Below are 114,152 nucleotides of genomic sequence, written 5' to 3' on the forward strand. Positions count from 1 at the left end.
CGTTTCCTTCGTCGATCTCGACTTCGGTTTCGACCCGGAGACGCTGAATCCTGAGGATCGCGAACAGGCGGAGGAGCATTTCCGGCTCTACGACGAGCGGACGAAGGCCTGGGAAGCCGATGGCTTTCCGTCGGCCGCGGTCGAGCAGCTCGTCGACTGCGCGACAAACTTCCGGACCCAGCGCCTGATCATCGCCGGTGCCGGCGAATCCCAGACACATGATGCGACGGCGGCATCATCGAAGCTCCTCGGTCAAATGACCCGCAAGGACCTCGGCGATACGCATCTTTGGGGTCACAATAGCTGGAACCACTTCATGGGCGACCATGCGGTCGTCGCGATCGTCATTCCACTCTCCGCCGGCAAGACGCTGGTCAGAACCAAGTGGCTCGTCCACAAGGATGCCGTCGAAGGCAAGGACTACGATTTCGACAAGCTGACCGACGTCTGGATCGCAACGACCGACCAGGATGCGGATCTCGTCGCCCGCTCGCACGCCGGCACACTCGACCCGGCCTATCAGCCAGGTCCCTATTCCCGGTTCTCGGAAACCAATCTCGACAAGTTCGCGGCCTGGTATATCGATCGGATGCGCGCCCATGGGTATTGAGTTCACACAGATGCAAAGGGCCCACGCCGACGTTTGGGATCCGGAACGGGACGAGACCCTCATCTGCGTCGACGTGCATCAGGAAACGCATGACGTGAGGAGCTTCACGTTTGCATCTCCAGAAGGCAAGCGTTTCAACTTCGATGCCGGACAGTACTTCCTGTTCGATTTCCCGACGGGCTCGGAAGGCGAGGCTCGCTGTTACAGCATCTCGTCCTCGCCCTATCGCAATAATGCGTTCACCGTGACAGTCAAACGGGTACCTGGTGGCAAGGTCTCGAACTGGCTGCATGACAACATGGTTCCCGGCATGACGGTCAAGGGTCAGGGGCCGCTCGGGCACTTCATCCGCCCGAAAGTGGCGGGAACGAAGCTCCTGCTGCTTTCAGGCGGTTCGGGCATCACCCCTGTCATGTCGATCACCCGTGACTTGGCGGATAGCTGCGAGCCGGCGGACATCGTGTTTCTTCATGCGGCTCGTACGCCACTGGACCTCATCTTTCGCAGTGAACTATCCTGTCTTGCAGCCCGCATGAAAGGCCTACGACTGCAATTCCTGCCGGAAACAGTCGCTGGCGAGCGCGCCTGGCCAGGTTTGACCGGCCGAATCTCATCCGAGTTCCTGAAGCTTGCCGTTCCTGACATCGCCGAGCGGGTCGTCATGTGTTGCGGTCCGGCGCCATTCATGGCGGCGGCCCGCTCGATCACAGCAGCGCTTGACGTTCCTGCGTCGAACTATATCGAAGAGAGCTTCGATGCAGCTGTCATCGACGAACCCGGCCTCGACATCGAGGCACAGCCTGCGGGCAAGATCTACCAAGTAGAATTCTCGAAGCAGAAGCGGATGCTCGAAGTCTCCGCCGATCAGACCGTGCTGGCAGCCGCGAAGAAAGGCAGCATCAGGCTTCCATCATCCTGCTCCAACGGCATGTGCGGGACCTGCAAGTCCAAGCTCGTCTCGGGTTCGGTGGAAATGAACCACAATGGCGGTATCAGGCAGCGGGAAATCGACGCCGGTATGTTCCTGCCCTGCTGTTCGAAACCTCTGAGCGATCTGGTCATCGATCGCTGACCGGCGAGGATCGGTGCGGCCCGCTTTCAAGGCGCGAAGCGACAGGAGCCCAATATCGTGCTAATCGCCTGGCCGTCCGGGAAGATTTCCTATGGTGTCGATCCAAGCCAGCCGAGACGAGCACCAGCTCTGCGATTGGGGTCGGAGCTCGTATCGCTGGTTTATCGTCCCCAGGCGAATGCCTACCTCGTCAGCATCTTCAAGCTCTCCGGTCGTGTAGATCGGCGACCCACAATTCGGGCAAAAGTACTGAAGCCGGCGACGGCCATTATCGCCGAATTTCACGTAGAGTTTCGGCTCTCCACCTGTGATCTCAAATGCCTTGCGTCGCGCAGGCACGGTGACCCTATAAGCCGTCCCGGTCAGTCGCTGGCAGTCTGTGCAGTGGCAGATCGACACCTTCTCGGGGTCGATTTCCGCCTTGTACGAAACAAACCCACAATGACATCTTCCATCTATGTGCATCGGCTCCCCGCTTTCGCGCTGCGTACACCCCTTAAAAAATCTAGGGCGGCATCAGGACGGTTTCCATCGAATGGCATCGCCTTCGACATTTTACATAGGCAGGACGCGGCTCTTCTTCACTGCCAGGTCGCGACGTAAAGACTCGTCCTTATGAAAGATCGGCCGACCGACTTGGCCGGCCGACACATCAAAGATCCTTCGCGATCCTGAGACCGTCGTAGATCGCGGCGTGGGTGTTGCGCGCGGCGACCGCATCGCCGATCCGGAAGAGCTGGAACTGGCCTTCCTCATTGCGGACGACGGACTGCGGCTCCCCTGCAAGAAGCTGGTCGTACGAGGTCTCGCCCAGGTTTCGCGAGTGCGGCTTGAGTTCGAAGTACAGTTCGTCGAGCGGGATCGTGCCATGATTGACCACGATCTGGTCAACGACCCTTTCCTTGGCGACGCCGCCGTAGTCGCTCCCGACCGTCGCGATGATCTGGTTGCCGCTCTTTTCCGCCGATTCCAGCCGGAACGTCACCGTGAACGTGACGTCCAGCTTCTGCAGCGAGCGCATGTAAGGAACAAGGTTCATCGCCATCACTTCCGGAGCGAAGGACCGGTCCGGCGTCATGATCTCGACCTTTGCACCCGCTTGCGCGAGGAATTCGGCTGCCTGCAGACCGGCATGATCGCCGGCGTCGTCGAAGACGAGTACGTTCGTGCCTGGCTTCACGTCGCCCGAGATGATGTCCCAGGACGAAACCACGAGTTCGTTGCCCTTCGTGAGAACGTCGGTATGCGGCAGACCACCGGTCGCGATGATGACGATATCAGGTTTTTCGGCGGTGATGGTCCCGGCTTCCGCCCAGGTGTTGAAGTGGAAGGTGACGCCAAGCTTCTCGCATTGGCTCATGCGCCAGTCGATGATGCTGATCATCTCGCGGCGGCGCTCACTCTGCGCCGTCAGACGGATCTGACCGCCGGCATTATTCGCGGCCTCGAAGACGACGACGTCGTGACCGCGCTCGGCGGACACGCGCGCCGCCTCGAGCCCCGCCGGTCCCGCGCCCACAATAACGATCTTCTTGCGGAGTTCGGCCTTCTCGACGATGTGCGGCATCGTCTGCTCGCGCCCGGTCGCCGCGTTGTGAATACAGAAGGCAAGGCCGCCCTGATAGATGCGGTCAAGACAGTAGTTGGCGCCGACGCAGGGACGAATATCGTCCTCGCGCTTCTCGATGATCTTGCGAACGATATGCGGGTCCGTCATATGGGCGCGCGTCATGCCGACCATATCGACCTTGCCTGCCGCAATTGCGTGGCGGGCGGTCGCCACGTCCGGGATCTTGGCCGCGTGGAACGTCGGAAAGTTCGTCGCGGCACGGATATCGCCGGCGAAATCGAGATGCGGAGAGTTCGCCATGCCCTGGATGGGAATGACATCGGTGAGACCAGGATCGGTGTCGATATGGCCGCGAATGACGTTGAGATAGTCGATCAGGCCGCTGTCGCGCAGCCGCTTCGAAATCTCGATGCCCTCTTCTTTGCCGGTACCGCCGGGAAGGCATTCGTCCGCGGTGTATCGAACGCCGAGAATAAAATCGTCCCCTACCCGCTTCCGTATCGCCTTGAAGACGTCAAGACAGAAGCGCATGCGGTTCTCGAGCGAGCCGCCGTACGGCCCATCGAGTTCGTTGGTCAGCGGCGAGACGAACTGGTCGATCAGGTGCCCGTAAGCCTCCAGTTCGATGCCGTCCATACCGCCGGCCTTCATGCGTTCGGCAGCGTCGGCGAAATCCTTGATGATGCGCTCAATGTCCCAGTCTTCGATCTTCTTCGGAAAAGCCCTGTGCGAGGCTTCGCGCTGGTGGGAAGGAGACACGATGGGCAGCCAATCGCCCTTGTCCCAGCGCGTGCGGCGACCGAGATGTGTAAGCTGGATCATGATCGCCGAGCCGTGTTCGTGAACCGCGTCGGTCATCTCACGGATCCACGGAACAATCTCGTCCTTATAGACGAGCAGGTTGTTGAAAACCGGAGGGCTGTCCCGCGAGACGGCGGCCGAGCCGGCCGTCATTGTCAGGGCGACACCTCCCTTGGCCCGTTCAACCGTATAGGCGCGATACCGTTCCTTCGGCATGCCATCTTCGGGGTACGCCGGTTCGTGAGAGGTCACGATGATGCGGTTGCGCAGCGTCAGATGCTTTAATTTATAAGGCTGGAGGAGAGGATCGTTCGACATGCGTCGTGCTCCGGACTGGAAACGTCGCATGACGCTAAATGAAAATGTACACATATGTCAATAAAGAAAACATAAGCGTCCTTTGCTTAGACACTAATGTACATTTCTCTTGTCGAGATTGCCGTAATTTGATAGGAGACGAGCGATGGACCAGGGTGTAAGCGACAGCGGATGGCGGGGATCTCCGGAGGGGTGGCTGGAGGCCGCCTATTCGTCCCTGATCGATTCCGGAGTGGATTCCGTAAAGATCCAGCCGCTAGCGAAGAAGCTCAAGCTCTCGCGCACGAGCTTCTATTGGTTTTTCAAGGATCGCGAAGAGCTTCTGAGCGCCTTGGTCAGCAGATGGCGGGACAAGAATACCGGGAATTTGGTCAAGCAGTCCGAGGCATATGCGGAGTCGGTTGCGGAGGCGATGCTCAATGTCTTCGACTGCTGGCTCGATAAGGACCTGTTCGATTCTCAGTTCGAGTTCGCCGTGCGCAGCTGGGCCTTGCAGTCCACGGACATTCTCGAGGAGGTTCGTCGCGCCGACCACATACGCATGGAAGCGCTCTTGCAAATGTTCACCCGCTTCGGCTATGACGCCGGTTCCGCCGACGCCCGCGCCAGGACGACCTACCTTGTTCAGATCGGCTACATCTCGATGCAGTCCAAGGAAGACATCGCCGTGCGCATGAAGCGGATTCCGGAATACATCACGATCTATACCGGACAAATTCCGCAGCAACGGGAGCTCGACCGCTTCTTCTCGCGCCACGGCTACAAACCAAGCTAGAAACGACAGCATGAGCGGATCAAGAAAGATTGGGATCATCGGCGGCGCCGGCTGGCTCGGCGTGGCGATCGCCAGCTCCTTGATCAAGGCGGGCGCGGTCTCCGAAAGCGATCTTTCATTCCGCAGCCGTCGCCCCGCCGGCGAGCGGCTTGCACGCTTGAATGCGGCACTGAAGTCCATCAAGGCAGACGGGACCTATGACATGATCAACGCCAAATATTTTCCCTTCAGCATTCAGTAGCATCGCAAGCGAATAGTGGAATCCGGCGTCGACTACCGGCCGAACGCGATGTGCCGGATGTGCGCGATTTTTCCCTGCTAGGCGCTAACGCGTTAATTAATAAATTTTCCGCATGTCATCTTTTATTGTGACATGAAAGTGAAAAGAAATTACCCGGAATTTGCGTCTCCGATTGCGCCTCTTTCCCTGGAGACGCATAACGATCACCAGAGCAATTCCAGGACAAGTGCGCAGCGGTTTCCGTCCGGAATTGCGAGAAGACAAAAAGATGGAGCGGTTCAGAGATTCCGTTAAAAGCTGGACCGCTCCGCTAGATCGAACGATTGGAAAAGCGGTCGGCTCCTGATGGAAAAATTGACGCATAGGACGATGGAGGACTTCGCGAAGTCCTGCGGCGTCTCCCGCCCGACCCTTTCCAAGTATTTCGATGATCCGACCAGTGTGAAGCCGACGACACGGGCGTTGATCGAGGCGGCGCTTCGCTCGTCGGATTACCAGCCGAATCTTTATGCGCGGAACCTCAATCGCAAGAGGACCCGCAATGTCGGCATCCTGGTTCCCGCCCTCACCGACCCCTTTTACGCCGAGATGGTCAATCGTCTGGAATTGCGGCTGCGCAATGAAGGCTATTGGCCGATCGTGTTCTCGTCGCATGGATTGCCGGAGCTGGAAGCCGAAGCGGTCAACACAATGTTGTCGCTGAAAGTGGCAGGGGCGCTTGTCGCACCGCTGGGGCAGAAATCCGATCCGCGCACCTTTGAAAAACTCGCGCAGAACCTGCCCATCGTTTACTTCGATACTTATATCGAAGGGAACACGCCGTTCATCGGCAACAACAATTACCAGAGCATGGCGACGATCGTGGAATATCTCTGCCGATCCGGGGAAGCGCCGGCCTATTTCGACATCCCGCATGTCAATCATAATTCACCGGAGAGGCTGGCAAGCTATATCGCCACGATGGAGGCCGCAGGCTACGAGCCGCTGGTGATCGAGACCAACGCCACCTACACATGGGAATTCGAACGCATCGGATACGAGCAGATGGATAGCCTGCTCCAGGCGAAGGCTCTGCCACGCAAAACTATTCTATGCGCAAATGATCGTCTCGCCTTCGGGGTTATGTCGGCAGCCTTTGCGCACCGGCTGAGGGTTGGGCGAAAAAAGGGAGACGATCTGCGTGTCGCTGCCCATGACGACCATCCCTTGAGCCGCTATACCTGCCCGCCATTGACGACAATGGCACAGGATTTCGCCGCGATGACCGCAAACAGCGTCGATGCGTTGCTGACGCTGCTGGGCGACGTGGATGCGCCGGTGCGGTCGATCACGCACAAGGTCACCCTGGATGGGACATTGGTCATGCGACAATCGGCTTGAAGCGTAGCCACCGATCCATCTTGAGCGTTTTCCGCTTTTCTTCGAATCGCGAAAACGCTCAACCTTTTGTTTCTACGCAATTCCGGACGGAAAACCGCTATACACTTTTCCTGGAATTGCTCTAGTTCGCGCGTCCCTCGAAGGAACGCCAAGTCGCCACGGCTTCTTCTATGGCCGGCCGATAGGACCGACATGGTGACGACGAAATGAACGGCCGGAATCGTGTGGTTGAGCACGAGGTCGATTTTGGACTCGGCAAGCAATTGGTCGACGCTCAGGACACGAATGCCATATTCGCGAGCACGCAGCGCGACCGCGTCAGGAGATATATCGGCACACGCACGCAGTTCGACGCCGGCAAATAGCGCTGCATTGTTCAGATAAGTCATCGAGATGTTGCCGCGGCCGATAACGCCAATGCCGAGTTTAGTTTTTGAATTGCCAGGCATATTCCCCGATCCTCTCTGACACGTCGCCCGCCCGCCGCGCTTCGGTACGTCCGAATGATGCGTCCTGGATTGAGTTAAGGCGTCTCGTTTATTGACGCGCGACAAATTTTTATGAAACATGTGCAAATACTGGCGCCGAGGTATGGGGGTCGCCAGTCTTCCTGGGAGGGAACCATGATCGAAAAGGAAAGTCGCCGTCTTCGCGTCGGAGTCCTCGGCTGTGGCCCGATCGCGCAGTTCGCGCATCTGGAATCCTGCGTCAAGGCGAAGAATGCAGATCTTTATGCGATCTGCGACGCGGCACCCGATCTTCTGGCTCGCATGGGCGCGACCTATGAACCGCAGAAGATGTACGACGATTATGATGCCATGCTCGCCGATCCTGAGCTGGAAGCCGTGATTGTTGCGACATCCGACGCCTATCATGTGCCGATGTCCATGAAGGCGCTCGAAGCCGGAAAGCATGTCCTATGCGAAAAGCCGATCGGCGTTTCGGTCGAGGAAGGGCAGCAACTTGCCGAGGCCGTGCGCCGATCCGGCAAGATCCTGCAGGTCGGGCACATGAAGCGCTTCGATCCGGCGCTCGAGGCAGCGCGTGATTTCGTGCGCGACGACATAGGCCAGATCTTTGCGATGAAGGCGTGGTATTGCGATTCCACCCACCGCTATACCAATACGGATGCGGTACAGCCTCTGCCCGTCACCAGCAAGCTTGCGCGCAAACCATCAGGCAATCCCAAGGCCGATCTCCGGCAATATTTCATGCTGGCGCATGGCTCGCATCTGGTCGACACCGCGCGCTTCTTCTGCGGTGAGATCGTCGCCGTTCGCGCCCGACTTTTGGAACGTGCCGGTGCCTATTGCTGGTTCGTCGAGACCGAGTTCGCCAATGGCGCCCTCGGCCATCTCGACTTGACGGTTGCCGTGCGCATGGATTGGCATGAAGGGTTCCAGCTTTACGGCGAGAACGGCTCGGTTCTCGCAAAGACCTTCAATCCCTGGTACTTCCGCTCGAGCGAAGTAGAGATCTTCCACGAGAAGGATGCGACGAGCCGCAAACCGCTCGGCGCGGACGGCCACTTCTTCCGCCGGCAGCTGGAAGGGCTTGCCGATACGGCGCTGAAGGGCGCGCCGATGCGCGGCGCCAATGTCGAGGATGGCCTGGCGTCCATTCGCGCGATGGTGGCGATCGCCCGATCGGTGGAACGGGGTGAGCGCGTCGAACTCGCATCGGTTTCGGGAGCGGTCTGATGCAGATCGGAATCTTCGCCAAGACCTTTCCCGGAACGGAGCCGCTCGGCGTTCTCTCGGCAGTGCGCGATAGCGGTTATGCTTGCGCGCAGTTCAATCTCGCCTGCTGCGGTCTCCCCTCCATGCCCGATGCCGTTTCGGAAACGACGGTCGCAGCAATCCGGGCGGCCGTCGAGGCGACGGGCATTTCGCTTGCTGCCCTGTCAGGCACCTACAACATGGCTCATCCGGAGATTGCCATACGTCGAGCGGGTCTCGCCCAGCTCGCCGTCGTCATCGAAACGGCGGCGGCACTCTCCATCCCGCTGGTGACGCTTTGCACCGGAACGCGCGACCCGAACGACCAATGGGCCTATCATCCCGACAATGGCGACCCATCCGCCTGGGCCGACATGTCGGCGGAAATGTCGAAGGCTCTGGAGCTGGCGGAACGGCACGGCGTCGATCTCGGCATCGAGCCGGAACAGGCCAATATCGTCACGTCGGCAAGTGACGCCCGGCAGCTGATCGGCGAGATGGGGTCGCGGCGGTTGCGCATCGTGCTCGATCCCGCCAATCTCTTCGAACAGGCGACACCGGCACAGGCGCGGGCGATCGTCGAAGAGGCGATCGAAATCTCGGCCGGCCATATCGCCCTGGCGCATGCCAAGGATCGTCACGGCGATGGCCGCTTTGCAACCGCCGGGCAAGGGGTGGTGGATTTTGCCGACTTCATCGCGCGGCTGCGCTCGGTGAATTTCGATGGCCCGCTCGTGACGCATGGTCTTTCAGCTGCCGAAGCATCCGGCGTTGCCGACTTTCTCAAGGCGCTGATCTGATGGAAAAGAAATCGTTCAAGCGCGGCGACGCGGAACTTGCCGCCTATGAGGACGGTCAGGGGCTTCCCATCATCTTCCAACATGGTCTTGGCGGCGACGAGGCGCAGGTGGCGCAGAATGTCCCAGCTGCGGGTATGCGCCGGCTGACGCTGGAGTGCCGCGGACATGGCGCATCCTCGCTCGGCAATACGCGACCCTTTTCGATCCGTATGTTTGCCGACGACGTTCTTGCCGCGGCCACCGAATACGGGTTTGACCGCTTCATCGTCGGCGGCATTTCGATGGGAACGGCCATTGCCCTGCATCTTGCCCATCGTCATGCCCACCGGATCGCCGGGCTCGTTCTCGTGCGCCCCGCCTGGACCTTCGGCGCATCGCCGGACAATCTCGAACCGATACGCGCCGTTGCAGCCCTGATCCGTTCGCATCCGGTAGAGGAGGCCGAAAGCCGCTTTATCGCTTCTGAAATGGGACGACGGATCGCCTCCGAAGCGCCAGACAACTTCTCGTCCCTGCTTGGCTATTTCGACAGGCCAGATGCCGTCGCCTTTGCCTCCGTTCTGGCTGACATCGCCGCTGACGGACCGAATGTGCCGCAGACAGCCGCCGCCGCCCTTGCCGTGCCCACCCTCATTATCGGCAACCGGCAGGACGCGATCCATCCGCTCTCCTGCGCGCAGACGCTCGCCAATGTCATTCCGGCCGCAAGCCTTGTCGAAGTCACTGCCAAGGCTGTCGACAAGAACAGGCATTTTGCCGAGGTCCAAGATGCCATCGCGCATTTTCTAGCATCCAAAACAATCCGGAGCTTCGTTCCATCATGACGTCCAAACCCCTTTCAGGCCAGGCGGCTATCGCAGCGCTTCCCCGCAACAGGCTTCTCGGCGAGTTCTCGCTCTGGTCGGCCGATCTTGCCAATATGGAAACCGATCTCAAGCGTATCGAAGCCTATGTCGACCTGCATCACATCGATGTCGCCGATGCGCGCTTTACCCCGGGCTTCCTGTTCTTTCCGGATTTTGTCGCGCGCATCGCCAAGTCGACCGCCAAGCCGATCCATGTGCATCTCATGGTCGAGGCTGAAATCGTCGAGGAGCAGACGCGCCAATTCATAGAGGCAGGTGCTGATTTGATCAGCGTCCATGCCGAAAACGGCGATGCCGGCTTGCGCGCAATCGCGCTTGCCAAAAAGCTGGGAGCCGAAGCCGGCGTGGTGCTGCGGCTCGAAACGCCCGTTTCTGCGATCGAGCCTTTCATCGATCACGTCGCCTTCGTGACGCTGCTCGGAACCTTGATCGGCGTCAAGGGACAAAGCCTCTCCGAAAAGGCCTGCGACCGGCTGATCGAGGCCCTCTCGCTGCTGAGGAAAGCCGGTCGTGAGGAGCAGGTGATCCTCGCCGCTGATGGCGGCATTCGCGAGCAGACAGTGCCGCTCTTGCGCCAAGCCGGGGCGCAGACCGTCGTTCTCGGATCGCTGGCATTCGGCGACAAGAACCTCGGCGACCGGATCGCCTGGCTGCATGGGCTGGAGAGCCGGGTTTCGTGAAAAAGGTCGCTCTTGCCTTCGATCTTGGTGGAACTGAGCTGCGCGCCGCACTCGTCGACGACGTGGGATGCCTTCTGGCGTTCTCCTCGCTGTCGACGGACGCGGCTGGAGGGCCTGCGGCCGTCATCCGACAGATCGAACTGCTGGCGGAAACGGTGCTGGCGGAAACGCCCGATCTTTCTCCGATCGGGATCGGGATCGGCGCGCCAGGCCCGCTCGATCCGGACGCCGGTGTCGTCATTGCGGCGCCGACCCTGGTCGGATGGTACGAGGTTCCACTGGCAGACATTCTCCAAAACCACTTCCAGCTTCCCGTACGGCTCGAAAACGATGCGAACGCGGCAGCGCTCGGCGAATGGCGATACGGCGCCGGTCATGGTGCGAGATCGATGGTGTTCGTCACCGTATCGACCGGCATTGGCGGTGGCGTGATCGCCGATGGCCGGATCCTGCACGGCAGACGTGGCCTGGCTGCGGAGATCGGCCACATGACGATCACGAATGAGGGCGAGCGTTGCTTTTGTGGCGCCGTCGGCTGCTTTGAGGCCGTCGCCTCCGGCACGGCACTCGGCAGGCGGGCAACCGCCCGCACCAGGCCGTCAGACGGGTCGATGCTGCGCAAGCTCGCCGCCGATGCAGAAGTGACCGGACGACATGTCGTCGATGCCGCGCGAAAGGGCAACGCCGATGCACTGGAGCTACTGAATACCGAGGCGCGGTGGTTGGGGATCGGCTTCACCAACCTGCTTCATCTCTATTCCCCCGACGTGCTGGTCGTGGGTGGAGGAATTTCGCATGGCTTCGATCTTCTGCACGATCAAATGGTGGCGACGGTTCGCGAGCGCGCCATGCCCGCCTATCGCGACGTTCCGATCGTTGCCGCACAGCTCGGACGCCATGCGGGTCTGATCGGTGCCGCCAGCCTCATCTTGGGCACCGAAGGAAGGGACGATCTGGCGCCTACCGGCGTGGAAAGCACCGACCTTGGCGCGGATACGAATCTCGACAAAAAGGAGGACCACCATGTCTAATCTCGTGCTGCGCGATGTTCGCAAGTCCTGCGGCGCAATCGAGGTGATCAAGGGCATTGATCTCGAAGCCGCCGAAATCGACCATTCGGATCCGTCTACAAGCCGACGGAACAACTTGCGCGGACGATGATTTTCAAGACATGACCCATGCGCTGAGCTGTCTTGCGATCTCTATCGCTTTGATATTTTCAGGTCCGGCTGTCGCCGCTCCCATAACCGCTCAGGATGTCAATAGCGCCACCATGACGTCCATACAGACCGAAGCGCCGGGCGAGAAGCCGAAGAAGCCTGACGCGGCAATTGTCAAGCTCCAGGTCCTGCTGGATCGAGCCGGCTCTTCTCCTGGCGCTATCGATGGCTACGCCGGAGAGAACCTCAGCAAAGCAATTGCAGGATTTGAAGCTTTGCAGCGGCTTCCCGCCGACGGAAAGCTCGATCCAGAAGTACTCCGGCGCATTGAAGATCAGATACCCATCATTCAGGCATATGCCATAACAGCGGACGACGGGAAGGATCTGGTGAAGAGCATTCCCAAGGACTATGCCAAGCAAGCCAAAATGGATCGCCTCGGCTATACAAGCATCGCCGAGAAGTTAGCCGAACGTTTCCATATGAACATCGCTCTCCTGAAAGCACTCAATCCGACCGCGTCTTTTGCCCCCGGTGAGACTATCATGGTTGTGATCCCCGGCGAGGCGAAGACCGGTGTGGTGAAGCGGATCGAGGTCCACAGAAAGTTGAGCCAGGTGTTCGCTTTTGCAGAAGATGGGTCGTTGTTGACGGTCTACCCAGCCACTATCGGCAGCGAGGAATCGCCCTCCCCCTCAGGAACACACAAGGTCAAGGGCGTCGCTCGATTGCCGCCATATATCTACAATCCGAAGATCAATTTTCAACAGGGTCACAACAAGAGGATCCTGAAGCTGCCAAGCGGGCCGAACAATCCGGTCGGTACGGTCTGGATCGATTTGACCGAACCCACTTATGGCATCCACGGAACGCCGGCTCCAGAACTCATCGGCAAAGTCGGCTCTCATGGATGCGTCCGCCTGACAAACTGGGATGTGGAAGAGCTGGCAAGGATGGTAAAGCCGGGCGTAGGCGTTGAATTTGTCGATTGACCATCGGCCGGAATTGACCCCTCGGGCGACAGGCCAAAGCCTACGTCAGCATCAGCTATTGTCCGCTCGATTTTGGGGAATTGCTCAATCCCGGGCCTGGGATCTTCAATGCAATCCGTCCGATAAACTCAGCCATATTTGCGCCGCGATCGGTGAAGAATGCTGACGCGAAGCGGATGAGGAAATTAAGGGCGGGCAAATAATCTTTCTGCGACCGCCGGGATTTCCCGTCTGTTAGGTCGTCATTCAGCAAAGCAGCGCACAATTATGATTTCTGGATCTGAGCGCATGGTAGTCAGGCCTGTGGGGCAGGCGGACCGCTAAGATCGCCGTTGCGGGCAGTGGTACATGTGGATCCAGAATATTTTGACAGGAGATTTAATTTCGTGCGGTTGAGATATGCCATTCGAAGCATCGCCCAGATGCTCAGCCTTTGCTCTCTTACCATCATCATCCCTTCAACATCGCAATCTCTTGCCGCGGAGCGCCAACCAGATCTTCCGGCATGGCTGAATGCCTATGTCGGCGAAGGCGACGGTCAGATCGCCCGACCGATTTTGCAGAGAGCGCGCGCGCTCTACATGCAGAAGATTGGCGAAGGCAAGGTCAGGAACCCTTGCTATTTCGCGATGGATGCAACCCGGCCGAACAATCCGGCTGACGGTAAATCGGCGGGCCGTTTCTACATCGTCTGCGAGGCGACGCAGACATTCCGCGTGGTTTCATCGGGCCACGGCAGCGGCCGCGATCTCAAGGGGGTCGTCGACTTCGGCAACGGCCGGATGTGCGCCAGGAACTTCGGCAACGCGATGGATTCGAACCTGACGACCGGCGGCTCCTATGTGACGGAAGAAACGAAAACCACCTTCAAGGGTTACTATCGGGTTTCCCAAACCAAGGATGCTGCTTTCCTTCGCACCTTCGTGCAATTCGACGGTGTTGGTGAAACCGCCAATGCGCGCGCCCGGGCGATCGGCGGCCATGCGGCTGCAAAAGTTGCCGGCATCTGTATGAAGAAGGATCCGCAGAGCCCCTATGCCAATCGTGACGGATATGTTCCGCTCGGAAAGCTGGTGGAATATGCGGGCGGCCGCAGCGACGGCTGCACGAGTTGGTCGGCATCGGACGCCAATCAGATCATCTCCATGGTGAAGGACAATCCAACGACCCTCTACATCTATCCTGAATCCTCGGACATCAAGGCAGTCGCCAAGGCCGTTGCAGCCGGGCGCTCTCCCGCACAGTCCGGATTGTATTGGAACGAGCCCTGCCTGAAGGAAATCGGAACTCCGAAATTTTGGCCGAAGGAAACTTTGGAACCGATCATCGCCCAATACAAGAACGATCATCCGGCACCGCCACCACGGCCGATACCGATTTGCGACCAGCAATGACGACAGCATAATCACAATTGCGGAAAATCAGGGCCGGAGGATCAGTGGCGACGGGCATGGGACTGCAACGTCCTGTTTTTGTGGCGATCGGGCAGGCAGACGAACAGCCTGTCTCCATCGCGCAATTTGCACAGGCGTAGCGGTACGAAAGTCTGATATAGCTTCCGACAACGAATTTACCTCAATGAAATCAATCTACTAGCGAGCGATGAAATTCAGTCGAAACGATCGAATTCGCTAAGGGAAGTACCCATACCGCCGGCAAATTTCTGTATTTTTATGCCCTTTTTGCTGGCAAATGTCCACCCTTTCCGACTCCATGCTTATAGCTCGGGTGCCCTCCAGTTGAGAAATGCGATATAGAGTAATTTACCGTTCGCTGCGGAAGCATCGAGATATCCTGAGCCACACGCAGCGCCAGAGTTGGTCCGTCGTGGTGCCAACTGGAACCGAGCGTTAGGCCCCCACCACTGTTGCGGAACATGCTAAGCGATCTTCCGCATGGCTGGGGCCGTATTCGCCCGCAGAAGGCTCATGAGCATCGGACCGATGGCAAACTCTCCCTTCTTCGTTCGCCGCGTCAGATCGCGTAGATAGGCGCCGGCGGAGTTGATGTGGGAACCACGTTGGAGGATGCAGGCGATGACGGTCGCGGTGTTTTCAGTTCCCATAGCTGCGCAGGCCTCCCCGTAGGCTCCTGAGCTGATCTCAAGCATCGATTTGACGATGAGTGAAGCGGCGAGCAGATCGCGCCAACTCTTGATCTGTCCGCCTGGACCATAGGCGGCAATTTCCGGACATGCTCGCAAAATGAGGTCGAGCGGGAAGGACTTCAATTCTATTCCTGTGCCAATCTCCGAATGACTGTTGTTGAGTGTATGAGACACCGGCATTCGGGTTTCAGAGGGTAGGGGAATGTTGAGGAGACGCGGAGTTGTCCTCGGAGCGAAGCCTCGTGGGGAGGCGTTTTCCGTGGACGGGGCTTCAGATTCAATTTGGGATTCGGAGTCTGAATTCTGTATGTGCCGCTCATTTTGATAGGGATTGGCGCCTAGTTTCGTAGTTTCTGCACGTGTTTCCAATCGGTTGACGATTTCGTCGCGCAGACGGCCGAGCTTCTCCAGCAGCGTTTCCAACTGGGCCACGTTCGGCGAACGCGGAAGGTCATCGATAAGCGCGCGAAAGCCCAAATGGACGGCTTCCCAGGGGCCTTCAATATCCTCGGCAATGGCGGTTTCGATAAGCTTGGTGATATCACGCCGGTGGAGGCTGATGTGTTCCCGCAAACTCTGCACGTGCAATCGCTCGGCAACGACTTCGGCGGCGAGATGCTCGATCTCCTCGGTACGGGACAATAGGGGCGCCAAGGAGAAACCATAGGCCTCATTGAGGTCCCCTGCCCTGTTCCGGCGAGCATAGCGCTTGCCGTTGGGGCTATCCCTGCGGGCAAGAAGCCCAGCGGCGATCAGGGCGGCGAGGTGGCGGCGGATTGTCTGTTCCGCCATGCCATGCGCGCGCAACGACAATTGGGCGTTCGAGGGAAACACGATGAGGTTGGCGCCATCCGAGAGTTCGTTCTTCGGATAGAAGCTCAGAAGAGCATTCAGTACGGCCAGCGCTCGATCCGTCACGCCTAATAAGGGCTTGGCTTCGCAGAGCGCACGATAAATCTTCCACTTGTCGACGGACCTGACTGACTTCCCATGATCGGCTCTTCTTTGAGCTATCAACATGGCAAGCGTCATCGGCCGCCGCCCAAAAGGCGTCGTCACATGTTCGGCTTCCATTTTCTTTCACCTACGTTGTGGCAAAAGAAGTTTGCTCACCAAAACGATGCCAAAGACTCTTGACTGTGATTCGGGGAAGTGCGATTCTCGATTTGCTTAAGATCAGAGAAGGGCTTCCACGACGGCGTCGTTTGGGGGCCTTTTTCTTTTGCGGGTTACGTATCCTTTCCTTCCTGGAACTCGTTGAAGAGAGATTGCAGCCTCTCCTGTACGAACTGATCGAAACCGGGCGCGACCTTGCTATCGAAAACAAAGGTTGCACGCGCCGGCGTTCGCTTAAATGTCACCGGAACACCGGCTATCGATGATGGCGCTGCCGCCGCCTTGGTGGATGCCGGCTTGCCGATTGCAAGAACCATTGCCTGCTGGAAGCGCTCGTCACTGGACATCCGACGATGGTTGTCCGCGGACAACTCCGTGATGATCGGTTCCGATGCGACGCTCTCGAGACGTTCTCCCAGCTCCAGCCAGCGTCTGCGGCCGATGTCGGGAGCAGGGCCGATTGCGCTGATGAGAGCGAGAGGCACTTGTCTGGTAACGATGAGCATCTTCGAGAGAGCCGCCTTGTCCACGCCGAGTGCGGCCATGATGACATCGCGACCGAAGCCGCGCTGCTCGAGGCGCAATGCGAACAACGCGCGCTCGATATAGGATAGGTTCGTGCGGGCACTGTTCTCTTGGCCCTGACTGACCACCAGCTGATCGTCGGTGAGCTGACGCACGACGGCGCGCACCTTGATGCCGAGCTCTTTTGTCGCCGCCAGTCGACGATGGCCGTAGGCGACCTGAAAACGCCCGGGGGTCTCCGGATGCGGGCGCGCGAGGATCGGAACCTGCTGGCCATGTTCGCGTATCTGCTCGACGAGTTGACCAAGCACGACGGGATCTATTTCGAGACGATCGGTAACGAACGATCCGTCGACAAGCTCGGGATCGATATCGACGACCGTCTGACCTTCCGCCAGTTGCCGTTCGAGATCGCTGGCTCGTTCCATCTTCTCTGTGATGTTTCCGAGTGTTCTGGTGATGCCGCCCACGGGTCCGGAACCTCTCGCCTGCGGCAGGAAGCCGGCGATCGGGCGATGGTCCTTCGCGGCCGGTGCCTCCGGGCGGGTTGTATTCGGCGCTGAGATTTCAAGCAGGTTTTTGCGCGCCATCTATTTATTTCCTTCCCCAGGTTAGGCGGATATGCGTCTCGATCTCGCTGTTGACGAGATTGAGGGAATCCAAAGCGCGGTCATAGGTGCCCCTGGTGAACTGGGCACGCTCGACCTCGTAGAGGGTCTGTTTGGTGACGCCGGCATCGGCAACGGCCGTCGATTTGACCATCGCGTTGTGGAGCATGCGGTTGCCGAATATCGCCTTCATGAAACCGGTCATTTGACTTTGCGGTCCGTCGTTTGGCTCGAAGCGCGTCACGAGGTAACGCATCCAGTCATAGCTGGTGCGGCCCCCTGCTCTCTCGACAACGGACATGAGCTCGCTGGTCATCGTCAGAAACTGCGACATGGACATAACGTCGAGCATCTGCGGATGTACCGTGATGAGGATCGATGTCGCGGCGCAAAGCGCCGACATCGTCAGAAAGCCGAGTTGTGGCGGGCAATCGATGACCACCACATCGTAGAAACTTTCGATCCCGGTCAGGACTTCGCCGATGCGGGCAAAGAACATCGTCTCGGCCCTGCCGGCCGCCATTGCGCGCGGCGTCTCGTGCTCGAATTCCATGAGCTCGAGATTTCCGGGGATCAGATGCAGATTAGGCGTATAGGTCGAGCGAACGATATCGGTAATCGGGCGAGGGTTTTCATAACGGATGGCGCCATAAAGCGTTTCGTTTTCACCGACGTCGATCTCGGGTTGGTGCCCGAACAGTGCGGATAGGGACGCTTGCGGATCGAGATCGATGGCAAGTACGCGGTAGCCCCTTAACGCCAGATATTGCGCGAGGTGGGCGGCGGTAGTCGTCTTGCCGGAACCGCCCTTGAAATTCATCACCGAGATGATCTGTAGCTTTTCGGCCCCTCGGCGCCAGGGCACATATTTTGGCGTTCCGTTTCGTTCGTCGAGAACTCTGCGGATCCGATCCATGTCTTCGGCCGTATAGAGCCGCCGCCCGTTGGCAAGCGGATCCGGCCCATGGCCTTCGGCTGCGATCTGGCGAAGGTAACCTTCCCCGATGCCGATGAATGCGGCGGCCTCAGCTGGCGAAAACATCCGCATCGTTTTCTGTGACTGAGGCGGAAAGAGCTTTGCCTGATGTTGTTGGAGCTGATAAGACAGCTCTTGCGCATCTGTTGCCAGAAGCGTTGGTAAATGCTCTTGATCGTCTTGGAGCACGAGACTCGGCTGCATGGTTGTTTTCCCAATTAACTGCGCAATTGTGACGGAATGCCGCTGAACTACGCAGTTATAATATGCTCCGATTCGTGGCCGTTTTACAAATGCTTAAACAAAAGGCAGTTTTTGACTGCTTTTTTCGCATTCGAAGGCCGCCGTTCACTCTGATCGGCGAGTTTGCTCCCTTGATATTCTTGCCGTGTCCGCTCGTGTTGGTATCCGCGGGCTGCTGTGCAGCCTTCGGTGAGGAGTAGTCCGCGGACTACTGACACCATTTGTTCCATGGCGCCACGATGGCAATGAGATTGAGGCGAGGCGACTTAAAAGATCGGTAGTCCGCGGACCACACCGGTCGATCGGGCAATGGACAAGTTCTGGCGCTCATCGGCATCTAGGCCGCTGGCATTCAAGACGAGCAGTGCTGTGATAGGTTCGCGAAGAAGTCAACGGGGCTGCGGAGGACGCGGCGGTCCGCCCGGCGGATCAACGCGCGACGCGATCCGTGCGCTTGCTTCGGCCGAGAAGGGATGCCCGAATTAGCTCTGCCTTGCTCAATGCCGGCTGTGGCGGGCTTGGTTCGTCGTGACTAGCGCTCGTCTTGTCCTGCGTCTGGCGGAGTGCGATCAGGCGCTGCTGTGCCGCAAGCCTGTCTTCCGTTGAAAGCTGTTCGACCGGAATGCCGGCGAGATCGTGACGCATTGAATTCGGCTGCGCGCAGGCCTGGTAATATCGCTTGGAATGAAGAAATGCGCTGGTGGCGCGGCGAAGCGACATGACCGGCACGTCCGGCTTCAGCAGGGGGCGGATTTCATTCCAAAGGCCGAGCGCGAAAGGACGGATCAGGTCGCCGGCTTTGATGGGCAGGATGTCGATAGGGCGAAGCAGGAGCGCGTTGATCGCAGCTGCCTTTTTGACATCGAGCTCGGTCGCAATGATCGGCTCGCGATCGGTCGTCCAGGGTTCTTCCATGAAATCGTTCCTCTGCGTGCAAATCCATTACGGATTGATTGTGAAGTGATTTTGACGAGACGGCAAAGAAATCCGCCTGCGTCTTCTCGCCTCATGCCAAGCTGTCGACCATATATGAGGTGGCGTCTCTCACAGCAAGTTTGGTTAACGGGATTTTCATGATTGAGAGGATAGCTTGCGTCGAGCCGCGAAAAGTACCGGGTACGCGGCGCATTTTCTCTTAAATCGGCAAGCCATGAGAACCTCACTTCGCTCGCGAGGTGTGCGACGGTCCTCCTCTTTCGTTCCTCTTCATATGGCGACCGACCAGCGAGGAGATGCGCACGATCGATCGCTTGCTGGCTTCTTCACCGATTCACCCAATCCTGATGCGAAGCATGGTTTCGATCAACTCCGCCAATTTTTAGGCGCGCTTTCTCTCGGAAACGGCATTGGCCAATACGCAGACTATCGCGCGCTGTTCCGCCATCATTCTTGCTTCCGAGGCTCGCCCTTGAGGGATGCCGGCGATCCGTGCTCGAAGCGTGTTGAGAGACCTTCCATGGACGTAAATTTGGAAGGGGATATCCGGCGGTGGCCACTATTCGGGCTGGATTTGTCATGGAGCAGCAATGCACCGATCAATAGGGCAGGGGCGCGGGTGGCCTCTCCGGCTACCCGGTGTCCAGGTTCGAAGGCAAGCCAGCAGAAGTTATGCGGGACGCGCGTGCAGGATCAGGCCGCTTCTATGCCAGGTGCCGTCGCTAAGCAGGGCAATATCGAAACCTGGAGATAACGACAACGGCTGGCTTGCCGGCGGGTCATCGTCGCGATACACATAACGGCGCTGTCGCGCGAAAGTCCATGCGCGATATCCGAGAAAGCTGCAGCTAAAGCATGTAGCAGCAGCGGAAGCAAAGCGCGATATAGCTTCAATTAAATGAAGCATTAACCATGATCTCAAGCATCTCCATGCTCATCCGGAATTCTGTTTCGAAGAACAGCAGACTGCGGCTTTCGTCGCCTCTAGGCTTCGGGAATTCGGGCTCGACGAGGTGGTAGAGGGTATCGGCGGCACGGGCATCATCGCGACTTTGAGGCGTGGTAACACCAACCGCTCTATCGCGCTTCCACGGTAACGGGAGGGATTCGCCGCCGCTGTACAATCCGAATTACGATTTCAACGATGACGGATTGATCCAGGCGCATGCTGGCACGCGGCGATCGTTCGCAGACGGCTTGCAAGAAATGGCCAAGGCGGCCCAGCCGGTTCGCGCAACGGGTAACGCTACCTGATTTCAGGCTGGCAAAGCGCCGTTGATTTACCCGGCATGCCCCTTTATTTCTCACGCAGAAAGAAGAGGTCAGCTAGCTATGGATAATGAAACAAGCCTCCGAAACGAACGTAAGCGCGGCTCCGGCGTGAAGGTGGTCTACGATATCCTGCGGGACGAGATTCTGGATCTCGAATTGCCGCCTGGCAGCCCCATCGACGAGGTGCAGCTTTCCGAACGTTTCGGCATGTCGCGCACGCCGATCCGCGAAGCGCTGGTGCGGCTTGCGGGCGAGGGGCTGATCGATACGCTGCCCAACCGTTCGACCATGGTGTCGCAGATCGATTTTCTCAACATGCACAGCTATTTCGATGCGCTGGTGCTGATGTATCGGGTCACCACGCAACTTGCGGCGAAGTATCATCGCCCGGAAGATCTGGAGGCCGTGCGCGCGCTTCAGGCGGATTTCGCCGCCGCCGTCGAGGCCCAGGATGCGCTCGCCATGATTTCCACCAACGCCGCGCTGCATCTTGCAATTGCCGAGTCCGGCCGCAATTCCTATTTCACCAGCCTTTTCTCGCGTCTGTTGAATGAGGGCCGGCGTATCCTTCGTCTCTACTATCAATCCTACAATGACCGGCTGCCGCGCCGCTTCGTCGAGGAGCACGATGAAATCATTGAGGCCGTCGCGGCGCGCGATATCGAGCTTGCCGAGCGTCTGGCGCGCGAACATGCGGAACAGATCGTCGCCCAGATTCAGAAATTGCTGGTGCGTGGAGATCGCCTCGACGTGCGGCTTTAGTTGCATATTTCTTGTCGACAAAATAAATACAAAGATATATCAATGCTGCAAAGACGGTGAGGCGCGGCGGCGGATGCGGCTGGGCTGGTTGCCGATCCACCCCAAAAGCCAAAAGGATAGACAGATGAAATCCAGCGTTTTCTCCGGCGTGATCCCGGCGCTCATGACCCCGTGCAAACCCGATCGCAGCCCTGATTTCGATGCGCTCGTGCGCAAGGGCAAGCAGCTCATCGCCGAGGGCATGTCGGCGGTCGTCTATTGCGGCTCGATGGGCGATTGGCCGCTTCTGACGGACGCACTGCGCATGGAGGGCGTCGAGCGGCTGGTCAAGGCGGGCGTGCCCGTCATCGTCGGCACCGGTGCCGTCAATACGGCATCGGCCGTAGCCCACGCCGCCCATGCCCAGAAGGTCGGCGCCAAGGGGCTGATGGTGATCCCCCGCGTGCTGTCGCGCGGTTCGGTCATCGCTGCCCAGAAGGCGCATTTCAAGGCGATCCTGTCGGCCGCCCCCGATCTTCCGGCCGTCATCTACAACAGCCCCTATTACGGTTTTGCAACGCGTGCCGACCTTTTCTTCGCACTGCGCGCCGAACATGCCAATCTCGTCGGCTTCAAGGAGTTCGGCGGCCCGGCCGATATGCGCTATGCCGCCGAGAACATCACCAGCCGCGACGATGACGTGTCGCTGATGATCGGCGTCGACACGGCCGTCTTCCACGGCTTCGTCAATTGCGGTGCGACCGGCGCCATCACCGGCATCGGCAACGTCCTGCCCAGGGAAGTCATTCATCTCTGCAACCTCGCGCAGGCCGCAGCCAAGGGCAACGTCGATGCGCGGCAGCGCGCGCTCGAACTCGAGCAGGCGCTCGCCGTCCTGTCATCCTTCGATGAAGGTCCGGATCTGGTTCTCTTCTTCAAGCACATGATGGTGCTGAACGGCGATAAGGAATATGAGCTGCATTTCAACGAAAGTGACGTCTTGAACGACAGCCAGCGCGGCTATGTCGAGGCGCAGCTCAAGCTGTTCAATACTTGGTATGCCGAGTGGAGCAAGCTTCCGGGCGCCGTGGAAAAGTACAAGGCCTAAGCGGCCGCAATAGCCTAAGCCCAAATGCGAGAGGCCCGAATGGGCCTCTTTCTTGTTATCTTACGTTGGCTTTCATTTACATTTCGATGTTGCTCAAGCTACGGCGTCGAGGCCGAGTTCCTGCAGGTGGTCGAGCTGGCGGATTTCCTCTGCGGTCAGCGGAATGCCATCCTGTTCCGCTCGGGCGCGGGCGGCGAAGCGACGCTGCGAGGGCAGACGCGCACCCTGGCCGGCGATCGCTTCGAAGAGCAGTTCGGCGCGGACGAGCGGATTTCCAGGCCGGCCGGCCGAGAAAGCCTCCGGTGAGAAGGCGACGATGAGTTCGCCGTGACGCGGGGCAAAGGCCGTCGAACCGAGATAGTCGAGCGCTTCGCGGCTGGTGAAATCGCCGATCATGACGCCGGCCAGAAGCTCGATCATCGTGCCGATGGCCGAACCCTTGTGGCCTCCGAACGGTAGCATTGCGCCGGCTAGCGCAGCCTCCGGATCCGTGGTCGGCTGGCCGTCAGCGTCTAGCGCCCAGCCCTCCGGAAGAGATTTGCCGGCCCGACGATGCAGCTCGATCTCGCCACGCGCGGCAACCGAAGTCGCGAAGTCGAAGACGTAAGGTGGATTGTCGAGGCGCGGCCAGCCGAAAGCGAAGGGGTTGGTTCCGAGGAGCGGCGCTGTACCTCCGGCGGGCGCCACCGTGGAATAGCTCGGGCACATGGCGAAGGCGGCGAGGCCCCGATCCGTCAGAGCTTCCACCTCCGGCCATAGCGCGGCGAAGTGCGTGCAGTCGTTGATGGCGAGTGCGGCAACGCCGAAGCGGCGAGCCTGATCGGCAAGCACCGGCATGCCGAGCTCGAAGGCGGCATTGGAAAAGCCGCTCTTGGCGTCCACCCGTACGATGGCGGAATCCTCACGCTGTTCCAGCACCGGCACGGCATCCGGCCGTGCCTTGCCGGCTTTGACTGCGCGCAACACGCCTTCGATGCGATAGACGCCGTGGGATTTGCAGGCATCGCGCTCGCCGGCGACGATGACCCGCGCGATCGCGCCGGCCTGCTGCGCATTGAAGCCGGCTTTCGAAAGGATTGCCACGACTCGGCTTTGCAGCGCATCAGGCGTCAGGTGGGTGACGTCGCTCATCTGAATTCTCCCATGGTTGGTTTGCCGGCATCATAGAGGCGAAAATTATAAATACAAAAAGAATACAAAAATAGACATAGAAACGAACGCCGCCGATTTGTGTTTCAGCGCCTCGTCAAAGGAAACGGAGACTTCGCCCGTCCCGGCGCCGCCGAGATCGTGGCCGACGCACCCACGCCGCCTTGCACGCATATCCGGCGTCGAACGCAAGCGATCAGGTGTTGATCTCCCACGATCGTAAATTCTTTTTGTATACTACATGTATTTTCGATTTGATTTAGGGCCATAAAAAGGGTTTAGTGACCGCGGCCCGCAAATGGCCGCCAACTGGGAGAAGAGATTCTAATGAAAAAAACGGTCATCGCATTTGGCCTTCTGGCCGCCGCTTCCGCCATCTCGCCGGCCAAGGCCGACAAACTGGACGACATCATTTCCTCGGGAACGCTGCGCTGCGCTGTCGTGCTCGACTTCCCGCCCATGGGCTCGCGCGACGCAAACAACAATCCGATCGGCTTCGACGTGGACTATTGCAATGATCTCGCCAAGGCGCTCGGCGTCACGGCCGAGATTGTCGAAACGCCGTTCCCCGAGCGCATTCCAGCGCTGATGTCCGGTCGCGTCGATATCGGCGTTGCCTCGACGTCGGATACGCTTGAGCGCGCCAAAACCGTCGGCATGACCGTTCCTTATTTCGCCTTCGAAATGGCCGTTACTTCCAACGACAAGTCGGGCATCAAGTCCTTCGAGGATATGAAGGGCAAGATCGTCGGCGCGACTGCCGGAACATTCGAGGCGATCGCGCTCGAAAAGCAGGTCAAGGCTTGGGGCACTGGTGAGTTCCGTCCCTATCAGACGCAAGCGGACGTCTTCCTGGCGCTCAGCCAAGGCCAGCTCGACGCGACCGTTTCTACCTCGACCGTTGCCCAGGCAACCGTGAAGTCCGGCAAGTTCGCCGGCATTTCCGTCGTCGGCAAGGCGCCGTTCCAAACGGACTACGTCTCCCTCTTCACCAATCGCGAAGAGTACGGCCTCATCAATTATCTCAACCTCTTCATCAATCAGCAGGTTCGCACGGGCCGCTATTCCGAGCTCTACGAGAAGTGGGTCGGCGGCGCCTTGCCATCCCTGACGGTGAACAGCGTCTATCGCTAATCGGATCGCTCTCAACGACGGCGTAGCCATTCATGGCCGCGCCGTTCGACCTTTCCGAAAGGTGGACGTTCATGTTCAGCTACACCTTCCACTGGAATCAGGCCTTCAAGGTATTGCCGCAGCTGCTCGATGGCGCGGTGGTCACCCTGCAGATCGCAATCCTGTCGATGGCGATCGGCCTTGCCTGCGCCCTGGCGCTCACGCTCTTCAGGCTTTCCGGCAGCCGCCTGCTGACCGGTATCGCCTCGATTTGGGTCGAGGTCGCCCGCAATACGCCGGCGCTCTTCCAGATCTACATGGCCCATTTCGGGCTCGGCAATTTCGGCATTCACCTCAGCCCCTATACGGCGCTGCTTGTTGGTATCGCCTTCAACAACGCCGGATATCTCGCCGAGAATTTCCGTGGTGCGCTCAAGGCCATCCCGGACACGCAAACGCGCGCCGGCCGGTCCCTCGGCATGACATCGCTGCAAGCCTTCCGGCTGATCGTCCTGCCGCAGATGCTGCGCATCGCCTTCCTGCCCGTCACCAACCAGATGGTCTGGGCGATCCTGATGACTTCGCTCGGCGTGACCGTCGGCATGAACACCGATCTTGCGGGCGTCACGCAGGAATTGAACGCGCGTTCATTCCGTACCTTCGAATTCTTCGCGCTCGCCGCCGTGATCTATTACCTGATCGCCAAGCTGGTCACGCTCCTCGCCCGGCTCGCCGCCTGGCGCATGTTCCGCTACTGAAAGAGGTGAGAGATGTTCGATACCGCACTCACCTGGAATGACCTCCTCTTCCTGGCCAAGGGCGCCGGGATGACGCTTCTGGTCACCGGCGTATCCGTTCTTGCGGGCACGATCCTTGGAGTCGTCTTCGGAGTGATCCGCGTCCAGGCCGGTTCCATCTGGTCGGCGCCGCTCACCTTCGTACTCGACGTGTTTCGTTCGGTGCCGCTGCTCATCCAGCTGGTCCTCGGAAATGCGCTGCAGTCGATCCTGAAGCTCGGCTGGGCGCCGTTCACCACGTCCTGCGTGGTGCTGTCGCTCTACACGGCCGCCTATTGCACCGAAATCGTGCGCGGCGGTATTGCTGCCGTCCCGCCCAATACCCGCCGCGCCGCACGCTCGCTCGGCATGAGCTGGCGGCAAGACATGTGCTATATCGTGGCGCCGCTTGCCACGCGCGTCGCGCTTCCGTCCTGGATCGGGCTTTCGCTCGGCGTCATGAAGGATTCCGCGCTGGTCCTGTGGCTCGGGCTGATCGAGCTGTTGCGCGCCTCGCAAGTCCTCGTGACCCGCCTACACGAACCGCTGCTGATCCTGATGATCTGCGGCGTGATCTACTTCATCATCAGCTTCCCGATCGCCCGCCTCGGCGGTTATCTCGAAAAACGGTGGTCCCCCAATGATTGAGATCGAAAATGTCCGCAAGTCCTTCGGCCCGCTCGAAGTGCTGAAAGGGATCAACCTTACCGTCAGCAAGGGCGAGGTCGTCACCATCATCGGCGGCTCTGGCTCCGGCAAGTCGACGCTTCTGACCTGCATCAACGGTCTGGAACCTATCGATTCCGGCTACATCCGCATCGACGGCACCGAAGTGCATGCGAAATCGACCGACCTCAACAAGCTGCGCCGCAGGGTCGGCATCGTCTTCCAGCAATGGAATGCGTTCCCGCACCTGACCGTGCTGGAAAACGTCATGCTGGCGCCCCGCAAGGTGCTCGGCCTCAGCCGGCAGCAGGCCGAGGAGATGGCGGTCAAGCAGCTCACCCATGTCGGTCTTGCGGAAAAGCTCTCCATCTATCCGACGCGCCTGTCGGGCGGCCAGCAGCAGCGCATGGCGATTGCAAGGGCGCTTGCCATGTCGCCGGAATACATGTTGTTTGACGAGGTGACGTCGGCGCTCGATCCCATGCTGGTCGGCGAGGTGCTCGATACGCTGAAGATGCTGGCGGAGGAGGGAATGACCATGATCTGCGTGACGCATGAAATGGCGTTTGCTCGCGATGTCTCGGATCGCGTCGCCTATTTCCATCAGGGCGTCATGGCCGAGATCGGCAAGCCCGAGCAGATTTTCGGCGCGCCGCAGCATCCCGAGACGCAGAAGTTTCTCGCGAGCGTGCGTTGATGGCGAGACCGGACGTCATCGTCATCGGGGCCGGCGTGGTCGGCCTTTCCGCCGCGATTGCGGCCCAGTCGCGTGGCTTGAGCGTTGTCGTCATTGATCGTCAGGGGCCGGCCGCCGGGGCCTCGGCTGGCAATGCCGGTGCCTTCGCCTTCACGGATATCCTGCCGCTTGCCTCCCCGGGCATTTTGAAGAAGGCGCCGAAATGGCTCCTCGATCCGCTGGGGCCGCTGTCGGTGCCGCCTGCCTATGCGCTCAAGATCGCGCCGTGGATGTTCCGTTTCTGGCGCGCCTGCCAGCCCTCGCGCGTTGCCCATTCGACGGCGGCGCAGACCAGCCTGATGGATCTTTCCAAGGCCGAGTTGGAACCTTTCCTTGCCGCGACGGACACGCTTTCCATGCTGCGCAAAGAGGGCAATCTCCAGGTCTATGAAAGCGAGGCGGAATTCCGCGCTTCGCTGTCGGGCTGGGACGTGCGCCGCAACCACGGCATCGAATTCCAGCATGTGAAGGCCGACGAGATGGCGGCGATCCAGCCGGGGCTGGCATCGCGTTTCACCCTCGGCACCTTCACGCCCGGCTGGTATTCGATTGCCGATCCCAAGCTTTATACGCTCGCGCTGGCCGCACACTTTCGCAGTCGCGGCGGCGTCATCGAGACGGCGGAAATATCGGCGCTCCGTACGATCCCGAGTGGTATCGAAGCGGTGGCGACGGATGGGATGCTGCGCCAGGCCGGCAAGGTCGTTCTGGCCGCCGGCGCCTTCTCGCACCGGATAGCCAAAACGCTTGGCGAGCACATTCCGCTCGAGACCGAACGCGGCTACAATACGACGCTGCCGGCCGATGCCTTCGATCTGCGCACGCAGATAACTTTCGGTGGCCATGGCTTCGTTGTCAGCAAGCTTTCGACTGGCATTCGTGTCGGTGGCGCGGTGGAGCTGGGCGGGCTGGAGCTGCCGCCGAATTTTCGCCGGTCCGATGCCATGCTGCAGAAGGCTCGCACCTTCCTGACCGGTCTCAAGCCGGAGGGTGGCGTGCAATGGATGGGCTTCCGGCCATCACTGCCCGACAGCCTGCCTGCCATCGGCCGTGCCAGGGCGACACCGGATGTGATCTATGCCTTCGGCCACGGCCATCTGGGCTTGACCCAGTCGGCCGGCACAGCGCGTCTCGTCGCCGACCTTCTGACGGGGCGGACACCAGCCATCGACCTTGATCCGTTCTCCCCGCAACGCTTCTGACGCAAACAGGCACGCCGACGCGGCCTTCGCATCGGCGATCACGACCCTCTTGCATATGGATTATGGTGAAATGAACGACATGGCATCGGCTCGCAGCATCATGGGCGGCACGGCAGAGGGCCGCGTCGTCGTCACGCAGGAAGCACTTAGCTTCTGGGGCGGGGTGGATCCGGCCACCGGCAAGGTCATCGATATCCATCATCCCTTGCACGGCGAATGTCTCACTGGCGCGGTCCTGATGATGCCGTCGAGCCGCGGCTCCTGTACCGGCTCCGGCGTGCTGCTCGATCTCGCGCTGACAGGCCGCGCGCCCGCTGCTTTAATCTTTTGCGAGGCTGAGGATGTGCTGACGCTCGGCGCGCTTGTCGCCGCCGAAATGTTTGGTCGGCAGCTACCGGTCGTGCGGCTCCATCCGAATGTCTTTGCGCGCTTGTCGGATGCAAAGACCATCCGGATCGAAACTGCAGCCGTCGTGGCGGACGGCGAGACGATTCCCCTTCTGCCGCCCGCCACCTCCGGGCTTTCTCTGACGGAAGCCGATCGGTCCATGCTGGAGGGCGGCGAGGGTGTTGCGGTTGCCCAGGCTATGCGCATCCTGACCGCCATGGCTGCACAGCAAGGTGCCACCTCCCTCATCGACGTGACGCAAGGGCATATCGATGGATGTATCTATGCAAGTCCGGCCAACCTGACTTTCGCGGAAAAAATGGCCGAGCTTGGTGGGCGCGTGCGCGTGCCAACCACGATGAACGCCATTTCGGTCGATCGTGCCAACTGGCGTTCGCAGGGCGTGCCGGAGGATTTTGGCGATCCCGCCGCGCGACTTGCCGACGCCTATGTGCGCATGGGCTGCCGTCCAACTTTCACCTGCTCGCCCTATCTGCTCGATAGCGCGCCGGGCGCCGGCGAGGCCATCGGCTGGGCGGAATCCAACGCGGTCATTTTCGCCAACAGCGTACTTGCCGCGCGCACGGCCAAGCATCCCGATTTCCTCGACCTCTGCATCGCATTGACGGGCCGCGCCCCGCTTTCGGGCGTATATCTGGATGAAAATCGCAAGGCGACGCGTATCCTCGACGTTGAACTTCCCGAAGGTCGCGACGATGCCTTCTGGCCGCTCATCGGCTATCTCGCGGGAAAGGCGTCTCCCGATCGCATTCCATTGCTGCGCGGCCTTGCCGCCGGTCATCCGTCGCGCGACGACCTGAAGGCACTCTGCGCCGCCTTCGGTACGACTTCGGCAGCACCCATGCTGCATGTCGAAGGTGTGACGCCCGAGGCTGCCGATGCTCTTAATCCAAATGCCGATCGCCTCGCCATTACGCGCGCCGACATGGCTGCCGCCTGGAAGATACTGAACGAGGGGCCGGAAGCAGTCGAGCTTGTCGCCATCGGCAGCCCGCACGCCTCGCTTGCCGAATGTCGTGCGCTTGCCGACGCGTTTGCGGGCCGGCACCGACTGCCTGAGGTAATGGTCATCGTCACTGCAGGACGCGAGGTCATTACGGCTGCCGAGGCGGATGGGACGCTCGCGAGGCTGCGCGACAGCGGCGTGCAGGTTCTGCCCGATCTTTGCTGGTGCTCGATTTCGGAGCCGGTCTTTCCGCCCGGAACGCGCGCCGTAATGACCAATTCAGGCAAATACGCGCATTATGGTCCGGGCCTCAGCGGTCGCACCGTTCGCTTCGGCAGCCTCGCCGATTGCGTGGAAGCTGCTGTCGCGGGGCGTGTTGCTACCGGCCTGCCGAACTGGCTCTGATGAGCATCAGCCATGACGTTGCGTAGAAGGCATTCTGGTGAATGCCTTCTATACTGGTATTTCCCCGTTCAAAGATCCATCGGCCAGGTGTCCGACAGCCGGTAACCGGCGGGGAAGGGGTCATCCGGATCGACCATCAGCTGGTGCGTGCCGACGATCCAGGCGCGGCCTGATATGATCGGGCTGATTGCGGATTTACCGTTGAGCTCGACGGCGCCGTCGATGCTGCAGTGGAATTCGGTATCGATGAGCGAGGTCCCGACAAACCGGTCGCCGACCTTCATTTGACCCTTTGCGTGCAGAACGGCCATGCGAGCGGAACAGCCGGTGCCGGTCGGGGAGCGATCGATTTTGCCGGGACGAATGGCGACTGCGTTCTTCCCCCGTAAGATACCATCCTTCATCTGCACCGGCTCGGTGATCTGGCAGAAGGAGATGTGGTTCCAGTCGTTGACGGGATGGCTAAAGCCGAGTTGTTCATTGGCCGCTTCGGTGATTTTCACGCCGAGCCGGGCTATGTCGCGCGCCTGATCTGGCTGAAGGCTCACATTAATCGAGGCAGCGTCCACGAGTACGAAACTGTCGCCGCCATAGGCGGTATCCACGGTGATCGTGCCGATGCCCTTGACTTCGAGCTTTGCATCGAGCTTGTCGGCGAAGGACGGGACATTGCGGACATGAATGCGCTCGGCCTTGCCGTTGCGACATTCGGCTTTCACCTCGATCAGGCCGCCCGGCGCTTCCAGGACCATGCGGGTGATCGGCTCCTGCATCGGAATAATGCCGGTATCGAGCAGAACGGTGGAAACGCAGATCGAGTTCGAGCCCGACATGGGTGGTGTATCGGCCGGCTCCATGATGATCCAGGCCATCTGGGCCTTCGGGTCCTTCGGCGGAACCAGCAGGTTCACGTGGCGGAAAACGCCGCCGCGCGGTTCGTTGAGAACGAAATTCCTCAAGGTTTCGTCTTCAGCGATCCAGCGCGACTGTTCCCAGACGGTCGCTCCGGGAGGAGGGGCGATCCCACCGACGATCACATCACCGACTTCCCCTTCAGCGTGACAGCTGACGACATGAACGACTTTCGATGTACGCATTTCTGCTCCAGCCTCTTTCAGATATTTTCGTATAACGTATACGATTCAGGAAGGCCGTCAAGGTTCCCTAGCGGCGCACGCGCCCCATCCATCAGATAGACAGACCGCCGCCTTGCGCCTCTAAAGGAGATCGAGATATTGAGAAGATATTGCGGCACTAAAGCCTTCAATCATCCTGAGACGTTTCCGGGGAATAACGACTGAATGCCTCTCAATATCGAAGAGATACCCAATCTGGGGAAGGCGCCGAGCACATCCGATGTGATCCTGAAATTCATCCGGGATTCCATCGCCGACGGCTCGCTTGACGAGGGGGAACCGATCCGCCAGGACGATGTTGCGCGTCTCTTCAATGTCAGCAAGATCCCCGTTCGCGAGGCGCTGAAGCGGCTCGAGGCCGAAGGGCTAGTGGAATTCCACCGCAACAGAGGGGCGATCGTCACCAGTGTTTCAGAACCCGAGATTGCGCAGATTTTCGAGGTCCGCGCCATTTTGGAATCGAATGCGTTGAGACTCTCCATGCCCTTCATGACGGAGAAGACTTTCGATAAGGCTCAAGGTTATTGCGACGCCTTTGCCAGGGAGGCAGACGTCGCACGCTGGTCGGAGCTGAATTGGCAGTTTCACAGTTGTCTCTATGAAGACGCCCGGAGACCCTATCTCGTCAGCACGATCCGCTCCGTCAACGACCGGCTCGAACGCTACCTGCGGGTACAGCTCACCCTGTCGCACGGCAAGGAAACAGCGGATCGCGAGCATCGCGAATTGCTGGCGATCTGCAAAACGGGTGACGTGGAAAAAGCCGCCGCGTTTTTGACCGATCACATCATGCAGGCGTGTCAATCGCTACTGCACCATCTCCCCGCCAAGCGAAGCTGATGGCAGCCTCCGCATTCGATCACGTCACAGCCTAGACAACCGTTTCGCCGCCATCGACGACGAGGATTTGTCCCGTCATGTAGGAGGAGCGGTCGGAAACGAGAAAAAGGATCGGCTCGGCAATTTCCGAAACGTCGGCCCAGCGTCCGAGCGGTACTTTTTCGGCGATATAGTCTTCGATGGCGCTGCGGCCACCCATCTGCGCGATGAACGGCACGTTGAACGGCGTATCGACCCAGCCGGGGCAGAGCGCGTTGACGCGGATACCGAAGCGGGCATAGTCGCCGGCCATCTGCCGGGTCATGGCGATGACGGCGTGCTTGGAGGTAGTGTAGGCAATCATCTCGCGGTCATAGAGCACGCCCGATGACGACGAGGTGTTGAGGATCACCCCCTTGCCGGCCTTCTTCATGATCGGCATGACAAAACGCGAAGCCATGAAATGTGCGCGGACATTCAGGTTCCAGGACGTATCGAAGCCGGAAACCGCAACCTCTTCCAGATTGCCCGCGACCTGAGCGCCGGCGTGATTGTGCAGGATGTCGATGCGTTCGTGCCGCGCGGCGATCTTCGCGATCCCCGCCTCGAGCGCCTGATCGTCCATAACGTCGACGACGAGGCTCTCCGCATTCCCACCTGTCTCCTCGATCTGGCGCACGGTTTCATCGGCATTGGCCAAATCGATATCGGCGACGATCACATGCGCGCCTTCGCGCGCCATGATCAGCGCGCCGGCGCGGCCGATGCCGGAGCCGGCTCCGGTGACGATTGCGACCCGATCCTTGAGTATCATGTGTTTTCCCTGGTCAGTTTGTCGTTGTCTTTTCACGCATCAGGAAACGCGCGATGAGAATGAGGCAGAGTGACGCGATCAGCACCATGGTCGCGATCGCGTTGATCTCCGGCGTGACGCCGCGGCGGATCGAGGCGAAGACATAGATCGGCAGCGTCGTATTCGATCCCGCAACGAAGAAAGCGATGATGAAATCGTCGAAGGAAAAGGTGAAGGCGAGCAGGAAGCCGGCGAGGATCGACGGCATGATCTGCGGCAAGACGATCTGCCGGAAGGTGGTCAGCGGCGTGGCGTAGAGGTCACCGGAGGCTTCGACGATATCGCGCCCGAGGCTCGCGATGCGCGCCTTTACAATCATTGTTACCAGCGCCATGGTGAAGAGGCCGTGTGCCGCGATGATCGAGCCGTAGCCGAGTGCGAATTTCGGCGGCTGATCGCCAGGCCAGATGGCCGCGATCAATGGGTTGATGATGCCGAAGACCTCGACCAGCGCCACCAGCGTCGCAATGCCGATGACGACACCCGGCACGACGATCGCCGCTGCAAAGAGCCCGTCGAAGACGGCGCGGGCGCGCGGGCCGAGCCGCTCCAGTCCGATTGCCGCCATCGTACCGAAGATCGCCGCGAGTGCTGCACTGGTAAAGGCGATGATGAGGCTGTTCTGCAGCGCTTCCATCAGGAAAGTGTTGGACAGCGCCCGCCCATACCACTGCGTCGAAAAGCCGGTGAACTCGCTCGCATTGCGGCCAGCATTGAAGGAGAACAAGACGACGAGCGCGATCGGCGTATACAGGAACAGATAGACGAAAGTGACGAGCGCGCGCATTAGACGAGATCCACCTGGCGAGTGCCCGCGACGCGCCAGGCGATGCGCATTGCAACCAGCAGCACGACGACGACGACTGCAACGAGCGTTACGGCGATCGCCGATCCGAATGGCCAGTTGCGCGACTGCAGGAAGAGGTCGACGAGCGCATTGCCGATGAAGAAGACTTTGCCGCCGCCGAGCAGCTGCGGGATCAGATATTCCCCGAGCAAGAGGATCGTCACCAGAGCGACGCCGGTCATGACGCCGGGCAAGGATAGCGGCAGCGTGATGCCGAAGAAGGTCGAGATAGGCTTGGCGCCAAGATCGGCGGATGCCTCCAGCAGTCGGCGGTCGAGCTTTTCCAGGCTGACGTAGATCGGCATGATCATCAGCGGCAGATAGCCGTAGACGATGCCGAGCAGCACGGCACCCGGCGTGTTGATGAGCCGGACATTCTCTATCCCCAGAAACTCGAGCAGATGTGGAATGCCCCGCGCGCCGAGCAGATACATCCAGGCGTATGTGCGCACGAGCAGGCTGGTCCAGAAGGGAACGACAACAAGCGAAACGAGCAGCAGGCGGCGTTGCGGGCTGGCTTTGACGGCGAGATAATAGGCGACCGGATAGGCAACGAGCAGGCAGGCAGCCGCACCGATCGGCGCAAGGATCAGCGTGTTGATGAAGGCGGCCGAACGCGAGCCGAGATTGGCGAATTGCGCGAAGGTGAAAGCTGCTTGGTATCCGCCTTCCGGCGCACGCTCGCCAAAGGCGAAGATGATGATGGCGATGAAGGGCAGCACCAGGAAGACGAACAGCCAGATGCTTGCCGGACCGACAAGAGCAGCAGTGACGAGGCGCCGTTTGGTGGCAGGGTTAAGGGGCATCGGAAGGTTCTTTATCCGCCGGTTCTAGGCACGAAGCCGGCCCTTGCCGCCATGGCGGCAAAGACCGGAGTTGGGCGAGGGCGATCAGGCCGACTTGAAGCGGGCCATCAGCTCGGCACGGCTCGGATCGGTGAGAGTGACGGCGGCACCGAATTCGAGCGGCGTCAGCGCGGCCTCATCCGGATAGACGATCTTGTTCGAGGTGATTTCCTTCGGCAGGAGCTCGATGACGCGGCTGTCGGTGGTTGGTGCGCCGTTGGCGATGTGCTCCTTCACGGCGTTTTTCGGATCCATCAGATAGTTGAGCAGGGCATAGCCGGCCGCCTTGTTCGGCGCATCCTTTGGAATGGCGTAATAATCGGTCCAGATCTCGCCGCCGTCCTTGCCGAGCACATAGGCAAGTTCGGGCATGTCGCGGTTCAGCTGCGCGCCGTCATTCGTCCAGCACATGGTCAGCCAGGCGTCGGTCGAGCGCATCGACGGCTGATAGTCGGAATTGATGGCGAAGAGATGCGGCTTGACCTTGATCAGCAATTCCTCGGCCTTGGCGAGTTCTTCCGGCTTGATCGAATTGAAGTCGTAGCCGAGGGAAACGAGCGCGCTGCCAATGGTCGTCAGCTGATAGTCGTGGACCATGGCGCGGCCGTCGGCGTCCGTCTGCGCGATCTCGAAGAAATCCTTCCAGCTTGAAAGCTTGGTCTTGATCTTCTTCGTGTTGACGGAAAAGCCGGTCGTGCCCCAGTTTTTCGGTACGGCGTAGGTTTTTCCGTCGATCTGCCCTTCCTTGGTGAAGCGTGGGCTTTCCGTCGCCTGGCTGAAGTTCGGGATCTTCGTAAGGTCGAGCTCCTCGATGAGTCCGAGCTTGTGATGGGTCGAGATCGTGTAGTTGGTCGGCACGAAGAGCGACCAGCCGGAGGCGCCGGCCTGGAGCTTTGCGAGCATTTCCTCATTCGAGCCGAAGACGTTGACTTCGACGGCGACGCCGGTTGCCGCCTTGAAGTTCTCGAAGGTCTGGGGATCGTGATAGTTCGGCCAGGTTGCGATCGACATCTGCGTGCCGAGTTCGCCGGCGGCATAGGCGGGCGTCGACAGTGCGCCCGGAACGCGCGACAGCACGGCCGTCGCAAGGCCGAGGCCGGTGATGCCGAGGAAGTGGCGACGGCTGATCGAGCCGCGCTTCAGGCGCATGAATTCGTCCATGAAGCCTTCGGCTGAAATCGGAAGATTGTCCTTATAATCCTTGCTCATGATGCTGTTCCCTTGTTTTGGCTTATGCATTCGATGCTGGAAAGACATGTAAGGCTGTGGGGTCGAAGCCGAGGAAGACCTCTTCGCCCGGACCCACGAGATCGCGTTCGTTCATGCTGCGGCGATCCGAGGTGATGAGGAAATCACCGAGACCTGGAACGGTGACCGCATATTCGGCTGACGAGCCCAGGAAGATGCGATGCGTCACCGTGCCCTTGAAGGACATGCCGGATGCCGCCATGTCGCGGCTGAGATGAATCGCTTCCGGGCGCAGGGCCGCAATTGCCGCTCCCGGTGCGAGGCGCTTGCCGGCCGAAAGCGCCGAGCCATCCGCGAGGCGAAGCGTTTCGCCATCGGCCTCCATTGTCGCCTCGATGCGGTTGGTCTTGCCGACGAAATCGGCGACGAAGAGGTCGGCGGGCCGGTCATAGACCTCCTGAGGCGTGCCGAGCTGGCGGATGCGGCCGGCGCTCATCACGCAGACGATATCGGCCATCGACAAGGCCTCTTCCTGGTCATGGGTGACAAGAACGAAGGTGATGCCGAGTTCGCGCTGCAGCGTCTGAAGCTCGATCTGCATGGCCGAACGCAGCTTTTTGTCGAGCGCGGCAAGCGGCTCGTCGAGCAGGAGGACGGAAGGGCGATTGACGATGGCGCGCGCCAGGGCGACGCGCTGCTGCTGCCCGCCGGACATTTCATGGATGCGGCGCTTGGCAAAGCCGCCGAGGCGCACCATCTCGAGCGCTTCGGCGACGCGCCGGTCGATTTCAGCCGCGCCGATCTTAGGTCGCATCTGCTTCAGCCCGTAGGCGACATTCTGCGCGACGTTGAAATGCGGAAACAACGCATAATGCTGGAACACCATGTTGACGGGACGCCGGTAGGCCGGAACGCCGTTCATCTCGCGCCCGTCGATCAGCACCGTGCCTTCGCTCGGCTGTTCGAAGCCGCCGATCATGCGCAGGCACGTCGTCTTGCCGCAGCCGGAGGGGCCGAGAAGTGCCAGGAATGCACCCTTGGGCACATTGAGATTGATGTCCGTTACGGCGGTCACGGCGCCATAGTTCTTCGTGACCGAACGGAATTCGATATCGTTCGTTGAAGCGGATGCCACGTCTGTTCCCTGCGGTTGGTCGGCAGTCTTGGATCTGCCTTATTGCCACCGTCGTTAAGGAAAGAGTAAGCCCGGGCTTCCCGCGAGGTATATACCCCGAAAGAGGTATTTCCGTGCAAGATGCTTCGTGGAAGGTGTATATAGGGCTGCGCTTGTCAGCGCGGGGCGGTAGAGGGGATCCGTCACATGAGCATCGACCTTGAAGGGCTGTTTACCGCCTTCAGCGCCACAATTGGGCGATCGACGATGGCGGATGCCGAATTCGGAGAGACGTTCCGTCAGATGATGGCGGCGCTGGTGCGGTTCGACTACGTGGTCGTCTTCGCCTATCGCGGCAAGGAGCGGCCGATCGACCTCTACAGTACCTTCGATCACGAGGAGCATATCGTCTTCGTCACGCTTTATCAGGCAGGCCCCTATCTACTGGATCCTTTCTATCACACGGCGCGCGAACGCCGCGAAGGCGTGCTCAGGATGCGGGAGCTGGCGCCGGATCGCTTCTTTTCCAGTGAGTACTACCGAACCTATTATGTGCAGACCGGCTTGGCCGAGGAGATCGGCTTCTTCGTCAATGCCGACGACGACATCACTGTTGTCCTGTCGCTAATGCGACGCGAGAAGACCGGGGTTTTTCCGCCTGCGGAATTTGCGACGCTGAAGAAGGTCGAGCCGCTCGTCGCAAGCATGGTGAGACATTATTGGTCCGGCCTAGCCTCGCGCTTCGATGTGCAGCTGGCGGCCGGTAGCAGGACGAGGCGAAAGTCGGGTCAGAACGAAAACATCCCGCCAGCCGAAGCGGTCTGGCGGGATCTCAATCTGACAAGCCGTGAAACCGCGATCGTCGAGCTCGTTTTGCAGGGGCATTCGTCGGAATCGATCGGCCTGAAGCTCAATATCTCGACGGGGACGGTGAAGGTCCACCGGCGTAACGTCTATCGCAAGCTCGGCATTTCCTCGCAGACCCAGCTGCTTTCCCTCTACCTCAAGAATCTCGCATAGTTCGGCCGAGACTCTAGCCCAACATACGGGCGCCATTTCCATCTCTCGCGAGCAGCCTCAGCCAGGGGCCGCAGTGGAAGAAGGTCATGAGCACATACATCGGCACCATGCCGCCAAGCATCGAGCTGTCCTGTGTGGAACAGATCATGTCGCCGGCTGAACCATAAGCGGATAGCACCGTCATCAGGGCGAAGCTCGGCGCGGCGGCCAAAGCCAGCAAGCGGCCGGCGATGACGGGCAGGGCAGGGGCGGCGGTGCGGTCGCCCCTTTCACCGATTTCGGACGAGACGGACATCAGTTGGCTCCATATCGGTCGTGGTGCCTCCACCATACGCCGGTCTCGTTGCGGCCAAGCGGCGCGCGGTCGAGCCACTGGTACATGCCCCAGAGACCGTCGAGCCCGCGAGCATAGGACGAGTAGGTGTGATAAATGTCGCCATTCTGCATCGCGAAAGCGCTGACGCCGGGCCGGTCGCGCGTGTAGGTCGCGACATCCGTCCCCGTCATTGACGCCATTAGCTCGACCGGGCCTTCGCTGCCGCGCGGCTCCCATTCCTGCATCGTCTTGCCCACCTGAGCGTCGGGCATCGGCGGCTCGCGGCGGTAGTTGTATTCGATGCCGCCGTCGCGCTGTTCCTCCGGCGTGAACCAGACATTGAAATCATGGTTGAAATCGCTGTTGGCGGAAGAGGCCCAATCAAACGTCCAGCCCATGCGCCGTCTGAATTCCAAGAGCTTGGTAAGCGGCGCCCGGGATATTGCGGAAAAGGCGACATCATGGTTTTCAAGATGGACCGCGATGCCGTTGAAACCGTCGGCGATCGACGAACAGGATGGGCAGCCGGCCGTGTAGTCCGGCCCGAACATGAAATGATAGACGAGAAGCTGCGAGCCTCCCTTGAAGAGGGCCGAGAGAGGCACAATGCCCTTCTCGGTCTCGAGCCGGTAGTCCTTCTCCACCTTCACCCAGGGCAATTCCTGCCGGCGGGCGGTAATCTCGTCGCTGCGCCGCGTCAGTTCCTTTTCCTGCTCCAGCAGCGAAAGCCGTGCCGAAAGCCATTCCTTGCGTGTTCCTGTCTTATGCGTTGTCATGGTTCATCTCCTCTTGTCTGTCAGGTCGTCCTTGTCGGCGCTGCATCTTGCCAGCCGATATGCGATAACTTACCGCTGGAGGCGTAAGGGGTGGGAGTTACAAGTGTGACGGGATTTCGATGGACTCGCTGATCGTCGCGGCCGCTCAGGCGCTTGCTGCCGGCGATGTGCTGGGCGCGCTGAAGCGTGTGTCGCTGCGCGAGGATGCACCGGCGTTGGCGCTGCGCGGCATTGCCATGGCGCAGCTCGGCGATCTTGCCCGCGCCAAGACGCTCTTGAAGAGTGCTGCGCGCGCCTTCGGTCCGCGTGAGGCTGTCGCCCGTGCGCGGTGCACCGTGGCCGAAGCCGAGATTGCCCTCGTGTCACGTGACCTTGGCTGGCCGGAAAAGGCGCTGGAGACGGCAAGGGCCGCCCTCGAAAAACATGGCGACCACATCAATGCCGCCCATGCCCGCAACCTGCAGATACGCCGTCTGCTGCTTGTCGGTCATCTGGACGAGGCCGAACGCCTATTGGCGAAGCTCGATCCATCGCCGTTGCCACCAGCTGCAAGGGCGAGCCATGAACTGGCGGTCGCCGGCATCGCCATCCGCCGCCTGCGGATCGCGCCGGCCCGCGCCGCCCTTGCCCGCGCCACAGAAGCGGCCAGCAAGGCCGCGATCCCCGCACTTGCGATCGAGGTGCGCGACGCGGCACGTGCTCTGGATGCCCCAGCCGCGCGTCTGGTAGCCCAGGGCGAGGAAAAATTGCTGTCGCTCGATGAGGTCGAGGCCCTGTTGGCGTCCGGAACATTGGTCGTCGATGCCTGTCGCAATATTGTGCGCAGCGGCGGCGAAATCGTGCCGCTTGCGAGCCGGCCGGTGCTCTTTGCCCTGGCGCGCGTGCTTGCCGAGGCCGCTCCTGCCGATGTGCCGCGTTCTACCCTGCTTTCCCGTGCGTTCCGCGCTCGCCATGCCGACGAATCCCACAGGGCTCGACTGAGGGTCGAAATCGGGAGGCTTCGCGCCGCCTTGGAGCCACTGGCCGATATCAGCGCGACGCCGAGCGGCTTTGCGCTGACGCCGCGCGGGGAAAGCGATGTCGTGGTGCTGGCGCCGCCTGTCGAGGTCGAGAATGGCTCGCTGCTCGCTCTGCTTTCGGATGGAGAATCCTGGTCGAGTTCGGCATTGTCGATTGCACTGGGAACAAGCCCGCGCACGGTGCAGCGTGCTCTCGACGCGCTTGCCGCGGCTGGCATGGTGCAAAGTGTCGGCAACGGGAGGGCCTGCCGCTGGATGATGCCGCCGGTTGTCGGCTTCCCGACAACATTGTTACTCCCTGGGCCGCTGCCGAGCGACTAAGTTCTCTCATATCGACACTCAACCAATCCTGACCGGAGGATGGAAGCATGAAAAAGTCCCGAGCAGAAATCATTCGCGAATACGGTCCCTTCGAGAACGCACCCCGCGTGAATGGCGTCACCTTCGACGGCCAGCACGTCTGGTTCGCCTCTGGCGAAAAGCTGCATGCTCTGAATCCGGAGAGCGGCGAACAGGTGCGCACGATCGATGTCGCGTCTCATGCAGGCACCGCTTTCGACGGACGCTATCTCTATCAGATCGCCGAGGACAAGATTCATAAGGTCGATCCCGGGACGGGGAATATAGTTTCCACCATTCCCGCACCCGGCAACGGCGGCGATTCAGGTCTTGCCTGGAGTGACGGCAGCCTGTGGGTCGGGCAGCATCGCGGCCGCAAGATCTACGAAATCGACCCCGAAACCGGTGCCATCAAGCGCACTATCGAATCCAACCGCATCGTCACCGGCGTCACATGGGTCGACGGAGAATTGTGGCACGGCACTTGGGAGGGCGACGAAAGCGATGTGCGCCGCGTCGATCCGGCGACGGGCGAAGTGCTGGAGCGGCTTGAAATGCCCGAAGGGACCGGCGTCTCCGGCCTCGAATCCGACGGCAAGGACCGGTTCTATGCCGGCGGTGGCGGCAGCGGTAAACTGCGGGCGATCCGCCGCCCGCGCTGAGCGGCTTTAATCGAGATGCCCCGCATCGGAGATCGATCGGTCTCCGATGCGTTCCGGCAGCAAGTTTTTCGTTTTTCAATCAGACTATAGGATAATATCGACCGTGCCCGTTCATTTCGGCTTTGGAAAGGGTTGGCTTACGGGTGTGACTTGAAAAGCTCCATTCGGATCACGATTGGATACTACACCTTTAGAACGTCCCGAGGACAACGGCACTTAAGATCGATCTGCGTGAGCGGCCGCTGCCGCCACATCGCGCCTGGTGAGCCAGCCGCAATGCCATGCGCCCTTGGCATGGAAGCCATGCCTTGCCGCTTGGCGCCTTCATCGCCATATCTGGCTTACCAATCGCATTTCTACCATGTCCAGTTACAAGCTGCGCCGCTCCGGCTGATGCCGGAGATATTCGCGTGCGGAGGATACGTCATGAATGGTATCACCAAAAGCCTTGACGAAATGAACCTGCAGGAGCGCGCCGACCTTATGACGGCTGTTGCGGATGTACTGCAGGCTGCGGCCGAAGAGGCGGAGGAGGATGGCGATGCGCTGGCCGCCACTAATTCCCTCTTTCTCGCATGCAATCTTCGCGGCTGTTCGTCGGATCTCGACCCGAAGGATCTGAAGGCCGCCGAGCTTCTGCTGGAGCAGGGCATCACGTTCATTCATCTGCTGAATGGGCGCAGGAAGAGCAGCACTTCGGTTCACTAGCGGCTGCGATCTCGTATTCGGCCCGCACCGGCGGGGCCATCATCGATGGCCCCGCCGGCTCATGTTCTCTTGATCCTGTGATCAGGATCCCTCTTTCCATTGGCCGGACGGATCAATCCTCGCGAATGGCGCTGTTTTTGGCCGTATCCCGCATGAAGAGATAGATGACGAGCGAGATGCCGATCATTGCCGTTACATACCAGTAGAAGCCCTGCTCCCAGCCGCTGCTCTTGAACTTCAGCGCCACGAATTCGGCCGTGCCGCCGAACAGCGTATTGGCCAGGGCATAGGGCAGTGCCACGCCGAGGGCGCGGATATGCGCCGGAAACAGCTCCGCCTTCACCACTGCGTTGATCGAGGTATAGCCGGTGACGATGATCAGCGCGCCCATGACGAGCAGCCCCGCGATCAGCGGGTCCTTCGTGGTTTCGAGGGTCGAGAAGATCGGATAGGTGAACAGCACGCCGCAGAGGCCGAAGCTGATCATCAGCGGCTTGCGGCCGATCTTGTCGGAAAGTCCGCCTGCGATCGGTTGCAGCAGCATGAAGATGAACAACGTGATTGCGTTGATCTCGCTCGACGTTTCCCGGCTGAATCCGGAGGTGTTGACCAGGAATTTCTGCATGTAGATCGAATAGGCGTAGAAGGCGAGCGTGCCGCCGGCGGTCAGCAGCATCACTATCGCAGTCTCCTTCGGATGCCGGGTGATGAGCATCCAGAAGCCGGATTTCTGTGCATCGCCTGCACGCAGGTTCTTGAAGCTTTCGGTTTCGGCAAGCCCGCGCCGCAGCCAGAAGACGACGACGGCAAGCGCCGCGCCGACGAAGAAGGGAATGCGCCATCCCCAGGCATTGAGCGTCTCCGCAGTCATAAAGGCCTGCAATATGATGAGGACGGCGATGGCGAGGAGCTGGCCCGAGATCAGGGTGACATACTGGAACGACGAGAAGAAACCGCGGCGCTGCCGGCCGGCCATTTCGGAAAGATAGGTTGCCGAGGCGCCATACTCGCCTCCCACTGACAGGCCTTGCATCAGGCGGGCAAGGACCAGAAGCGCCGGCGCTGCCACGCCGATTGCTTCATATCCCGGTGTCAGCGCGATGATCAGCGAACCAGCGCACATCAGCGTCACGGAGAGCGCAAGGCCGGCCTTTCGACCCTTACGGTCGGCGTAAAGCCCCATGATCCAGGCGCCGATCGGCCGCATGACGAAGCCGACGGCAAAGACCGCTGCCGAGTTCAACAGCTGCGCCGTCTGATCGCCGGCGGGAAAGAAATGCGGAGCGAAATAGAGTGCGAATGCGGCATAGACATACCAGTCGAACCATTCGACCAGATTGCCCGTCGAGCCCCCGATGATCGATTTGAGACGGTTGCGTTTCCCGGCGGCATCCGCCGCTGCCGTCGTCTCGATGGGGTCTTGTAATGTATCCAGCATTGAGCCTCTCCTCCCTTGGTCGCTTCGGTCGTCGCCATCGCGATGATTGCTGTGGACGACGGATTTTGAGAGAGGCCGCATATGCGCTTGCCCGCCGGCTCGTCCTTGCGAGGCGGAACGGGGCCAATACCGATTGTTTATCGAGGATCACTCTCCCAGTGGCGCCATTGTTGCGTGCGGAAATGCCGGAGACGAGGCCTATCGGACATCCATGATACCACATTGAAATATTTCATATTTCCATGATCTCACCTTGGTTCTTGCCATTATTTGCGCAAGATTCTGCATGGCAATTTCGAGGCTTGTGCAATATTCTGCACAAATGACTGGGTTTGGATTGAGACGGATTCTGCTTTTGGCGGTGGCTGCTGTGGCTGTCGCAGCCGGCATTTGGCTTACTGCGCTCTCTCTGTCGCGCCATGAGGCGCTGGCGCAGCTGGAAGCGGAGGCCGCCGGGCTTGCTGTGCAGCACAGCCGCCTGGTCGACAGCGAACTGGCTCGTTTCCGGCTGCTGCCGATCGTGCTTGGCGAATATCGCGACCTCGGTGAGGCTCTTGCAAGCCCCACCGCCGATGCGGCTCGTCGGCTCGACCAAAAGCTCGGCTTTCTCGCCCATCAGACCGGTGCCTATATCATATATCTGGTCGATCATACCGGGCTGGTCATTTCCGCGTCAAATGCGGCGACCGAAGATAGCTTCGTCGGTAAGAATTTCAGTTTCCGGCCCTATTTTTCCGAAGCGATGAAAGACGGCATGGCGGAATATTATGGCGCCGGTGCAATCAGCGGCCGGCCCGGCCTGTTTATCGCGCGCAGGGTCGGCGATGCTGCCGCGCCGGCCGGCGTCGTGGTCGTCAAATTCGAATTCGAACCCGTGTCGCGGATTTGGGCGAATGATCCGGGGAAGACGCTTGTCGTCGACGAACACCAGATCATCCTTGCCGCATCCGACCCGTCACAGGTGCTGACCGCGCTCGCGCCGCTATCGGCGGAAGACCGCGCCCGCATCGTCGCGAGCGGCCAGTATCGAGACGCGGCGCTAGGGCCGGGGAACTACCGTGTGGAAGATGCCGGCCGCATTCGCGGACCGCGAGATCAGATCATGGTCGCAGCCGAGCAGCCGGTTGCCGGCACACGTCTGCGCCTTCTGCATCTTCTCGATACGCGCATGGCCTTGCAGGAGGCCAGTGCACAGGCCTGGCTGCTGGCCTTGCCCGCCATCCTCGGGCTGGCTGTCATCGGGGCTGCGATCTGGTGGCGCATCACCCGCGTTGCGCGGGCGGCTGCCGATCGGCGGGCACTTGAGGAGGCTGTCGCTGCGCGCACGGCCGAGCTGCGCGACGAGATAGCCGAACGTGCCCGCGCCGAGGACCGCTATCGCGATGCTCGCGAGGAACTTGCCCAGGCCAACCGGCTCGCCTCCGTCGGCTCGATCACGGCGGGGCTGATGCACGAAATCAACCAGCCGGTCGCAACCATCCGCACCTTGGCCGAGAATGCCCGCCACCATCTCGCTGCCAATCGCCTTGATCGTGTCAGCGCCAATTTGGATGCCGCGGTCGACGTGACGGCGCGCATAGGAACGATCACGCAGGAAATGCGGCGGTTCTCGCGCCGGGGACGGCATGCGGCCGGACCGGAACCGCTCGATGGCATCATCGCCGGCGCCTTGCTGCTGGTTGGAAACCGGTTCCGCAAGGCAGGCGTGCGGCTGGATCTTCCGCCACAAGGCCAGCCGCGGGTGCTGGCCGAGCGGGTGCGGCTGGAACAGGTTCTCGTCAATCTACTGCAGAATGCCATCGATGCGGTGTCGAGCGGTGTCGATCCGCATGTCGCCTTGTTCGTCGACGACATGGAGAAAAATGCTGTGAGGCTGACGGTCGCCGACAATGGTCCGGGCATCGACCCGGCCCTGGCGAAGGAGATATTCCGTCCCTTCATGACGGGCAAGCCCGATGGACTGGGCCTTGGGCTCGGGATCGCTCAGGACATAATGAACGATCTCGGCGGATCATTGACAATCGGCCCGTCGCCGCTCGGTGGTGCGGCCTTCATAGTTACGATGGGGCGGGCATGACCCTGCAAGCGCCGCAGAAAGTGCTGCTGGTGGAGGATGACGGCCCTTTCAATGCCGCTCTCAGCGATTCCTTCGCCATAGCCGGCTTCGAGGTTGAGACGCATGGCGACGGGCAGTCGGCGCTGGCAAGCCTTGCCGTTGCGCTGCCGGGTGTGATCGTCACCGACATCCGCCTGCCTCGCGTCGACGGACACGACCTCCTCGAGGCAGTGCAGGCGCGCGATCCCGACCTCCCCGTCATCCTGATGACCGGGCACGGCGATATCGCCATGGCGGTCGGTGCCTTGAAGCAGGGCGCCTATGATTTTATCGCCAAGCCTTTTGCCACGGATCATATGATCGCCTCCGTGCGCCGCGCGCTGGAGACGCGGCGTCTGGTGCTGGAGAACCGGCGCCTGCGGCAGGCCGCTGCGGAAGCGGAAGATACTTCGCCGCTTCTTGGCCAGACGCCGGTCATGGCGCGATTGCGTGAAACGATACGCCAGGTCGCCGTCGCCGATGTGGACGTTCTGGTCGAGGGTGAAACCGGCACCGGCAAGGAACTCGTCGCGCGCCTCATCCATCGCTGGAGCAGGCGGCATGCCCGCGGCTTCGTCGCGGTCGATTGCGCCGCCCTGCCGGATGCGATCGCCGACGAAACCCTGTTCGGAAATCGCGCCCGGCGTGGCCGCATCGCGGAGGCGGATCGCGGCACGCTGTTTATCGATGAAATCGACAGCATGTCGCCCATGCTCCAGGGACGGCTTCTGCGTGTGGTCGAGGAGCGCGAGCTGCCCTCGTCGACCGGCGGGCCGGCTCCCGTCAATCTCCGGATCGTCGCGGCGACCAAGACCGACCTGCATGGCTTGGTCGCCGAGGGCCGTTTCCGCGCCGATCTGCTCTATCGGCTGGAGACCGTGCGGATCCGCATCCCGCCTTTGCGGGAGCGCCGCGCCGACATCGGCCTATTGTTCAGTGCCTTTCTCGACGATGCCGCGCGCCAGCACGGTGTTGCGCGACCACAAATCGATGTCGCGATGGAGGCGCGTTTTCTAACTGATGATTGGCCGGGCAATGTTCGCGAATTGCGCAACTACGCAACCCAGGTAGTTCTGGGCCTGACGTCAGCCCAGCACCGGCCCGCTTCGGAACTTGGTCTCTCCGACCAGATGGATCAGTTCGAGGCGAGCATCTTGCGGGCAGCGCTCGACCGGTTCGAGGGCGACATCGCCGAGGTCGCTGCAGCGCTGCAACTGCCGCGCCGCAGCCTCTATGCCCGCCTGCAACGCCATGGCATCAACCCATCGGCTTATCGAAGGCGAGATAATGCACATGGTGACGGTAGCAAGAGCTGAGCGAATGTAGCTCCGTTCGCTCGTATAGCATTCGTGCATATTGCGTGAACCCGCATCCCTCAGTGAGCGCCGCCGCCGCCGGTCTGCGGGCGCTTGGTGAACAGCATCGTGATGGCTGCGATGGCAAGCACCACACCGATGACTGCGAAGGTGTCGCTGAATCCCATAATCAGCGCCTGTCTCTTGACGACCTGGCCAAGGGCGATGACCGCCTTCTGCTGGGCCGCCTGATGATCCGAAACGCCGTGTGACAGGAAATAATTTGTCATCTGGTCTATTCGTTGACGAACCTCGTCGCGAGCAAGGGTCACGGATTGGCCGATGATGTTGGAGTGAAATTGCTCGCGCTTGGTCAGGATGGTCCCAAGGGAGGCGGTCCCCACCGCGCCGCCGAGATTTCTCAGCATGTTCGTCAGGCCGGAGGCGGCTGCCGCATCCGCAGGGGCAATGCCGGCCGTGGTGATAGCGGTAACTGGAGTGATGACGAACGCCTGGCCGATCGCACGGATGATGTTCGGGATGAAGAACTGGTCCCCCGCATTGTCGGCCGAAAGCGTAACGTTCATGAAACAACTCAGCGAAAAGACCGCGATGCCAAAGAAGGCAAGCCAGCGCACGTCTACCCGCTTCATCATCAGCGGCACCAGCGGGATCAGCAGCAATTGCGGCAATCCGGTCCAGGCAAGGACGTTGCCGATCTGCTCGGCATTGTACCTCTGCACCTGTCCCAGATACTGCGGCAATATGTAGACTGTCCCGAACAGCGCGACGCCCACGAGAATGTTGGCAAGCACGCCAAGCCCGAAGTTCCGTTGCTTCAGCAATCGCAGTTTCACCAGCGGTTTCGAGACCTTCAGCTCGATCACGATGAAAAGGGTGAGGAATGCGGCCGCGACGATGCTGAGCCTGACAATGAAGGGCGAAGAGAACCAGTCGTCCTTATTGCCCTCTTCCAGCACGGTTTGCAGGGCCGACAGGCCGATCGCCATCGTCACGATACCGGCCCAGTCGCCTTCGCGCAGCAATCTCAGTTGCATCGGCTGCTTGTCCAGCGTCAGCGCCAGCGCCACCACCATGATTCCGCTCGGGACAGCATTGATGAAGAAGATCGTCTGCCAGCCGTAATTCTCGGTCAGATAACCGCCGATGGTCGGGCCGATGGCTGGCGCGAAGGTGACGGACAATGCGAAGATCGCCAGCCCCAAAGGCTGCTGCGGCTTTGGAAGCTTCGTCAGCACCATGGTGAAGGCCATCGGGATCAGGACGCCGCCGGCAAATCCCTGCAGGCCGCGCAGGACGATCATCGTTCCGAGATCGTGGGCAAAGGCGCATGACAGAGACAACAGCGGAAACAGCACCGAGTTCACTAGGATATAACGGCGAAACGAGAAGACGCTGCTGAGATAGGCGGTGAGCGGAATGACGACGATCTCGCCGATCAGATAGGAGGTCGAGATCCAGGCGCCATTGTCCACCCCGGTGCCGATGCCCCCCTCGATATCGAGGAGGGAGGCATTGGTGATCTGGATGTTCAGGATCGCCATGAACGCGCCGATCATGCCGGCCAGAACCGCGATCCACTCTCTTGTCGATGCACGCGGCTCTGCCGCTGCGGCCGGCATCGGACGGCCATCCATTGTAATCGTAGACATTGTGTGGCTCCCGCCGTCAGTTCCGCTGTGCGGCGTCTGCTTTGGTGTTGATGCTCGGCTCGACGGACATTCCGGGGCGCAGCTCACCGCTCGCCATGGTCTGCGCGTCTAGCGCTATCCTGACTGGAATTCGCTGAACGACCTTGGTGAAATTGCCGGTCGCATTGTCCGGCGGCAGCAGGGCGAATTCCTGCCCGCTGGCAGGCGCAAGGCTGTCGACATGGCCGTGGAATGTCTTGCCGGGGAACATGTCGACTTCGATATCGACGGGTTGGCCGGCATGGACGTTCGTCAGCTGCGTTTCCTTGTAGTTGGCGACGACATAGGCTTGATTGGTCGGCACGAGCGACATCAGCTGCGTTCCGGCCTGAACATACTGGCCGATGCGCAGCGTGCGGTTGCCGATCGTGCCGTCGACGGGAGCAATGATGGTCGCATAGGAGAGGTTCAGCTCGGCTTGATGCTGGATCGCCTCGCTTTTTTGCAGCGCGGCTGTCGCCTGCGCGATCTGGGCCTTTAAAAGTTCGACCTGTTTGATCGCACCTTCCAAGGTCGCGGTGTCCCGGACGATGGAAGCCTGCGCCGCGGCGATCTGCGACGCGGCCTGCTGGGCCGTCTGCACGGCTGCGTAGCCGTTGGAGGCGAGGCTGGCATAGCGCTTGTTGTTCTGTTCGGCGAAGGTTTCGTTGGCCTTGTCCACATCCAGCGTCGCGCGTCCGGCTGCGATCGTCGACTGCTGGATATCCAGCGAGGCCTGCTCTGCCTGTATGGTTGCCTGCGCTGCGGCGACATCGGCCTTTGCCTGGTCGAGCGCTGCGCGGAAATCGCGGTCGTCGATGCGGGCGAGCGGCTGGCCGGCCTTCACGGTCTCATTGTCCCTGACCAGGACTTCCGCCAGATAGCCCGAGATTTTCGGGGCGATCGAACTATTGTCGGCCTGCACGTAGGCGTCGTCGGTCGATATCTCGAAGCGGCCATTTTGCCAGTAATCGTGGCCATAATAACCCGCGGCAGCGATGATGACGATTGCACCTACGCCGTACATCAGGCGCCGCGGCATCTTGCTGCGCTTCGCGGCGGCATCGCCGGCTGCCGGTCCCTTTGGCGTCTCCGGACGGGGTTCGGTTGTCACCCCTTCCTTGGCCTTTGCCTCGACACTTTCCTGCGCTTCGCCGGGCGCGTCCTTGGAGGTCACGATATGCAGATTGTTAGCCATGTACTTGCTCCTGACAGGGGTCGCTGCCGGGCAGGGGTAGCGGCCAAGTTCAATTTGGAAACTTGATGTTTTCCAAAATAAGCGCTATAAAATCCAAGTCAACTATATTTTGGAAAATATTGATGGTCCTAAATCCAAAAACCACGAAACGACCACGAGGGCGCCCGCAGGTCCGTTGTGATGACGATACTCGGGCAATCGTGCTCTCGTCTGCGCGAAAGCGCTTTCTGGAAGCGGGCTATGCTTCGGCATGCATCAACGACATCGCGCAGGGCGCGGGAGTCTCGACGAAGACGGTCTATCGGCTTTTTGAAAGCAAAGGCGAGATTTTCAATGCGGTGATTACGGATCGCATCGCCCGTTTCAACGTCGAAGTGGATCAGGGCCTCCTGAAGCATCCGGACCTGCATCACCAACTCGAGCAAATCCTGATCGCCTATGGCCGTCTGGCGCTGGATCCGGAAACGATCGCCATCAATCGGCTGGCGGTCGCCGAAGCCGATCGCTTTCCCGAGATCGCGGCGTCCTTCTATGAGCGGGCGATCAGGGCCTCGGCCGTGGTCTTCGAGGTCTGGCTGCGCAGCCAGCGCGACAAGGGAGCGATTAGGATCTCCGATATCTCTCTCGCGGCCGGCTTCTTGCGGGGAATGATGACGATGGAGCCGCAAAGGGCCGTCATGCTGGGCCAGCGGCAAGCACCGGATGACGAAGAAATCCAGGTCCGCGCGGCGGGGTGCGCGGCGATCTTCCTGCAGGGTTGCGTTGCCAGCCCGTCGTGAGCCTTTTGCCGGACGGCGAAAGGTCAGACGGAACGATATCCCTTTCGCCGAGAGCGAGGCCGCCCGCGTGACCGCGGACGGCTTCGGGATCGTTCAGGGCGCGACCGTAAAGCTATAGGTGCCGTTAGTCTTGTGCCCGTCGGTGGAGAGTACATGCCATTCGACCGTGTACTTGCCAGGCGCAAGCTTGTCGCTCACGGGCACCATCAGTGTCGTGTCGCCGTTCATCAGTGTGCCTTCGCCGGTCTTGACGGCTGCCTTGTCGGGGCCGGTCACCTTGATACCGCTGAATTTCAGGTTGAGGCCTTCGGTAAAGGTGAGGTCGAGTTCCGAGGGTGCAGTCTTCACCGTACCGTCGGCCGCCGGAACGGCGGATTTCAGATGGGCATGGGCCATGGCCTGGCCGGCAAACGCGATGCTGATTGCGGCAGCGGCGAGGAGCATTTTCTTTATCGAGGACATATATGGTTTCCTTATCCTGTTGATGACCCGCGGAAGGCCCGCGGGCGTGCGAAGGCGATCGGCGGGTCACTGACATTCGCCGGCAGGCCTGTCGGACGGAATTGTCTTCTTCCAGCGACGATCGAGCGTCACGGACCTACTCCTGCTGCAGCAGGTTTCGGATCTTCCGCAGCGCGACATCGGTATTTTCCTGATAGGCGATCGTGCCCCTCAAGTTGCCGCCGGCATCGACGAGCAGCACGGACGCAGTATGATCCATGGTATATCCGCCATCCGGAGTGGGGACCTTCTTGGCATAGATGCGCCAGCCCTTGATGGCCTTCTGCATCTCGCTCGGATCACCCGTAATGCCCGTGATCCGGTCGGTGAAGTTGCCGCTGTAGCTGTGCATGATCTCGGGCGTATCGCGCTCCGGGTCGACGGAGAAGAAATAGGCCCTCAATCGATCGGCCTCCGGCTCAAGCGTCTTGAGCCAGCCGGCCATATCGTAGAGCGTGGTCGGGCAGACATCGGGGCAATGCGTATAGCCGAAATAGACGAGTGAGGGATGACCTGAAAGCGCCTTTTCGGTGATGGGCTGGCCGCGATCGTCCGTGAGCGTGAAGACAGCGCCGAGACTGCCTGCCGCCGGCGCCTGCGGCATCCGGAGGAATGTCGCGTAACCGATGGCCCCTGCGCCGACGATGAGCGCCAGCGCGACGGTCATTGCGGCGAAGCGTCGTCTATTTGACATGGGATGTCTCCTTGTTCGCCGCTAACGATCCGACTGGAAAATCGATGTCGACCGAGCCCGCCTTCTCGAATTTGAGCGTCGCCTTGACCGTCTGGCCCTCGATAAAGCGGTCGGTGACTTTCATGAACATCACGTGATAGCCGCCAGGCTTGAGCTCAATGGTCTTGCCAGCCGGTATGGGCAGGCCATCGGCAAGCTCGCGCATCACCATGATGTCCTCGTCCATCCTCATCTCGTGTATCTGGACTGTTCCGGCGCGTGGCGAGCTGGCCGCGACCAGCCGGTCGTCGGTATTGCCCGTATTGGTGATGGTCATATAGCCGCCGCCGACAGGCGCACCCGGCACCATGGCGCGAACATAGGGAGCGGAGATTGTGAGATCGCCGACTTTGATATCGTCGGCAAAGGCGCTGGCGGAAAGCAGAGATGCCAGCCCGAAGGCGGCGGAAGCAAAAGCGTGTTTCAACATGATCGATATCCTTGATCCAGAAAAGGAGTAGCAGGCGGAACCGACGGCTCCGCCTGATCTCGTCAGGAAAAGAAGCGCCGGAGCGGCGGCACGAAACGAACCACGAGCTGGTCGATCAGCAGCATCACGGCGATGGCGGCTCCCGTCAGCGGAAAGGCCGCGCCGAAAACGATGGCGATGAACCACAGGCCGACATAGACGGACTTTTGCGGCGGCATCGGCGGTACGCCGAGGCGACCTGTTGGCCTGCGCTTCCACCACATGGTCGCGGCGGTCGCGCAGCACAGGATGATGGCCAGGCAAGCAGCCAGCATCAGAAGCTGGTTGAAGAGGCCCCATTCCTGTCCCTGATGGACATTGATGCTCCATTCGATCGCCTTGCCGAGCGCCGGATACTGATCATAGGAGATATCGACGAGCGGCCTTCCGGAATATTGGTCGATATGAACAGTGCGCTCCTTGCGGAGATCACCGAAATAATGGCTGGCGGTATAGACCCCGGTCTCATCCGTCGGGATGGCAAGGTCGGCGCCGGCGATCATGCCCAGGCGGTGCATGGTCTCCACAGCCTTGTTCAGTCCGATCGGCTTTGCCGACTGCGCCGCCGCGATATCGGACAACGGAACGGGCGCGTTTTCGACCACCCAGCCGGGCCGGCTGACGATATCCTGCGTGACCTTCGTCGATTTCGGAACGTCGTCCCAGACTGCTGCCGGTGTTCCAAAATTGTGAGTGGTCAGCCAGGCATTGACATTGGCGCCCCAGTAGCCGGACCAGGGCATGCCACTGAAGGCCAGGAAGAAGATGAGAATGCCCGCAAGCGCACCCGTCACGGCATGCAGGTCGCGCCAGAAGACGCGCCGCGACGGGGTGCCGCGAACGGTGAGTACACCGCCCGTCTGCTGCCGCGGCCACCATAGATAAATGCCAGTGACCACGAGGACGAGGGCGAAGCCCGCGACGATTTCGATGATACGGTTGGTCCACTTCCCGAAATATTCGAGGCTGTGGATGCGCTTGACGACCCAGCCGAACTCCTGCTTCGAGCCGACCGACCCTAAAATGCTGCCGTCATAGGGGTTGACGTAGACAATGGTCGATTGGCCGTCCTTTGACAGCGTCACCCAGGCCGAGCGGTTTGGAGCCGACGGTTCGTGATAGGAGGTTGCGCGGGCGCCTGGAAAGGCCGCAAGTGCCGCATCGGCGATCCGTTGCGGCTGCAGCATCGTGCCGGTCTCGGCGACGAGGTAGCGGTGCGCGTAGAAGGTATCGGCAATCTGATCCTTGAACAGGTAGAGCGACCCGGTGATCGCCAGATTGAGCATGAACGGAATGACGAGAAGACCAGCGAAAAAATGCCAGCGCCAGATCGCGCGATAGAGCGAGATATTGTGGGTTGCTGCGGCTGTAGGCTCTGCAGCGGTAAAGGCAGACATGAAATCCTCCGAAGATCGGCAGGCTGCCACAAGCGGTCGATCTGAGGAGGAGCGGCGATGGTTCGCCGTTTGGGGTGAGCTTGCTACCGATAGCCAGCCGGACCAATCGGCCCGCCACGTTCGGCAAAGTACAGCTGGGAACACCAATCCTCAGATTTCACGACCAATGGTCGCGCATGCGGCAGCGTTGACGGCGGGCGTCACGGTCAGAGCCGCAACGCCGGTTCAGCCAAGGATGTCGAGGATGGGTGGTGCTCTTGGGCCTGTGTTCGGCGGATAAAGCTGCCGGCGGAAGGCCTCCGATTTTGCGATGACCGTCTCTCCGCGCGGAGAGGCAAGGCGCTCGCAAATATTGGTCGGAGGTGCGGGCAGCATCGCGGACGAGGCGATCCGGCATGCCTCGCATCCGGGCGCATAGGCTTTCCCGTGTACCTTGCCGTCGGCATCCTTGTAGGTGATGCAGAGAATGGGCAGAGATCCATCCGGCAGCCGGTATTGGGCAAGCTCCAGCGGGGATATCTCATCCGCCGTGGCGACGACTGGTTGATGGGCGAAGCCGACAAACAACAGCGCCACGGCGCAAAGGATGCGCGCGCTCCACTGCCATGTTCGCGAAATCGTCTTCCGCATTCCTGTCCCCACCACCGCATTTCGCGGATATGGTCCGCAGTCATAGGGCAGGCCGATCGCAAGCGCAATGCGGCAATTCGTGCCGTCGCACTCAGCTCCGTTTCATCTCGTCGGCGGCCTAAAGGAACGCCGTCGCTGCGATGGGCGAGGGCGCCGAAAGCAATGCCTGCAGATTGCGATCTAGCCTCGCGCAAGGTCTGGTTGCGATAGTCGATCCTGGGGCGAATGTTGGTGAATTGCGCTGTGGGGGCGATCGATGATTTCAACGTATCTCGGCTATGTGACCGCGACAAAGGATATGGCGTCGACGCTTGCGGGCGTCGCTCGGCAGGCAACGGTCAAAAGCGACCAGCAATATTATGATGCGCACATCGGCAAGATCAAGAATGTCGATGAGTTCGTCAGCGACCATAAGCTCTACAGCTATGCAATGAAGGCTTATGGCCTGGAAGACATGACCTATGCCAAGGCCTTCATGAAGAAGGTTCTGGCAAGCGACCTCAGCGACCCGAACAGTTTCGCAAACAAATTGACCGATAACCGCTACCGGCAATTTGCCGCAGCTTTCAACTTCGGTGGCAAGTCAAAGAATCAGACGGCTCAGAGCGATGCCCAGAAAAGCGATACGATCGGGCTCTATGAGCAATCTTTCGCCAATGAAGCAACTTTGGCAACGAAGGAGAGCAAATTCTACAGCAGCTGGATCGACAAGGTGTCGAATGTCGACGATATCGTCAACAGCAGCAGGATGAGAGACTACGTCCTACGGGCGCATGGCATCAATCCGGATAATATATCGAAGTCGTTTCTCAAGTCGGTTCTGACCAGTGATGTCAGCGATCCGAACAGCTTCGTCAATCAGGCAGGAAACTTCTCTTCGGCCTCGGCTCAGGCAACCTATAAGCTGATCGCGTCGCAGTTCAATTTCAACGATGATGGAACGCTTTCTGCTGTGTCCGCACAAACGACGCAGCAGAAAGAAGCGATGATCTCTCGCTATAATAATACGGTCCCGAGCCTACTGACCCCGACCATGGCTGTCGGCAACGACGACTATTACCGCCAGGCAATCACGAAGGTGGCATCGCTGACCGACATCACCGGCGACAACAGGCTTTTCTCCTATATCAAGGAGGCTTTCGGCCTCAGCGCCAACCTTACGCCGTCTCAATTCAATCTCGCTTTCGCCAATCCCACCTATGCCGATGTCTCCGGCATGAAGGATATGGTCGCTCATTTCAATTTCGCGTCCGACGGAACGCTACCGGCGGGGCAGCCCGCGCAATCGGCGCAAGCCATAGACGACATCTCCATCAAATATTTGCAGCAGGCCAAGGGCGCCAAGCAGGCCTTGTTCAAGGATGCGGAGGATCACTACAAGTCGGCGGTCGGCAAGATCAAGACGATCAAGGATTTCTTCGCCGCCAACGACACGAAGAGCAAGGATCTACCGACGATCGAGGACATGGCGCTCCGCGCTTTCGGGATCGACAAGAACGAGGTCTCGCGGGAGCAATTGCGCAAGATCCTGGAAAGCGATCCCTATGACAGCAAGAGCTATGTCAGCTCCCTGAAGGACGAGAGGTATGTCGAGCTTGCCAAGGCATTCAACTTCGACAGCAAGGGTAATCTCCGGGATCCGGTCACGGCCCTGTCGAAGAGCTCGATCAACAGCTTCATTTCCGCCTATTCTAAGGCGAAGACGTTCGGGCTGACGGGTGAGATGCGCGACAAGGCGATCAAGGATGCGAAAGACGCGGCGACTGAATTCAGCAAGTCGATTGCCAAGGTCGATACCGTCGATGAACTCCTGGCGGACAAGAAGCTGACGCAATTCATTCTCGTTGCCAATAATATCGACCCGAAGACGGTCGACAAGGCGACATTGAAGAAGGCCTTCACCGCCGATCCTGAAGATGCCAAGGGATTCCTGAACACGCCGGCAGGCGCGAAGTTCAAGGCCATGGTAAATGTCTTCAATTTCGACGCCAAGGGTAACTTGACGACTGCGAAGATCGGGTCGGGGCAGAACAAGGGCGCGCGCCTCGCCACGGACGATCTCTACCTCCATCAGACATTGGAGACGCAGCAGGGCGCCTCCAACGACGGTGTCCGCCTCGCGCTTTATTTCCAGCGAAAGGCACCGCAGATCAATTCCGTCTATGACATCATGTCCGATCCGGCGCTTTACAATGTGATCAAGACGACCTACTCGCTGCCGGCATCCATGTCGAACATGGATGTGAGCCGCCAGGCGAAGATGCTGGAGAAGCTTTTTCCGGTCAAGGATTTGCATGATGCCGGCAAGGTGAACAACCTGCTGAAGCGCTTCTCCGCCGTATATGACGCGGCAAACGGCGCAAATTCCGCCTCGCCTGCATCGGCCATCCTAAACCGTGGCTCCGGAGTTGGCATGAGCGCGGACCTCATGCTGTCGATTGCCCAGCTCAGGTCGCGATAGCATATTCCGTGTTTGCCGTATTGGACCGGGTTGGCACCGGCAGTGCCGGGGCCAGCATCACGGATGCTGCAGCACGCTCAGGCCGCCGTCCACGGTCAGGCACGTCGCGTTCATGAAGGGGCATTCGTCCGAGATCATGAAAACGGCGGCAAGCGCGATCTCCCGCGGCGCGGCGATGCGCCCGCCCGGATGAAGCTTCATCGTCTCCGCCTTTGCCGCCTCCGGATCGGGAAAGCCGTTCCAATAATCGATGACTTTCTGTGTCGCAACGTAGCCAGGCGCCAGGGCATTCACGCGCACATTCTTCGACGCGTATTCGATCCCCAGTGACTTGGTCATGCCGAGAAGCGCGTGCTTGGCAAGCGGATAGGGGAATGTGCCCGGAATGATGGTGAAGGCATGGGTTGAGGCGATATTGAGGATGACACCGCCGCCCGAGGTGATCATCCCGGGCAGAACGGAGCGGCAGCAATTCCAGGCGCCTTTGAGGTTGATGTCGAAGCAGCGTTCCCAATCCTCGTCCGTCATCTGCAGCGGTTCGGCAAAGACGTTGACGCCGGCATTGTTGACCAGCGCATTGATGCTGCCAATTTCCGCCGCTGCCTTGGCAACGGCCGCACCCATGGCGGCGGCATTGGTAATGTCGGCCGCCTGATAGCCGACGACGGCTCCTTGTTCCTTCAGCTTGGCGGCTGCCTGTTCGAGAAGGGCCTCATCGCGGTCAATGAGAAAGATATGCGCGCCTTCAGCTACAAAAGCCTCCGCGATTGCCAGACCGATCCCCTGCGCGGCTCCAGTAACGAAGATCCTTTTTCCGGAAAGGCGATTTGGCATTCGGTGTTCCTCTTTCGGATTGGTCCGGAAATTTGAGCGATGAGCGGCCGCGGGCTATTCCGGATATTTTCGTGGTTGCAGATGGATCGACCCTGCAAGGCTTTCTCCAGGCTGCAGGATTTTCAGACCTCCTAGATCCGGAAGGTTATGGCCGTTTGCAAGGTGGGACATCGGCTCGAAGCAGAAATAGTCGTGGCGAAAGGCCGGGTTGAAGTTTGTGTCGGGGACGAAGAGGAAGGCATGCCTAATCGACGCGCCGGCAGTCAGCCGCAGGCTGGCGCGCTTTTCCGGCCAGGCAATCCGCGCTTCGCCACTCCAGCCCTCGAAGCCGTTGTTGACCCAGCGGCGAGGAAGCGGCGACGGCCCGGAAAAGTCGAGATCCGCTGGAACAGCGGCGCGTTCTCCCGGCAAGAAGCCCTCGGTCTCCGTCCAAAATCGCTGCGCTGGCGCGAAAAGCGTCGTTTGCGGCGTCATCGGAAAATAAGGATGCCAGCCAAGCCCGAATGGCAGCGCATCCGCGCCGGTGTTCTCCACGCTCATCTGCAGCGTCAGCCCTTCGGATGACAGGGCGATTGTCTGCCTTGCATCGTAACTATAGGGCGTATTTTCCCCCTGATGGCGAAAGCCGATCTGCAATTCGTTGCCGCTGCGGGAGAGAATGGACCATTCCCCCTGCCAGCCGTCACCGTGCAGATAATGACGGTCCGACGTATTCGGCCGAAGCAGGTAGTCGCGTCCTTCGAATGTGAAGCGGTTGTTCCGGATGCGGTTGCCGAAGGGGACCAGCGGATAGCAGGCGGAAGAGGACGCACTGGCATCATCCGGCGCCGGTCTCAGAAGCGCAATTTTGTCGTTGTCCAATGTCCAGGAATAGTCGAGCAATATGCCGCCCAAAGTCGATGCGCGAACCGAAAACAAACCGTCCTGCAAATCGATGATGCTCATTGAACGGCTGCCATCCCCTCGCCATCAAGGCCGATCCCGAATGGTCGGGCGCCCTATATTCGCGCCTTTTAATGTCAACATATATATAGGATTTATTTTTCCCGTACCGCCAGTTTCTCATGCATAGGCGTTTTGCTTTCGGCGAGAACGTGCCGTTTTCAGATGCCAAGTTCGGTTCATGTCGGTGAGACAGAATAAATAATCATACATAAATATTGACTGGTATGATGTTTTTTCCTATTCACATTTTGCTGCCGACCAGTGGCAGAGCAAGATTTTAGGGAGAGAGACCATGCGCTTTTTCAAAGCAGCCATCCTTGCGGGCGCGTTTGCCATTTTGGCCGCCGGCTCGGCGCTTGCGGAAGACGTCAAGATCGGGTTCATCGTCAAGCAGCCGGAGGAACCCTGGTTCCAGGACGAGTGGAAATTTGCCGATCAGGCCGCCAAGGAGAAGGGCTTCACGCTCGTCAAGATCGGCGCCGAAGATGGCGAGAAGGTTCAGTCGGCGATCGACAATCTCGGCGCGCAAGGCGCGCAGGGCTTTATCGTGTGTACGCCCGACGTCAAGCTTGGCCCCGGCATCGTCGCCAAGGCTGCCGCCAACCAGCTGAAGCTGATGACCGTCGACGACCGCCTGGTGAATGCCGAGGGCAAGCCGCTCGAGGATGTGCCGCATATGGGCATCTCAGCCACCAAGATCGGCGAGACCGTGGGGCAGGCGATAATCGATGAAATCAAGAAGCGCGGCTGGGACATGAAGAATGTCGGTGCGATCCGCGTCTCCTACGATCAGCTGCCGACGGCCGTCGACCGCGTCGAAGGCGCGATCTCTGTCATGAAGGCCGCAGGCTTCCCGGCCGCGAATATCTATGACGCGCCGCAGGCAAAGACCGACACGGAAGCGGCGCTCAACGCCGCGACCACGGTTCTCAACAAGCATGCCGACGTCAAATATTGGGTCGCCTTCGGCCTCAATGACGAAGCCGTGCTCGGTGCCGTGCGTGCCTCGGAATCGGTAGGCATTCCTGCCGCCAACATGATCGGCGTCGGTATCGGCGGCGCGGATTCGGCGATCAACGAGTTCAAGAAGCCTGCCGCGACCGGCTTTTTCGGCACGGTCATCATCTCGCCGAAGCGCCATGGCTACGAGACCGCGCTCGATATGTATGACTGGATCGCCAACAGCAAGGAGCCGCCGAAGCTGACGCTGACCTCCGGTTCCCTCGCGCTGCGCGGCGATTACGAAAAGGTTCGCAAGGATCTCGGCATCGAATGATCATCCCTTATGGATGATTTCCGTCCGGCGGCCCCTATTGCCGCCGCCGGACCTTCTCTCGATGGAGCAAGCATGGCTTTCCTTGAATTCAAGGGCATTTCCAAGGGCTATCCCGGCGTCCAGGCACTGGCCGACGTTTCGTTCGATGTGGAAAGAGGCGCGGTGCATGGGCTGATGGGTGAAAATGGTGCCGGCAAGTCGACGCTGATCCGGGTTCTTTCCGGCGATCAGGGAGCGGATGCGGGCAGCATCGTCATCGATGGGGTGGAGCAGCATTACAGCTCCGTCCGCGACGCGTTTCATGCTGGCGTGGTCGTCATTCACCAGGAACTGCAGCTGGTACCGGAACTAACCGTAGCCGAGAACCTCTGGCTCGGCCGCTTTCCCGGCAAGGCCGGCGTTATAGACGGCAGGACGCTGGTCGAGACCGTCCGCGCCAAGCTCAAGGAAATCGGCATCGACGTCGATCCCGCAGCCAAGGTTTCCTCGCTGTCGATCGGCGCCCGCCAGATGGTGGAGATCGCCAAGGCCGTCATGGTCGATGCGCGGGTGATTGCGCTCGACGAGCCGACCTCGTCGCTATCTTCTCGCGAAAGCGAAATCCTGTTTTCGCTGATCGACCGTCTGAGAGCTAACGGCACCGTCATTCTGTATGTCTCGCATCGTCTGGATGAGATCTTCCGGCTCTGCGACAGCCTCACCGTGCTGCGAGACGGCAAGCTCGCGGCGCATCATCCTGACATCGCCAATACGACGCGGGATCAGATCATCGCCCAGATGGTCGGCCGGGAGATCAGCAATATCTGGAACTGGCGGGAACGGCCGCTCGGCGAGGTGCGCCTCGAGGTCAAGCAATTGTCGGGCTCGAAGCTTCGCAATCCTGTCAGCTTCTCTGTCCGCAAGGGTGAAATTCTGGGCTTCTTCGGCCTGATCGGCGCCGGCCGAAGCGAGATGGCCCGCCTTCTCTATGGCGCCGATCATCGTCACCAGGGCAGTGTCTCGATAGACCGTATTGCCGTCGCACCGAACAATCCGAAGGCTGCCATCAGCGCCGGCATGGTTCTCTGCCCCGAGGACCGCAAGTTCGATGGCATCATTCAGGGTCGGTCGATCGAGGAAAATATCGCCATCTCGTCAAGGCGGCATTTCTCGCCGTTCGGCATCCTCAATCCGAAGAAAGAAGCCTTGGTCGCCGATCGGTTCATCGCCAAGCTCCGGGTTCGCACGCCCTCGCGTCGGCAGGATATCGTCAATCTGTCGGGCGGCAATCAGCAGAAGGTCATCCTTGGGCGCTGGCTTTCCGAACAGGGGGTCAAGGTGCTCGTCATCGACGAGCCGACGCGCGGCATCGATGTCGGCGCCAAGTCGGAAATCTATGAAATCCTCTATGAGCTTGCCGCCGGCGGCATGGCGATCGTCGTCATCTCCAGCGAGCTTCCCGAGGTCATGGGCATTTCTGATCGCATCATGGTGATGTGCCAGGGCCGCGTCGCCGCCAATGTCGCCCGCGCCGATTTCGACGAACGCGCCATTCTGACCGCGGCGCTGCCCGATAAGAATGCCGCCGGCACAATCTAATTCAGGAATGGTAGCGATGAACTCTTTGAAAAAGCTTCTTCTTGGCGAACAGGGTCTGGTGGTGATCTTCGCAATCGCTTTCGTGATCGTGTCGCTCTTCGTTCCGAGCTTCCTGACGGAGCGCAACATGCTCGGTCTGCTGCAGTCGGTCGTGACGATCGGCATCGTCGCCTGCACGATGATGTTCTGCCTTGCCTCGCGCGACTTCGACCTGTCGGTTGGCTCGACCGTCGCCTTCTCGGGCATGATCGCCGTGATGGTGTCGAACTCGACCGGCTCGATCCCGGTCGGCCTGCTGGCGGCATTGGTCTGCGGCGGTCTTGTCGGCCTCGTCAATGGCGTCGTCATCGCCAAGTTCCGCATCAACGCCTTGATCACGACGCTCGCCACGATGCAGATCGTTCGTGGTCTGGCATTGATCGCTTCGGATGGCCGTGCCGTCGGCATCAACGATCCGGCTTTCTATCAGCTGGCGCTGTCGCGCTTCCTGACAGTGCCGACGCCGATCTGGATCATGGTGCTGCTGTTCATCATCTTCGGCTTCGCGCTCAATCGCACCGTTTTTGGCAAGAACACGCTTGCGATCGGCGGCAATCCCGAGGCATCGCGACTTGCCGGCGTCAATGTCGTCAATATGCGGATCTGGATCTTCGCCTTGCAGGGTCTCGTCTGCGCCATTGCCGGCATTCTGCTCGCCTCCCGTATCACGTCGGGCCAGCCGAATGCGGCAACGGGGCTCGAATTGTCCGTCATCTCCGCCTGCGTGCTCGGCGGCGTGTCGCTGGCAGGCGGCCGCGCGGCGATGACCGGCGTGATTGTCGGCGTCCTCATCATGGGCATCGCCGAGAACGTGATGAACCTGCTGAACATCCAGGCCTTCTATCAATATCTCGTGCGCGGCTGCATTCTGCTGATCGCCGTTCTGCTTGACAATCTGCGCTCGTCGGCGGCAGGGCATCGCGCCCGCTTATGACGATCAGATTCCTTGGGAGAAGTTTGCCGGGCTTGCAGTTGCGCATTGATGCCTGGACGTGGTGCCGCTCATGATCGCCACCGGGCAAGCGGAAGGGAGTACAGGTGATGAGTACGCGTTTGGGGTCTTTGCGCACGACGCGGGGTGGGGCTGCGCCTGAACAGGGAAAGCGCACCGTGCGCGAGGAACTGTTGAAGAAACTCATCGGACAGATCGTGTCTGGTGCTCTTGCGGAGGGTTCGATCCTGCCCAATGAAGCCGAGCTCTCTGAGCTCTATGGCGTCAGCCGCACCAGCCTGCGCGAAGCCATGCAATATCTCTCGGCACTCGGAATGGTCCGTTCGCGTACCCGCGCCGGCACCACGGTGTTGCCGCGGGAGAACTGGAACTATCTGGATCCGCTGGTTCTCGACGCCACGCTGGCGCTCAGCAACGACCGCAGCTTCTACGATTCCCTGCTCGACGCGCGGCAGGTGCTGGAGCCTGCCGCCGCCGCACAGGCTGCCGCCAATGCTACCGCAAAGCAGCTTGCGCAAATCGCGGAGGCTTTCGAGGATATGGTCGCCGCGAATGCCCGTGACAACGAGGCATGGAGCCAGGCGGACCTGGAGTTTCACACTGCCATCATCAATGCCAGCGGCAATTGGGTTTTCCGGCAATTCGCCACCGCCATTCGGGCGGCCTTGCTGGCAAGTTTCCGTCTCACCAACAGGGCGAGCCAATCGCACGAATATGCCATCGCCCGGCATCAGGATGTTCTAGATGCGATCCGCATGCGCCGTCCAGATGCTGCCCGCTTTGCCATGGAGCAGCTGATCGGAACGGCCAGAATGGAGCTCAGCGATGCTCTGCGCGCCGCCAAGCCCAAGGATGAGCCGGAATAGGCCGGTTCGTCTGCGGCAAGGAAGTCTCGCTATCTGCTATGTCCGGCATGACGGAGCGCTCTATATCGTTAATCCGGATATTGAAACCTGGCCGGATGATTGAGCATAGGCAATGCCGATTTTCTCCGTCCAATAGTTCTCGCCTCACGAGTTGAAACGCAGCCGCTGTTGCAACGCGGCGCTGCCCTATGGAGGAGATTCGGAATGACGGAGGACGAAAAGGCAATCCGGAAAGTTGTGGAAACCTGGATCGCCGCAAGCAAGGCGGGCGATACGGCAACCGTTTTAGGGCTGATGACTGATGATGTCGTCTTCATGGTGCCGGGCCGAGAGCCGTTTGGCAAGCAAGCCTTCGCCGCCGCCGCCAAGGGCAAGGACGGCGTAAAGATGGAAGGCACCAGCGAGATCGTCGAATTGCGCGTGCTCGGCGACTGGGCCTTCATTCGCAACCACATCGACATCACGATGACACCGCCAGGCGCCGATGCCATCAAACAATCGGGTTACACACTCACGCTTCTGCGCAAGGAGGCCGATGGCCGGTGGTGCCTTGCGCGGGATGCGAACCTCCTGACCGTGCATAGCTGATCGTTGCAGCGTTCATCCGCGTCGTAGATCGCAGGATCTCCATCATGCGACTTCGAGTGCGGATGCCAGATCGGCGACGAGGTCGTCTGGATGCTCTATGCCGATCGACAGGCGGATCGTCGATTCCAGCACGCCGATGCGATGGCGCACATCCACTGGAACGCCGGAATGCGTAGTTGTTGCCGGATGGGAGGCCAGCGATTCCGTGCCGCCGAGACTGACGGCGAGTTTGAAGATCTGCAGCGCATTCAGGAATTTGAACGATGCCGGCTGGCCGCCCTTGATATCGAAGGAGAAGGTGGAGCCTGCGCCGCTGCATTGGGCGGCGAAAGTCCGGCCCGTGGCCGATGCGGGGTCGGTATAGGGTAGATAGTGTATCTGCTCGACTTTCGGATGATCCCGCAGGAAATCGGCCACGGCCCGGGCGTTGCTATCGGCCCGTTCCATGCGGAGCTGCAGCGTTTCCAGTGATCGGCCGAGCATCCAGCAGGAATGCGGATCGAGCTGGGTGCCGATCGCGCCGCGCAGCGCCTTGACCTGTTTGATGATGGCCTTGGAGCCGAGGGCGGCGCCGGCGATCAGGTCGGAATGACCGCCGACATATTTGGTCAGGGAATAAAGGGAAATGTCGGCGCCATGTTCGATGGGCCGCTGGAAGACCGGGCCTAGCAGGGTATTGTCGCAGGCGATGATCGGCGTGTGGCCCTGCTTCTTGCCGATCGCATCGGCGACGCGGCGGATCATGGCGATATCGACCAGGCTATTGGTCGGATTGGCGGGCGTCTCCACAAGAATGACAGACACTCGGCCCTTGGCCAATGCTTCCTCCGCACTCGCCATTACCGAGGTCTCGCTGACACCGTCCGCGAACCCGACCGCCGAAACGCCGAGATTGAGGAATGTCTTGGCGATAAGCGTTTCCGTGCCGCCATAGAGCGGCTGGGAATGCAGGATCGCATCGCCGGGACGGACGAAGGCCAGCAGCGTGGTGGCGATCGCCGACATGCCTGAGGAAAACAGCGCGCCGCTTTCCGTCCGCTCGTAGACGGCGAGACGGTCTTCGACGATTTCGCTGTTGGGGTGGTTGAAGCGCGAATAGACGAGGCCGACGCCTCTACCTGCCGGCGGCTCGTTGCGGCCGGATATGTAGTTGAAGAAATCGCGCCCGTCCTCGGCCGATTTGAAGACGAAGGTGGAGGTCAGGAAAACGGGGGGCTTGACCGCGCCCTCGGACAGCTCGGGGTCGTAGCCGTAATTCAGCATCTGGGTTTCGGGATGGAGGGCGTGGTTGCCGATATGCGTTTTCGAGGGGTGCGGCGCAGTCATGACGGTCTCCTCGGCCGATGATGTGAATTTTAGACTCACATTATACATCACTTAAGGTGCCGGCTCGCTATTCGCCATTGTCTGCGATGCGGTTTCGATATTGGGGCTGATATAGGCCGGAACTATCCAACCCGCGCATCACTATCCGAAATACGACAGAAACGTCGCTATATCCACTAGTTGCGCTCGTCTTGACACAGTCCCACCCCAGTTTTCGAAAGCTTGCGACTTCGCTGCGCGCGGTCCTTGCAGAAACGATGAATTTTTCGGCCGACTGGTCCCCATCGATGTGGACGTTCGGCGGCGAAATGCATGAAGAAAACCAGTGAGGTTACATTTGAAATCGGGCGTTCGAAAATTTGTGTTTCGCGATCTTCAGAAAATCGATGGCTATATCGACCCGCCGGATGCGCTTGTCTTCCTGTCGTTGATCGAAAAGCAAAGGCAGGAGAAACTATACGGCGGCCTCGCCGAAATCGGGGTCTATTATGGGCGGTCCTATTTTTTGCTGCGCAAGATCAGCGCACCCGATGACAATGTGCTTGCGATCGACCTTTTCGACATAGAAGCGGATGGTGCGCAATATCAACGCTTCCTCGACAACGGAAGATCCCTGGGCATTCCCGTCGATGAAGAACTCGTCATAACCGGCGATAGCACCAGGCTCGATCCGCAGGCTATTATCGACAAGGTTGGGCAGGTTCGTTTTTTCAGCGTCGACGGAGGACATTTGCTTCGCCACATCGTTGCCGACAGCCGGTTGGCGAAGAGTGTGCTGGCCGATCATGGTATCATCGCCTTCGACGACACCTTCAATCCGGCTTGGCCGGAGGTGACGGTCGGCGTCTCCGATTTTCTGCGCAGGAACAGCGATACCTTTGCCGCCTTCTGCATGACGAAGTATAAGACCTATGTCTGCCGCCGGGATTTTCATGAGTTCTATCGGGCCGCACTTGGCAGGGCACGACATCTCCTGCCGTTCGAGCATGCCGAGATGGATTTTCTTGGCTCGAAAGTCCTCAGGCTGCACAATCCTATCAACCGGAGGGTTGCCTACGAGCTCTTGCGGCGGCTGGGCTTGGGCGCCATATCCGAATGGGCCTATCGTCCAGTCTGACCGTGAGCCGGCCTTGCTTGCAGGCGGGCGGAGTTAGAGCGATCTAGTCTTCACGGAACCCCTAAGCCACTAACTCTTTGCTGTCTCGCAATTCCGGACGGAAAACCGCTTTTTCCTGGAATTGCTTCAGGAGTTGAGGGCCCGTCGGAGACGGGCCCTCAACGTTCCCAGTCAGTAGACTTCGGGCACGTACATTTCCGGCGGAACCGGCGTGCGATGGTAATCGATATGCCGCAGGCGCTCGGGCAGGACGATTTCCGGCTTCGGCACGTTTTCGTAGGGAATCTGGTTCAGGAGATGCGCGATGCAGTTGAGACGCGCCCTCTTCTTGTCGACGGCATGGACGACCCACCACGGCGCTTCCGGGATATGCGTGCGCTCCAGCATCTCTTCCTTCGCCTTGGTATATTCTTCCCAGTGCACGCGGCTCTGCAGATCCATCGGCGAAAGCTTCCACTGCTTCAGCGGATCCTGAATACGCATGTTGAAGCGGAATTCCTGCTCCTCGTCGGTGATCGAGAACCAGTATTTGAGGAGGATGATGCCGGAGCGAACCAGCATGCGCTCGAAATCCGGCACGGAACGGAAGAATTCTTCCAGCTCTTCGGGCGAGCAGAAGCCCATGACGCGCTCGACGCCGGCGCGGTTATACCAGCTGCGGTCGAACAGCACCATTTCGCCGGCGGTGGGCAAATGGGCCGTGTAGCGCTGGAAATACCATTGGTGCTGTTCGCGCTCGGTTGGCGCCGGCAGCGCTACCACGCGACAGACGCGCGGATTGAGGCGCTGGGTGACGCGCTTGATGGCGCCGCCCTTGCCGGCGGAATCGCGGCCCTCGAACAGTACGACGACCTTGAGCTTCTTATACTGCACCCAGTCCTGCAGGCGCACCAGCTCGTGCTGCAGGCGGAAGAGTTCGCGGAAATAGACGCGGCGGTCGAGCGTCGCCTCGCCTTCGTCGATAAGGCCCTCTGCGACCAGCTCGTCCAGCCGGTCCTCCTCGAGCTGCATCTCCAGCTCTTCGTCGAAGCTATCGACGATCTCATCCTTGATGCGGCTGAGCCGATCCTGTGTTTCATCGGTCATTGTGCGCCTCCTGCTCTGTTTTCATGTAACTACTGCAGCCTTCGGCTGCCGGAAGCCGGCCCGCTCCTCGAACATGTGCCGGCAATGTCTGGCTATTATTCGGCAGTCCAGCCGCCGTCGACGGAAAGCGTCGTGCCGGTAATCTGTTTCGCGGCCTCACTGCACAGGAAGACCGCGATGGCGGCAACTTCGTCGACGGTCACGAATTCCTTTGTCGGCTGGGCGGCGAGCAGCACATCGTGCTTGACCTGCTCTTCCGTCATGTTGCGCGCCTTCATCGTCTCGGGGATCTGCTTCTCGACGAGCGGCGTCCAGACATAGCCGGGCGCGATGGAATTGACGGTGACGCCGTCCTGCGCGGCTTCGAGTGCGATGGTCTTGGTGAGGCCGGTGATCCCGTGCTTGGCCGAGACATAGGCCGATTTGAACGGCGAGGCGACCAGCGCGTGCGCCGAGGACGTGTTGATGATGCGGCCCCATTTGCGGGCCTTCATGCCGGGAATGGCAGCCTTGATGGCGTAGAAGGCGGCCAGCAGGTTGATGCGGATGATCGCTTCCCACTTATCGTCGGGAAATTCCTCGATCGGGGCCACGAACTGGATGCCGGCATTGTTGACGAGGATATCGAGGCTGCCGAAGGCGTCCTCGGCTTCATGCACCATGGCGGTGACTTCTTCCCCATTCATCATGTTGGCGCCGGAGTAGCGGCACTTCACGCCGAAATCGGCCTCGATGGCAGCCCGTTCCTTTTCGATCGCATCGGCATCGCCGAGGCCGTTGATCGTCACATTCGCGCCTTCGGCGGCAAAGGCGCGTGCGATCGCAAGGCCGATACCACTCGTCGAACCGGTGACCAGCGCATTCTTCGAAATCAACGAACCCATTATGCTACTCCCGCAATCGCTATGACATGGTTGGGTAAGGGGAAATGCTCAAGATGAGCGCACACTGCCAGCCGGATATGTCGCTTTGATAACAGTGGCGGGTCTGCTCCCACGCAACCATTTGGTAGCTGACACTTCACTGTCACGCAACCGTGCAAGTTTTCGCACCGGCGCCCGGCGATTTCCTCCAACGACGGACAATAAGATGAAGGTCGAAGACATTCTGAAGCATGCCTATGCGATGCCGCTGACCAATCCTTCCTATCCCCCCGGACCCTACCGGTTCTTCGATCGCGAATATATCATCATCACCTACCGAACCTCGCGCGAGGCGCTTGAGGCCGTCGTGCCCGCGCCACTCGAAATCGACGAGCCGCTGGTGAAATACGAATTCATCCGCATGCCCGACTCCACCGGCTTCGGCGACTATACAGAGACCGGACAGGTCATCCCGGTTACGTATCGCGGACAAAAAGGCGGCTATGTCCATTCCATGTATCTGGATGACGATGCGCCGATCACCGGTGGCCGCGAGATCTGGGGCTTTCCCAAGAAGCTGGCCAATCCGAAGATCGTCAACGAAGGCGAGGTCATCGTCGGTACGCTGCATTACGGCAGCGTTCTCTGCGCCACCGGAACGATGGGCTACAAGCATAGGCCGGTCGATCAGGGACCACTTCTGGCCGCTCTGTCGGAACCCAACTTCCTGATCAAGATCGTGCCGCATGTCGATGCCACCCCGCGCATCTGCGAGCTGGTGCGCTACTATCTGACCGATATCACCATCAAGGAAGCCTGGACCTCACCCGCCGCCCTCGATCTCAGGCCGCATGTCATGGCCGATGTCGCGCGGTTGCCGGTTCTCGAAGTGGTCTCGGCCGTTCATTTCACCGCCGATCTGACGCTTGGGCTTGGCGAAGTCGTTCACGACTATCTCGCCGAGCGCAGGTAACTGAAAGCTTACTGTTAGACCATAGTGGAGACGGACCGTGCTCGAACGAAACACCAAGGCGGCTGCGCCGACCATCCCGGAAATAGCCGCGCAATATGACCGCGTCGCCTTGGTCTTCCAAGGCGGCGGCGCGCTTGGCGCCTATCAGGCCGGCGTCTACCAGGCACTTGCCGAAGCGGGATGCGAGCCAACCTGGCTTTCGGGCGTCTCGATCGGCGCGGTCAATGCCGCCATCATCGCCGGCAACGAACCGAGCCGGCGCCTGCAGCGCCTCGAACAATTCTGGCAGATCATCTCCGGCCGCAAGATATGGGCCTATACGCCGGAAGGCGATTTCTTCCGCGATATCCGCAACCGCACCAGCTCGTGGATGACGATGACCATGGGCCAGCCCGGCTTTTTCAAGCCGCGTTTCCCCAATCCCTGGCTTGAATTGCCGGGAGCCGAAGGTGCGACCAGCTTCTACGATTCGGCGGAGCTGAAGAAGACGCTGGAGATGCTGATTGATTTCGACCTGCTGAACGATGGCAAGAAGCGCTTCAGCGTCGGCGCGGTGAATGTCCGCACTGGTAATTTCGTCTATTTCGACACCGACAATATTCGCATCGGCCCCGAGCACATCATGGCGAGCGGCGCCCTGCCGCCTGCCTTGCCGTCCATCCGCATCGAAGGCGAATATTATTGGGACGGCGGCATCGTCTCCAACACGCCGCTGCAATATCTGCTCGATCAGGAAGAAGACCGCAGCTCGCTGGTGTTCCAGGTGGATCTGTTCAGCGCCCGCGGCGTGCTGCCGCGCAGCATGCCGGACGTGCTGTCACGCCATAAGGACATCATGTATTCCAGCCGCACACGGCAGAACACCGACAACTTCAAGCGCATTCACGGGCTGAAGATGAAGCTCCTGGGTGCGTTGAAGCGTGTTCCCAAGGATCAGTTGACCCCGGAAGAAGAAGAGCTGATCGCCGATTATTCCGATGCCGGCGTCGTCAACATCGTGCATCTGATCTATCAGCACAAGAACTACGAAGGCCACGCCAAGGACTACGAGTTCTCCGGCACCTCGATGCGCGAGCATTGGGATATGGGGCTGGAGGATACCAAGCGCACGCTGCGCCATAGCGAATGGCTGCTGCCGCCCTTCAGCGACGATGCCGTCGCCATCCATGATCTGCACCGGGAAGATCCGGTCTGAGCTTATAGATCGCTGTCGGATTTCAGCGGTGGTTGCGCCGGAGCGAGCTGCGCTCAGTTCCGGCTGATCGTCGCACGAAACCTTTCAACTTTTTCGCGCGCCAAGCATGCCCATCGGCATCAGCTCTGTTTGAGCCGGTGCCGATGGGCGGCCTGCTTGGCGCGGTTGCCGCACATCGCCATGCTGCACCAGCGTCTGCGGTGGCCGCGCGTATGGTCGACGAAAAGCAAGGTGCATGCGTGGCCTTCGCAGGCCTTCACGTCGGAGAAATCCTCCGTGCAGACGAAGCGCCCCAGCGCTTCGCCGATCGGCAATAGCAACGCTTCGGGCGAGCGCCATTTCCGCATCGGCTGAAAGCTGAATTTACCGTTTTCGTCCGCCGGACTTGCGACGATCCGGGCGAAGCCTTCGTCGCGTTCCAGCAGGCGGTTCAGCGGCTCCAGTTCGTTCAAGACATCCGATGTCAGCGGCCTTCCCTTGCGGGCAAGCACGAAGCTCCTGAACCATTCACGCAGGCTTCTTGCCTGATCGGCGACCTTGTCGAGCTCGCCGGGCAAGGCCCGTTCGCGCATGACCGTAAGCGTCTCCGGCGGGACGAGGCGTGCCTGTTCCAGCCAGCGCAGCAGGCCCTCTCCGTCGTCGATCCAGTCGATCGGCACATCCACAGGCGTTGCGACCGAATTGAGGAAATCCAGTCCCAGCGTGTCGCCAATGAAGATGGCGGGCGAGTGGTTGCCCATCGGCTACTCCTTTTCCGGCCGGCAGGATGCTGAGCGGCCGCGCGAAAACATGGGTGCTATATAACCTGTCAAAAGCCTCTTGACAAGTTACGCATATCGGGCGTAACCCTATTAACGTCATTTGAATGGTTACTATTCTCGCCATAGGGAGGAGCCGATGCTCTCGGAAGAGACAGATATTGTTCGTGTCAGGATGCCCGGGCGAAATGGCGCGGCAGGGAAAAGGTGACTTCCGCCTTGCTGCGGGGCTTCTGCCATCGCCATCGTTCATGTCTGGAAGGCCGCCACCACCATCCGAATTCTGGATTCGTAACTCGAAAAATTCGACTAGGAAGGTTATGAAAGGACCTTATCATGGCTGATATCAACTATCGCACCGTCAATGTCGAAGGTGTCAAAGTTTCTTATCGCGAGGCAGGTTCGCCCGGTGCGCCCAAGCTCCTGCTGCTGCATGGCTTCCCAAGCTCCAGCCACATGTATCGCGATCTCATTCCGCTCTTGGCCGATCGCTACCATATCGTCGCGCCGGATCTGCCGGGCTTCGGACAATCGGATGCGCCGAAAGGCAACAACAGCTTCGACAGCATTGCCGAGACGATCGACCGCTTCACGGAGATCGTCGGTTTCGACCGCTATGCCGTTTATGTCTTCGACTATGGTGCGCCGACCGGGTTCCGGCTGGCGGTGAAGCATCCGGAACGGATCACGGCGATCATCTCCCAGAACGGCAACGCCTATGAGGAAGGCCTCAGTGATGGTTGGAACCCGATCGAGGCTTATTGGCGCGAGGCTTCGGAGGAAAACCGCAATGCGCTAAAGGCTTTCCTGCAGCCGGAAGCGACGATGTGGCAATACACCCACGGCGTCCCGGATGCCGCCAGGGTTTCCCCGGACGGCTATTCGCTCGATAGTTTCTATCTGGCGCGCCCGGGTGCGGAGAAAGTGCAGCTCGATCTTTTCGGGGATTACAAGAGCAACGTCGCGCTCTATCCGACCTTTCAGGACTACTTCCGCACTTATAAGCCGCGTCTGCTTGCGGTCTGGGGCAAGCATGATCCGTTCTTCCTGCCGCCCGGTGCCGAGGCCTACCGTCGGGACATCCCCGACGCGATCGTCAAATTCCTCGATACCGGCCATTTCGCCCTCGAAACGCATGCAGCCGAGATCGCAGCCGAAATTCGCACTTTCCTCGGTTGATATCGAGCCTCGCCGCGCCGGCGAAAGGTCGGCGCGGCAAGGCTTTGGTTCTTTTCGCCGCTCGAGACCGCTATCAGTGGGATTCCCGCAAGAAGGAGCTGGCTTCAAACCACCATCTTTCGGATTGTCGTCAGCGTAATATCGAGGCGGAAATGCAAGGTCTCCAGTATCCGCTCAGGGCTTTCCGGCGCCGCATCCGGATTGCAGCAATGCAGCAATGTCGCCGTTTCGTCCTCGGCGTTAACCCCGTGTTTTTCTGTTCGTCTTAGTTTTCCGGAATGGTTCTAGGCGGAGTCCAAGACAGTATGGCGCATGCAGCGATAAGCCGACAATTTATTCCTTCGACGGACAGTTTCGTCGATCGCCTGGAAAGCGCCCGATTGCAGATCGAGCAGCGCTTCCTGGATGGGGACGCGGTCCTCATCACTGTTACGGAAGCGCTCGCCAAACTGGTCAGCGTGCTGGAACACATCGGCAGTTCCCTAAAGGAGGAGAATGCGACCGAAGCGACGGCTCGCCTTCTCCAAACGGTGGATCTCCTGAACAAATTGCCACCGGCCGAAGCGCGGCGTCACGCATGCGTGGTCTCGATCAGCCAGACCGGGCAATCGCTTGCCGAGCATGTGCTCTCGATGGAAGAAACGCTACGCTATCTGAGAACCTTCGCTGCGACCGCCAAAATAGCGGGTGCGCGCATTCCGGATTTTTCGAGCTTCGCCAGCGAAATCGTCGAGCGCATCGAATTCGCCACCAAGGAGGTCAAGGCGCTGTCGCTGCAGATCCGTTCGCTGGAGGCGCAGATCGAAACCGCCGCCGCCAGTGAGGATGGGTCGCTGGCCCAGCATCTGAACGGCATACCGTCCATTGCCCAGCGTCTCGTGTCGAATGCCGAGGAGACCCAGGTCCAGCGACGCAATCTTTCGGAGCTGGCGGATACGGTTGCCGGCCTGGCGCGCAAGATCCAGAACAAGGTCGCCCATACGCTTTCGGCCATGCAGATCGGCGATATCACACGGCAGAGGGTCGAGCATTGCCAAGCTGCACACATGATGACCGAGGCCTATCTCGCGTCCGAAGCTCCGGCCGATCTTTCCGCCTCCGACCGCCAGCGCCTCTCGCAATTGACGATGACGCTGATCTTCGACCTGCTCGGCGAGACGACCAAGGGGTTCGATCGCGAGACCGCCAAGATCGTCGACAACATCCGCGGCTTCAGCGGCGATATCGGCACGCTGCTTAACCTCTACCAGACGATGATGTCGCAGAGCGGTCAGGACGGAAAGAGCCCGATCCATTCGTTGCGCGGCGATCTTTCCGCCGCCAGGACGGTTGTCGATCGCATTGACGTCGCCGCGGCCGGAGCAAACACTCTCAGCGAGAAGACATCCGAAATGATCAAGGAGCTGACTGCAAGCATTCAGACCATTCAGCTCGTCCGGCGCGATATCCAATACATGGCGCTCAACACCAATCTGCGCTGCGGCAAGCTTGGCGAGGAGGGGCGGGCAATCAATGTCGTCGCCGGGGAATTGCGGTCGTTTGCATCGCTGCTCGACGAGGATGCCGAGAAGATACTGGTCGGGCTCGGCAAGCTTGAAACGCAGACCACCGGCCTCAAGGGTTGGCGGGAGGCCGGCGAGCCGGAAAACTCTTCCGGTCTCGGCAGCCATATCGATGCAGCGCTTGTCCATATCGGCGAAGCGGGGGCGTCGATGGATCTGAACGTGCAGGAACTGCGCCAGTGCGGCGAGACCATGACCTCGCAGGTGACCGAAATCGTCGCCAGCCTGGATTTCCGTTCCGGTATCAGGGAAACACTGGCCTCCTGCACCAGCGAGGCCGGACTTGCGCGCCGGGCGTTTGCCGGCAGGAGCGGATTGGAAGCGCCTGTAGCTGCTATTTCCGAGCGCATTTTCAAGATCTATACCATGGCCGCCGAACGTGAGATCCACGCCGGCATCTTCGGCGTGGTGAACCCTGTGGCCGAAAGCGGACCAGCCCCGGCCAGCGATGAGAATCTGTTCGCGGGCGCTCTCTTCTGATTGCGACGCAGCGCGTCCGCGTTGGCGTGACGGGCGGAGTCCCGTTGCCGCCTTTCTCGGTGCCTTCGTGATGTGGTGCCGACGTCTCTTGTCATGCCCCATGAAAGGCTGACGCTACCTTGACAATTCCGGCGCAGATGGTTCGGCGAAACCAGATCTGCCGGGCCGTTGCATGAATCGAGAGACATTGATCGCCGTGACGCCTGATGGCGTCATATCCAGAATTTCTGACGCAGTCAGAGAAAAACGTGGTTTTACAGTATCGGCGAGCTCTTCCATTGATCATCGGAGGCAGTCGCGCAGTCGGGTTCAACCATTCTATTTCTGGGCTTTCACGCAATCCGGATGGAAAACCGCGCTTTCCCGGAATTGCTTTATTGCGAAGACTCCCGCGCTCTTTCCTGCTCGACGCCTTCAGGCAGATGGATTGCGACCATGGCGCCACCCTCCGGCCGGTTTGCAAATTCCAGATGTCCTCCGTGGGCGACTGCTATTGCCTGCACGACGGATAGCCCCAGCCCTGTGCCGCCAGTTGCCCGTGAACGCGAGGAATCGCCCCGCCAGAATGGGTTGACGGCGACGGCGTCCATGTCCTGCGGAAATCCCGGGCCGCGATCGAGCACGCGGATGACGATGCTTTCATCCGGCAAACGCTCGGTTTCGCATCGCAGCCAACCGCCGTCGGCGGCATAGCGGCAGGCATTTTCGAGAAGCGCCAGAAGCGCCTGTCGCAGGCGAGGAGAATCAGCCGAGGTCCAGGCGGGCTGCAGATGCGTTTCAATCTGTAGCTTGCTTGCGTCCAGCATCGGCTTTGCCGAGGCAATGACCGTCTCGGCCAATTGCGATGCATCGATGCGCCGGCGCTCGACCACCAGCTTCTGGCCGATGGCCAGAGACAGGGTGCGCAGGTCCTCGACAATCCGGCCGAGACCTTCGACCTGAAGGAGAAGGTCGGAAATGATCTTGCGGTCCATCGGGAAAATGCCGTCGATCATGCCCTGCAGCGATCCTTGCAGGATCGTCAGTGGGGTTCGCAGTTCATGCGCGATCGCCATATTGTTGAAGCGCAGCTTCTCTTCCATCGTCTCCAGGCTTGTTGCGAGCGCATTGAAGGTTTCGACAAGGATCGCAACCTCGCGGGTGCCGCGATGGGAGGCGGCAACGCGAACCGAGAAATCGCCCGACTTCAGGCCTCCCGCGGCCGAGGTGAGCTCCTCAAGCGGGCGTGCAAGGCGCCGCGCCAGGTAGACGCCGATGAGGGCGCAGAGCAGGGCAGAAAACAGGCCGCCTATCAGCACGGAGAGCTGCACCTTGAAATCCGTCGGTTCCGTCAGCGAATTGAGGTGCTCAAACAGGAGCCTGAGGGAATCCCCGTCCGGAACCTTGTTCTCGCTCAGCATTTTGTAGGCCGCTGCGGCCCTTGGCGGCAGGGCGTCGGTGATGCCCTGTTCCAGATAAGAGGCGTACCAGTTGACCTCCAGATATGTCAGGCCGACGCTGAGGAGCAACATGACGGCGGTGACGATGGCCGTAAGCGTGGCCAGCGGCAGGCAAGGAAATTTTGGTATCTTCATCTGGGATCCGAAAAACGATAGCCGACGCCGCGCACGGCAGGGAAAAAGCCGTTCTGTCCCATGTCCTCCAGCTTGCGCCGAAGGTTGGAAACGTGCGTGTCGACGGTGCGGACCAAGGCCTCGCTTTCGGGCAGACAGGCATCGAGAATGTCGGCGCGCGCGAAAGCCTGCGTGGGATGGCGGATCATGTAGGCGAGAATCCGGAATTCGCTGAGCGTCAGGAGCAATGGAATGCGGCGCCCATCCTTGATGACGAAGACGGAATAGCTGCCGAAATCGACCTCGATGGAGCCGAAACGCCGAATGGTTTCCGCCCGGTCACCTTGCGTTCGTCGCAGAATCGCCCTGACGCGGGCAACGACTTCCTGCGGGTTGAAGGGTTTGACGACATAATCGTCGGCTCCGAGACGCAGTCCGCTCAGGCGGTCTATGTCGTCCGCAACGGCTGTCACCATGATGACGGGTGTCGAACCGGCCTGGCGCAAGCGACCAAGTACCCCGAAACCGTCCAATTTCGGCAGGCGCACATCCAGGAGCACGATGTCGGGCTTTAGAAGCGCATGATGCTGAAGTGCGGTTTCGCCGTCGCTGGCACGGACCGTGCGAAAGCCGTCGCGTGTCAGATAGCCTTCCAATATCTGTGCAATAGCTGGTTCATCCTCCACGATGAGAACGAGACTGTTGTCCACCCTAGTGCCCTATTTTCTTTCGTTTTCCTTTGCGGCTCTGCCGCCTGACTCGCACTATCGCGGACAAAACCCGCTTCCGCAATTTCCAAACAGTCTTCCGGCGGCCCGACGATCGATTCTGGACGCAGCCTTGATGCAATCTTCGCCAATTCTTGACAATCGCGATTCAGATTGCCGCCGTTCCGCCTCGGGAGATACGGCATGTGGAAATTTGCATTGCATTCTTGGAACTCCGCGTCCGGGCGCTTGAGTAGATCGGAGACCGGCGCGACCACGGATGGAGAGCTTGCGGTCATCGGCATGATGATCGTCTGGACCAGTTTTGTCTTCGTGGTCTTTCCCAAACTCGATCTGGCCGTTGCGCGCCTGTTCGCTCATGGGCAAGTGTTCTGGCTTGTGGAAAACCCATTCCTGAAGGCGGTACGGGACATTAGCCGCCAAAGCCAGCCTTACCTTCTGGGCACCATGGCGGTGATTGTCCTTCTCCATGTCTTCCTGCCGAGGCGGCTTCGGTTCTGCCCTCCGCACAAGCCCTTGTTCGTGCTTTTGAGTTTCGCCGCCGGGCCGCTCCTGATCGTGCAGACGTTGAAAGTCGCAATCGGACGCGTGCGTCCCCGCGATCTCATCGAGTTCGGCGGCACTGCGGACTTCACCCCGGTATGGCAGTTCTCGGCCGCCTGTTCACGCAATTGTTCTTTCCCTTCCGGCGAGGCTGCTGCTGCTGCCGCCGGGCTCTCGCTGCTGGTTTTCGTGCCAGCCGGAGGCAGATTGATTGCCGCGCTGCTTCTGACGCCATGCCTGCTGTTCGTGGCGTTCAACCGCGTCATTTTCGGTGCTCATTTCCTGTCGGATGTGATGCTCGGCTGGCTTCTGACCATGTTGAGCATGGCGCTGATCTGGCGCTGGGTGGAAGCGAATTCGCGAGCGATCGATCGCTTCGTGACGCGCTTCATGTTCCGGTAAGCTGTTATTTGCCGTTCTCTTTCGCCGTTCGGCAAAGGCGGGCGCGCGTTAGTGTCGCCGGAATGGGACGATACTGACCGAACGCATGTTTCAAACCTTAATACAACGTTTGTTCACCTTTCCATCGATCAGGGTTTACTTATTTACTGTTGGCCATGCCGCCGAATGCGACTGAGGTCGATCGTCGGATGGTTCAGGGGTCCCGGCAGGGTAAGAGTGATGGGATGGTGTTGGTAGATTGGGCATTGCGTGGAATGCTCGACATGGATAGCCGAAGAAGGGCGCGCGCTCATAACGGCCACTTCGAGCCATGGGTCGTGCTTGCGGTGGAAAGTTTCGAGCGGGAAATGCTGGTTTTCTGCAGGCGTTCGCAGTTCAGGGTCGTTCATACGGCGGCATGACGGCCGCGATGCAAAGACAATCCACCATGTGGAAGCCGTCACCCGCGTCCGGCAGTGAATGCAGGACGGGTGGTGCAAGCGCGCCAGGCGCGCGCTTGCACTGTGAACGGCATCATCCGAGCCGCATGGACAGTTCGATATCCTCGGCGAAAGCTACGGACATATATCCGCTTGCCGGCGAGCGCACCCAGGTCAGATAATCGGGGCAGAAGTCGGCATTGTCGGCAAGCACGAGGGCTCCCGACCTGAGATGGCTCTCCACCAGCTTCAGAATGTCGGGATAGAGCGCCTTGGCGCCGTCGAGGAGCAGCAGGTCGATGGTATCGGGCAGGCGGGAGCTCAACGTCTGCAGGGCATCGCCTTCCCGGATTTCCACGAGATCGATGAGGCCGGCGGCTGCTAGATTTTCCCGCGCCCGCGCCACCTTGGAGGGCTCGAATTCGGTAGTGATCAGGCGCCCGCCGCCATTGTCCCGCAGCGCGGCGGCAAGATGGAGGGTGGAGATGCCGAAGGAGGTTCCAAATTCGACGATGGTCCGGGCACCGGTGCTTCGCGCCAGCATGTAGAGCAAGCTGCCTGCCTCCCGCGAGATGGCGAGCGGTATGTCCTTCAACCGGGCATAGAAATCGAGATAGTCGGTTTTGCTGCGCACCAGACGCGCGCGTTCCTCGCTGGAAAGGCCGCTCCAGTAAGCGGCAACCGATGGCGTTGTCGCCGGCGACGCCGCATCCGCTTCCTCGAACAGGCGATCGAGCAATGGAGCGAGCGGGGCATTCATCAGTGTAGTCATGGTTCTCTCCGTTCAGGGCTGAAGTCTCTGTTGGCGACAAAAATACGAATAATTCATCGCATTTTCTAATCGCGTTCACGGATGTCGCGGGTGAGATGTGTGTATCCGATTGAAAATCCATCGCAAAATAGGCAACGCTGATTACGTGAGCGCAATCTTTTCGGCGCGGCCATTCGCATTTCAGGAGGTGCCGGAGGCATCGAAGCCGACGATATCGACCGGATGGTCGAAGCCCCTCAAGCCGTGGCTGCCGAAAGACCTGCATTGGACGCCGGCCGCCTCGGCGATATCAGCTGTCATCAGCATGACTGCGTCCAGCTCCTTGGCCAGCGCCTGCAATCGGGCCGAGCGGTTTACCGGCGTACCGATGATCGCAAACGAAAATCTGCCCGCCGAACCGATGTTGCCGTGAACGACTTCGCCGATATCGATGCCGATCCGCGCCCGCAATGGCGGCGCCGTCTTTCTCGACGGCATGGCATTGACGAGCTCCAGTGCCCGCAGCCCTTCCAGCGCGGCTTCCACCGCCGTGGCACAGAGCGGCCGTTCACTCCCGGCGTCCGGAATGGGGAAGAACATCACGACGGCGTCGCCGATATGGCCGGACACCTGACCGCCGGCACGGGACATAGGCCGGGTGATCGTCTCGAAGAACAGATTGAGATGATCGATGAGAGACCGGGGATCCAGCCGCTCGGTCAGCGAGGTGAACTGGAACAGGTCGCAATAAATCACGATCGCCCGAATTTGCTCGACTTCGCCAAGACCCACGCGGCCGTCGAGCAAGGCGGTTGCGGCATTGCGCCCGAGATAGGTCTGCAGCAGGACACGGGCGGCAGCAGCATTCAATCGGGCTCCGAGAGCAAGTGCGAAGACCGGCGTCACGAGGTGCAGCAGCTCTACCTCCGGCGTTGAAAATCCGCCGGGGCGTTCGGTGATGAACAGGCTCATCACGTCGTCGAAGAAACCGAGCGTGACATCCGGGGCAAGATGATTGGCAAAGGCTAGGGCGTCCGTTGCTCCGCCCTGCGGAATGGATGCGAGGCGGCTGCTGGTGGCATTAAGGCGAAGAACCGTTGCATCCTCCTCCAGCATGTCAACGAAGATCTTGCCGGCAAGGATATCGTCTTCGGTGCCTTCGCCGTCTCGCCGCCAGCGAATGAAATGCTGGACTCTCTCCGGATCGACGGCATCACAGGCGACCTCGATCGTTGAAATGTCGAGACCCACGGCATTCAGCGTGCGGCCGAGGAGAATAACGAGCTCTGCGTCGCTCGCGCCGGCAAGTGCTGCTTCCACCAGGCCCCGGCTCACATGCGAGAACGTCTTTGCCAGGGTTTCGGCCTCCATCGATCTGGTTACCGGTCCGCTGCTTTCATCGCCATGTTCTTCGATTTGCATGGGACGCAAAATACGATTAATTCGCCAGCTTTCCTATTCGCATTGGCAGGTACCGATATGACGGATCGTCCAAGAGCCCGGATTTCCTCGCGAAAGCAGCCGAAGCAGGTTCGCTCGACCGAACTTGTTTCCGCAATCCTGAGTGCCGCGGCTCAGGTTTTGGCAAAGGAGGGCGCCCAACGTTTCACCACGGCACGCGTTGCTGAAAAGGCCGGCGTCAGCGTTGGATCCTTGTATCAATATTTCCCCAACAAGGCGGCGATCCTCTTCCGCTTGCAGAGTGACGAATGGCGGCAGACGTCGGACCTGCTACGCCGCATCCTCGAAGATACCAAGACGTCGCCGCTGGATCGATTACGCTCCCTCGTCCATGCGTTCATCCGCTCCGAATGCGAGGAGGCCGCCATGCGTGTTGCGCTCAACGACGCGGCACCGCTTTATCGCGACGCACCGGAGGCGCATGAGGCGAGGTCATCCGGAGATAGTATCCTGCAGCAGTTCATGCGCGAAGCCTTGCCAGGGATCGATGAAGCGACCCGCATCCTGGCGGCGGACTTGATCACCACGACGCTCAGCGCGATGGGAAAGCAGCTTTCAGAGAGCCCGCAAACAGCGCAGGAGATCGAAGCCTATGGCGATGCCGTGGCGGATATGTTCTGCGCCTATCTCGAAAGCCTCAAGCGTCCATGAGGGGCGAGGCAGCATGGCCGCGCGCTCCGGTACAACGCTGTGTTGACACCCTTTCGACAAGCGCCTATTGGAAAAACCAGCCGGTCCGCTGGCCGTAAGCGTTTGACGTCAAGCAACGCACTCAACGATCCTCGATGGTCGGAGTGCGTTTTTTTATGCCTTCGCCGATCGAGGAAAGCCTGGAGACCATCATGGCTTTTCAATCGACACATGATCCGGCGCGCGGTCGCCTTCTGCTGCTGAGCGTCATTCTCTTTATCTCCTATCTTTGCGTCGGCATGACATTTCCGATCGTGCCGATCTACGTGACCGAGCAGTTGAAGCTCGGCAATGTCTGGGCCGGGCTCGGCGTCGGCATCGCCTTTCTTGCGACCATTCTGACGCGCGGCTACGCCGGTAGCCTTTCCGACCATCGAGGCGCCAAGGTTGCAGTCGTCCGAGGGCTGGCATTCTATATGGCCGGTGCGGTGATATCGCTGGTCGCCGGCTTGGTCGTTGGTGCGCCGATACCGTCATTTCTGCTTCTTCTTGCCGGCCGCCTGCTCCTTGGCCTGGGTGAAAGCCTGGTGGCTGTCGGCGTGATCGCCTGGGGCATCGGTTTCGTCGGTCCTGCGCGTTCGGGCAGGGTGCTCGCTCTGGTCGGGGCTGCGATTTACGGTGCTCTTGCCGTCGGCGGCCCCCTCGGACTGGTATTGCTCGATCGGTTCAGCTTTGCCGGTGCAATGGGGGTCAGTGCCGCTCTTCCCTTCCTGGGCCTGCTGGCGATCTCCCGTATTCCCGGCGTTGCGCCACATCCCGCGGCGAAGCGGCCACCGCTTTGGAGCGTCATCAATCGGATATGGCTGCATGGATCCATCGTGTGCCTGCAGGGCATAGGCTTTGCGGCGATCGGCGCCTTTTTCACCCTCTATTTCCACGATCGCGGCTGGAGTTATGCCGGACTGGGTCTGACCGCCTTCGGCGGCGGCTTCGTGCTGGTGCGCCTGCTCTTCGGTCATCTGCCGGATCGTATCGGTGGTTTGCCTGTCGCAGCCATATCGCTTGCCGTCGAAGCGATCGGCCAATTCCTGATCTGGAATGCAAACGATCCCATTCTTGCGCTGATTGGTGCATTTCTGACCGGGCTCGGATGCTCAATGATCTTTCCGGCCATGGGTCGGGAGGTCGTCCGGCTGGTGGATCCGCATCTGCGTGGTACGGCCCTCGGCGGTTTCTCCGCCTTCCAGGATCTCGCCTATGGGTTGACCGGGCCGCTTGCCGGCCTGCTGGCCGACAGGGCCGGTTATGATAGCGTCTTTTTGGCAGGAACTGTCGCCGCGGCCGCCGGCCTATTGATCGCATTGTCGCTTCGCAAGACGCGGGCCGCCGCGTTTAACTAAGCTGCATCAGATTCCCACCTCCGGTGGGGATCAGCCATTGCCGCGTGGAACCGTTTGCCAAGGATAAAGATCGAGGGCCGGCTACAGGGCGCGGAAAACGGAGCCATAGTGATAGGGCGGCAGCTCGATCGTGGCTTGCGATATGAAGTCGCCGGCTTCGACGACAGCGGCAAGCCTTGCAGGCGGCATGCGCATCTCGCTCCTCGGCCCGCGTGGCTGTCCAAGCACCATGGTTTCCTCGCGCGGCAATGTTTTCCAGTTGACGATGCCGAACAATCCCTTTGGAGCGAGCACGGAACGAACGGCGCGAATGAGGGCCGGCTGATCGGGAACGCCGTGGAACGTGTTTGCCATAAGGACATAGTCGACCTTTTCGGGAAGGTGCCCTGCCACGTCCAGCGCGTCGGCGTGAATCCATTTTTGCACGGATACCCCTTGTCGCGCGGTTTCGGCTCTCGCCATCTCGATCATGCTTTCATCCAGATCGAGCGCATAGACCTTTCCTTCGACGAGTTTCGCCAGCGGCGCCGTAAAGTATCCATCGCCGCAACACAGATCGAGAACCGTCATGCCGGGCATGATGCCGAGCGCTTGGAGCATGCCCTGCGGATCGGGCCAGAGTGCCGACCACCAGTCACGGTCGGGCATCGATGTAGCGGGAAATGCTTCACCCATGACCGGGCCTCCGCAAGGGTTCATTTGGCCGCAATCGGCCGGCTTGCTACGTGAAATTACCGCATCTGCAATATGATGGGGCTGCTGCTTGCCGGATCGGTATGCTCGCGCAAGGAGTTCACGTCAACAGGCGCGACCGCCCCGCCGCGGTTTCCCCAGGATGAACGCACGAAGGTCAGGACATCGGCGATCTGCTGGTCCGAAAGCTGCTGCCTGAACGGCGGCATGCGATAGGCGTCCGGAATGCCGTTCGCCACGACGCGGCTGGAGCCGTTAAGGGTCACATTGATTTGAGAGGCGTTTTCCTTTGCGAGCGATGCGGCGGATCCGGCAAGCGGCGGGATCCATTGTTCCTTTCCGCGACCATCGATGCCATGGCAAAAACTGCATTTCGCGACGAATGTCTGCGCGCCGGGTATTTGCTGACGGGCGGGCAGGGCGACGTTCTTGGCCGTGGCCTCGTCATACTGCCAGGGGGTGCCGTCGCGTGCCGGGTCGCCTGGCAGGGACTTCAGATAATGGCTGATGGCTTTGAGATCGTCATCGGTCATGAACTGGGTAGAATTGTTAAACGCATCCGCCATCGAGCCGAAGACGACGGCATGGCCATTCCTGCCGCTCTTGAGAAAGGCGTATATGTCCTCTTCGGTCCATCGGCCGAGGCCTGTATTCGGGTCGCCGCGCAGGCTCGGGGCATACCATCCATCGAGAAGAGCGCCCGAAAGATAAAGCGGGCTGCTTTCATCGAGCGCTTTTTCCGCCATGGTGATTGCGCGCGGCGTGTGACAACTGCCGCAATGGCCGGGTCCCTGGACGAGATAGGCGCCTCGGTTCCACTGATCATCGCCAGCGGCTTTAGGCTGATAGGTCCCGCTTTCGGTAAAGACCGCGTTCCAGAGCGCGAGCGGCCAACGCATGTTCATCGGCCACTTGATATCGGAGGACTTGTTCGCCTGCTCAACGGGCTCGACCCTGTTCATGAAATAGGAGTAGAGCGCGCGGATGTCGTCGTCGCTCATTTTCACATAGGAGGGATAGGGCATTGCCGGATAGAGGCGATGTCCGTCGCGTGCAACGCCCTGGCGGACGGCGCGGTCGAAATCGGCGAGCGTATAATCGCCGATGCCGGTTTCCTTGTCCGGCGTTATGTTGGTGGCAAAGATGGCGCCGAGCGGCGTCCCCATTTCCAGCCCGCCGGCAAAGGGTGCGCTCTTCGGCGTGCTATGACAGGCAACGCAATCCCCCAGACGCGCGACATATTCGCCACGTTGGAGCAGCTCCTGTGAAGGTGTTTGCGCTGCGGCGACGCTATCGAAGGGAGATGCCGGCTTGCGGGTTACGAACCACGCGACACCGCCGGCCACAAGCACGACAATCAAAAGAAGAACCAGAAGAAATCTCTTCAAGAATGTGCCCTCATGTCTTTGCTTCGGGATTTCGGATTTGGCTATTGAAGGAGGCAACCACGCCGGCTCTCGGACCGGAGCGGTCCGAGAGCCGGAACTGTGCCTGGCGCAGCGTTTGCCGCGCCTCAGCTTTCGAAGGTGTAGTTGGAGAGAGGCATGCTGCGTATCCGCTTGCCGGTCAGCGTGGAAACCGCATTGGCGACCGCCGGCGGGATGGCTGGCAGTCCCGGCTCACCGATACCGCCCATCTCCGCCCCGCTTTCGACGATACGGACGTGGACACGGGCCATGCGGTCTGGCGGCAGGATCGGATAGAGGTCGTAGTTGCGGGCGACGGGCTCGCCGTTCTTGTAGACGGCTTCCTCCATCAGCACCTGCGACATTCCGAGCGCGGTTGCCGAATTGACCTGTGCCTCGATGATCGCCGGATTGACGATGCTGCCAGGGTCGATGGCTTCCCAGACGTCGTGTACGACGACCTGTCCGTTGCGGATGGAGACTTCGGCGATCGCCGCCGTATGGCTGCCGAAGGGAGAGGCCATGGCGATGCCCCGCGCCCGCCGCGAACCATCGTCTGCTGTGAAGGGACCCCGCTTCCAGCCGCCGGAGAGATCGCCGACCGCTTTCAAGAGATTGCTCAGCCGCTCGTTCTTCTGCAGCAGTTTGAGGCGCATCTCATAGGGATCCTGCTCGCCCTTGTCGGCCAGCTCGTCCAGGAATGTCTCATAGAAGAAGTCATTCATGGAGTTGCCGACCGAGCGCCAGTAGGCAAGCATCGTCGGGTTTTTCACATAGATCTGGGCGATGCGGTAGTTCGGGATGGCATAGGATTTTCCGGTCAGGCCCTCAAGAGCCGTTGGATCGAGCGAATCCTCCTTGTGACCGAAAACGCCTTCCGTCGGCCCTTCGCAGGCGCTGATGGCCTCGAGTGCCACCGGCATGCCGCTAGTGTCGAGCGCTCCGCGGAAGCGCACGGCTGCCATCGGGCGCATCGGATCGCGCAGGAATTCCTCCTCGCGGCTCCAGATGAGCTTGACCGGCCGCCCGACCTCCTTAGCCAACTGGATGGCCTGCGGATAGGGATTGGCGGATGGATAGAGGAAATGTCGTCCGAAGAAGCCGCCCAGAATGGGACTGTGTACCGTCACCTTCGACGGATCGAGCCCGGTCAGCTTGGCAATATCCGCCTGGAATTGTTCGGGCGCTTGGTTGGGCATCCAAACTTCCAGACTACCGTCCGGATTGAACCGCGCCAAAGTCGATGGCGGCTCCAGCTGCGCATGATGAAGATATTGGCTCTTGTAAGTGGCCGAAACGACGGTCTTGGCACCGTCGAACGCTTTGGCGATATCGCCGACATTCTCTGCTTCCTTGCCGTTGCCGGGCTCGTTGGCGAGCCTATCGTTGAAGGCTGCCGTCGAAAAATCGGCGGGCATGTAACGGAAGGCAGGATTGGCATCCGCGCCAGGTTCGCGCCAATCGACCTGTGCTGCCTCGGCCGCGCGCTTGGCATTCCACCAGCGTTCGGCGACGACGGCGACGGCACCGGGCAGGCTGTGGACGGAATGAACGCCCGGCATGGCCTTGAGCTGGTCTTCGTTGCGGATCTTGCCGATGATCAGGCCAAGGCGCGGGGCGTGTTGGACGGCGGCATGCAGCATCCCGTCGACCTTGCAGTCTATTGCGTAGATTGCCTTGCCGGTTGACTTGTCATGCATGTCCAGCCGCTCGACCGGTTTGCCGATCCAGCGGAATTTGCTCGGGTCCCGAAGTGTCACGCTCTCGGGGGCGGGAACCGGCAGATCCAGCGCCTCGGTGGCGACATCGCCATAGGCGAGGCTGCGTCCTGATGCGGCATGGATCACGCGGCCCGGCTCTGTCGTCAGCTCGGCAATGGGCGCATTCAAACGTTTGGCGGCAGCCTGCAGGATCATGTTGCGCGCCAGAGCGCCGAGCTTGCGCATGGTCTCGTAGCTCGTGCGCACTGACATGCTGCCGCCGGTGATGCGCATCTTGCCATAGACGACCAGGTAATCGCTGCCCGTCGGCGCATTTTCGACGACGAAGCTTTTCGGGTCGGCATCGAGCTCCTCGCCGACGATCTGGGCCATCGCCGTAAAGACGCCTTGGCCGCCCTCAACGAAGGGGCTCATGAGGCGGATGGTGCCATCCGGACGGATTTCGAGAAATGCGGGAACGCGGGTGCCTGGAGGCATTGGGCTTGCCGCCTGCTGAGCCCGTGCTTGACCAACCGGAACGCCGAAGCCGAGCACGAAGGCACCCGCCGCGGCCCCAGCGGAGGTCAGGAGAAAATGCCGGCGTGAGATGTTGACCGGAGATCCGGTCGGGAATTCATCTTCCGGAACGAGATTGCGGCTGGTCTCGGTCATAGCGTTTCTCCTTCTTTCGAGGAGAGGTCTTTGACCGCCGCTTCAATTGCGTTGTAGGTTCCGCATCGACAGAGGTTGATCATCGCCGCGGCAATCTCGTCATCTGAGGGATTGGGTGTTTGCTTGAGGAGCGCGGTTGCCGCGACGACCTGTCCCGATTGACAGTAGCCGCATTGCGGAACCTGATGCTTGACCCAGGCAGCGACCACCCGCTTGCCGACGGGATCCGTTTCGATCGCCTCGATCGTCGTGATCTGGCGACCGACGACGTTATCGAGCGGCGTCACGCATGAGCGCACCACCTCTCCATCGACAAGAACCGAACAGGCGCCGCATTGCGCCAGCCCACAGCCATATTTCGTGCCGGTCATGCCCAGCTCGTCACGGATGATCCAAAGGAGCGGCGTGTCTCCGTCGGAGTTGACCTGATATGACTGGCTATTGATCTGAAGATTCATGAAGCGCCTCCTGAGGCTTTCGATCGTGAGCCTTCCATGCCAGGCGCCGTGCGATGATCTGAACGCTCAACAAGCGGATGACGCGTGACTCAGGCTCACAACCCGGGACTATAACATTGAATTCATTTCTCCTAAAAGATTAGGGTGTGAATCGTGATAGCTGTTAGAGGCTGGGTTCATAAATCAGCCGTCCGCCCTCCGATCGACAAGGGAGCAGTATCCGAACGGCAAGTCCAAGTCTGCGGCATCTCTTTGTTTTTAATGCATGATCGCGCAGCTGTGATCCTGCACGTCTTCCCCGCCCATGCCGGGCAAGGCCACGTCCGTCAACACGATAAAGCCGGGTCCATCGGCGAAATTGGCGCCGGTCACCACGAGATTGTGATCGCCCATTTCCTTTGCCGGGTCCTTCAATGTTTTGGCGAGAGCCAGGAACGGATTGAAATCACCCAATGTCTCGCCCTTGACGCGGATCGCCGCGAATTTGTGACCGGCGACCGCATCCGGAAGAGCTGCCCAGTCCATTCCGATCTTGTCGGCGTCCGCTTTCAGGGCAGCCCGTGCATCGGCGCTCAAACAATCGACATGAATATGCAGCTGGTTTTGCGAGCGGGCTTGTAGCGCGTTGACAGCGAGACTCATGCCGTCGCGCGGGACGGGGCGCGGCAGGCGAGAATCAACATCGCCTTGCTCGGCCCAGGCATCGGCGAAGAAATTAGGCGTCGCCGGATCGAGAAGCGCCGGGCTTTCCATGCCGGTGATCTTGTCGGTCGGAATCAGGAGAAATTGCGCAACGCCCCGCAGATCCTTCAGCATCGCATAATGCTCGACCGTATTCACCGAAATGCAAGGTGCAGTCTGCACCAGGCATTTGTCATGCACGATCTTCCACAGCACGTCGGAATCGGCATAGGCCGGTGCAAAAAGGAAGGGAAGAAATGATGCGGCAAGAGCGGTAACGCGGCGAGAGAATGTCATGACATGAAATTTCCCAGGTTTAATGGATTGGCATTTTTTTGAAATTCTGGAGGGCTTAACATAGACCTATTAGGCTGATGTGACGGCTTGACGGCAGCGGTCGTCAAGCCCTGGCGGGCAGGCATGGTAGAGATTGGACGTTCGCTTCATCTTGGGCTAAGGCCGCTTTCAGTTTGGTTGCCTAATGGCAGGGGCCGGGGAAATCCATGCCTCGCCCCAGGGAGGAAAAGGTCGCTTGCGGTGACCTTCCAAACATCCGCTGCGAGGCGTTCGCAACGCTTGATCGCCGCGACTTTGCGGCTGACTCACAACGCTCAGGAGCTTGAAATGGGTATCGGAAAGCTGATTGAAGAAGTTGCAGGTGCCGTGGCTGCCGACGAGGCCGTTGAGGCTGTTGACCCGAATGCCGGTTTCCTGACGAAGGCCGCCGCCGCTGTCGCCGGTTTTGAAGGAGTCAACAAGCTGACGGACGTGCTGAAGGAAAAAGAACAGGAGCCGGCCGCATACAATAGCGGCGACCAGAACGGCTGACTTGAACGCGGCAGGCACGCTTTCGAAAAGATTTTGAAAGCCGGGCATGTCCCGGCTTTTACGCCAGGCCCATCAATCTTCTATCCGTCTTCAGCCATCGGCCTCGAGGGAGATAAAGGGGCGAAAGAATCCAGTCGGCTGCAGGATCGAACTGGTGATATTGGCAATGATCGGGCCTGACGTCTCGCTCCTTGCCAGAGCCTCCTTCCAGGCCGGATCAGCCACGAATTCCGCCCATTTCCGCTGGCGCTCCTCTAGCGATTGCCATTCAAGTAAATAGATGAGGTCGTTGCTGGACGGCCCGATCATCGTCGTCCAGAAACCGAGGGGGCGGATGTCGAGCCGGTTCCAGATCGCCAGTGTCGCCGTTTCGAAACGCTCCTGGAGCGCTGGCAGCTTGCCGGGCAAGCAAGTATAGATGCGCATTTCATGGATCATGAAAAATCCTCCTTAAGTGAATTCACAAGCGGCCGAGCCTGTCCCTGAGAGTCGGATTTAAAAATAGTTGAGCGATAACAGCGGGTTGTGATTCTTTCTGGTGCTGCCTCAAAATGGGGTTCGACGATCTGGGCTACTATTGCTCGATTTGAGCATAACTGAAATGCGCTTCATTTTTCAAGTGATTTGACCTACCGGGAATGGGCATTGATCGATCACCTGATCCCACCGGCACGCAGTGGCGGAGGATAGAGGACAAATCGCAAGGGCTCTGTCGGTGCCGCCTCTTTCTTCATCTTCCAATCGGTTCAAGATTTGCGCGTCTGTCGGGGCTTGACGAAAACAAGCCAGGCATTAATTTAAACGGAGGCGCCTCCGTTTATTGGTGGCGTCCTACGTCTAATTCCGATGAGCCGGCTATTGTGAGGACATGCTGGCGATTCGTCTTCCTGAAAAATCATAGAGCAACCGATAGACCGACGAACAGACGCTACTAGTTTTCGTAGGTCTCATTTTCGTGACGATGGCAGGAGCTTATCATGACACGAACGATCCATATCGCGCTTGACATCAATGGACAGCGCCGTGAGCTCGATCTCGAGCCGCGCGTCACCCTGCTCGATGCACTGCGTGAACATCTCTCGCTCACAGGCACTAAGAAGGGCTGTGATCAAGGCCAGTGCGGCGCCTGTACCTGTCATGTCGACGGCAAGCGCGTGCTCTCCTGTCTGACGCTGGCTGCGCAGGTCGAGGGCCGCGAGATTACGACGATCGAGGGCCTGGCCGCAGACACCGGCGATCTGCATCCGGTGCAGGCCGCCTTCATCGAACACGACGCCTTCCAATGCGGCTATTGCACGCCCGGCCAGATCATGTCGGCGGTCGCCTGCATTCAAGAGGGACATGCCGGCTCGGATGCAGAAATCCGCGAATATATGTCCGGCAATCTCTGTCGGTGCGGAGCCTATAACAGCATCGTTGCGGCGGTGCGCCAGGCAGCGGAGGTGGCATGATGCGAGATTTTTCCTATCTGCGCGCCACATCTGCAGCCGAAGCCGGTCAGGCGGCGCAGCAGGCCGGTGCGATGATCCTCGCCGGCGGCACGACGCTGCTCGATCTCGCCAAATGCGGGGTGAGCGAGCCGGACTTGGTAATCGACATCACCCATCTTTCCGGCATGAGCGGCATAGCGGTCGATACGGCCAGTGCCAGGATCGGCGCGCTTGCCAGAATGAGCGAGGTCGCCGACCACGAAGATATCCGCGCGGCATTCCCGGCTGTTTCGGAATCGCTGGCATTGGCTGCGTCCGCCCAGCTTCGCAACATGGCGACGATCGGCGGTAATCTCCTGCAACGGACGCGCTGTCCCTACTTCCGCGATCCGGGTACCTTTTCCGCTTGCAACAAGCGCAATCCCGGTTCCGGCTGCGCGGCGATCGGCGGCATCACGCGCAATCACGCCGTGCTTGGGACGAGCGCGTCATGCATCGCCTCCTATCCCGGTGATTTGGCGGTCGCTCTGGTCGCATTCGACGCCGTGGTGGAGACGGATAGCCGCAAGGTCACCGTCGACGATTTCTTCCTCGTTCCTGGCGACGCGCCGGACAAGGAAACCGTCCTGCAACGCGGCGAGATCATTACCGCCATCACTATCCCCGCTTCCGCCGCTGCCAGGAATTCCACCTACATCAAGGTCCGCGACCGGCAGTCCTATGAATTCGCCGCGGCAAGCGCCGCCGTTGGCCTGGAGCTTAAAGCTGATGGCAGGACCGTGCGCGATATTCGCGTGGCAATCGGCGGCGTCGCCACCAGGCCCTGGCGGGCACGGGCCGTCGAGCAAGCGCTCGTCGGCAAAGCTCTTGATGCTGAACTCGTGGAGAAGGCCAGCCGTCTCGCGATGGAGGGTGCCGTCGCGCATGGCGGCAACCATTACAAGATCGAACTCGCGCCGCGCGTCATCGCCCGCGCCATTCTGAAGATGGGAGGTCTTGCATGACCATGATGGAACCCCGCAAACATGGCGATGCTTCCGACGGTACGGTTGGGGGTCGTCAGTCGCGCTTCGAAGGTAAGATGAAGGTGACGGGCACGGCGACCTATGCCCTGGAATATCCGGTCGAAAACCTCGCTTATGCCGTCCTCATCCAGAGCACGATTCCGGCTGGCCGCGTTATCAAGGTCGATGCTTCGGCAGCACTTGCGATCCCGGGCGTGCTGCTGGTGCTGACACCAGAGGACGATCTCGGTCTCAAGCTTGCCGGTGACTGGGGCGGCAACAAGCCCGCCGACGGCCCGTATTATCCGCTGCCGCGCGAGGTGCAGTTTAACGGCCAGTCGATTGCCGCCGTCATTGCCGAAAGCCGGGAATTGGCGACGGAGGCCGCCAGGCTGGTGCGTATCACCTATGAAGAGAGTAAGCACGTCGCCGATCTCAACGATCCGAATGCGGGCGAAGGCAAGCTCATGGAGCCGCTTTCGGTTGCCTGGGGTAATGCCGAGGCTGCACTTGCCGCTTCTCCGGTGCGGATCGAAGCGGAATATTCCACTCCGCGCGAATATCACGTGGCGATGGAGCCGCACGGGCTGACCGCGAAATGGGACGGTGACCAGCTGACCATCTGGGAGCCGAGCCAGTGGTCGCATGGCATGGCGCGCATGTATTCCGAATGGTTCGACATGCCCTATGAGAATGTCCGGATCATCTCGCCTTTCATCGGTGGCGGCTTCGGTTCAAAAGGACAGCCGCTCGCCTATGGCGCGGTTGCGATCGCGGCGGCCAGAAAGCTCGGCCGGCCGGTCAAGCTCGCAGTCACCCGGCCGCAGAATTTCACCAGCTATGGCGGGCGTGCTGCAACCCGACAGAAGATCGCGCTTGGCGCGACGGAGGATGGCATCCTGCAGGCGATCGTCCATCGCGGCGCCAGCGAAACCTCGCTCGATGCGGATTGGCCGGAACAGACGGGAGCGGCAACGTCGATCCTCTACAGGGTCGAGAACTTCTCCTCGCAGCATCGCGTCGTGCCGGTCAACAGCGTGACGCCCGGTGCCCTGCGTGGTCCCGGCAAGAATCCGAGCGCCTATGGCATCGAATGCGCCGTCGAGGAACTGGCCTACAAGCTCGGCATGGACCCGCTCGAGCTCAGGCTGAAGAACTATGCCGATCACGACTATCAGTCCGGCAAACCGTGGTCGACACGCCGGCTGCGCGAGGCGCTGACCGAAGGTGCGGAAGCCTTCGGCTGGTCGCGGCGCAGCCACGCGCCGCGCTCGATGCGCGACGGCAAGACGCTGATCGGCTGGGGCATCGGCTGCGGCACGTTCCCGGTCATCCGCGCGCCGAGCGAGGCGATGATCCGCATTCTCGCAAACGGCCGGATCGAGGTCATCAGCGGTGCCATCGACATGGGGCAGGGGACCTATACGATCCTTGCCCAGAGTGCCGCAGAAGTCTTCGGCGTTCCGGTCGATCAGGTCGATGTCCATCTCGGTGATTCTCGCCTGCCGGGCTCGGCGATCGCCGGCGGTTCGATGCTGGCCGGATCGATCATGGGGGCCGTCCACAAGGCTGCGGTCGCAGCACGCGACGAACTCATCGGCCTTGCGCTCAGCGATGCGAACTCGCCGTTCCGCGAGACGGGTGCGAATACGCTGAACTTCGCCGGGGGTCGCATAGCGGCACCCCGTGGCGAAACGCCGTCGCTGACTCTGGCCGAGCTGATGTCCGCGCTCAAGCGCGGGGAGATCGAAGTCCGGCGCAATACCCTGCCTGATGGTGCGAACGCACAGGAGCAGCTCCAGGCCTGGACCACTATGGCCAGGGTCCAGGGGCCGACCATGGGCGATTATTCGATGCACAGCTGGTGCGCCCATTTCGCCGAAGTGCGGATCGACGAGGATTTCGGCACGGTGCGTGTCTCCCGCATGGTTTCCGCCTTCGATTGCGGCCGCCTCTATAATCCCAGGCTGGTCGAAAGCCAGTGGCGCGGCGGCATCATCATGGGCATCGGCCAGGCGCTTCTCGAAGAGGGGTTGGTCGATCCCCGCAACGGGCGAACCGTCAACAACAATGTCGGCGACTACCTCGTGCCGACGAATTCCGACATTCCGGATATCCAGGTGATCTCCGTCGGCGTGCCGGATTTCAATGCCTCGGCGCTCGGCGGCAAGGGTGTCGGCGAAGTCGGCATCGTCGGCGTGGCGCCGGCGATCGCCAACGCCGTATTCCACGCGACCGGCAAGCGTATTCGCGACCTGCCGATCACCTTGGAAAAGCTGCTGTAGAGCTGTTTGGTTCGAGCCGCATCGACGTGCGGCTTGATCTTTCACTGGGCCGGCGATCGGTCGGCTCACGTGTAGATCACGCCTTGCTGCGGCTGATCCCATAGGTAAGTGCAAGCGCACCAACGAGAACGGCGCCCTTGATGAAATCCTGCGTGTAATAGGGTGCGTTCAGCATCGTCAGCCCGTTCAGAAGCACGCCGACGAAGACGGCACCGATCGTTGTGCCGAGAACGTTGGGACGACGCAGTCCAAGCACGGCAAAGCCGATGAGCGAGGCGGCCACGGAATCCATTAGCAGCGAGGCGCCGGAGGAGACGTCGCCACGGCCAACGCGCGCTGTGACGATGATGCCGCCAAGCGAGGCTAGAGTGCCCGAAAGCACATAGGCAAAGGTTTTCAGGCGGGCGATATTGGCGCCGGCGAGCCTGGTCGCGGCTTCATTGCCGCCGGTCGCATAGAGAAGGCGGCCAAGACGTGTGCGCTCGGTGAGGACATAGAGCACGAAGGCGACGATCAGCATGAGAATGACGGGGAAAGGGATGGTGCCGAACACGCTCGATCGTCCGATCGCCAGGAAGGCGGGGTCGACCTTGCCCGCTGCCGTCGTGCCATCGGGAAGGATGAGGCCCACCGAGATCGAGCGCCCGGCCGTCGGGATCAGCTGCAGCCCGGTCAAAAGAAACATGGTTGCGAGCGTGGCAAGTAGATCCGGTACTTTCAGCCGGACGATCAGCAAAGCATTGACGAGGCCGACGATCGCGCCGAAGACAAGAACCAGGGGCACTGTCTCATAGGCGTTGAGATTGAGCACGATCATGGCATAGCTCGCCGCCATGACGCTCGAGGCGGCGACCGCGCCGACGGATAGATCGAAACCGCCGATGGCGAGCGTCACGGTAACGCCCGCGCCGATGATGGCGACGACCGAAACCGCCTGCAGTATGCTCATCAGATTGTTGACGTTGATGAAGGCCGGCTGGGCGATGCTGAAGATGATGACGAGGGCAAGGAGGAGGAAAAATACCGCTCCCCGCCGTATGAATTCACGTGGCGATATCGCGCCGTCTACTGCCTTCCGCTCGGGGATCTGGACGGTTCCTTCACTCATCAGGCATATTCCTCGTTCTGCCGATCGCCGGCACTCGCGTGAGCGACATCTTTCAGTGTGTGGTGCTCCATCAGCAGCACCCGGTCGGCGACTTCGAGCGCCTCTTCCGGATCGGATGTGGCAATCAGGGTGGCGCGATCGCTATGGGCGCGGATGGCGGCGATAATGTCCTGGCGAGCGCCGACATCGACACCCTGGAAGGGTTCGTCGAGCAGCAGCAGGCGGCTCGGCTCCGCCTCCCAGCGTGCGAGCACGACCTTTTGCTGATTGCCACCGGAAAGCGACCAGACGGATGCGTCTGGACCAGACGCCTTGATGCCGAGGCGCCGAATGGCCTTTTTTCCTTCACGGGTCTCTCGCCCCGAAAACAGGAAGCCCGATGGATACCATTGCTTCAGGTGCGGCAGGCTGATCGTGGAGGCGATGCTTTCGCCCGGCCAGTCCAGCGGCATGAGCGAGGAGCGATGCCGGTCGGCGGCGGCCATGACGACACCGCTCGCGATCGCCTCCGCGGGCGAGGCGGGCTCAAAGGGGGCGCCATCGAGCAGAGTGTTGCCGGCTGCGAAGCGTTCGAGGCCGAAAAGGGCCGAGAGAAGCCGGCTCTTGCCCGCGCCGAGAACGCCGGTAATCGCCACGACCTCGCCGGCATGGAGTTTGAGGTCGATCGGCGGGCTGCCGGCAAGCAGCCGCACGCCCTGAAGCTCCAGCAACGTCCGGTCGAACCGTTCGCGGCGATGCGGACGGGCGGCCGTCATCGATCGTCCGATCATGGTTTCGATGGCAGCGTCGAAATCAATGGGGTGGGTGAAGGCACCGACATTGCGGCCGCCGCGCAGGATCTCGACGCGATCGGCGAGCGCGTCGAGATCCGCGGTTCGATGCGAGATATAGAGAATGCCGAGGCCGCGCGTTTTCAGCCGACGGACGATATCGTAAAGGCGGCCCGTCTCGCGCGCGGAAAGGCTTGCCGTCGGCTCGTCTAGGATCAGAAGCTGTGCCTTGTTCGAGAGGGCTCGGGCAATGGCAATCATCTGCCGGTCCGCCGTGCCGAGGTCGCCGAAATCTCGATCGAGCGGCAGGTCGAAACCAGCTTCCGACAGGATGGCTTCAGCTTTTCGCCGCACCGAGCGCTTGGACAGGAAGAAGGGCTGTCGCCCATCGACGAATTGATTGAGCAGAAGGGCGTCTGCCACCGAAAGGCCCGCCACGCCGACGACGTCGGTGGATTGGTGTACGGTAACGATGCCTTGGGTTACGGCCTCGGCTGGACTGTCGGCGTTATAATTATTGCCGTTCCACAAGATCCTGCCTGAATCGGCGCGGTGAATGCCAGATAGGATCTTCACCAAAGTCGATTTTCCAGCGCCGTTGGCTCCCATCAGCGCGACGACTTCGCCGTGGTCGATGGTCAGCGACGCACCCGCCAAGGCCTGTGTCGAGCCGAAGGCAAGGGAGAGATTTTGGATATCCAGCAAGGGCATGCGTGCAGGCTCGATGATTGTCTGCGACACTCGTAAGCCACTGCCGCCCAATCACAAGGATCGGCCTTGCTTTGTTGATTTATTCTATAGAATAAATTTTCATTCGGTTTTGTTTAGCTTTTATTCGCGATGCCAGTCGTTTGGCGGCGGGATCAATCAGGCGATATGTCGTCCTGTAGCGCGTGAGTTTAATTTGTCCGAAATGCCAAGAGAGCTGAAAAACTCTTTCTTTAGTCTACTAATTTTATAAACAATATAAAGGCTCCGATATCGCGGATTTCCGCAATCGTGACGGTATTCGTTTCGCCGTTCGGATATATGCGCCAGGAGTCTTTATGGACACAGTTCTTTATCTTGCAACCCGGCCGAGCTTCGCCACAAGCCGACACATCTGGCCGATCCTGCACCATGTCCTGGCCGGCCTCATGGTGCTCTTTTCCTTCTTGTTATTGCTGCACGCTCTTTGCGGTGCCTGAACGCGCGTCGAGCAAGGCCTCCTAAGGCAAGCGGAAAAAGAGCCCGGCCCGCAACAGCGCAGGCCGGGTTTTCGAGCGATTACTTGATGGCGTTGAGATCAACGCCCTTGGTTTCGCGAACGAAGATGAGGCCGATGACGAGGGTCATCGCAGCGATCGCGATCGGGTACCAGAGCCCGTAGTAGATATCGCCCGTGGCGGCACTCATGGCGAAGACCGTTGCCGGCAGCAGGCCGCCGAACCAGCCATTGCCGATATGATAGGGCAGCGACATGCCGGTATAGCGGATGCGGGTCGGGAACATTTCCACCAGGATTGCGGCAATCGGGCCATAGACCATCGTCACGTAGATGACGAGGATCGTCAGGATCAGGATGGTTAAAGGCCAATTGATGGCCGAGGGATCGGCAACCATCTTGAAGGCGCCCCCATTGGCGATGGTATATACCGGCATCTCAGTTGCGCCGCCGGCCTGATCCACCGTCAACAGTTTTGCCTTCACGAGATCGGCAACGGGCGTCACCGTCTTGTCGCCCGCCCGCACGGTTGCGGCGTTCAGCCCGAGCTCCGGGTTGGCGGCGATGAAGGCGTCGAGCTTGGCGTCCGGAACCTTGGCGGCATCCCGGGCGAGCGGGAAGCCGGCCTTCTGCAGGGCAAGGCTCATGTCATGCGTAAATGCAGCGCTCTTCGCCGCTGCCCCGGCACCTGCCGCCGCTGCATCGTAGGAGGCTATGGTCGCGTCGCCGACCTTGACGGTTGCCGGCTGCCCGGCTGGGCCTTCGGCAATCGTATAGGGTACGGACGACTTCGACAGGAAGGACGTCGCGATATCGCATGAATTGTTGAACTTGGCGGTTCCCACCGGATTGAACTGGAATGTGCAATCGCCGGGAGCTGCCGTCACCGTCGCCCGGATGGTTTGTTCCGCTTGGGCGAGGGCCGGATTTGCCGCGTGGGTCAACGCTTTGAACAGAGGGAAATAGGTGAGGATCGCCAAAGCGAGACCCGCCATGATGATCGGCTTGCGGCCGATCTTGTCGGACAGCCAGCCGAAGACCACGAAGAAGCCGCTGCCGATCAGAAGCGCGATCGCGATCATGATGTTGACCGACTGGCCATCGACCTTCAGCACGTTTTGCAGGAAGAACAGGGAGTAGAACTGTCCGGCATACCAGACGACCGCCTGACCGGCGGTAAGGCCGAGCAGGGCGATAAGGGCGATCTTTGCATTCTTCCATTGGCCGAAGGCTTCGGAGAGCGGCGCCTTGGAGCCCTTGCCTTCTTCTTTCATCTTCTTGAAGGCCGGTGATTCACTAAGCGACAAGCGTATCCAGACGGAAATGGCCAGCAGAAGGCAGGACAGCAGGAAGGGAATGCGCCAGCCCCAGGCGGCAAAGGCATCCTTCCCGAGGGCGTTCTGAACGACCAGGATGACGATCAGCGACAGGAACAGGCCGAGTGTTGCAGTTGTCTGGATCCACGACGTGTAGTAGCCGCGCCTGTTGTCAGGCGCATGCTCGGCGACATAGGTGGCGGCGCCACCATATTCACCGCCAAGCGCCAGGCCCTGCAGCAGGCGCAGGATGATCAGTGTGACGGGTGCGGCGATACCCCAGCTCGCCGCGCCGGGCAGAACGCCGACCAGGAAGGTCGAGAGGCCCATGATCAGGATCGTGACGAGGAAGGTATATTTGCGTCCCACGAGATCGCCGATGCGTCCGAAGACCAGGGCGCCGAATGGCCGGACGAGAAAGCCCGCGGCGAAAGCCAGCAAGGCGAAGATATTACGGGTCGCCTCCGGATAGTCGCTGAAGAAGGCCGCGCCGATGAAAGCGGCCAGCGACCCATAAAGATAGAAGTCGTACCATTCGAACACTGTACCGAGCGAAGAGGCGAAGATGACCTTCTTCTCTTCCCTGGTCATGCCTCGACCGTTCGTCTCGGCCGCGGACGTGGTTGCCATGAATCAATCCTCCCAATTGCACCAGGGACATGGTCAAAAGACCGGTGTCATGTCCCCCATGATAACATTACGCAGGACTTTCCTGCCGATGGGCGCGGAAAGTCGCGCCAGTGGGTGTTCTCCCGATTTCCTCCCCAAGAGATCACGCACCTGATGCATTTGCGAGTGTTGGCTAAAAATTGAAAATTGCAATGCCTGCAACCGCTGTCGCTTATGGAAAACTGTGCGTAAAGCATCAAGAAATACGAATATATCGCTGTCCGTCGGCATCGCGGCCGACCAATGTCAGGAGGCCGACGCCAGGAAGACTGGCGTCGGCCGTGTTGAAATATGCCGCACGTGCCAGCGGTCGCTGGTCTGTGTCCGCACGGCTTCGGGCCTATCTCATGCCGGCTGCAGCCGCAGGCGTCGCATCGGCGGAAAGGCAAGTGCGATACCGGCGGCCCCCAACCCGACCATGGACGAGCCGATAAACAGCCAGGAATAATTGGTGAAACTATCGAAGATCCAGCCGCCGATCAGCGGCCCGGCCGCCATGCCGATGCTCGAAAGCATCGATACCGCGCCGAAGACAGTGCCGATGACGCGGGGCCCGAAATATTCGCGCGCAAGCACTGCATAAAGCGGCATGACGCCGCCATAGGCGCTGCCGAAGACGACCGCCAGCGCATAGAACTCGCCGAGTTCGCTGACCAGCAGATAGGTGGCAAGTGCTGCCGCCTGTACCAGCAGGCCGGCGATCAGCACCGGTTTGACGCCGAGCCTGTCGGCAAGCGTGCCGTAGAGCAGGCGGCCGCCAAGACCGGCAAGTCCCTCGACGCTGTAAATGCTGACCGCAGCCATCGGGCCTACGCCGCAGATGGTGGCGTAGCTGACCATATGGAAGATCGGTCCGGAATGGGCCGCGCAGCAGGCAAAGAAGGTGGCGCCAAGGACGATGAATTGCGGCGAGCGGAAGATCTGGCCGAGCGGCATTTTCTCCTCCGCCTGCCCGCCCCAGCCGGATGTCTCCGCCAGAACGGGCGCGCGCCGCACCAGCAGTGCCGCCGGGATTAGAAGGACCCACGCCATGATACCGATGACAAGCATGGCGAAACGCCAGTCATAGGCGGAAATAAGGTAACGGGCGAAAGGCGATACCGTCATGGGCGCGACGCCCATGCCGGCTGATACCAGCGATACCGCCAGGCCTCTTCCCTTGTCGAACCATGCGGTCGTCGCTGCGATCATCGGCGCAAAAAAGGCACTGGCCGCAAGGCCGACAAGAATGCCGTAGGTCAGCTGGAATTGCAGCAGCGAGCCGGCGCGGCTCGCCAGGACCAGCGCAAGCCCGAGCAGCAGCGCCCCGATCATCACCACGATGCGGATGCCGAAACGGTCGCTTGCTGCACCCCAGGCGAAGGCACCCAGGCCCATCGTCAGGAAATTCAGCGTCATGGCGGCGGCGATACCGGCATGCGACCAGCCGGTGTCGGCGGCAATAGGCACTTGAAAGATCGCCAAGGAAAACATCGCGCCGAGCGCCACACAGGTCATCAGCGCACCGGCACCGACAATCACCCAACGATAGGACGAATTCATTTTGCAGCTCCTTTCAGCCAGCTCGATCAGCGCGGGGAAAGACCAGGAATTCGTCTCGCACAACGCGCCTGCAATAAAGACGATCGTCTGGCGTTGATTTCGACATCGCGGCCGGAAAAATTTTCCAGTGCTTTGGTGGCATAGGGAAGACGTGGGAGTCCGACCTCCCGCTGCGGGCAGGGCGAAATTTAATCCTCAGCTCATATACGGCTGCTAAAACAGCCGCCTGGATGCCAAAACCAGCCTCGCCGCCGAAGGGCGGCCTCGGGCAGATGCGGACGGGACACAAGCTCAGCGTAATACCGAACCGGATTTTCAAAGTCGTGGAGCGGCATATTCAATGGCTCATATCGTCATCATCAATCCGCGTTTCGAAACCTCCTATTGGGGCATGGAACACGCGCTGCCGCTGTTCGATGTGAAGGCCAACCTGCCGGTCGCCTGTCTGCCGCTGCTTGCGGCGCTGACCCCTGCGGACCATGCCGTTACCCTCGTGGACGAGAATATCGAACCGATCGACTACGATCTTTGCGAGAGAGCCGACATCGTTGCGCTGACGGGCATGATCGTCCAGCGCTTCCGGATGACGGAAATCCTGACCGAGCTCAAACGACGCAATTGCTTCACCGTCGTTGGCGGACCCTGGGTTACGGTTAAGGAGGACTATTTCAGCAATCTCGTCGATGTCTCCTTCATCGGCGAGGCGGAGGAAACCTGGCCGAAATTCTTGGCTGAATGGCGGCAGGGCAACCATGCGCGGCGCTACGAACAGTCAGACAAGACGGATATGAGCAAGGTGCCGGTGCCGCGCTTCGACCTCCTGAAGATGGACGAGTATGCCGTCGGCAGCATCCAGTTCTCGCGCGGCTGTCCCTTTACCTGCGATTTCTGCGATATCATCGTGGTTTTCGGCCGCAAGCCGCGCATCAAGGCCAGCGCGCAGGTCATCGCCGAGATCGAGGCCCTGCTAGCCGCTGGAATGGATACGGCCTTCATCGTCGACGACAATCTGATCGGCAACAAGAAGGCGATCAAGGAGGTTTTGCGCGATGTCGTCGCCTGGCAGGAAAGACGTCATTATCCGATGACGTTCCTCACCGAGGCGTCGATCGATCTGGCTGACGATGCGGAGCTGATGCAGCTGATGGTCGACGCCAATATCCGCGTCGTCTTCATCGGCATCGAGACGCCGAACGAGGAGGCGTTGCGGGAAACCAAGAAGCTGCAGAACCTGCGCAAGGGCGGCACGATGCTGGAAAAGATCCACGCGATCCAGCAGACCGGCATGGAAGTCTGGTGCGGCATGATCCTCGGCTTCGACAGCGACGACGCGACCATCTTCGATGCGCAGCGCGTCTTCATCAAGGATGCGCGCATCGTCAACGCCATGATCGGCATGCTGGCGGCGATCCCGAAGACACCGCTCTATACGCGTCTCGCCAAGGAGGGGAGGCTCGATCACGATGATCCGCCCGCCTTCGGCACCAACGTCATTCCGCTCAATCTTTCGCGGGAAACGCTGCGGGATGGATATCTCTCCGTCCTTAGCGATCTGCATCAACCGGCGGCTTACTTCGACCGGCTGGATGCGCTTTACATCGATGCCCATATCGAACCGGAAAGCACCCGCTTACGACACCTTCGCCGCCATCCTTTGCGGTTGCTGGTTCTCAACGCAACATGGGCGATGGAGGCGGCCGGAATTTTCGTTCGCCTGATGCGCCGTGTGAAGGAAGCGGATCTGCGCGTCGTCTATCGCCGGCGGCTTATCAACCTCTTGCGGCATCGCCGCTCTCCGATCGTTCTGCAAATCTACGCGATCAAGTGTGCCATGCACTACCATGCCCATATCATGGTCCAGCAAATGCGCACCGGCGGCGATATCGTCAACTCGTTCTAGCGAGGCTTCGGCGAAGAGCTTCGTTGCAAACGAAGCCCGTTTTTCTGTTGCGCCGGCGCAACACCAGGCTCGGGATTCCTGCAATTCGAAATTGTGGGGTTGCCGATTCTCCGATCTCGCGTATTATATGCTCATCCGCAAATCAAACAGAGGAGGCGTGACATGCATCATACACGAATGTTTACATACGTCTCCGGCGGAATGCTCGTTACTGGATTGGTGTGCACCATGCCGACCACACGACGAGCTTTTATTTAAAGCCGATAAAAGCTTTATCTACCGCCGTTTAGGCACTTTTCCCATAATGACACCATGACCTACCTAGGGAATGAATCCGCGCATGCTTTGCGCGCTCGCTCCTGAAGCCGGTCAAGCTTCAAGAGGACCTGGCTGCGTAATTGCGCCAGGAAGGACAATGACGCATTCACAATTTTTAGTTGCTGGCAGTTTGACGGCGACGGTCGATGAACTATATCAGAAATTCGGCGCATGGAGGACCGCAAAGGCTCTGCTGCTTGTCGTCTGGAGGCAGCGACAGACGCGCGCGCAGGTATCCGAACTGTCGAACCATCAGCTTCGTGACATTGGTCTGCCAGAACGGGAGGACACTCTGAACCATCCCAATTCCCTGGCGCTGCACCTGCGCCGCTTCGGTTAGGTTGGAACGGATGGGCACGAGCGCTTCATCCTATTCCGCCGATCGATGTTGGCTCGGAAATACCCTTAGCCGACAGCATCCTGGGTATAAAAAGCATGATCGGCGGCGCAGATCCGAATGGTTCCGTGCGCCGCCGGTTACCAATAAAGTGGTTTCGCCGCCATCAGCGGGGAGGGCGATTGATGTTCTCCCCTGCCGTGGCGCGGACGATGATCGTTGACATAACGCTCTGCTCGATGGCGGGTGGAGTGCGGTCTCTGCAGCCGTAACGCTGTCGCGCAAGATTGTCGCCGCAATGTTCCCGCAATCCGCCCAATACAATACAATTGTTTGATGAGAGGGCTGGCCATTGCGGATTTTGTTACTTGAGGACGAGCCGGAAATGGCATCGGCGCTGAGCGCTGCATTGGAAGCTCGCGACGCCGTCGTCGATCATGTATCGATGCTGGCTGATGCCGAGGAAGCCGCGAGAAGTCTCCCCTATGACGTCATTCTTCTCGACCGCCAGGTTCCGGATGGAGACGGACTGTCGATCGTTCCGAGGCTGCGTGCGGCTGGGGTTGGGACACCTGTGATCGTGCTGACCGCGCGCGGCGAACTCGAAGACCGCATCGGTGGTCTCGACACCGGCGCCGACGACTATCTTGTCAAACCTTTTGCTATGGAAGAGCTGCTGGCGCGATTGCGTGCCATCATGCGCCGTCCGGGTGATGTGCGAAGCGAGGTAGTGAGCTTCGGCAGGCTATCTTATGATTTCGGTTGCCATGACGTGCTGATCGATGGCGAGCGGTGTGAGCTGCCGCGACGGGAGCTGCTTGTCTTCGAAGCGCTTGCGCGGCGCATTGGGCGCACCGTGCCGCGCCACGCGCTGGAGGAGGCTGTTTATGGCTTTGCGGACGATATCCAGTCCAACACGCTGGATGCACATGTCTCCCGGTTGCGCCGTAAGCTCGCCTCCCTGGAGTCCGGCCTGGAAATTCATCCGGTTCGCGGCATCGGCTATCTCATGAGAAGGACGTCATGAGCGCCAGCCAACCTTCCTTGCGATGGCGCCTCGTTTCGCGACTGTCCGCCCTGCAGGCGATTTTTCTGACCGTTCTCGCGGTTCTCATCATCGCCGCCCTCTGGATGACCGGCAGCTTCATCTCCCTTCAGCCGGAAGACGAGACCATTGACGCCGTGGCGCAGTCGATCGTCCGGGATCAAGATGGCACGCTGATGCTGAAGGAGACGCCGGCGCTCGCAGCGCGACGCACCGATTTGCCGCGGCTCTGGTTCGTCGTGCGGGATCGCCGCGGTGACATGATAACCGATGGCAGCGTTCCGCCGGCCTATCAGAATATCGGCGGTGCGCTCGATGGCATCGGGCAGGCCCGTTTCGGCAGCAATCTCGGTGCAGGCACCGTGCCTGCCGCGCGGCTGCAATGGGTCGGATCCCCGGCGGGCGAAGTGCAGGTGCTCACGGGCGTAGACGGCAGCGTATCGACCGTTCGTATCGTCACGGCCGTCGGCATCGTATTCTTCAGCGCCCTACTGCCGCTTCTCATCGTAACGGGGATCGCAACGATCGTCGCCGCGCCGTTGGTCGTTAGCCGCGCTTTTTCCTCGCTCGACTCTGCCGTTGCCCGCGCCGGGCAGATCGACATCAATCGTCAGGGCACACGGCTGCCGGTGGATGATGTTCCGCGGGAGATCCTGCCGCTTGTCGAAGCCGTCAACGACGCGCTCGGCCGGTTGGATGAAGGCTATGAGCGGCAGAAGCGTCTTTTCGCCCATCTTGCCCATGAATGGCGGACCCCCGTCGCGATCCTGCAGACGCGTCTTGATGGGTTGCCGCCCGGCCCGCTGAAGGAGCGGATTTTCGAGGATACGGTGCGCCTTGCGACCTTGGCCGAACAGTTCCTCGATCTTCAGCGCCTCAACCACCGTTTCGAGCCGGCCGCGATCAATCTTGTCGAAGTCGCGCAGCACGTGGTTTCCGAGCTGGCGCCGCTCGCCATTGCCGCCAACTACGAGCCATGTTTCACTAGGGATGAGGACGTGGTTGAAATTCTCGGCGATCGGGCGGCGCTTGAGCGAGCTGTTGCCAACCTCGTGCAGAATGCGATCCAGCATGGCGGTCGCGGAGGCCGGATAACGGTCCATGTCGGTCGTGCGACCGGCATTACGGTCGCCGATGAAGGCCGAGGCATTCCCCCGGAGGAACGAAACCGCATCTTCGAGCCGTTTTATCGTTTCCAGGGACACGGCAAGGGGTTCGGTCTTGGCCTCAACCTCGTCCAGGAAATTGCCAGACTTCACGGCGGACGGATTATCGTCCTGGAGGGACCGACCGGCGGTGCGGCTTTCCGGCTGAGCTTCCCCGCAGCAGGTGGATGATGTTGCAGCCCCTCCGATGCAATGTTCCCGCAATTGGCGCCCCGTAAGGAAGAGCCTGCCGTACAGGCGAATCTCTTAAGGCTCCATAGGCGGGACCACATGTCGAACACGTCGCTATTTCTGCGAACTCTGCTAACCAATCCACGAATGGTTGGTGCGATAGCTCCTTCCGGCAGAATGCTGGCTAATCTTATCACCAGCGAAATTGATCCCTCAGCTGGACCCGTTCTGGAGCTTGGTCCCGGAACGGGGGTCTTCACGGAAGCCCTGCTTGCCCGCGGGGTCTGTGAAAGGGATCTGACGCTGGTGGAGTATGCCGATAATTTCGCCAACATGCTTCGGCGGCGGTTCCCCACCGCACGGGTTGTCTGCGCCGATGCGGCCCGGCTGGACGCTCCAGACTTGCCGGAGGGTGTGCTGTTCGGCTCTGCGATCAGCGGGCTTCCCTTGTTGAACATGTCGCCGAAGACAGCCATGGCCATTCTGACCGGTGTCTTGTCGAGATTGCGCGACGGTGGCGCACTATACCAGTTCACATATGGCGTTCGCTGTCCGGTGCCGCATAGGCTGCTTGACCGGTTCGGTTTCAAGGCAACGCTGCATGGCCAAGTGCTGCGCAACTTCCCACCCGCGAGAGTCTACAAGATTGTCCGGCGCAAGCCTCTTTATTGTTCGGTTGCCAGCAGATGAGCGATCCATCCGATCTATTGGGCATCGTGCCGCATCTCGCCTCATGGGGGTTGCTTGGTCTTGCGCTGTGTTCGACGATCGAGAAGCTTCTACCGATCATACCGTCCATCGGCATGTTCATCATGCTTGGCATGTTGAACATTAGCAGCTCCGGCGATCTGCCCGCTGCAATTGCCATCACGGCTATAGGCTCAACGATGGGCTCGTTGGTCTGGTATGGAATGGGTCGATGGTTGGGGGCCGCACGTGGAGATGCCCTCGTGATGAAGATGAGCAGGCATCTGGATATCAAAGATGAGAGGTATTGGCGACTGAAGAGCCATTGCCGTCGCCATAGGATATCGGCGGCGTTTGTTGGTCAGCTCATTCCGGTGATCAGGGCCTATATGGCGTTTCCTGCAGGCGTGCTTGCCTTACCAGTACCTGGCTTTGTCATCGCGACATTCTTCGGTGCGGCTGTTTGGAATGCGCCGTTTCTGGCATCGGGCTATATGCTGCGCAAGCAGATCTTTGCGCAGGAAACAGCGACATCCGCGGCTTTCGCAGCCATCATCGTGGTCTATCTTCTGCTCTTTGCTTTATTCCGTCTTTGCCGGCCAAGCCGCAACGCGGCTTAGCCAATTGCAATGCCTTGCGGGCTACACGGTCAGGACCGCGTAGATGACGCCGCCGTTTTCACCACGCGTGACCGAAACATCCGTGACCGGGTGCTTGACCTTGTCGATGATCGACTGCACGTCCTCGTTCGTTCGCCAGATCAATGGCCAATTCATGAAGGTTTCCATGTAGCCTTCGACGCCGATATCCTTTGCGAAATTCGCGAGAAGGAACTTGCCGCCTGGTTTTAGCATCTGCAGGCAGCGCTCCGTTAATCGAACGGCGACGCTTTCGGCAAGATAGTCGTAAAGACCGGCTGCATAGATGAAATCGAATGTGCCGAGCTTCTGCGCGCGCCCCAGGATGGTGCGGACGGAGCCGTTGATCGCTTCGATGCAGCTGCCATGGAAGGCCGAACTCACGGTCCCGACGCTGACGGGATCCTGATCGAGCGCGATCCAACGCTTGAGCCTGCCGCTTTGCAGAGCCTGGGAAAGCTCCGCTTCACGAAGGTGGCCAGCAGCAATCGCCAGGATTTCGGCCTTGTCGTTCTTCTCGGCCACCGCATCGACATGCGCCGCCAGAAGATCACGCCTCTCCCGCACCGCAACGGCGGACGCGGCTTGCCGGGTGAAATCGTAAACTTCGGCGCCGAGCGCTGAGGCTTCCTTCACCTGTTCGGCGACGGCTGGATGTTCATAAATGAAGTCCAGCAGGTAGGCATCGCCGCTATAACCGCGCGGCTTTTCGAAGGACCATCGGGTCAGAGGGTCCTGAAGCAGGAAGGAAGAAACGGGATGCGTCTGCGCAATGGAGGCGAGATGCGTCCAGGTCAGGGGCGTTACCTTGTTCTTCAACGTCTGCAGGCGCTCCGTCAAGGCTTTCATGGTGCCCTGAACCGGCGCGCTCGCTTCAAATGCCTGCTGTGTCAATGAGAGAATAAGGGCGAGTTCGGCTTCGCCCTCTTTAATTTGTTCGGTTGTAAGATTGTTACCCGATGATCTCGCATGTTCCGAGATGGATTGCGCGGTAACGAGGCTATAGCCATCAAGAGCAGTTTGAAATTGTTTCAATTTTAAACGAGTCCGTGAACACTCCGCAAACCATATCTCAGATAAAAAATGAGCGCTATGGTTTTGTTAATGTCACTGCGGCAACGCTGTCGTTATCAAACGGATCAAATTAGCCGCCTTGGTGAAGCGAGTGATTGATTCAGTCGAGCGACGCAAAGGTAAAGCGGTGGACATGAAGTCTCGGCTAACTTGGGTGATGATGAGTATGCGTCGATTGTCGGGAGGAAGCGGTCTTGGCTGGAAAGAGGCTCGCTTGATGAGCAATCCTGGCGAGCTTCGTGCGCTCTACAAGGATTATGGCAACGAGGCGCGTCGTGCTCTGGCTCGCAGCGGCCTTTGGCTTGCGGTGCCGGTCTATCTTCTTTTCCTAATCACCGACCTGATATTCACTCCCGACGTCTCCCATGTGACGATCCCGGCGCGTTTTTTCATCGGCGGCGTCTCGCTTCTTACTCTGGAGATCCAGTTCGCGCGCCAGCGTCGCGCCGGAGAGCTCGAGACGACATGTGCGGGCGCTGTGGTCTTCGGATATGTCGTCTGGCTCGTGCCGACGCTGCAGACCGCCAATGCCGAGGCCTTTTCCTACTATGCTGCCTTCGGCGCCATTTTCATGATGGGCGTCAATCTGTTCTTCAGCCTCGAATTTGCTCTCGCTCTCGCATCATCGGGAATAATCTTCGCCATCTTTCTGCTGTCGCTTGCCGAGTTTCACTACAGCCCGGCCTATTGCCTGGCCTTTACGACCTTTTATCTCTGTTGTTTCGTTTTCACCTCCTATGTGAACTGGAAATTGAACAAGGAACGTTTCAACGTCTTCCTCAATGCCAGAGAAGCCGAACTGCAGCAGCGCCAGGCGACGGAACGCGGGGAGGCGCTTCTGCGCCTGTCCATTACGGACTCCCTTACCGGAATGGAAAACCGTCGGGCGGCCGATATAAGGCTTAAGCAGTTCTGGGAGCACTGGCGCGAAGATGGTGTGGCATTTGCGGTCCTGTTGGTCGACGTCGATTTCTTCAAAAAATACAATGACTATTACGGGCACCAGGAAGGCGACCATTGCCTTATCACCGTCGCCAATGCCTTGTCGGATATCGTGGCTCCTCTGGGTGCGACCGTCGGGCGATACGGCGGCGAAGAGTTCATCGTCATACTTGATCTTGAGCGCGGATCGGACGCACTGGCGCTGGCGGAAGCCATTTGCCAAGGGATCGAGGCGCTCGATATCGTTCATGCCCAGCGCCTCGACGGCTTCCGGCACGTTACCGTCAGCGTGGGTGCGACCGTCACGAGGGACGCGACCGGCACGAAACTGGAAAACATCATCAATGAAGCCGACCGCGCTCTTTATTCCGCAAAGGCGAGCGGCCGCAACTGTGCCAGGATATTCGATCCGAACGAGCTTCCGGGTGGGGATGCGAGCGAGAACATCGCGGCCATACTGAAGATCGCCATCCAGCAGAACCTTGTCTCTTTGGTCTATCAACCGATCCAATATCTCGATACGGGAGAAATAGGTGCCTATGAGGCCCTGATGCGCCTGCAATTGCTCGATGGTTCGAGCTCTTCCCCTGCGATCTTTATTCCGGTGGCCGAGCGAACGGGAGCCATCATCGAATTGGGCTATTGGGCGATCAGGCGGGCGTGCTGCGAACTGCTGTCCCGCGACGTGGTCGAAACGGTCAGCGTCAACGTCTCTCCGATCCAATTGCGCGCTCCCGGCTTTGCGGCACAGGTAGCTGCCATTCTGGCCGAGACCGGTGTTTCCGGGCATAGGCTTGCGTTCGAGATCACCGAGGGCGTCGACATGGAAATACGTCCCGACGTGCTTGACAGCGTTCAGGATCTCAAGAGGCTTGGCATCAAATTCTGGCTGGACGATTTCGGCACGGGCTTTGCCGGTCTATCCTGGCTTCGCCTGATGGATTTCGAAACCGTGAAGATCGACAAATCGTTTCTTCACGACGCGGTAAATAGCGACGGTGCCAAGATCCTTCTTGAAGATATCATCGGCCTGGTGCGCAATCGCGGGCATCGCATTCTTGTCGAAGGGATCGAGAACGAAGAGCAGCTCGATCTCGTCAAATCCTTTGGCATCGATGCCGTTCAAGGATACCATATCGGCCGGCCTGCGCCACCGCTCAAGCATCCGATTGCGGTCAGGCATGCGGGACATCGACGCTGGCAGGTATCGGCCTGAGCGCCGGTGCCGGTCTCAGCGTCACCGCAAAGGCAGCAGCGCGATGAGCGTCAACCTCTCCGAGATCTACCGAAATTATATCGCCTGCCTCAACCGGCAGGACTGGCTGAACCTTGGCAGGTTTGTCGATGAGGACGTTCATTACAACGGCGCCTATGTCGGATTATCCGGCTATCGCGATATGCTCAAGGGCGATTTCCTGGTAATCCCCGACCTTCATTTCGACATCCGCCTGTTGATTTGCGAGCCGCCGCATGTCGCCAGCCGTCTGCAGTTCGATTGTACGCCAACGGGGGTGCTGTTCGGCATGCCGGTGAACGGCAGGAGGATTCAGTTTTCGGAAAACGTCTTCTACGCGTTTCTGAACGGCCGAATCCGGAACGTCTGGTCGATCATCGACAAGGCTGCCATTGCGGCCCAGTTATAGATCCCGACGCTCAGGTTCAGAAACTGCCGTTGATAGCAGAGCTACTTATGGTCAAGGCGCAGCGCTATGAAACCGGCGATGAAGGCGGCTAGGCCACTTACGACAATGGGGCCTAAATAGCTGCCGGTGTGATCGAAAATGACACCCGTGGCAGTTGGGCCAATCAAGGCTGCGATACCCACAGCCGTATAGAGATATCCGAGGACGGCGCCGATATGGCGCGTCCCAAACAGATCGGCGGCAACAGCCGGATAAAGCCCGACGCAGCCGCCATAGCTCATGCCGAAGGTCAACGCGAACAATGCCAGCTGGATCATGCCAGTTGCCGATGCCCACAGGGCAAACGAGGCCGCGACTGCGAATGTCAGCGATGCCAAGAGCCGGCGGCGACCGAGGCGATCGCCGAGGCCGGCCAGAAAAAAGCGCCCGATGACGTTACCGACACCGATGAGGCTTACGAGAATGGTTCCATCTTGAAGCGAGAGACCCATGTCCAGGGTGGCTGCCACGATATGCACATAGGGAATGAAGGTGCAGAAGGACGACAGGATGAGCATGATATAGAAAAGGCAAAACTTGCTGTCGCGCCATATAGCGAAAGCATTTGCATAGCTGTTTGCCTGAGGCGAGAGCGGATTGGTATTGTCGCGCCTTTTGCGCATGACCATTGCGGCCGGCACCCCAAAACCCGCAAGGATGAATGCGAGGGCGACAAAGCATCCGCGCCAGCCGATGGACGGAAGTGCCTGGCCGACCGCGAAAGGCAGAATGAGGGTGCCGATGCCCAGGCCCGCTGTCGCAATGCCCGAGGCCTGACTTCGTTTGCGGATGAACCAGGACTGCACAACCCCAAGGGCTGGAACGTAAGACAGGCCGATCCCAAACCCGATGCCAAAGCCATACCAGATATAAAGCGATAGGAGAGATCCGGCACGAGTGGCGCCGATATAGCCAAGGATCATGGCCACTAACCCCAGAAGAACCAGGCTGCGCGGCGACCATCTATCGGCAAGTGGTCCGGCAATTGCCCCCAAGGAGTAGAAAAGGAAGGCGGAAATGGAGAAGACGAAAGCGATCTCGCCGCGAGAGGCACTAAATTCCGCGGCAAGCCCAGGGAAGATGGCAGAAAAGGAATAGGCGGCTCCGAACGTCACGGCTGTCAGAACATGGGTGGCGGCAACGACTTTCCATCCCTCCCGCGTATCGGCTTCTTCATGGTCATGCGAAAGGGCCAGTTCGGACATCATCAAGCTCGGAAAAAAATCGCGCTGCCGACCAGTATGGCTTACGGCGCTGCGCTCGAACAATGAATAGTGCTGATGCCCTTTATTGATTCCCTTGATCTATCCGGGCGTTGAGGGGTCGAGCTATTCGCGAACTGTCTGCGAAGAAGACAGGTCGGTTTCGATGAAAATGCATGACCTATCGGCCGTTTGCAGGAGTGTGTCTGCAACGCCGCCGTAGGAAAGGCTGCCGCTTGCCCGTTTGCTCACGCCGAGTACAATGAGATTGTATTTTCCGCTGCGGGCATGGCGCAGGATCGAAAGCTCGGGCGAAGGCCCCTGTTGAACCACTTTTTCGATTCTGACGCCATAGTAATCGGCAATCGCGCCGACTGACTTGATAACGTCCCAATTATCGTTGCCGTGATCGCTGATGCGCTGGATGGCTCTCGCCTGCCGCGGTTCCACGATCAGCAGCAGGGCGCAATGGGCGTTTGTCGCCTTGGCAACGGCAAGTCCGAATTCCGCCGCCCTGACGGAGCGCTCCGTGCCGCTGACGGGGAGCAGGATTCGCAGGTCCTGGGGCCGCTCCGGCAACGCCCCCCGCGCCGTGACGATGGCGGAGGTTCCCTTGAACGCCGAGGTCATGACCTGCAGGGCCTCACTGAAGCGACCGTCCTCTCCCATCGAAGGCTCGACGCCTGTGAAGAGAAGGTCGTGGCCGGTGTCCGAGATGTCGCCGAGCATGGTTTCGAGCTCGCCGTCCTTTTCCCGAACCGTGACGTGGATATCGCTTTGAGCGGCCATGTCCTTGTCAGGCGGTGCCGACGACAACAGATCGGTAGCGCATTGGCGCAGATCCTCGGCAATGGCCCGGGCTTGTGACGGCGGTCCCTCGGTGGCGGCCATCTCCGGCTCTCTCCCGGCATCCTTCGGCTTGCGCACGTCGAGAACGGTGACGGGCATCTTGCGCGTCACCGCGAAGAAGGCGGCGATCCAGGTTGCAAGGCGGCTGCTTTGCGAGCCGTCGACGGTCAACAGGATGCGTTCGAAATTCGCCAGGAAGCTTTCGCTCTCGAATTGCTCGCGCTCGAGCCGGTCGCGCTCTTCTTCGGGCAGCGGCAGGCGTGCCAACGCCCAACGCAGCGTCGGCGGCATCGCCATCGTGGTGATGACGGCCATGGCGACGATAACGGAAAAGAGCTTCTCGTCCAGAACGCCGACGGACAGGCCTATGGTTGCGACGATCACTTCCGTCGATCCCCTGGCATTCATGCCGCAGCCGAGCGCGAGGGCCTCCGATCCCGAATAGCCGCTGATCTTGGCGGCGGCGAAGGCTCCGCCGAACTTGCCGATGCTGGCAATGACGACGACGGCGGCCGTCAGCAACAATATGGCGGGATCGGCGAGCACGGTGAGATCGGTCTGCAGGCCCGTCAGCCCGAAGAAGACGGGCATGAAAAGCGCCGTCGTCAACGCGCGAAGCTGCACGTCGATCTGACGGGTAAGGATCGGCGATTCACCGACGAGGATACCCGCGACGAAGGCGCCGAGCACGGTATGGACGCCGATAAGATTGGTGATGATCGCCATCGTGCCCATGATCGCGACGATGGCGCTGAGCACGGGGAGGTCGCTGCGAAAATTGTCGTTGGTCCGGCGGATGATTTCGAAGACGATCCGCCTGCCGATGGTGAAGCTGACGGCCATGAAGGCCAACGTGCCGATCGCGCTGGTCGCCAGAGTCGGGAGATCGACCGTGCCCTTTTCGGCGAGGCCGAAGGTAATGGCGATGATCACCCAGCCCACAGTATCGTCGATGATGGCGGAGGCGACGATCAGCTGACCTATATTCCGGCGCATGAAGTCCATCTCGCGCACCACGGAAGCGACGATCTTCACCGAAGAGATGGAAAGGGCCGTACCCAGGAAGAGAGATGTGACGAGCCGCTTCTCGGGATCGGGAAGCAAGGTGTCCGGGATGAGCTCCCCCAGGGCGAAACCTGCGGCAAAGGGAATGACGATGCCGGTGAGCGAGACGCCTGCGGCGGATTTGCGCAGGCGCTTTGCCAGGCCGAGATCGGTTTCCATACCAGCCAGCAGCAGAAGGAAGAGGATGCCGAGCTGACCGATCGCATCGGTCATATTTTTCTGGCCTGGGTCCGGTGGAAAGAGGCTTGCCTGCACATTTGGAAACACCAGGCCGAAAAGGGAAGGACCGAGAATGATGCCGGCGATGATCTGGCCCATGATCGACGGCTGGCCGATGCGCACCATCCATTCGCCGAGCAATCTGCCCGATACGACAAGCAGAACGATCTGCACCAGAAACAGCCCTTCGGAGGTATGGCTGGCCTTTTGCCCTTCGGCTGCGAAGGCGATTTGCGCGATCGACAGCAACAGGATGAGGGCAATGGGAAGGGTAAGTGCGCCTGAAGGAAATAATTTTGAGAATTTCTGGCGTGACGGCATGAATCGATCCCACTGAGCAGCAGGAAAACGCGCCAGAGCCTTTGCCGTTCCGGATGGCATCGGCAATTGCCGGCTTGATTTGCCCCAATCGCGGGCAGTAAGCCGGTCCGCCGCCTTTGAAGCGACGGACCAAAACCGATTGGAAAATCAGACTCGTTCCAGCGCGATGGCAATTCCCTGGCCGACGCCGATACACATGGTGGAGAGCGAATAGCGGCCGCCGGTTTCCTTCAGCTCCAGGGCGGCGGTGCCGGTGATGCGGGCGCCGGACATGCCAAGCGGATGACCAAGCGCGATGGCGCCGCCGTTGCGGTTGACGCGCGCGTCGTCATCGGCGATGCCGAGTTCGCGCAGCACGGCAAGCCCCTGCGAGGCGAAGGCTTCGTTGAGTTCGATGAGGTCGAACTGTTCCTGGCGCATGCCGAGCCGGGCCATCAGTTTGCGCGAAGCCGGAACCGGGCCGATGCCCATGATGCGTGGGGGAACGCCGGCGGCCGCACCGCCGAGAATGCGGGCAATCGGCGTCAGGCCGTATTTCCTGGCGGCTGCTTCGGAAGCGATGATGAGTGCGGCGGCGCCATCATTGACGCCGGAGGCATTACCGGCCGTCACCGTGCCGCCTTCCTTCTTGAAGGGCGTGCCGAGCTTGGCGAGCGCTTCCATTGTGGTTGCGCGTGGATGCTCATCCTTGCCGACGATAATCGGATCGCCCTTGCGCTGCGGGATCGTCACCGGGGTAATCTCCTTGGCAGGCCGGCCGTTCTCCTGCGCTGCCGCGGCCTTTGCCTGCGAGCGAACGGCAAAGGCGTCCTGATCCTCGCGGCTGACCTTGTAATCTTCCGCGACGTTCTCGCCGGTTTCCGGCATAGAGTCGACGCCATACTGCTTCTTCATCACGGGATTGATGAAACGCCAGCCAAT

At 60.0% G+C, this 114,152-nt stretch carries 103 protein-coding genes and 3 pseudogenes (1 of these 106 running past the window's edge); 58 read left to right on the forward strand and 48 right to left on the reverse strand.

The window, feature by feature from the left end:
• A partial coding sequence (locus FP026_RS13125; protein WP_281408587.1) for an SRPBCC family protein occupies window positions 1–610 on the forward strand: 610 nt, incomplete at its 5' end.
• Window positions 600–1,682 carry an FAD-binding oxidoreductase gene (locus tag FP026_RS13130; protein WP_149635075.1) on the forward strand — a complete coding sequence of 361 codons (1,083 nt, stop codon included), beginning with the start codon at window positions 600–602 and terminating at the stop codon, window positions 1,680–1,682. The genes FP026_RS13125 and FP026_RS13130, both read left to right, overlap by 11 nt.
• A 60-nt stretch (window positions 1,683–1,742) precedes the next feature.
• Here FP026_RS13130 and FP026_RS13135 read toward each other — a convergent pair whose 3' ends face one another.
• Both FP026_RS13135 and FP026_RS13140 read right to left on the reverse strand, forming a co-directional pair.
• Window positions 1,743–2,147, reverse strand: coding sequence for a GFA family protein (locus FP026_RS13135; RefSeq protein ID WP_149635076.1), 405 nt, complete (start codon window positions 2,145–2,147; stop codon window positions 1,743–1,745).
• Between the two features lie 187 nt (window positions 2,148–2,334).
• Complete coding sequence (locus FP026_RS13140) at window positions 2,335–4,371, reverse strand: NADH:flavin oxidoreductase (RefSeq protein WP_149635077.1); 2,037 nt, start codon at window positions 4,369–4,371, stop codon at window positions 2,335–2,337.
• Between the two features lie 145 nt (window positions 4,372–4,516).
• On the opposite strand from FP026_RS13140, the gene FP026_RS13145 reads away from it, so the two are divergent.
• The 3 genes and pseudogenes from FP026_RS13145 (at window position 4,517) to FP026_RS13155 (ending at window position 6,767) form a co-directional block, all read left to right on the forward strand.
• Entirely contained in the window at window positions 4,517–5,146 is a 630-nt protein-coding gene (locus tag FP026_RS13145; RefSeq protein ID WP_149635078.1) for a TetR/AcrR family transcriptional regulator, read from the forward strand.
• Window positions 5,147–5,288: 142 nt separating this feature from the next.
• Window positions 5,289–5,387 (forward strand): annotated as a pseudogene (locus FP026_RS13150) (amino acid ABC transporter); the annotation flags it as partial.
• Window positions 5,388–5,732: 345 nt separating this feature from the next.
• Window positions 5,733–6,767, forward strand: coding sequence for a LacI family DNA-binding transcriptional regulator (locus FP026_RS13155; RefSeq protein WP_149635079.1), 1,035 nt, complete (start codon window positions 5,733–5,735; stop codon window positions 6,765–6,767).
• 173 nt (window positions 6,768–6,940) lie between these two features.
• On the opposite strand, the pseudogene FP026_RS30565 reads toward FP026_RS13155, so the two are convergent.
• Window positions 6,941–7,216: pseudogene (locus tag FP026_RS30565) on the reverse strand (Gfo/Idh/MocA family oxidoreductase); the annotation flags it as partial.
• 174 nt (window positions 7,217–7,390) lie between these two features.
• Here FP026_RS30565 and FP026_RS13165 point away from each other — a divergent pair.
• From FP026_RS13165 to FP026_RS13195, 8 genes are all read left to right on the forward strand, one after another.
• The gene (locus tag FP026_RS13165; protein ID WP_149635080.1) at window positions 7,391–8,467 is read left to right on the forward strand and encodes a Gfo/Idh/MocA family protein; all 1,077 of its coding nucleotides are present in this window, start codon (window positions 7,391–7,393) and stop codon (window positions 8,465–8,467) included.
• Window positions 8,467–9,285 carry a sugar phosphate isomerase/epimerase family protein gene (locus tag FP026_RS13170; protein WP_149635081.1) on the forward strand — a complete coding sequence of 273 codons (819 nt, stop codon included), beginning with the start codon at window positions 8,467–8,469 and terminating at the stop codon, window positions 9,283–9,285. Before FP026_RS13165 ends, FP026_RS13170 begins: the two co-directional genes overlap by 1 nt.
• Window positions 9,285–10,109, forward strand: coding sequence for an alpha/beta fold hydrolase (locus FP026_RS13175; RefSeq protein WP_149635082.1), 825 nt, complete (start codon window positions 9,285–9,287; stop codon window positions 10,107–10,109). The genes FP026_RS13170 and FP026_RS13175 overlap by 1 nt, the downstream gene beginning before the upstream one ends.
• The gene (locus tag FP026_RS13180; RefSeq protein ID WP_149635083.1) at window positions 10,106–10,831 is read left to right on the forward strand and encodes a ribulose-phosphate 3-epimerase; all 726 of its coding nucleotides are present in this window, start codon (window positions 10,106–10,108) and stop codon (window positions 10,829–10,831) included. Before FP026_RS13175 ends, FP026_RS13180 begins: the two co-directional genes overlap by 4 nt.
• The gene (locus FP026_RS13185; RefSeq protein ID WP_246665330.1) at window positions 10,828–11,862 is read left to right on the forward strand and encodes an ROK family protein; all 1,035 of its coding nucleotides are present in this window, start codon (window positions 10,828–10,830) and stop codon (window positions 11,860–11,862) included. Before FP026_RS13180 ends, FP026_RS13185 begins: the two co-directional genes overlap by 4 nt.
• Entirely contained in the window at window positions 11,855–11,992 is a 138-nt protein-coding gene (locus FP026_RS30215) for a hypothetical protein (protein WP_188112571.1), read from the forward strand. Before FP026_RS13185 ends, FP026_RS30215 begins: the two co-directional genes overlap by 8 nt.
• Before the next feature lie 10 nt (window positions 11,993–12,002).
• Window positions 12,003–12,983: a L,D-transpeptidase family protein gene (locus tag FP026_RS13190; protein ID WP_149635084.1), complete on the forward strand. Its 981-nt coding sequence runs from the start codon at window positions 12,003–12,005 to the stop codon at window positions 12,981–12,983.
• A gap of 386 nt (window positions 12,984–13,369) precedes the next feature.
• A complete protein-coding gene (locus tag FP026_RS13195; protein ID WP_149635085.1) occupies window positions 13,370–14,377 on the forward strand; it encodes a hypothetical protein in 1,008 nt (335 codons plus the stop codon).
• A gap of 485 nt (window positions 14,378–14,862) precedes the next feature.
• Here the strand turns inward: FP026_RS13195 and repC are convergent, their stop codons facing one another.
• From repC to FP026_RS13215, 4 genes are all read right to left on the reverse strand, one after another.
• On the reverse strand, window positions 14,863–16,164 hold the full coding sequence (gene repC / locus FP026_RS13200; protein WP_149635086.1) for a plasmid replication protein RepC: 1,302 nt from the start codon (window positions 16,162–16,164) through the stop codon (window positions 14,863–14,865).
• A 155-nt stretch (window positions 16,165–16,319) separates the two neighbouring features.
• Window positions 16,320–17,321 carry a plasmid partitioning protein RepB gene (gene repB, locus FP026_RS13205; protein WP_149635087.1) on the reverse strand — a complete coding sequence of 334 codons (1,002 nt, stop codon included), beginning with the start codon at window positions 17,319–17,321 and terminating at the stop codon, window positions 16,320–16,322.
• A gap of 4 nt (window positions 17,322–17,325) precedes the next feature.
• Entirely contained in the window at window positions 17,326–18,519 is a 1,194-nt protein-coding gene (gene repA / locus FP026_RS13210; RefSeq protein ID WP_149635088.1) for a plasmid partitioning protein RepA, read from the reverse strand.
• A gap of 468 nt (window positions 18,520–18,987) precedes the next feature.
• Window positions 18,988–19,473: a ProQ/FINO family protein gene (locus FP026_RS13215; protein ID WP_149635089.1), complete on the reverse strand. Its 486-nt coding sequence runs from the start codon at window positions 19,471–19,473 to the stop codon at window positions 18,988–18,990.
• Window positions 19,474–20,399: 926 nt separating this feature from the next.
• Between FP026_RS13215 and FP026_RS30570 the strand changes: the two are divergent.
• From FP026_RS30570 to FP026_RS13230, 3 genes and pseudogenes are all read left to right on the forward strand, one after another.
• Window positions 20,400–20,582, forward strand: a pseudogene (locus tag FP026_RS30570) (amidohydrolase); the annotation flags it as partial.
• A gap of 244 nt (window positions 20,583–20,826) precedes the next feature.
• Entirely contained in the window at window positions 20,827–21,528 is a 702-nt protein-coding gene (locus FP026_RS13225; RefSeq protein WP_149635090.1) for a GntR family transcriptional regulator, read from the forward strand.
• A gap of 124 nt (window positions 21,529–21,652) precedes the next feature.
• Window positions 21,653–22,615: a dihydrodipicolinate synthase family protein gene (locus tag FP026_RS13230; RefSeq protein WP_149635091.1), complete on the forward strand. Its 963-nt coding sequence runs from the start codon at window positions 21,653–21,655 to the stop codon at window positions 22,613–22,615.
• A gap of 93 nt (window positions 22,616–22,708) precedes the next feature.
• Here FP026_RS13230 and FP026_RS13235 read toward each other — a convergent pair whose 3' ends face one another.
• Entirely contained in the window at window positions 22,709–23,746 is a 1,038-nt protein-coding gene (locus FP026_RS13235) for an Ldh family oxidoreductase (protein ID WP_149635092.1), read from the reverse strand.
• Between the two features lie 345 nt (window positions 23,747–24,091).
• On the opposite strand from FP026_RS13235, the gene FP026_RS13240 reads away from it, so the two are divergent.
• The 6 genes from FP026_RS13240 (at window position 24,092) to FP026_RS13265 (ending at window position 30,016) form a co-directional block, all read left to right on the forward strand.
• Window positions 24,092–24,898 (forward strand): transporter substrate-binding domain-containing protein, encoded by an 807-nt coding sequence (locus FP026_RS13240; protein WP_149635093.1) that lies wholly within the window; start codon window positions 24,092–24,094, stop codon window positions 24,896–24,898.
• A gap of 71 nt (window positions 24,899–24,969) precedes the next feature.
• Complete coding sequence (locus FP026_RS13245; RefSeq protein ID WP_149635094.1) at window positions 24,970–25,635, forward strand: amino acid ABC transporter permease; 666 nt, start codon at window positions 24,970–24,972, stop codon at window positions 25,633–25,635.
• A 12-nt stretch (window positions 25,636–25,647) separates the two neighbouring features.
• A complete protein-coding gene (locus tag FP026_RS13250) occupies window positions 25,648–26,301 on the forward strand; it encodes an amino acid ABC transporter permease (RefSeq protein WP_149635095.1) in 654 nt (217 codons plus the stop codon).
• Window positions 26,294–27,016: an amino acid ABC transporter ATP-binding protein gene (locus FP026_RS13255; RefSeq protein ID WP_149635096.1), complete on the forward strand. Its 723-nt coding sequence runs from the start codon at window positions 26,294–26,296 to the stop codon at window positions 27,014–27,016. Before FP026_RS13250 ends, FP026_RS13255 begins: the two co-directional genes overlap by 8 nt.
• Window positions 27,016–28,257, forward strand: coding sequence for an NAD(P)/FAD-dependent oxidoreductase (locus FP026_RS13260; protein WP_149635097.1), 1,242 nt, complete (start codon window positions 27,016–27,018; stop codon window positions 28,255–28,257). The genes FP026_RS13255 and FP026_RS13260 overlap by 1 nt, the downstream gene beginning before the upstream one ends.
• A gap of 70 nt (window positions 28,258–28,327) precedes the next feature.
• Window positions 28,328–30,016 (forward strand): cis-3-hydroxy-L-proline dehydratase, encoded by a 1,689-nt coding sequence (locus tag FP026_RS13265; protein ID WP_149635098.1) that lies wholly within the window; start codon window positions 28,328–28,330, stop codon window positions 30,014–30,016.
• 68 nt (window positions 30,017–30,084) lie between these two features.
• On the opposite strand, the gene FP026_RS13270 is transcribed toward FP026_RS13265, so the two are convergent.
• Complete coding sequence (locus FP026_RS13270) at window positions 30,085–31,113, reverse strand: trans-3-hydroxy-L-proline dehydratase (RefSeq protein ID WP_149635099.1); 1,029 nt, start codon at window positions 31,111–31,113, stop codon at window positions 30,085–30,087.
• A gap of 204 nt (window positions 31,114–31,317) precedes the next feature.
• On the opposite strand from FP026_RS13270, the gene FP026_RS13275 reads away from it, so the two are divergent.
• Complete coding sequence (locus tag FP026_RS13275) at window positions 31,318–31,992, forward strand: GntR family transcriptional regulator (protein WP_149635100.1); 675 nt, start codon at window positions 31,318–31,320, stop codon at window positions 31,990–31,992.
• Between the two features lie 31 nt (window positions 31,993–32,023).
• On the opposite strand, the gene FP026_RS13280 is transcribed toward FP026_RS13275, so the two are convergent.
• The 5 genes from FP026_RS13280 to FP026_RS13300 form a co-directional block, all read right to left on the reverse strand.
• Window positions 32,024–32,785: an SDR family NAD(P)-dependent oxidoreductase gene (locus tag FP026_RS13280; protein WP_149635101.1), complete on the reverse strand. Its 762-nt coding sequence runs from the start codon at window positions 32,783–32,785 to the stop codon at window positions 32,024–32,026.
• Window positions 32,786–32,798: 13 nt separating this feature from the next.
• On the reverse strand, window positions 32,799–33,611 hold the full coding sequence (locus FP026_RS13285) for an ABC transporter permease (protein ID WP_149635102.1): 813 nt from the start codon (window positions 33,609–33,611) through the stop codon (window positions 32,799–32,801).
• Complete coding sequence (locus FP026_RS13290; RefSeq protein ID WP_149635103.1) at window positions 33,611–34,477, reverse strand: ABC transporter permease; 867 nt, start codon at window positions 34,475–34,477, stop codon at window positions 33,611–33,613. Before FP026_RS13290 ends, FP026_RS13285 begins: the two co-directional genes overlap by 1 nt.
• Window positions 34,478–34,561: 84 nt before the next feature.
• The gene (locus FP026_RS13295; protein ID WP_149635104.1) at window positions 34,562–35,725 is read right to left on the reverse strand and encodes an ABC transporter substrate-binding protein; all 1,164 of its coding nucleotides are present in this window, start codon (window positions 35,723–35,725) and stop codon (window positions 34,562–34,564) included.
• Window positions 35,726–35,747: 22 nt separating this feature from the next.
• On the reverse strand, window positions 35,748–36,839 hold the full coding sequence (locus FP026_RS13300) for an ABC transporter ATP-binding protein (RefSeq protein WP_149635105.1): 1,092 nt from the start codon (window positions 36,837–36,839) through the stop codon (window positions 35,748–35,750).
• A 186-nt stretch (window positions 36,840–37,025) separates the two neighbouring features.
• Between FP026_RS13300 and FP026_RS13305 the strand changes: the two genes are divergently transcribed.
• Window positions 37,026–37,838 carry a helix-turn-helix transcriptional regulator gene (locus FP026_RS13305; protein WP_149635106.1) on the forward strand — a complete coding sequence of 271 codons (813 nt, stop codon included), beginning with the start codon at window positions 37,026–37,028 and terminating at the stop codon, window positions 37,836–37,838.
• Between the two features lie 13 nt (window positions 37,839–37,851).
• Here FP026_RS13305 and FP026_RS13310 read toward each other — a convergent pair whose 3' ends face one another.
• Both FP026_RS13310 and FP026_RS13315 read right to left on the reverse strand, forming a co-directional pair.
• On the reverse strand, window positions 37,852–38,133 hold the full coding sequence (locus FP026_RS13310) for a hypothetical protein (RefSeq protein WP_149635107.1): 282 nt from the start codon (window positions 38,131–38,133) through the stop codon (window positions 37,852–37,854).
• A complete protein-coding gene (locus FP026_RS13315; RefSeq protein ID WP_149635108.1) occupies window positions 38,133–38,930 on the reverse strand; it encodes a DUF899 domain-containing protein in 798 nt (265 codons plus the stop codon). The genes FP026_RS13310 and FP026_RS13315 overlap by 1 nt, the downstream gene beginning before the upstream one ends.
• Window positions 38,931–39,049: 119 nt before the next feature.
• On the opposite strand from FP026_RS13315, the gene FP026_RS13320 reads away from it, so the two are divergent.
• From FP026_RS13320 to FP026_RS13330, 3 genes are all read left to right on the forward strand, one after another.
• Window positions 39,050–40,270, forward strand: a complete 1,221-nt coding sequence (locus FP026_RS13320) for a helix-turn-helix domain-containing protein (protein ID WP_149635109.1) — start codon at window positions 39,050–39,052, stop codon at window positions 40,268–40,270.
• A 47-nt stretch (window positions 40,271–40,317) separates the two neighbouring features.
• A complete protein-coding gene (locus FP026_RS13325; RefSeq protein WP_149635110.1) occupies window positions 40,318–40,950 on the forward strand; it encodes a Vgb family protein in 633 nt (210 codons plus the stop codon).
• Window positions 40,951–41,376: 426 nt separating this feature from the next.
• Complete coding sequence (locus FP026_RS13330) at window positions 41,377–41,658, forward strand: hypothetical protein (protein ID WP_149635111.1); 282 nt, start codon at window positions 41,377–41,379, stop codon at window positions 41,656–41,658.
• Window positions 41,659–41,770: 112 nt separating this feature from the next.
• On the opposite strand, the gene FP026_RS13335 is transcribed toward FP026_RS13330, so the two are convergent.
• A complete protein-coding gene (locus FP026_RS13335; protein WP_188112572.1) occupies window positions 41,771–43,096 on the reverse strand; it encodes an MFS transporter in 1,326 nt (441 codons plus the stop codon).
• A gap of 370 nt (window positions 43,097–43,466) precedes the next feature.
• Here FP026_RS13335 and FP026_RS13340 point away from each other — a divergent pair, with 370 nt between their 5' ends.
• Window positions 43,467–45,173 (forward strand): sensor histidine kinase, encoded by a 1,707-nt coding sequence (locus FP026_RS13340; protein WP_246665331.1) that lies wholly within the window; start codon window positions 43,467–43,469, stop codon window positions 45,171–45,173.
• Entirely contained in the window at window positions 45,170–46,507 is a 1,338-nt protein-coding gene (locus tag FP026_RS13345) for a sigma-54-dependent transcriptional regulator (protein ID WP_149635113.1), read from the forward strand. The genes FP026_RS13340 and FP026_RS13345 overlap by 4 nt, the downstream gene beginning before the upstream one ends.
• 59 nt (window positions 46,508–46,566) lie before the next feature.
• Here FP026_RS13345 and FP026_RS13350 read toward each other — a convergent pair whose 3' ends face one another.
• Both FP026_RS13350 and FP026_RS13355 read right to left on the reverse strand, forming a co-directional pair.
• Window positions 46,567–48,159, reverse strand: coding sequence for a DHA2 family efflux MFS transporter permease subunit (locus FP026_RS13350; RefSeq protein ID WP_432444121.1), 1,593 nt, complete (start codon window positions 48,157–48,159; stop codon window positions 46,567–46,569).
• A gap of 16 nt (window positions 48,160–48,175) precedes the next feature.
• Window positions 48,176–49,375, reverse strand: a complete 1,200-nt coding sequence (locus FP026_RS13355; RefSeq protein ID WP_246665332.1) for an HlyD family secretion protein — start codon at window positions 49,373–49,375, stop codon at window positions 48,176–48,178.
• 122 nt (window positions 49,376–49,497) lie between these two features.
• On the opposite strand from FP026_RS13355, the gene FP026_RS13360 reads away from it, so the two are divergent.
• On the forward strand, window positions 49,498–50,154 hold the full coding sequence (locus FP026_RS13360; RefSeq protein ID WP_149635114.1) for a TetR/AcrR family transcriptional regulator: 657 nt from the start codon (window positions 49,498–49,500) through the stop codon (window positions 50,152–50,154).
• A gap of 93 nt (window positions 50,155–50,247) precedes the next feature.
• Here the strand turns inward: FP026_RS13360 and copC are convergent, their stop codons facing one another.
• The 5 genes from copC to FP026_RS13385 form a co-directional block, all read right to left on the reverse strand.
• Window positions 50,248–50,616 carry a copper homeostasis periplasmic binding protein CopC gene (gene copC, locus FP026_RS13365; RefSeq protein WP_149635115.1) on the reverse strand — a complete coding sequence of 123 codons (369 nt, stop codon included), beginning with the start codon at window positions 50,614–50,616 and terminating at the stop codon, window positions 50,248–50,250.
• A 136-nt stretch (window positions 50,617–50,752) separates the two neighbouring features.
• A complete protein-coding gene (locus tag FP026_RS13370; RefSeq protein ID WP_149635116.1) occupies window positions 50,753–51,349 on the reverse strand; it encodes an SCO family protein in 597 nt (198 codons plus the stop codon).
• Window positions 51,339–51,818, reverse strand: a complete 480-nt coding sequence (locus FP026_RS13375) for a copper chaperone PCu(A)C (RefSeq protein WP_149635117.1) — start codon at window positions 51,816–51,818, stop codon at window positions 51,339–51,341. Before FP026_RS13375 ends, FP026_RS13370 begins: the two co-directional genes overlap by 11 nt.
• Before the next feature lie 62 nt (window positions 51,819–51,880).
• Window positions 51,881–53,254, reverse strand: a complete 1,374-nt coding sequence (locus tag FP026_RS13380) for a PepSY-associated TM helix domain-containing protein (protein ID WP_149635118.1) — start codon at window positions 53,252–53,254, stop codon at window positions 51,881–51,883.
• Window positions 53,255–53,479: 225 nt separating this feature from the next.
• A complete protein-coding gene (locus tag FP026_RS13385; protein WP_149635119.1) occupies window positions 53,480–53,884 on the reverse strand; it encodes a hypothetical protein in 405 nt (134 codons plus the stop codon).
• A 256-nt stretch (window positions 53,885–54,140) separates the two neighbouring features.
• Between FP026_RS13385 and FP026_RS13390 the strand changes: the two genes are divergently transcribed.
• The gene (locus tag FP026_RS13390) at window positions 54,141–56,345 is read left to right on the forward strand and encodes a DUF1217 domain-containing protein (RefSeq protein WP_149635120.1); all 2,205 of its coding nucleotides are present in this window, start codon (window positions 54,141–54,143) and stop codon (window positions 56,343–56,345) included.
• A gap of 57 nt (window positions 56,346–56,402) precedes the next feature.
• On the opposite strand, the gene FP026_RS13395 is transcribed toward FP026_RS13390, so the two are convergent.
• Both FP026_RS13395 and FP026_RS13400 read right to left on the reverse strand, forming a co-directional pair.
• Window positions 56,403–57,179: an SDR family oxidoreductase gene (locus tag FP026_RS13395; protein ID WP_149635121.1), complete on the reverse strand. Its 777-nt coding sequence runs from the start codon at window positions 57,177–57,179 to the stop codon at window positions 56,403–56,405.
• Window positions 57,180–57,233: 54 nt separating this feature from the next.
• Window positions 57,234–58,124: an aldose 1-epimerase gene (locus FP026_RS13400; RefSeq protein WP_149635122.1), complete on the reverse strand. Its 891-nt coding sequence runs from the start codon at window positions 58,122–58,124 to the stop codon at window positions 57,234–57,236.
• A 292-nt stretch (window positions 58,125–58,416) separates the two neighbouring features.
• Between FP026_RS13400 and FP026_RS13405 the strand changes: the two genes are divergently transcribed.
• The 5 genes from FP026_RS13405 to FP026_RS13425 all read left to right on the forward strand — a co-directional run bounded on the left by FP026_RS13405 (window position 58,417) and on the right by FP026_RS13425 (window position 63,423).
• Window positions 58,417–59,400 carry an arabinose ABC transporter substrate-binding protein gene (locus tag FP026_RS13405; protein WP_149635123.1) on the forward strand — a complete coding sequence of 328 codons (984 nt, stop codon included), beginning with the start codon at window positions 58,417–58,419 and terminating at the stop codon, window positions 59,398–59,400.
• A 72-nt stretch (window positions 59,401–59,472) separates the two neighbouring features.
• Complete coding sequence (gene araG / locus FP026_RS13410) at window positions 59,473–60,978, forward strand: L-arabinose ABC transporter ATP-binding protein AraG (protein WP_149635124.1); 1,506 nt, start codon at window positions 59,473–59,475, stop codon at window positions 60,976–60,978.
• A 16-nt stretch (window positions 60,979–60,994) separates the two neighbouring features.
• Window positions 60,995–61,951, forward strand: coding sequence for an L-arabinose ABC transporter permease AraH (araH, locus tag FP026_RS13415; RefSeq protein WP_149635125.1), 957 nt, complete (start codon window positions 60,995–60,997; stop codon window positions 61,949–61,951).
• Window positions 61,952–62,058: 107 nt separating this feature from the next.
• Window positions 62,059–62,835, forward strand: a complete 777-nt coding sequence (locus FP026_RS13420) for a FadR/GntR family transcriptional regulator (RefSeq protein ID WP_149635126.1) — start codon at window positions 62,059–62,061, stop codon at window positions 62,833–62,835.
• Between the two features lie 204 nt (window positions 62,836–63,039).
• Window positions 63,040–63,423 carry an SgcJ/EcaC family oxidoreductase gene (locus FP026_RS13425; protein WP_149635127.1) on the forward strand — a complete coding sequence of 128 codons (384 nt, stop codon included), beginning with the start codon at window positions 63,040–63,042 and terminating at the stop codon, window positions 63,421–63,423.
• Window positions 63,424–63,465: 42 nt separating this feature from the next.
• Here FP026_RS13425 and FP026_RS13430 read toward each other — a convergent pair whose 3' ends face one another.
• Window positions 63,466–64,749, reverse strand: coding sequence for a cystathionine gamma-synthase family protein (locus FP026_RS13430; RefSeq protein ID WP_149635128.1), 1,284 nt, complete (start codon window positions 64,747–64,749; stop codon window positions 63,466–63,468).
• Between the two features lie 337 nt (window positions 64,750–65,086).
• Here FP026_RS13430 and FP026_RS13435 point away from each other — a divergent pair, with 337 nt between their 5' ends.
• A complete protein-coding gene (locus FP026_RS13435) occupies window positions 65,087–65,866 on the forward strand; it encodes a class I SAM-dependent methyltransferase (protein ID WP_149635745.1) in 780 nt (259 codons plus the stop codon).
• 171 nt (window positions 65,867–66,037) lie between these two features.
• On the opposite strand, the gene ppk2 is transcribed toward FP026_RS13435, so the two are convergent.
• Both ppk2 and FP026_RS13445 read right to left on the reverse strand, forming a co-directional pair.
• A complete protein-coding gene (gene ppk2 / locus FP026_RS13440; protein ID WP_149635129.1) occupies window positions 66,038–66,952 on the reverse strand; it encodes a polyphosphate kinase 2 in 915 nt (304 codons plus the stop codon).
• Between the two features lie 95 nt (window positions 66,953–67,047).
• Window positions 67,048–67,836 carry a 3-hydroxybutyrate dehydrogenase gene (locus FP026_RS13445; protein ID WP_149635130.1) on the reverse strand — a complete coding sequence of 263 codons (789 nt, stop codon included), beginning with the start codon at window positions 67,834–67,836 and terminating at the stop codon, window positions 67,048–67,050.
• A 205-nt stretch (window positions 67,837–68,041) separates the two neighbouring features.
• On the opposite strand from FP026_RS13445, the gene FP026_RS13450 reads away from it, so the two are divergent.
• Complete coding sequence (locus tag FP026_RS13450; RefSeq protein ID WP_149635131.1) at window positions 68,042–68,788, forward strand: acetoacetate decarboxylase; 747 nt, start codon at window positions 68,042–68,044, stop codon at window positions 68,786–68,788.
• A gap of 37 nt (window positions 68,789–68,825) precedes the next feature.
• Window positions 68,826–69,983, forward strand: coding sequence for a patatin-like phospholipase family protein (locus FP026_RS13455; protein ID WP_149635132.1), 1,158 nt, complete (start codon window positions 68,826–68,828; stop codon window positions 69,981–69,983).
• 119 nt (window positions 69,984–70,102) lie between these two features.
• Here FP026_RS13455 and FP026_RS13460 read toward each other — a convergent pair whose 3' ends face one another.
• On the reverse strand, window positions 70,103–70,723 hold the full coding sequence (locus FP026_RS13460) for a CGNR zinc finger domain-containing protein (protein ID WP_149635133.1): 621 nt from the start codon (window positions 70,721–70,723) through the stop codon (window positions 70,103–70,105).
• A 354-nt stretch (window positions 70,724–71,077) separates the two neighbouring features.
• Here FP026_RS13460 and FP026_RS13465 point away from each other — a divergent pair, with 354 nt between their 5' ends.
• Both FP026_RS13465 and FP026_RS13470 read left to right on the forward strand, forming a co-directional pair.
• Entirely contained in the window at window positions 71,078–71,920 is an 843-nt protein-coding gene (locus tag FP026_RS13465) for an alpha/beta fold hydrolase (RefSeq protein ID WP_149635134.1), read from the forward strand.
• Window positions 71,921–72,225: 305 nt separating this feature from the next.
• Window positions 72,226–73,962 (forward strand): hypothetical protein, encoded by a 1,737-nt coding sequence (locus FP026_RS13470; protein WP_149635135.1) that lies wholly within the window; start codon window positions 72,226–72,228, stop codon window positions 73,960–73,962.
• A 374-nt stretch (window positions 73,963–74,336) separates the two neighbouring features.
• On the opposite strand, the gene FP026_RS13475 is transcribed toward FP026_RS13470, so the two are convergent.
• Window positions 74,337–75,536, reverse strand: coding sequence for an ATP-binding protein (locus FP026_RS13475; RefSeq protein WP_149635136.1), 1,200 nt, complete (start codon window positions 75,534–75,536; stop codon window positions 74,337–74,339).
• Complete coding sequence (locus FP026_RS13480) at window positions 75,533–76,225, reverse strand: response regulator (protein WP_149635137.1); 693 nt, start codon at window positions 76,223–76,225, stop codon at window positions 75,533–75,535. The genes FP026_RS13475 and FP026_RS13480 overlap by 4 nt, the downstream gene beginning before the upstream one ends.
• A 201-nt stretch (window positions 76,226–76,426) precedes the next feature.
• Between FP026_RS13480 and FP026_RS13485 the strand changes: the two genes are divergently transcribed.
• The gene (locus FP026_RS13485) at window positions 76,427–77,188 is read left to right on the forward strand and encodes a phosphatase PAP2 family protein (RefSeq protein WP_149635138.1); all 762 of its coding nucleotides are present in this window, start codon (window positions 76,427–76,429) and stop codon (window positions 77,186–77,188) included.
• Between the two features lie 263 nt (window positions 77,189–77,451).
• Complete coding sequence (locus FP026_RS30220) at window positions 77,452–77,589, forward strand: hypothetical protein (protein WP_188112573.1); 138 nt, start codon at window positions 77,452–77,454, stop codon at window positions 77,587–77,589.
• A 112-nt stretch (window positions 77,590–77,701) separates the two neighbouring features.
• Here FP026_RS30220 and FP026_RS13490 read toward each other — a convergent pair whose 3' ends face one another.
• Together FP026_RS13490 and FP026_RS13495 are read right to left on the reverse strand one after the other, a co-directional pair.
• Window positions 77,702–78,379 (reverse strand): O-methyltransferase, encoded by a 678-nt coding sequence (locus tag FP026_RS13490; RefSeq protein WP_149635139.1) that lies wholly within the window; start codon window positions 78,377–78,379, stop codon window positions 77,702–77,704.
• Window positions 78,380–78,559: 180 nt separating this feature from the next.
• Window positions 78,560–79,729 carry an adenylate/guanylate cyclase domain-containing protein gene (locus FP026_RS13495; RefSeq protein ID WP_188112574.1) on the reverse strand — a complete coding sequence of 390 codons (1,170 nt, stop codon included), beginning with the start codon at window positions 79,727–79,729 and terminating at the stop codon, window positions 78,560–78,562.
• Between the two features lie 108 nt (window positions 79,730–79,837).
• Between FP026_RS13495 and FP026_RS13500 the strand changes: the two genes are divergently transcribed.
• Complete coding sequence (locus tag FP026_RS13500) at window positions 79,838–80,470, forward strand: TetR family transcriptional regulator (RefSeq protein WP_149635141.1); 633 nt, start codon at window positions 79,838–79,840, stop codon at window positions 80,468–80,470.
• 191 nt (window positions 80,471–80,661) lie between these two features.
• Entirely contained in the window at window positions 80,662–81,849 is a 1,188-nt protein-coding gene (locus FP026_RS13505; RefSeq protein ID WP_149635142.1) for an arabinose transporter, read from the forward strand.
• A gap of 81 nt (window positions 81,850–81,930) precedes the next feature.
• On the opposite strand, the gene FP026_RS13510 is transcribed toward FP026_RS13505, so the two are convergent.
• From FP026_RS13510 to FP026_RS13530, 5 genes are all read right to left on the reverse strand, one after another.
• Entirely contained in the window at window positions 81,931–82,524 is a 594-nt protein-coding gene (locus FP026_RS13510; protein ID WP_149635143.1) for a class I SAM-dependent methyltransferase, read from the reverse strand.
• Between the two features lie 56 nt (window positions 82,525–82,580).
• On the reverse strand, window positions 82,581–83,930 hold the full coding sequence (locus tag FP026_RS13515; protein ID WP_149635144.1) for a c-type cytochrome: 1,350 nt from the start codon (window positions 83,928–83,930) through the stop codon (window positions 82,581–82,583).
• A 125-nt stretch (window positions 83,931–84,055) separates the two neighbouring features.
• Window positions 84,056–86,320, reverse strand: coding sequence for a xanthine dehydrogenase family protein molybdopterin-binding subunit (locus tag FP026_RS13520; RefSeq protein WP_149635145.1), 2,265 nt, complete (start codon window positions 86,318–86,320; stop codon window positions 84,056–84,058).
• Window positions 86,317–86,778, reverse strand: coding sequence for a (2Fe-2S)-binding protein (locus tag FP026_RS13525; protein WP_149635146.1), 462 nt, complete (start codon window positions 86,776–86,778; stop codon window positions 86,317–86,319). Before FP026_RS13525 ends, FP026_RS13520 begins: the two co-directional genes overlap by 4 nt.
• Window positions 86,779–87,036: 258 nt before the next feature.
• Complete coding sequence (locus FP026_RS13530) at window positions 87,037–87,756, reverse strand: CDP-diacylglycerol diphosphatase (protein ID WP_149635147.1); 720 nt, start codon at window positions 87,754–87,756, stop codon at window positions 87,037–87,039.
• 279 nt (window positions 87,757–88,035) lie between these two features.
• Between FP026_RS13530 and FP026_RS13535 the strand changes: the two genes are divergently transcribed.
• Window positions 88,036–88,287: a hypothetical protein gene (locus FP026_RS13535; protein WP_210247973.1), complete on the forward strand. Its 252-nt coding sequence runs from the start codon at window positions 88,036–88,038 to the stop codon at window positions 88,285–88,287.
• Between the two features lie 90 nt (window positions 88,288–88,377).
• On the opposite strand, the gene FP026_RS13540 is transcribed toward FP026_RS13535, so the two are convergent.
• The gene (locus FP026_RS13540) at window positions 88,378–88,725 is read right to left on the reverse strand and encodes an NIPSNAP family protein (RefSeq protein WP_149635148.1); all 348 of its coding nucleotides are present in this window, start codon (window positions 88,723–88,725) and stop codon (window positions 88,378–88,380) included.
• A 539-nt stretch (window positions 88,726–89,264) separates the two neighbouring features.
• On the opposite strand from FP026_RS13540, the gene FP026_RS13545 reads away from it, so the two are divergent.
• The 3 genes from FP026_RS13545 to FP026_RS13555 are packed head-to-tail and all read left to right on the forward strand — an operon-like array spanning window position 89,265 to window position 93,006.
• The gene (locus FP026_RS13545; protein ID WP_149635149.1) at window positions 89,265–89,738 is read left to right on the forward strand and encodes a (2Fe-2S)-binding protein; all 474 of its coding nucleotides are present in this window, start codon (window positions 89,265–89,267) and stop codon (window positions 89,736–89,738) included.
• On the forward strand, window positions 89,738–90,721 hold the full coding sequence (locus FP026_RS13550) for an FAD binding domain-containing protein (protein ID WP_149635747.1): 984 nt from the start codon (window positions 89,738–89,740) through the stop codon (window positions 90,719–90,721). Before FP026_RS13545 ends, FP026_RS13550 begins: the two co-directional genes overlap by 1 nt.
• Window positions 90,718–93,006, forward strand: a complete 2,289-nt coding sequence (locus FP026_RS13555; protein ID WP_149635150.1) for a xanthine dehydrogenase family protein molybdopterin-binding subunit — start codon at window positions 90,718–90,720, stop codon at window positions 93,004–93,006. The genes FP026_RS13550 and FP026_RS13555 overlap by 4 nt, the downstream gene beginning before the upstream one ends.
• Before the next feature lie 76 nt (window positions 93,007–93,082).
• Here the strand turns inward: FP026_RS13555 and FP026_RS13560 are convergent, their stop codons facing one another.
• Together FP026_RS13560 and FP026_RS13565 are read right to left on the reverse strand one after the other, a co-directional pair.
• Window positions 93,083–94,114 (reverse strand): ABC transporter permease, encoded by a 1,032-nt coding sequence (locus tag FP026_RS13560; RefSeq protein ID WP_149635151.1) that lies wholly within the window; start codon window positions 94,112–94,114, stop codon window positions 93,083–93,085.
• Window positions 94,114–95,595 carry a sugar ABC transporter ATP-binding protein gene (locus FP026_RS13565; RefSeq protein WP_149635748.1) on the reverse strand — a complete coding sequence of 494 codons (1,482 nt, stop codon included), beginning with the start codon at window positions 95,593–95,595 and terminating at the stop codon, window positions 94,114–94,116. Before FP026_RS13565 ends, FP026_RS13560 begins: the two co-directional genes overlap by 1 nt.
• Before the next feature lie 335 nt (window positions 95,596–95,930).
• Here FP026_RS13565 and FP026_RS30225 point away from each other — a divergent pair, with 335 nt between their 5' ends.
• Entirely contained in the window at window positions 95,931–96,071 is a 141-nt protein-coding gene (locus FP026_RS30225) for a hypothetical protein (RefSeq protein WP_188112575.1), read from the forward strand.
• Between the two features lie 79 nt (window positions 96,072–96,150).
• On the opposite strand, the gene FP026_RS13570 is transcribed toward FP026_RS30225, so the two are convergent.
• On the reverse strand, window positions 96,151–98,034 hold the full coding sequence (locus FP026_RS13570; RefSeq protein WP_149635152.1) for an MFS transporter: 1,884 nt from the start codon (window positions 98,032–98,034) through the stop codon (window positions 96,151–96,153).
• A gap of 384 nt (window positions 98,035–98,418) precedes the next feature.
• Window positions 98,419–99,615, reverse strand: coding sequence for an MFS transporter (locus FP026_RS13575; protein ID WP_149635153.1), 1,197 nt, complete (start codon window positions 99,613–99,615; stop codon window positions 98,419–98,421).
• 340 nt (window positions 99,616–99,955) lie between these two features.
• Between FP026_RS13575 and FP026_RS13580 the strand changes: the two genes are divergently transcribed.
• From FP026_RS13580 to FP026_RS13605, 6 genes are all read left to right on the forward strand, one after another.
• On the forward strand, window positions 99,956–101,515 hold the full coding sequence (locus tag FP026_RS13580; RefSeq protein WP_149635154.1) for a DUF4070 domain-containing protein: 1,560 nt from the start codon (window positions 99,956–99,958) through the stop codon (window positions 101,513–101,515).
• 415 nt (window positions 101,516–101,930) lie between these two features.
• Window positions 101,931–102,173 carry a DUF1127 domain-containing protein gene (locus tag FP026_RS13585; protein ID WP_149635155.1) on the forward strand — a complete coding sequence of 81 codons (243 nt, stop codon included), beginning with the start codon at window positions 101,931–101,933 and terminating at the stop codon, window positions 102,171–102,173.
• A gap of 349 nt (window positions 102,174–102,522) precedes the next feature.
• The gene (locus FP026_RS13590) at window positions 102,523–103,197 is read left to right on the forward strand and encodes a response regulator transcription factor (RefSeq protein ID WP_149635156.1); all 675 of its coding nucleotides are present in this window, start codon (window positions 102,523–102,525) and stop codon (window positions 103,195–103,197) included.
• A complete protein-coding gene (locus tag FP026_RS13595) occupies window positions 103,194–104,552 on the forward strand; it encodes a sensor histidine kinase (protein WP_149635157.1) in 1,359 nt (452 codons plus the stop codon). Before FP026_RS13590 ends, FP026_RS13595 begins: the two co-directional genes overlap by 4 nt.
• A gap of 177 nt (window positions 104,553–104,729) precedes the next feature.
• The gene (locus tag FP026_RS13600) at window positions 104,730–105,242 is read left to right on the forward strand and encodes a class I SAM-dependent methyltransferase (RefSeq protein WP_246665333.1); all 513 of its coding nucleotides are present in this window, start codon (window positions 104,730–104,732) and stop codon (window positions 105,240–105,242) included.
• On the forward strand, window positions 105,239–105,859 hold the full coding sequence (locus FP026_RS13605) for a DedA family protein (protein WP_149635159.1): 621 nt from the start codon (window positions 105,239–105,241) through the stop codon (window positions 105,857–105,859). The genes FP026_RS13600 and FP026_RS13605 overlap by 4 nt, the downstream gene beginning before the upstream one ends.
• Window positions 105,860–105,880: 21 nt before the next feature.
• On the opposite strand, the gene FP026_RS13610 is transcribed toward FP026_RS13605, so the two are convergent.
• Window positions 105,881–106,912, reverse strand: a complete 1,032-nt coding sequence (locus FP026_RS13610) for a class I SAM-dependent methyltransferase (protein ID WP_149635160.1) — start codon at window positions 106,910–106,912, stop codon at window positions 105,881–105,883.
• A 256-nt stretch (window positions 106,913–107,168) separates the two neighbouring features.
• Here FP026_RS13610 and FP026_RS13615 point away from each other — a divergent pair, with 256 nt between their 5' ends.
• Window positions 107,169–109,109 carry a putative bifunctional diguanylate cyclase/phosphodiesterase gene (locus tag FP026_RS13615; protein ID WP_246665335.1) on the forward strand — a complete coding sequence of 647 codons (1,941 nt, stop codon included), beginning with the start codon at window positions 107,169–107,171 and terminating at the stop codon, window positions 109,107–109,109.
• Window positions 109,110–109,152: 43 nt separating this feature from the next.
• A complete protein-coding gene (locus FP026_RS13620) occupies window positions 109,153–109,536 on the forward strand; it encodes an ester cyclase (protein WP_149635162.1) in 384 nt (127 codons plus the stop codon).
• A gap of 41 nt (window positions 109,537–109,577) precedes the next feature.
• Here FP026_RS13620 and FP026_RS13625 read toward each other — a convergent pair whose 3' ends face one another.
• The 3 genes from FP026_RS13625 to pcaF all read right to left on the reverse strand — a co-directional run.
• On the reverse strand, window positions 109,578–110,780 hold the full coding sequence (locus FP026_RS13625) for an MFS transporter (protein WP_149635163.1): 1,203 nt from the start codon (window positions 110,778–110,780) through the stop codon (window positions 109,578–109,580).
• A 123-nt stretch (window positions 110,781–110,903) separates the two neighbouring features.
• Window positions 110,904–113,231, reverse strand: coding sequence for a cation:proton antiporter (locus FP026_RS13630; RefSeq protein WP_149635164.1), 2,328 nt, complete (start codon window positions 113,229–113,231; stop codon window positions 110,904–110,906).
• 147 nt (window positions 113,232–113,378) lie between these two features.
• A protein-coding gene (pcaF, locus tag FP026_RS13635; protein ID WP_149635165.1) for a 3-oxoadipyl-CoA thiolase crosses the window boundary here: on the reverse strand, window positions 113,379–114,152 show its 3' portion. The gene runs 432 nt beyond the window's last position; only the last 774 of its 1,206 coding nucleotides appear in the window; its start codon lies off the right edge, out of view; it ends in the stop codon at window positions 113,379–113,381.

The sequence above is a fragment of the Martinezella tropici genome (assembly GCF_008370325.1).
Taxonomy (GTDB): Bacteria; Pseudomonadota; Alphaproteobacteria; order Rhizobiales; family Rhizobiaceae; genus Rhizobium; species Rhizobium tropici_B.

Coding starts and splice junctions, on each gene's coding strand:
- FP026_RS13130 (WP_149635075.1), top strand. CDS start 600: ATGGGTATTGAGTTCACACAGATGCAAAGGGCCCACGCCGACGTTTGG.
- FP026_RS13135 (WP_149635076.1), bottom strand. CDS start 2,147: ATGCACATAGATGGAAGATGTCATTGTGGGTTTGTTTCGTACAAGGCG.
- FP026_RS13140 (WP_149635077.1), bottom strand. CDS start 4,371: ATGTCGAACGATCCTCTCCTCCAGCCTTATAAATTAAAGCATCTGACG.
- FP026_RS13145 (WP_149635078.1), top strand. CDS start 4,517: ATGGACCAGGGTGTAAGCGACAGCGGATGGCGGGGATCTCCGGAGGGG.
- FP026_RS13155 (WP_149635079.1), top strand. CDS start 5,733: ATGGAAAAATTGACGCATAGGACGATGGAGGACTTCGCGAAGTCCTGC.
- FP026_RS13165 (WP_149635080.1), top strand. CDS start 7,391: ATGATCGAAAAGGAAAGTCGCCGTCTTCGCGTCGGAGTCCTCGGCTGT.
- FP026_RS13170 (WP_149635081.1), top strand. CDS start 8,467: ATGCAGATCGGAATCTTCGCCAAGACCTTTCCCGGAACGGAGCCGCTC.
- FP026_RS13175 (WP_149635082.1), top strand. CDS start 9,285: ATGGAAAAGAAATCGTTCAAGCGCGGCGACGCGGAACTTGCCGCCTAT.
- FP026_RS13180 (WP_149635083.1), top strand. CDS start 10,106: ATGACGTCCAAACCCCTTTCAGGCCAGGCGGCTATCGCAGCGCTTCCC.
- FP026_RS30215 (WP_188112571.1), top strand. CDS start 11,855: ATGTCTAATCTCGTGCTGCGCGATGTTCGCAAGTCCTGCGGCGCAATC.
- FP026_RS13190 (WP_149635084.1), top strand. CDS start 12,003: ATGACCCATGCGCTGAGCTGTCTTGCGATCTCTATCGCTTTGATATTT.
- repC (WP_149635086.1), bottom strand. CDS start 16,164: ATGGAAGCCGAACATGTGACGACGCCTTTTGGGCGGCGGCCGATGACG.
- repB (WP_149635087.1), bottom strand. CDS start 17,321: ATGGCGCGCAAAAACCTGCTTGAAATCTCAGCGCCGAATACAACCCGC.
- repA (WP_149635088.1), bottom strand. CDS start 18,519: ATGCAGCCGAGTCTCGTGCTCCAAGACGATCAAGAGCATTTACCAACG.
- FP026_RS13215 (WP_149635089.1), bottom strand. CDS start 19,473: ATGGAAGAACCCTGGACGACCGATCGCGAGCCGATCATTGCGACCGAG.
- FP026_RS13225 (WP_149635090.1), top strand. CDS start 20,827: ATGGATAATGAAACAAGCCTCCGAAACGAACGTAAGCGCGGCTCCGGC.
- FP026_RS13230 (WP_149635091.1), top strand. CDS start 21,653: ATGAAATCCAGCGTTTTCTCCGGCGTGATCCCGGCGCTCATGACCCCG.
- FP026_RS13235 (WP_149635092.1), bottom strand. CDS start 23,746: ATGAGCGACGTCACCCACCTGACGCCTGATGCGCTGCAAAGCCGAGTC.
- FP026_RS13240 (WP_149635093.1), top strand. CDS start 24,092: ATGAAAAAAACGGTCATCGCATTTGGCCTTCTGGCCGCCGCTTCCGCC.
- FP026_RS13245 (WP_149635094.1), top strand. CDS start 24,970: ATGTTCAGCTACACCTTCCACTGGAATCAGGCCTTCAAGGTATTGCCG.
- FP026_RS13250 (WP_149635095.1), top strand. CDS start 25,648: ATGTTCGATACCGCACTCACCTGGAATGACCTCCTCTTCCTGGCCAAG.
- FP026_RS13255 (WP_149635096.1), top strand. CDS start 26,294: ATGATTGAGATCGAAAATGTCCGCAAGTCCTTCGGCCCGCTCGAAGTG.
- FP026_RS13260 (WP_149635097.1), top strand. CDS start 27,016: ATGGCGAGACCGGACGTCATCGTCATCGGGGCCGGCGTGGTCGGCCTT.
- FP026_RS13265 (WP_149635098.1), top strand. CDS start 28,328: ATGAACGACATGGCATCGGCTCGCAGCATCATGGGCGGCACGGCAGAG.
- FP026_RS13270 (WP_149635099.1), bottom strand. CDS start 31,113: ATGCGTACATCGAAAGTCGTTCATGTCGTCAGCTGTCACGCTGAAGGG.
- FP026_RS13275 (WP_149635100.1), top strand. CDS start 31,318: ATGCCTCTCAATATCGAAGAGATACCCAATCTGGGGAAGGCGCCGAGC.
- FP026_RS13280 (WP_149635101.1), bottom strand. CDS start 32,785: ATGATACTCAAGGATCGGGTCGCAATCGTCACCGGAGCCGGCTCCGGC.
- FP026_RS13285 (WP_149635102.1), bottom strand. CDS start 33,611: ATGCGCGCGCTCGTCACTTTCGTCTATCTGTTCCTGTATACGCCGATC.
- FP026_RS13290 (WP_149635103.1), bottom strand. CDS start 34,477: ATGCCCCTTAACCCTGCCACCAAACGGCGCCTCGTCACTGCTGCTCTT.
- FP026_RS13295 (WP_149635104.1), bottom strand. CDS start 35,725: ATGAGCAAGGATTATAAGGACAATCTTCCGATTTCAGCCGAAGGCTTC.
- FP026_RS13305 (WP_149635106.1), top strand. CDS start 37,026: ATGAGCATCGACCTTGAAGGGCTGTTTACCGCCTTCAGCGCCACAATT.
- FP026_RS13310 (WP_149635107.1), bottom strand. CDS start 38,133: ATGTCCGTCTCGTCCGAAATCGGTGAAAGGGGCGACCGCACCGCCGCC.
- FP026_RS13315 (WP_149635108.1), bottom strand. CDS start 38,930: ATGACAACGCATAAGACAGGAACACGCAAGGAATGGCTTTCGGCACGG.
- FP026_RS13320 (WP_149635109.1), top strand. CDS start 39,050: ATGGACTCGCTGATCGTCGCGGCCGCTCAGGCGCTTGCTGCCGGCGAT.
- FP026_RS13325 (WP_149635110.1), top strand. CDS start 40,318: ATGAAAAAGTCCCGAGCAGAAATCATTCGCGAATACGGTCCCTTCGAG.
- FP026_RS13330 (WP_149635111.1), top strand. CDS start 41,377: ATGAATGGTATCACCAAAAGCCTTGACGAAATGAACCTGCAGGAGCGC.
- FP026_RS13335 (WP_188112572.1), bottom strand. CDS start 43,096: ATGCTGGATACATTACAAGACCCCATCGAGACGACGGCAGCGGCGGAT.
- FP026_RS13345 (WP_149635113.1), top strand. CDS start 45,170: ATGACCCTGCAAGCGCCGCAGAAAGTGCTGCTGGTGGAGGATGACGGC.
- FP026_RS13350 (WP_432444121.1), bottom strand. CDS start 48,159: ATGTCTACGATTACAATGGATGGCCGTCCGATGCCGGCCGCAGCGGCA.
- FP026_RS13355 (WP_246665332.1), bottom strand. CDS start 49,375: ATGGCTAACAATCTGCATATCGTGACCTCCAAGGACGCGCCCGGCGAA.
- FP026_RS13360 (WP_149635114.1), top strand. CDS start 49,498: ATGGTCCTAAATCCAAAAACCACGAAACGACCACGAGGGCGCCCGCAG.
- copC (WP_149635115.1), bottom strand. CDS start 50,616: ATGTCCTCGATAAAGAAAATGCTCCTCGCCGCTGCCGCAATCAGCATC.
- FP026_RS13370 (WP_149635116.1), bottom strand. CDS start 51,349: ATGTCAAATAGACGACGCTTCGCCGCAATGACCGTCGCGCTGGCGCTC.
- FP026_RS13375 (WP_149635117.1), bottom strand. CDS start 51,818: ATGTTGAAACACGCTTTTGCTTCCGCCGCCTTCGGGCTGGCATCTCTG.
- FP026_RS13380 (WP_149635118.1), bottom strand. CDS start 53,254: ATGTCTGCCTTTACCGCTGCAGAGCCTACAGCCGCAGCAACCCACAAT.
- FP026_RS13385 (WP_149635119.1), bottom strand. CDS start 53,884: ATGCGGAAGACGATTTCGCGAACATGGCAGTGGAGCGCGCGCATCCTT.
- FP026_RS13390 (WP_149635120.1), top strand. CDS start 54,141: ATGATTTCAACGTATCTCGGCTATGTGACCGCGACAAAGGATATGGCG.
- FP026_RS13395 (WP_149635121.1), bottom strand. CDS start 57,179: ATGCCAAATCGCCTTTCCGGAAAAAGGATCTTCGTTACTGGAGCCGCG.
- FP026_RS13400 (WP_149635122.1), bottom strand. CDS start 58,124: ATGAGCATCATCGATTTGCAGGACGGTTTGTTTTCGGTTCGCGCATCG.
- FP026_RS13405 (WP_149635123.1), top strand. CDS start 58,417: ATGCGCTTTTTCAAAGCAGCCATCCTTGCGGGCGCGTTTGCCATTTTG.
- araG (WP_149635124.1), top strand. CDS start 59,473: ATGGCTTTCCTTGAATTCAAGGGCATTTCCAAGGGCTATCCCGGCGTC.
- araH (WP_149635125.1), top strand. CDS start 60,995: ATGAACTCTTTGAAAAAGCTTCTTCTTGGCGAACAGGGTCTGGTGGTG.
- FP026_RS13420 (WP_149635126.1), top strand. CDS start 62,059: ATGAGTACGCGTTTGGGGTCTTTGCGCACGACGCGGGGTGGGGCTGCG.
- FP026_RS13425 (WP_149635127.1), top strand. CDS start 63,040: ATGACGGAGGACGAAAAGGCAATCCGGAAAGTTGTGGAAACCTGGATC.
- FP026_RS13430 (WP_149635128.1), bottom strand. CDS start 64,749: ATGACTGCGCCGCACCCCTCGAAAACGCATATCGGCAACCACGCCCTC.
- ppk2 (WP_149635129.1), bottom strand. CDS start 66,952: ATGACCGATGAAACACAGGATCGGCTCAGCCGCATCAAGGATGAGATC.
- FP026_RS13445 (WP_149635130.1), bottom strand. CDS start 67,836: ATGGGTTCGTTGATTTCGAAGAATGCGCTGGTCACCGGTTCGACGAGT.
- FP026_RS13450 (WP_149635131.1), top strand. CDS start 68,042: ATGAAGGTCGAAGACATTCTGAAGCATGCCTATGCGATGCCGCTGACC.
- FP026_RS13460 (WP_149635133.1), bottom strand. CDS start 70,723: ATGGGCAACCACTCGCCCGCCATCTTCATTGGCGACACGCTGGGACTG.
- FP026_RS13465 (WP_149635134.1), top strand. CDS start 71,078: ATGGCTGATATCAACTATCGCACCGTCAATGTCGAAGGTGTCAAAGTT.
- FP026_RS13470 (WP_149635135.1), top strand. CDS start 72,226: ATGGCGCATGCAGCGATAAGCCGACAATTTATTCCTTCGACGGACAGT.
- FP026_RS13475 (WP_149635136.1), bottom strand. CDS start 75,536: ATGAAGATACCAAAATTTCCTTGCCTGCCGCTGGCCACGCTTACGGCC.
- FP026_RS13485 (WP_149635138.1), top strand. CDS start 76,427: ATGTGGAAATTTGCATTGCATTCTTGGAACTCCGCGTCCGGGCGCTTG.
- FP026_RS30220 (WP_188112573.1), top strand. CDS start 77,452: ATGGATAGCCGAAGAAGGGCGCGCGCTCATAACGGCCACTTCGAGCCA.
- FP026_RS13490 (WP_149635139.1), bottom strand. CDS start 78,379: ATGACTACACTGATGAATGCCCCGCTCGCTCCATTGCTCGATCGCCTG.
- FP026_RS13495 (WP_188112574.1), bottom strand. CDS start 79,729: ATGGAGGCCGAAACCCTGGCAAAGACGTTCTCGCATGTGAGCCGGGGC.
- FP026_RS13500 (WP_149635141.1), top strand. CDS start 79,838: ATGACGGATCGTCCAAGAGCCCGGATTTCCTCGCGAAAGCAGCCGAAG.
- FP026_RS13505 (WP_149635142.1), top strand. CDS start 80,662: ATGGCTTTTCAATCGACACATGATCCGGCGCGCGGTCGCCTTCTGCTG.
- FP026_RS13510 (WP_149635143.1), bottom strand. CDS start 82,524: ATGGGTGAAGCATTTCCCGCTACATCGATGCCCGACCGTGACTGGTGG.
- FP026_RS13520 (WP_149635145.1), bottom strand. CDS start 86,320: ATGACCGAGACCAGCCGCAATCTCGTTCCGGAAGATGAATTCCCGACC.
- FP026_RS13525 (WP_149635146.1), bottom strand. CDS start 86,778: ATGAATCTTCAGATCAATAGCCAGTCATATCAGGTCAACTCCGACGGA.
- FP026_RS13530 (WP_149635147.1), bottom strand. CDS start 87,756: ATGACATTCTCTCGCCGCGTTACCGCTCTTGCCGCATCATTTCTTCCC.
- FP026_RS13540 (WP_149635148.1), bottom strand. CDS start 88,725: ATGATCCATGAAATGCGCATCTATACTTGCTTGCCCGGCAAGCTGCCA.
- FP026_RS13545 (WP_149635149.1), top strand. CDS start 89,265: ATGACACGAACGATCCATATCGCGCTTGACATCAATGGACAGCGCCGT.
- FP026_RS13550 (WP_149635747.1), top strand. CDS start 89,738: ATGCGAGATTTTTCCTATCTGCGCGCCACATCTGCAGCCGAAGCCGGT.
- FP026_RS13555 (WP_149635150.1), top strand. CDS start 90,718: ATGACCATGATGGAACCCCGCAAACATGGCGATGCTTCCGACGGTACG.
- FP026_RS13560 (WP_149635151.1), bottom strand. CDS start 94,114: ATGAGTGAAGGAACCGTCCAGATCCCCGAGCGGAAGGCAGTAGACGGC.
- FP026_RS13565 (WP_149635748.1), bottom strand. CDS start 95,595: ATGCCCTTGCTGGATATCCAAAATCTCTCCCTTGCCTTCGGCTCGACA.
- FP026_RS30225 (WP_188112575.1), top strand. CDS start 95,931: ATGGACACAGTTCTTTATCTTGCAACCCGGCCGAGCTTCGCCACAAGC.
- FP026_RS13570 (WP_149635152.1), bottom strand. CDS start 98,034: ATGGCAACCACGTCCGCGGCCGAGACGAACGGTCGAGGCATGACCAGG.
- FP026_RS13575 (WP_149635153.1), bottom strand. CDS start 99,615: ATGAATTCGTCCTATCGTTGGGTGATTGTCGGTGCCGGTGCGCTGATG.
- FP026_RS13580 (WP_149635154.1), top strand. CDS start 99,956: ATGGCTCATATCGTCATCATCAATCCGCGTTTCGAAACCTCCTATTGG.
- FP026_RS13585 (WP_149635155.1), top strand. CDS start 101,931: ATGACGCATTCACAATTTTTAGTTGCTGGCAGTTTGACGGCGACGGTC.
- FP026_RS13595 (WP_149635157.1), top strand. CDS start 103,194: ATGAGCGCCAGCCAACCTTCCTTGCGATGGCGCCTCGTTTCGCGACTG.
- FP026_RS13600 (WP_246665333.1), top strand. CDS start 104,730: ATGCTGGCTAATCTTATCACCAGCGAAATTGATCCCTCAGCTGGACCC.
- FP026_RS13605 (WP_149635159.1), top strand. CDS start 105,239: ATGAGCGATCCATCCGATCTATTGGGCATCGTGCCGCATCTCGCCTCA.
- FP026_RS13615 (WP_246665335.1), top strand. CDS start 107,169: ATGAGCAATCCTGGCGAGCTTCGTGCGCTCTACAAGGATTATGGCAAC.
- FP026_RS13620 (WP_149635162.1), top strand. CDS start 109,153: ATGAGCGTCAACCTCTCCGAGATCTACCGAAATTATATCGCCTGCCTC.
- FP026_RS13625 (WP_149635163.1), bottom strand. CDS start 110,780: ATGTCCGAACTGGCCCTTTCGCATGACCATGAAGAAGCCGATACGCGG.
- FP026_RS13630 (WP_149635164.1), bottom strand. CDS start 113,231: ATGCCGTCACGCCAGAAATTCTCAAAATTATTTCCTTCAGGCGCACTT.